Below are 113,010 nucleotides of genomic sequence, written 5' to 3' on the forward strand. Positions count from 1 at the left end.
TACTTGCCGGTGAAGGCGCGCTCGGTGCCGGCCTGGCGGGCAACCTGGTACTGCGTGGCGTCGAGCTGCTCGCGCCATTCGGCATCGGACTTCTGGACGGGGTAGGGCTTGTTGGCGTCACTCATGATCGGCGCAGTTTAGTGAGCGGGTGCAGGCCCTGGCGTTCCTGGGTGTTTCCCCGGGGTCCCAAGGTCGCGGTCGCGACGTTCTTGGTCTGAAACTGCGGGCTAGACTGATTCGACAAGAGCGCCAGGAGACAACCATGGCATTGATGGGCCGGATGATGTCGGACCCGCTGCTGATCTCGTCGTTGCTGAAGCACGCCGAGCGGCATTCGGGCGAGACCGAGATCGTCAGCAAGCGGGTCGAGGGCGACCTGCACCGCAGCAATTGGCGAGAGGTCGCACGCCGTTCGCGGCAAGCGGCGCAGGCGTTTGCGCGGCTGGGCTGCGCGCCCGGCGACCGCGTCGGCACGTTGGCCTGGAATGGCCACCGTCACCTGGAGATCTACTACGGCACGTCCGGCTCCGGCCTGGTCTGCCACACGATCAACCCACGCCTGTTCCCCGAGCAGATTGTCTGGATCGCCAGCGACGCCGAGGACCGCATCCTCTGTTTCGACGCGACCTTCCTGCCGCTGGTCGAGAAGATTGCGCCGCTGCTGAAGACGGTGAAGCACTTCGTGCTGATGACCTCGCGGGCCCACATGCCGGCGAGCACAGGTATCCCGGACCTGCTGTGCTTCGATGACCTGCTGGACGCCGAGACCGGCGACTACGTCTGGCCCACGTTCGACGAGAACACGGCCTCCAGCATCTGCTACACGTCCGGTACCACCGGCCTGCCCAAGGGTGCCGTCTACAGCCACCGCTCGACGGTGCTGCACGCCTATGCCTCGGCGCTGCCGGACGCGATGGACTGCTCCAGCCGCGACGTCATCCTGCCCGTGGTGCCGATGTTCCACGTCAACGCCTGGGGCCTGCCCTACAGCGGCGCGCTGGTGGGCTTCAAGCTCGTGCTGCCGGGGCCGCACCTGGATGGCAAGAGCTTGTTCGAGCTGTTCGAGAGCGAGAAGGTCACCTTCTCAGCCGGTGTGCCCACCGTGTGGCTGGGCCTGCTCAATTACGTGAAGGCGGGCGGTCTGAAGTTCTCCAGCTTCAAGCGCACCGTCATCGGCGGCGCGGCCTGCCCGCCGGCGATGATGAAGTCGCTGCAGCAGGACTTCGGCGTCGAGGTCATTCATGCCTGGGGCATGACGGAGATGTCGCCGCTGGGCACGCTGTCCAAGCTGACGACACGCCAGCTCGACCTGCCGGCTGAAGCGCAGCAGCGCCTGCTGGAGAAGCAGGGCCGCGTCGTCTACGGCGTCGATATGGCGATCGTCGACGACGAGGGCCGCTCGCTGCCCTGGGACGGGCAGGCTGCGGGCAACCTGGTCGTGCGTGGGCACTGGGTCATCAGCCAGTACTTCAGGCATGACGAGTCGCCGCTGGTCAGCGTGGATGGCGAGCCGGGCTGGTTCCCGACCGGCGACGTGGCCACCATCGATGCCGACGGTTTCATGCAGATCACCGACCGCAGCAAGGACGTGATCAAGTCCGGCGGCGAATGGATCTCCTCCATCGATCTCGAGAACATCGCCATGGCCCACCCGGCCGTGCACGAGGCGGCCGTCATCGCTGCCAAGCACCCGAAGTGGGACGAGCGCCCGCTGCTCGTCGTCGTCAAGAAACCGGACGCGACAATTTCGCGCGAGGAACTGCTGGCCTTCTTCGAGGGCCGCATCGCCAAGTGGCAGATCCCGGACGACGTTGCCTTCGTCACCGAGATCCCGCACACGGCCACCGGCAAGGTACAAAAGCTCAAGCTGCGCGAGCAGTTCGTGAGCCACAAGCTGCCCACCGCGTGAGCCTTCCGTTCGTCCAGTAGAGCCTTGAGCCACAACCACCAGGAGACAAGCATGTTCGACATCACTGCGACCCGATTTGCCATGCGCACGCTGACCGCCGCAGCCGCCCTCGCGCTCGCGGCCGGCGCCGCCCACGCCCAGAAGGGCGAGACGGTCAAGCTGGCCTACATCGACGCACTCTCCGGCCTGATGGGCCCGGTGGGCCAGAACCAGGTCAAGACCTTCCAGTTCCTCGGCGAGAAGTTCAACAAGAGCAACCCGGCCGGCGTGAAGTTCGAGGTCGTGCCCTTCGACAACAAGCTCAGCCCCGCCGAGACGCTGAACCTGCTGAAGGCCGCCGCCGACCAGGGCATCCGCTATGTCATGCAGGGCAACGGCTCCAGCGTTGCGCTGGCGCTGACCGACGCGGTGCAAAAGCACAACGACCGCAACCCGGGCAAGGAAATCGTCTACCTGAACTACTCGGCGGTGGACCCCGACCTGACCAACAGCAAGTGCAGCTACTGGCACTTCCGCTTCGACGCCGACACGTCCATGAAGATGGAAGCGATGTCCTCCTTCATCAAGGACCAGCCGGACGTCAAGAAGGTGTTCCTGCTGAACCAGAACTACGCCCACGGCCACCAGGTCGCCAAGTACGCCAAGGAGACGCTGGGCCGCAAGCGCCCGGACATCCAGTTCGTCGGCGAGGACCTGCACCCGCTGGCCCAGGTGCGCGACTTCGCGCCCTATGTCGCCAAGATCAAGGCCAGCGGTGCGGACACCGTCATCACCGGCAACTGGGGCTCGGACCTGGCCCTGCTGGTGAAGGCTGCCAACGAGGCCGGCTACAACGGCAAGTTCTTCACCTACTACACCGGCGTCACCGGCACGCCCACGGCCTTGGGCACGGGCGGCGCCGGCCGCGTCTTCCAGGTGGCCTACAGCCACTACAACATGGGCGGCGAGACGCAGAAGCTGGCCGAGGAGTACAACAAGCGTTTCAACGACGACATGTACACCAACAGCATCCAGCACATCTACACGATGCTGAGCCAGGCGATGGCCAATGCGAAGTCCACCGACCCGGTCAAGGTCGCCAAGGCGCTGGAAGGCCTGACGGTGAAGAGCTTCAACGGTGAGGTGACGATGCGCAAGGCCGACCACCAGCTGCAGCAGCCGCTGTTCATCTCGGTCTGGCAGAAGGCCGACGCCAAGTTCCCGTACAGCCCCGAGAAGACCGGCATGACGCTGGCGCCGGTGAAGCAGTTCGAGACCTACGTCTCCTCGACTCCCACCTCTTGTCAGATGAAGCGCCCGGGCTGAACGCCTGAGCGCCTGACTCGCCGCGCCGCCTTCACCGGCGGCGCGTTTTTCTGACCTTGCCGGCCACCGCCTTGGATCAAGTCTTCATCAACCTGCTGAACGGCCTGTCGTCCGGCCTGCTGTTGTTCATGCTCAGCTCCGGCCTGACGCTGATCTTCAGCATGATGGGCGTGCTGAACTTCGCGCACGCCAGCTTCTACATGGTGGGCGCCTACGTCGCCTACTCGCTGGTGGGCATCTTCGGCTTCTGGCCGGCACTGCTGCTGGCGCCGCTGGCCGTGGGGCTGATGGGCGCGGGCTTCGAGCGCTTCGCGCTGCGGCGGGTGCACAAGTTCGGCCATGTGCCGGAGCTGCTCATCACCTTCGGCCTGTCCTACGTCATCCTGGAGCTGGTGCAGCTGATCTGGGGCCGCACGGCGGTGCCGTTCACGCCGCCGCCGGAGCTGCAGGGCTCGGCCTTCACCGTCATCGCCCATCCGCTGCAAGGCATGTCGCTGGTGCTGGGCAAGGCCGCGCCGGAGCTGTGCGCGGCGGCCTCCTGTTCCAACTTCCCGTTGACCAAGGTCTTCATGATGGTCGTGGCGCTGCTGATGCTGGTGGCGCTGTGGCTGCTGCTGACGCGCACCCGCGTCGGCCTGGTCATCCAGGCCTCGCTGACCCACCCCGAGATGGTCGAGGCGCTGGGCCACAACGTGCCGCGCGTGCTGATGCTGGTGTTCGGCAGCGGCTGCGCGCTGGCCGGCCTGGCCGGTGTGGTGGGCGGCATCACCTTCGTGACCGAGCCCAACATGGCCGCCTTCATCGGCGCCATCATCTTCGTCGTCGTCGTCGTGGGCGGCATCGGCTCGCTTTCGGGTGCCTTCGTCGGCTCCATCGTCGTGGGCCTGCTGCAGACGCTGCCGCTGACCATCAACGGTTCGCTCGCCACGCTGATGAACCGTTTCGGCGCGGGCGTCACGCCCGACACGCTCGGCTATCCGCTGCTTCGCCTGACGATGGCCGAGGTCGCGCCCATCCTGCCCTATCTGCTGATGGTGCTGATCCTGATCTTCCGGCCCAAGGGCCTCCTGGGTACGCGGGAGGACTGATGAGCAACGCCAAAGAGTTTCACTTCAAGCCGCACAACGTCGGGCGCTGGATCGTCTGGGGCTTCTTCGCCCTGATCCTGTTCGTCGCGCCGCGCATCTGGACCAGCGGCCTCGCCCAGACCATGCTCACGCAGATGGGCATCGGCATCATTGCCTGCCTGGCCTACAACATGCTGCTGGGCCAGGGCGGCATGCTGAGCTTCGGCCACGCGGTCTACAGCGGCATGGGAGCCTTCCTGGCCATCCATGCGCTGAACAAGGTCGGTGCCGGCACGCTGGGCATCCCGGTCAGCCTGGTTCCGTTGGTGGGCGGCCTGGCAGGCCTGATCTGCGCGATGCTGCTGGGCTATGTGTCGACCAAGAAGGCCGGCACGCCGTTCGCGATGATCACGCTGGGCATCGGCGAGCTGGTGTTCGCGCTGGCGCTGATGCTGCCGGAGTTCTCGGGCGGCGAAGGCGGCGTGTCCAGCAACCGCGTCATCGGCCAGCCGGTCATGGGCATCACGTTCGGACCGCAGATCCAGGTCTACTACCTCGTCGCCGTCTACTGCTTCATCTGCACCGCTGCGATGTTCGCGCTGACGCGAACGCCGCTGGGCCGCATGCTGAACGCGGTGCGCGACAACCCCGAGCGCGTCGAGTTCATCGGCTACGACACGCACTGGGTGCGCTTCATGATCTTCGCGATCTCGGGCTTCTTCGCCGGCATCGCCGGCGGGCTCGGCGCGATCAACGCCGAGATCGTCAACGGCGCCGACGTCCTGCACGCCGGCCGCTCGGGCGCCTACCTGCTGTTCACCTTCCTGGGCGGCGCGATGTTCTTCTTCGGGCCCATCATCGGCGCCGTGCTGATGGTGTTCTGCGGCGTCATGCTGGCGGAGCTGACGCAGGCTTGGCTGCTCTACCTGGGCCTGCTGTTCCTGTTCATGGTCATGTACGCGCCGGGCGGCTTTGCCAGCCTGATCCTGATGAACCTGCGCGTGGCGGCCTTCGGCAAGCTGGGCCGCATCTGGACCTCCTACCTTGCGCTCGGCGGCGCGGCGCTGGCGGCGCTGGTGGGCGCGGCGGCGATGATCGAGATGCTCTACCACCGCCAGCTCAACGAAGCGTTGGGCCCCGAGCTGAAGTTCATGGGCGCGACGCTGAACAGCTCCGGCGTGGACGCCTGGTTCGGCGCGGGCTGGCTGATGGTCGTCGGCATCGGCCTGTTCGAGCTGGCGCGCCGGCACTATGCGCAGCAGTGGGGCGAGATTCAGGAAGACATCGAGAAGGAAATCAAGCGGAGGGAGGCCCTGTGAGCAATTCCAACGCTCTGGAACTGCGCGACGTGCGCAAGAGCTTCGGCAAGACCGAGATCATCCGTGGCGCCCAACTGGCCGTGCAGGCCGGCGAGCGCGTGGCCATCATCGGCCCCAACGGCGCGGGCAAGAGCACGCTGTTCAACCTGATCAGCGGCCGCTTCGCGCCGACGTCGGGCGAGATCCACCTGCACGGCCAGCGCATCGATGGCAGGAAGCCCTTCGAGATCAACCGCCTCGGCCTGTCGCGCAGCTTCCAGGTCTCCAACCTGTTCACGCGGCTTTCGGTGTTCGAGAACATCCGCTGCGCCGTGCTGTGGAGCCTGGGCCACCGCTATGCGTTCTGGAAGTTCCTGGCCGACCTGGAGGACGCCAATGACCGCACCGAGCAGATCCTGGAGATGATCAAGCTCGACCGCAAGCGCGACGTGCAGGCCATGAACCTGACCTATGCCGAGGCGCGCGCGCTGGAGATCGGCATCACCATCGCCGGTGGCTCCAGCGTCATCCTGCTGGACGAACCGACGGCCGGCATGAGCAAGAGCGAGACCAAGCGCTTCATCCAGCTGATCCGCGACGTGACCGTGGGCAAGACGCTGCTGACCGTGGAGCACGACATGGGCGTCGTCTTCGGCCTGGCGGACAAGATCGCCGTGTTGGTCTACGGCGAGGTCATCGCCTTCGACACACCGGAGGCGGTGCGCGCGAACGCCAAGGTGCAGGAAGCCTACCTCGGCTCGGTGCTGGCGGAGGCGCACGCATGAAGCAAGGACGAATCCTCAAGCTCGACAACGTCCACGCCTTCTACGGCAAGAGCCATGTGCTGCACGGCGTCAGCCTGGCAGTCAACCCGGGCGAGATCGTCAGCCTGCTGGGCCGCAACGGTGCGGGCCGCTCGACGATGGTGAAGACCATCATGGGCCAGGTCGATGCCAAGGGCTCCGTCAAGTTCGGCGACGTCGAGCTGGTGGGCCGCAAGGCCTACGAGATCGCCCATATGGGCATCGGCTACGTGCCCGAGAACCGCGACATCTTCCCCAAGCTCACCGTGCACCAGAACCTGATGCTCGGTGAGAAGGGAAAGAAGACGAAGCCGCGCTGGAGCTTCGACGACATGTACCAGATGTTCCCGCGCCTGAAGGAGCGCCAGCACACCGAGGCGGGTGTGCTGTCGGGCGGCGAGCAGCAGATGCTCACGCTGTGCCGCACGCTGATGGGCGACCCCGACCTCATCATGATCGACGAGCCCACCGAGGGCCTCGCGCCCAAGATCGTCGAGCTGGTGGCCCAGTACCTGAAGGAGTTGAAGAACCGCGGCATCGCCGTGCTGCTGGTCGAGCAGAAGCTGGCCATTGCGCTGGAGATCTCCGAGCGCTGCTATGTGATGGGCCATGGCCGCATCGTCTTCGAGGGCACGCCGGCGGAGCTGCGCGGCAATGCCTACATCCGCAAGGAGTGGCTGGAGGTTTAGGGCAGCCGCCTAAACGCGCATGCTGCGCTGCGCCGCGTCCGCCAGCTCCCCGGCCTGCCGCCCGTCTTCCGGGAACACCGCCGTGCCGATGCGCAAGGCCAGCTGCGTGAGCTGGCCTTCCACGCCGTAGGTGCCGCGCAGCGCCTGCAGCAGTCGCTGTTCCACCAGGGCCGCCTCGTCCACGCCGGCCTTCAGGAGCATCACGGCAAAGGCTCGCTCGCCGACGCGCTGCACTTCATCGCTGCTGCGCACGCGGTTGCGCAGGCGCTGGCTGGCGGTGTGGATGAGGCCCTCGCGCTCGGCCTCACCCACCATGCGTCCGGGAGGCGCCAGCACCGCCACTTCAATCCACAGCAGCGCCAGCTGTCCGCCTTCGCGCCGGCACTGGGCCAGCAGTCGCGACGCGCGCAGGTTATAGGCATTCAGGAAGTCGACGCAGGGCAGGGTCGGCGCGATGCTGCCACGGGGAGGGGCGGGCGGTTCGTCAGTGAACATGTGGGCGAGCTGGGGCATGGGGTCACTCCGGACGGGGGTGAGGGCCTGGATGCGCTGGCGGCCTCCGGCGGTGCCGGCCTCCCTGGCTGTCTTCGCAACAGGCCCTCATCCCTAAAGAACGCAGATCGGCAACGCAACCCGACATCGGCTCTCAAAAAAACTTTCCCGCCGCCGTTAGAGTCCGCCCGTGAACGACATCACCCAACTGCTGCAGGCCGCCCGACACGGCGACCGCGCCGCCGCCGACCAGGTGGTGGCGCAGCTCTACACCGACTTGCAGCGCATGGCGCGCCGCCACGTGCGCGATGCCGGCCACATGACGCTGCTGGACACCACGGCCCTGGTGCACGAGGCCTGGTTGCGCCTGGCCGGCGGGCAGGGCGCCGAGTTCCCTGACCGGCGCCATTTCCTCGCCTACGCCGCGCAGGCGATGCGTTCGGTCGTCATCGACCTGGTGCGGGCCCGCCAAGCCGAGCGGCGCGGCGGCGGTCTGGCCCACGTGACGCTGGACACGGCCGTCGCCGAGCAACTGCCTCAGGGCGACGCCGACGTGCTGCGCGTTCACGAGGCGCTGGACGAGCTGGCCCAGCTGGAGCCGCGCCTGGCCCAGGTCGTCGAGATGCGTTACTTCGCCGGCCTGCGCGAGCAGGAGATCGCCGAGGCGCTGGGCGTGACCGAGCGCACCGTGCAGCGTGACTGGCAGAAGGCCCGCCTGTTCCTGTCCATCAGTTTGGACGCCTGACGTGGACGCCATCGACAGGCAGCGCTGGCTGGCCCTGAGCCCTCTGCTCGACGAGCTGCTGGACCTAGCACCGCCCGCGCGCGGCGAGCGCCTGGCCCAACTCGAGGCGCAGGACCCCGATACCGCCGCCCAGCTCAAGCAGCTGCTGTCACGCGCCGACGGCCTGGAGGAGCAGGGCTTCCTCAGCGAGCCCGTCGTCGCGCAGTGGCACGAAGCGCTCGCCGACATGCCCGATGACGAACCGCCGCCGGACCTTGCCGGCCAGGCCCTCGGCCCCTACGTGCTGCAGCGCTCGCTGGGGCAGGGCGGCATGGGCACCGTCTGGCTGGCCCGGCGTGCGGACGGCCGCTTCGAGGGCCAGGTGGCCGTCAAGTTCCTGACCACCGGCCTGCTCGGGCGCGGCGACGCGGGTCGTTTCGCGCGCGAGGGCGAGATCCTGGCGCGGCTGTCCCACCCGCACATCGCCCGCCTGCTCGACGCCGGCCTGCACGATGGCAAGCAGCCCTACCTGGTGCTGGAGTACGTAGACGGCCGGCCCATCGACGCCTATTGCCAGCTGCACCAGCTCGGCATCGAGGCCCGCGTGCGCCTGTTCCTGGACGTGCTGGCCGCCGTGGCCCACGCCCAGGCGCGGCTGATCCTGCACCGCGACCTCAAGCCCAGCAACATCCTCGTCACCGAGCAGGGCGACGTGAAGCTGCTGGACTTCGGCATCGCCAAGCTGCTGGCCGACGCCACCCAGGCCCAGCAGGGCGCCGCCGCCACCGAGCTGACCCAGCGCGCCGGCAGCGCCTTCACGCCGCAGTTCGCCGCGCCCGAGCAGGTGCAGCAGGCGGACGTGACCACGGCCACCGACGTCTACGCGCTCGGCGTGCTGCTCTACCTGCTGCTGGGCGGCAGCCACCCCACGGCCGACGACACGCGCACCCAGCTCGACCGCCTCAAGGCCGTCGTCGAGCTGGTGCCCCGGCGGCTCTCCGACGCGGCGGCCGGCAACCCCGACGAGACCCTCGCCCGCCAGGCCCACGAGCTGCGCGGCGACCTCGACACCATCGTCGCCAAGGCGCTGAAGAAGTCGCCGGCCGAGCGCTACGCCAATGCGCAGGCCATGGCCGACGACCTGGGCCGCTGGCTGGCGCACGAGCCCATCAGCGCGCGGCCGGACAGCCGCTGGTATGTGGCCAGCCGCTTCCTGCGCCGCCATCGCCTGGCTGCGACCGCGTCCGGCGTCGTGGCGCTGGCCCTCGTGGGGCTGACCGTCGCCAGCGTCCTGCAGGCGCACCGCGCCGAGGCGGCGGAGCGTCAGGCGGAGCAGCGGCGCCAGCAGGCCGACGAACTGCTCGCCTACATGCTGGGCGACTTTGCGGACAAGCTGCGCCCCATTGGCAAGCTGGAGCTGCTGGACAGCATCGGCGGGAAAGCGCTGGACCACCTGGCTGCCGACGCTCCCACCCATGCGGCCGAGCGGCTGAACCGCGCCAAGGCGCTGACGGTCATTGGCGAGGTACGCGTCACCCGCCGCGAGCTGGACAAGGCGCTGCAGCCTCTTGACGCGGCGCGCGCGCTGCTGGCGGGCGACCCGCCTGAGGCCGGGCAACTTGCGGCTTGGCGCAAGGCCCAGGGGACGGCCGCCTTCTGGGCCGGCCAGATTCACAACTTGCAGCGTGACTTCGGCGCCGCCCGGCAGGCCTGGGAGGGCTACCGGACGGCCAGCCAGACCTGGCTGGCACAGTCGCCGGACGACCGCGAGGCGCTGATGGAGCTGTCCTATGCCCATACCAATCTGGGCGTGCTGGCCTTGGAGGACGGGCGGGTAGCGGATGCGGTGCGTGCCTTCGACGAGTCAGTGGGTCTGCAGCGTCGCGGGCTGTCCGGTCTGCCGGCAGACAAGCGCGACCAAGCGCTGTCGGACGTGGCCGCCAGCCTCAGCTGGCTCGGGCAGGCCCGGCTCTGGCGCGGCGAATTCGAGGCGTCGGTGGTGACATTCAGGGAGGCCCTCGACGCGCTGGCGCCGCTGCGTCGCGCCCAGCCAGGCGACGCACCCTCGGCCAACAGGGCAGCCATCCTGAACCGCTGGCTGGGCGAAGCCTTGTTCGCCCAGGGCCAGGCTGCCGAGGCCCGCGAGGCCTTGCGTGTCGCGCAGGCCGGGTTCGCCGAATTGGTCGCGCGCGATGCTTCGAACCGACTGTGGCGGACCGATGCGCTCGTCACCGAGTTGCTGGCATTGGAGGTGGTGAAACCGCCGCCGTCAGCACTGCAAGCCCAGTTGCAGCCCCTGGGGCGTCAGCTCGATCAGCTGGAGCAGGCGGGAGGCGCTGCCGGGCGCGTGCGCCGGTTGCCCGATCGCGCCCGCTGGGCCTTGCTGATGTGGCATGCGGCAACACCGGATGGCCGGCCCGCTGCCCTCGCCAGCGTCGAGGCCGTGCGCGAGTCCCTGCGCGAGGCCCTTGGGCCCCGCCCTGGCCAGCTTCGTTTGGCGCGGGCGCTGGCCCGTCTGGATGCCGCGCTGCTGGTTGCCGCTCCGGGTCAGCGGGCCTGTGAACAGGCGCGGCAAGACCTGGCACTGCTGCATGAGTTGGTTCAGCGCGACCCCCTGGTTGGCGAGTTGGCCCAGTCCATCACGCGCTGCGATGGTGCTCAAACCGCAGCCGCCGTGGCAAATGTCCGGGCGGCGGCGGCTTCGAGCCGCTAGGCGGTCGGGTCTGTCCGACATGGCTGTTAGGGTGGCGGCCCCATCACTCGAAGCCCGTTGCAATGACCACGACCTATTACGTGAAAGCCGAGCCCAACGGCCAGTTCGCCGCCTGCAGCTATTTCACCGATCCGCAGTGCACGCAGCCGGTGGCGGGCAATGCCTTGGTCGTTCCGCCGGACGCATCGGCCTGCGAAATCACCGAGGCGGCGGGGTCGGAGCTGGCCTTGCTTGGCGCCAGCTACAAGACGCTGGGCCATGCCGCCGTGATGACCGACCACAACTTCAGCGCTGCGACCGCAGGTGCGGTCAGCGTGGTCATGCCCACGACCAAGACCGTGTCCAAGGGCGTGGTGCTGATCTTCTCGACCCGCAGCACCGTGGCCATGCTGTACCCCAGCAGCGATCCCGTTGTCACCAACGGCGACGAGTAACGTCGTCAGGCCAGCCGCTGCGAGTGCTTGCGCAGAAAGTCCGCCGCCAGCCTCGCATCGCCGCCCACGCGCTCGCCGATGTACAGCTCCTGACGGCGCTCCGCGATCTGCGCACGCAGCCGGGCGGCCATGATGTCCAGCGGCTTCATGCCGCCGGCTTCGGCCCGCTCGATGGCCACGCGCAGCTGGTGCATCTGCAGGTTCTGCAACACCAGCGTCTGCGCCTGCACGACACGGATGCGGCCCTGCACCATGTGCTCGCACAGGCCCAACCAGGCACGCACCGCGTCGGCCGGGCCGCCGATGACCTTCTCGGGCAGTTCGCCGGCCGCCAGCAGCAGGGTTTCCAGCTTGTGGCGGTCGCCGGCCGCGTAGGCCTCGTTGACGACCATCATGCGTTGCTCGCAGACCTCCCGCTCGGGGCCTGAGGGCGCCAGGTCGGGGTGGAAGCGCATGGCCGCGCGGCGGTACAGCGTCTTCAGCGTCGGCGGCGGCAGGTCGGTCAGCGGGCCGGTGGGCTCGGGCGGCAGCGGCGTCGCATCGGGCAGGGCAGGAATGTCGGGCCAGGACCTGGCGCGCGGCGTGGCGGGCATGGGCGCGTCCACGCCCTCGCGCTGCAGCGCCTCACACAGCAGCGTGGTGGCCTGCTGCAACTGGACCTCCAGCTCGTCCAGCTCGCGCATCAGCGGGCCTAACGCGTCCAGATAGCGCAGCCGGAAGCCCAGCAGCTTGGCGCGCGCGCCGTTGTGGTCGGCCTCCAGCACGGCGAGGTAGCGCTGCAGGTCCAGCAACTGCTCGCGTCGCCGCGTCAGTTCATGCCTTGTGATCGCTGTACTCGCCATGCCGCGATTCTGCCGTGGGCCAGACGTGCAAACGGCCTGCAAGCAGGCCGTTTGATCCGTATTTACCTCGCTTTACTGCGAGGCAGCCGAAGCGGGCAGCTCGGCCATGCTGGCCGCTGGCGCGGCCGGGGTCACGACTGCGTGCGCAGGCGAGGGCGGCTGGCTGCTGGTGGGCATGGGCAGCACCGGCACGATCAGCAGCGCGACGATGTTGATGATCTTGATCAGCGGGTTGACGGCCGGGCCGGCGGTGTCCTTGTAGGGGTCGCCCACGGTGTCGCCGGTGACGGCGGCCTTGTGCGCCTCCGAGCCCTTCTTGTGCAGCACGCCGTTGCTGTCGGTGAAGCCTTCTTCGATCAGCTTCTTGGCGTTGTCCCAGGCGCCGCCGCCGGTGCACATGGAAATGCCGACGAACAGGCCGGTGACGATGGTGCCCATCAGCAGGCCGCCCAGCGCCGCCGGGCCGAGGATCAGGCCGACGATGATGGGCGCGGCCACCGGCAGCAGCGACGGCACGATCATTTCCTTGATGGCCGCCGTGGTCAGCATGTCGACTGCGGCGCTGTAGTCGGGCTTGCGCTTGCCGGCCATGATGGCGCCGTCGGCGAACTGCTTGCGCACTTCCACGACGACCGCACCCGCCGCGCGGCCCACCGCTTCCATCGCCATCGCGGCGAACAGGAAGGGGATCAGGCCGCCGATGAACAGGCCCAGGATGACCTTGGGGTCGGACAGCGAGAACATCTCGTGCAGTCCGCGTGCTTCCAGCGCATGGGTGTAGTCGGCAAACAGCACCAGCGCGGCCAGGCCCGCCGAGCCGATGGCATAGCCCTTGGTGACGGCCTTGGTGGTGTTGCCCACGGCGTCCAGCGGGTCGGTCACGTCGCGCACGGAAGCCGGCAACTCGGCCATCTCGGCAATGCCGCCGGCGTTGTCGGTGATGGGGCCGTAGGCGTCCAGCGCGACGATGATGCCTGCCATGCTGAGCATGGACGTGGCCGCCACGGCGATGCCGTACAGGCCCGCCATCTCGAATGCCGACCAGATGGCCGCGCAGACGAACAGCACGGGCAGGGCGGTGGACTTCATCGACACGCCCAGGCCGGCGATGACGTTGGTGCCGTGACCGGTGGTGGAGGCTTGCGCCACGTGCTGCACCGGGCCGTACTGCGTGCCGGTGTAGTACTCGGTGATCCAGACCATGGCCGCCGTCAGCACCAGACCGACCGTGCAGGCGCCGAACAGCGCCATCGCGTTCGTGGTGCCGCCGCCGGTCAGCTCGATGGTGCCGGGGAACATCGCCTTGGTGACGAAGAAGAAAGCGATCAGGCTCAGCACGCCGGCCACGATCAGGCCTTTGTACAGCGCCGGCATCACGTTCTTCATGCCGGGGCTGGCCTTGACGAAGTAGCAGCCGATGATGGAGGCAATGATGGAGACACCGCCGAGTGCCAGCGGGTAGACGACGCCGGCCAGCGCGTTGCTGCCGGTGATCATCAGCGCGCCCAGCGCCATCGCGGCGATCAGCGTTACCGCGTAGGTCTCGAACAGGTCGGCCGCCATGCCGGCGCAGTCGCCGACGTTGTCGCCCACGTTGTCGGCAATGACGGCCGGGTTGCGCGGGTCGTCCTCGGGGATGCCGGCCTCGACCTTGCCCACCAGGTCGGCGCCGACGTCCGCGCCCTTGGTGAAGATGCCGCCACCCAGGCGCGCAAAGATGGAGATCAGCGACGAGCCGAAGGCCAGGCCCAGCATGGGCTTGAGCGCCGTGCTGTCATGCCCGCCGCCGATGGCCAGGTAGAAGCCGCCCACGCCCAGCAGGCCCAGGCCCACGACCAGCATGCCGGTGATGGCGCCGCCCTTGAAGGCCACGTCCAGCGCCGGGCCTATGCCCTTGGAGGCGGCCTGTGCGGTGCGCACGTTGGCGCGCACCGAGATGTTCATGCCGATGAAGCCGCAGATGCCCGACAGCACCGCGCCGATTACGAAGCCCACGGCCGTCGTCAGGCCCAGGCCGGGCACCACCGCAATCGCGATGGCGAGCACGACGCCGACGATGGCGATGGTGCGGTACTGCCGGCCGAGGTAGGCGGCGGCACCCTGCTGGATCGCCAGGGCGATCTCCTGCATGCGGGCATTGCCGGCGTCCTGGCTCAAGATCCAGCTGCGTTGAATGAAGCCATAAAGAACGGCCGCGAGGCCGCAGGCCAGCGCGAAATACAGCGCCATTTCCGTCGACATGTATTCGTCTCCTCTTTAGCGTGTGAACCGGGTACCCCGCGGTACGGGGCATGCGCGGCGGAGCTTAAGTGCGGGCCTTGTCGTGTAAGGGCAGCGTTTACCAGCAAAACTAGAATGCGGGTTTTCCAGCCCCTTAGAACGACGACCATGAGCCTGCACAACGTGTCCCCCGGCGCCAAGGCGCCCGACGAGTTCAACGTCATCATCGAGATCCCGATGAATGCCGACCCGATCAAGTACGAGGTCGACAAGGAGAGCGGCGCCCTGTTCGTCGATCGCTTCCTGACCACGCCGATGTACTACCCGTGCAACTACGGCTACATCCCCAGGACGTTGGCGGACGACGGCGACCCGGTGGACGTGCTGGTCATCACCCCGTTTGCACTGAGCCCCGGTGTCGTCGTGACCTGCCGCCCGCTGGGCGTGCTGATGATGGACGACGAGGCCGGTGGCGACGCCAAGCTGCTGGCCGTGCCGACCAACAAGATCCTGCCCATGTACAGCCACTGGGAAAAGATCGAAGACGTGAACCCGATGCGCATCAAGGCCATCCAGCACTTCTTCGAGCACTACAAGGACCTGGAAGCCGGCAAGTGGGTCAAGGTCAAGGGCTGGGAAGGCCCGGAGAAGGCCAAGTCCGAGATCACCGAAGGCATGGCCAACTACGCCAAGGCCGAGCAGAAGTAAGCGGCTCGCCGCCTCTGTTCACGAAGACGCCGCATCTGCGGCGTCTTTTGCTTTGTGCGCGCCCGCTTGCGCGATCTTGAAGGGTGTGTGCTCGCCCAGCGCGTTGACGTAGCCCGCGATGGCGTCGCCCTCGCGCGTGAGGAACTCGTTCACCGCATCGGCGAACGCCGGATGCGCCAGCCAGTGGCTGGACGCGGTCGGCGTGGGCATCAGCCCGCGCGCCATCTTGTGTTCGCCCTGGGCGCCGCCCTCGAAGCGCGTGTAGCCGTTGGCGATGCACCAGGCCAGCGGTTGGTAGTAGCAGGCGTCGAAGTGCAGGTGGGGGATGTGTTCGGTCGCGCCCCAGTAGCGGCCGAACGCGGCGCGGCGCTCGGGGTCCAGCGCGATCAGCGAGGTGGCGACGCGCTCAGCCCCTCGCATCGCCGTGAACATCAGCCAGTGCTCGGGCATGTCGCTGGCCATGCGCGCGAAGAAGTCCCGGCTCAGGTAGGGCGTGCTGTGGTGCTCGCGGTAGGTCTGCTGGTAGCAGCGGTAGAAGTAGTCCCAGTCGTCGGCCGCGATGTCGCGGCCATGGCGGGCCTCGAAGACGACACCGGCCTCGCGCACGCGGCGTTGCTCCTGCTGGATCTTCTTGCGCTTGTCTCGCTGCAGGCGGGCGAGGAAGTCGGCGAAGTCCGCGTCGCCTTCCGCCGTCCAGTGGAACTGCACGCCCGCCCGCGCCATGCAGCCGGCTTCAGCGAGTGCCACCTGATCGGCCTCGTCGCCGAACAGCACATGCAGCGACGACGTCTCGGTCTCCTTTGCCAGCGCCCGCAGCGCCTGCGCCAGCAGCGCGCGCGCCTCGTCGTCCGCGGCCAGCAGCCGGCTGCCGGGCACCGGCGTGAACGGCACGGCGACCAGCAGCTTGGGGTAGTAGGCCAGGCCGTGGCGGCGGTAGGCATCGGCCCAGGCCCAGTCGAACACATACTCGCCGTAGCTGTGGGTCTTCAGCCAGGCCGGGCAGGCGGCCAGCAACTGGTCCTCGTCCCACAGGCTCAAGAACATCGCTTGCCAGCCGGTGTCGGCCGTGGCGGAGCCCGATTCGTGCAGGGCCAGCAGGTACTCGTGGCGCATGAAGGGCGTGGGCCGAGGCGACGCGGCCAGCAGGCGGTTCCACGCCTCAGGTGGCAGGGCAGCGGGCGAATGGTCGACACGGAGGGTGGGCATGCCGACTATTGGAAGGGCACTTGGCATTCACGGCCAAGGCCAGGGCTTCTCAGGCACAAAACAGAGGCCGCTTGATGGCAGGATGCTGCCCATGCGTTTCGACAATCTCTACAGCCATGACTTCGCCCGCCTTGCCGTGGGCGTGCCGATGTGCCGCGTCGCCGATCCGGCGTTCAATGCCGAGCAGACGATTGCGCTGTTGCATCAGGCTGCGGCAGAGGGTGCCGCCGTCGTGGCGTTTCCGGAGCTGGGCCTGTCGGCCTACAGCTGCGACGACCTCTTCCACCAACGCGCGCTGCTCGATGGCTGTGAGGCGGCGCTCGCCGCCGTGGTGGCGGCCACGCAAGACCTGCCCACCGTGGCCATCGTCGGCATGCCGCTGCGCGTCGAGCATCGCCTGTTCAACTGCGCCGTCGTGCTGCTGCGCGGCCGCATCCTCGGCGTGGTGCCCAAGACCTTCCTGCCCAACTACGGCGAGTTCTACGAAGCGCGCCAGTTCTGCTCGGGCGAGGAGGCGACGCTAGCCACCGTCACGCTGCTGCGCCAGCAGGTGCCGTTCGGCAGCCGCCAGGTCTTTGCGGCCGAAGACCTGCCGCTGCTGCGACTGCACGTGGAGATCTGCGAGGACGTGTGGACGCCGATCCCGCCGTCGTCCTTCGCGGCGCTGGCCGGCGCGACGGTGCTGGTCAATCTATCGGCGTCCAACGTCGTCATCGGCAAGGCCGGCTATCGCCGCCAGCTGGTTTCGCAGCAGTCGGCGCGCTGCCTGGCGGCTTATGTCTATTCATCGGCGGGCGCGGGCGAGTCGACGACCGACCTGGCCTGGGACGGCCAGGCCCTCATCAGCGAGAACGGTGAGCTGCTCGTCGAGTCCGAGCGCTTCGTGCGCCGCTCGCAACTCGTCACGGCCGATGTCGACCTCGAGCGACTGGCCCGCGAGCGCATGCGGCAGACAAGCTTCGGCGACTCGGTGCGACTGCATGCCTCGTATGTGAGCGGCTTCCGGCATGTGCCCTTCAAGCTGGCTCTCGATCGCGACCAGCCGCTGGCCCTGCGCCGCCGCGTCGAGCGCTTTCCCTACGTGCCGGCCGACCACAGCCGCCGCGACGAGCGCTGCCAGGAGGTCTACAACATCCAGGTCCAGGGCCTGACGCAGCGGCTGGCGTCCAGCGGCATCCACAAGCTCATCGTCGGCATCTCCGGCGGGCTGGACTCCACGCATGCGCTGCTCGTGGCCGCGCGCGCGATGGACGCGCTGGGCCTGCCGCGCACGAACATCATCGGCGTGACCATGCCTGGCTTCGCCACCGGCGAGCGCACGCGCCAGCAGGCGCTGCGCCTGATGGCCGCAGTGGGTTGCGAGGCGCGCGAGATCGACATCCGGCCGAGCTGCACGCAGATGCTGCAGGACATCGGCCATCCGCACCGCGACGACCAGCCGGTGTACGACATCACCTTCGAGAACGTGCAGGCCGGCGAGCGCACCAGCCACCTGTTCCGCCTGGCCAACCTGTCGGGCGGCCTGGTGCTGGGCACGGGCGACCTGTCCGAACTGGCGCTGGGCTGGTGCACCTACGGCGTGGGCGACCACATGTCGCACTACAACGTCAATGCGAGCGTGCCCAAGACGCTGATCCAGCACCTGGTGCGCTGGGTCGCCGAGACCGGACAGCTTGGCGCCGGCACCGACACGCAGGTGCTGCTGGACATCCTCGGCACGGAGATCAGCCCCGAACTGATTCCCGGCAGCCTGCAGAGCACGGAAGCGACCGTCGGCGCCTACGCGCTGCAGGACTTCAACCTCTTCTACACGCTGCGCCACGGCTATGCGCCGGCCAAGATCGCCTTCCTGGCGCGGCATGCCTGGGGCGAGGTCTATGCGCTCGCGGAGATCAAGCGCGTGCTGTGCATCTTCGTGCAGCGTTTCTTCAAGGGCAGCCAGTTCAAGCGCAGCTGCGTGCCTAACGCGCCCAAAGTCGGCAGTGGCGGCTCGCTTTCGCCGCGCGGCGACTGGCGCGCGCCCAGTGATTCCGAAGCCGTTGTCTGGCTCGCCGACCTGGACCGAGTGCCGGACGAACGTGCTTAAATCGACGCCAAACGAACCCAGGAGCCTCGCGCCATGAAGCAGATCACCGCCATCATCAAACCCTTCAAGCTCGACGAGGTCCGCGAAGCGCTGGCCGAGGTCGGCGCCTCGGGCCTGACGGTCACCGAGGTCAAGGGTTTCGGCCGCCAGAAGGGCCACACCGAGCTGTACCGCGGTGCCGAGTACGTCGTCGACTTCCTGCCCAAGGTCAAGGTCGAGGTGGTCGTCAAGGACGACGAGGTCGACCGCTGCATCGACGCCATCCTCAAGGCCGCCAAGACCGGCAAGATCGGCGACGGCAAGATCTTCGTGCTGCCCGTCGAGCAGGTCGTGCGCATCCGCACTGGCGAGACGGACGAAGCTGCCGTCTAACGCAGCGTCCGGGTGAACCTGCCAACCAGGTTCACATCTTCAGCGCAGGTGCTGCCAGACGGCCGCGCCCCAGATGCCCGCAGCCAGCACCAGCGCCATCAGCACCGCAGCGCTGGCGATGTCCTTGGCGCGCTTGGACAGTTCGTGCCGCTCGAAGGACACGCGGTCGACGACCGCCTCGACGGCGGAGTTCAGCAGCTCGACGATGAGCACCAGCAGCAGCGAGCCCAGCAGCAGCGCGGCCTGTTCCCAGGTGTTGGCCAGCCAGAACGCCAACGGCGCCGCGATGACGCACAGCCAGGTCTCCTGGCGGAAGGCGCTTTCGCCGGTGTAGGCCGCCTTCAGCCCAGCCCAGGAATAGCCGACAGCGTGGACGATGCGGTCCAGGCCGGTGCGGCCCTTGTGCGGGTTGGTCATGGGCGCTGCGGTAGTTGAGTGATGACGCGCGACCCGCAGATGGCGTCGTGCAGGAATTGGCGTTGCGGGTGCAGACGGGCCAGCAGGCCGTAGACCAGCACCCAGGCGAGCAGGCCGGCAAGCAGCCACCAGCCCTTGACGCCGAGAGTCCACAGGCTCAGCCCCGGCAGCACCCACAGCCAGCCGAGCATGTAGCGGGCGAAGGCCTTGCCCACGCCCAGTGGCTGCCCGTTCCTGTCGACGACGCGCAAGTGCCAAGTCTTGAGCGCCAGTGTCTGGCCGCTGCGCGTCCAGAACGTGACGAAATAGAGCGCCGGCACCGCGAAGGCGAACACATAGCCGGGCAGGCCGAACAGCGCGTCCTTCTGGCGGGTCAGCACGACGTAGACGAAGCAGGCGAAGAACAGCACGCCGAACAGCAGAACGCCCTCGTAGACGAGGGCGCCGAAGCGTCGCGCCAGGCCGGGCGGCGTGGCGGCTGTGTCGACTGCCGCCGTCATCGGCGCGGGGCCGGCGCGGGCGGCGTCTTGCGCCTGGGCAGCAGCGTGTTCGGGTCTACCAGGTCGGGGTCGGCGATCACCTTGGTCTGGCCGGCGAGCTGATGGGCCGGCAGGGCGACGTTGCGCGTGATGAGCACCGTCGTCGCGCCCGGCTTGGCCTGGATGAGGGTGCCGGCCACCACCGTCGGCGCCACCAGCTTGGGCGCGGCGGGCACGATGTTGGACTTGGCCTGAGCCGCCAGCGACTTCGGCGCGCGCGCGCCGGCCTGCGCCTGGCGGCGGGCCATGGCCTTGTCCGCCAGCGCCTGGCGCTCCGCGAGCGGCAAGGCCTGGTAGGCCTCCCAGCGGGCCTGGCGTTGCTCGGCGGTCAGTTGCTTGGCGACCTGGAAGCCGATGCGCGCATCCACGCGTTCGGAGCCGCTCAGCAGGGTCCAGTCACGGATACGGTCGTGCACGCGCTTGATCTCCTCGCCCGACATCGTCGCCAGCGTCGGCGTGGCGCTGAGCCATTTGCTGCGCTGGGCATCGGAGATGTCGGCCCAGTCGCGCTCCAGCGGCGCGAGCAGCACCTGCTGCTTGGGGGTCAGGCCGCTCCATGTGGCCGGCGGCACGCTGAGCGCGGCGGGTGCCACCGGCTTGACCAGCGGCCGAGCCTTGCGCACCGGGGCGGCGGTGCTCGCGGCCGTTGCGGGCGCCGAGGCGGCGTCCATGGCCTGCGCAAAAGCAGAAAGCCCCGCTGCGCTGAGCAGCAGGGCCAACAGCAGGCGGGGGAGGCGGGCGGGCAGCGCGGGCGCGGCTCGGGTCATCGGCATCCGGTCATTCTTCCCCATCTCTGAGGAACTCCGCGAAGCCCGGGTCGCTGAAGGCAGCCGGCGGCAGGCTGTCGCTGAGCAAGGCCGTGTCAACCTCGGCGGCGGCGGCAATCTGCTCGTTGTCCTGGCCTTCCCGCATCAGCATCAGTCCCGCCAGCAGCAGGATCAGCGGCAGCGCCGATGCCAGCTTGGCCCACAGCGCGCCATTGCCGCCGTTCCCGGAGCCACGCGGTCCGCCCTTCAGCGCCAGCGTCGAACCGTTGTGCACGGCGCCAGCGGCGTCTGTCGCGAGCGCTGGGCTGGCGGCGGCGCGAGCTTGGGCGGCGCGCGCGAGGGCTTGCTCACGTGCGAAGCGAAGCCGCTCCGACACATCCTGCGGCAGCGCCGCGCTACGTTCCGTCAGACCGGCGGCCACGCGCAGGCCGAAGCGGGTGACGCGGGCATCCAACTCGGTGGAGGCAGGAAATTGTGAGGAGTTCATAGCGTGATCCCTTGGGCCTTGAGCGTCTTGGCCAATGCATGAACGGCCCGGGAGCAGTGCGTCTTGACACTGCCCTCTGAGCAACCCATCACGGAGGCGGTCTCGGCGACATCCAGTTCCTCCCAGTAACGCAGCAGGAAGGCTTCGCGTTGACGCGTCGGCAATTGTTCAACCGCGCCTTCGATCTGCTGCAAGATTTGCGCCCGGCTGACTTCGTCCGCCGCACTGAGGGCGCCCAGCGCGCCTTCGCGCGATTCGAGGACTTCCAGCAGGTCGAAATCGCCGTCCGAGTCGCTGCCCTCGAAATCCGACATGTTCGTCATCACCGCATTGCGCACCTTCTGGCGACGGAAATAATCCATCGTCGCGTTCGACAGGATGCGCTGGAACAGCGGCGGCAACTCGGCAGCGGGGCGGTCGAAGTAGTTCTCGGCCAGCTTGATCATGGCTTCCTGCACGATGTCCAGGGCCGCATCGTCGTCGCGGACGAGGTAGGCCGTGCGCTTGAAGGCGCGGCGGTCCACGGCGCGCAGGAAGTCGTTGAGTTCTTTGTCGGTGGCCAAGGCTTGGGGCTTGCGGTCCGGGCAGCGGCGCGGATTATGGCATTCGCCTGATACGAAGGCTTAGCCAGTTTTGCTCGGCATAATGCTGCTTCGCACAAAGCGTCATCTGGTCTTTCGTTGGAAGCCCGACTCGGGCCCCATCTGTTGATCGCGCAGGTTCCGAATCCGCCTCATGAGGGTGTGAAGAGGAGCACCAATGGTTTTTCGTTAGAGAAATTCACAAAGGTTCTAAAAATGGACATGTCTGCCGCGGAAATCAAGCGCGCCTCCCAGGCGCAGCCGCAAAACTCCCCCTCCCAAACACCGACGGAGCTCAATGGCTCCGAGATCCTCGTTCGCTGCCTGCAGGCCGAAGGGGTGCGCCATCTCTGGGGTTACCCCGGCGGCGCGGTGCTCTACATCTACGACGCGCTCTACAAGCAGGACAGCATCCAGCACGTGCTGGTGCGCCATGAGCAAGCTGCCGTCCACGCTGCTGACGGCTTTGCCCGGGCATCGGGTGAAGTCGGTGTTGCGCTGGTCACGTCGGGCCCTGGCGTCACGAATGCTGTGACCGGCATCGCGACGGCCTACATGGACTCGATCCCGATGGTCATCATCACGGGTCAGGTTCCCACGCCGGCGATCGGCCTGGACGCCTTCCAGGAATGCGATACGGTCGGCATCACGCGCCCCATCGTCAAGCACAACTTCCTGGTCAAGGATGTGCGGGACCTGGCGCTGACACTGAAGAAGGCCTTCCACATCGCCCGCACCGGCCGGCCCGGGCCGGTCGTCGTGGACATCCCCAAGGATGTGTCGCTGGCCAAGACCACGTTCAGCTACCCGGACCGCATCGAGATGCGCTCCTACAACCCGGCGAAGAAGGGCCATAGCGGCCAGATCCGCAAGGCCGTCCAGCTGTTGCTGCAGGCCAAGCGGCCCTACATCTACACGGGCGGCGGCGTCATCCTTGGTGAAGCGACGGCGGAGCTGCGTCAGCTGGTCGACCTGCTCGGCTTCCCGTGCACGAACACGCTGATGGGCCTGGGCGCGATGCCCGGCACCGACCCGCGCTTCCTGGGCATGCTGGGCATGCACGGTACGTATGAGGCCAACATGACCATGCAGCACTGCGATGTGCTGCTGGCGGTGGGCGCACGCTTCGACGACCGCGTCATCGGCAACCCCAAGCACTTCGGCTCGGTCGAACGCAAGATCATCCACGTCGACATCGACCCCTCGTCGATCTCCAAGCGCGTGCGTGTCGACATCCCCATCGTGGGCGATGTGAAGGACGTGCTGCAGGAGCTGATCGCTCAGTTGAAGGAGGCGCAGGCCAAGCCGGACGCGAGCGCCGTCAACGCCTGGTGGAACCAGATCAACGAGTGGCGCCGCAAGGAGTGCCTGGTCTTCAAGGACTCGGACGAAGTCATCAAGCCGCAGATGGTGGTCGACACGCTGTGGAAGCTGACCCGCGACCGCGATACCTACATCACCAGCGACGTCGGCCAACACCAGATGTGGGCCGCGCAGTACTACAAGTTCGACGAGCCGCGCCGCTGGATCAACTCCGGCGGCCTGGGCACCATGGGCGTGGGCCTGCCCTATGCGATGGGCATCAAGCTCGCCAAGCCGGACGCGGACGTGTTCTGCATCACCGGCGAGGGCAGCATCCAGATGTGCATCCAGGAGCTGTCGACCTGCTTCCAGTACAAGACGCCGGTCAAGATCGTCTCGCTGAACAACCGCTACCTGGGCATGGTGCGCCAGTGGCAGCAGTTGGACTACGGCGGCCGCTACTCGCACAGCTACATGGACGCGCTGCCCGACTTCGTGAAGCTGGCCGAGGCCTATGGCCACGTCGGCATCCTGGTCGAGAAGCCCTGCGACGTGGAGCCGGCGCTGAAGGAGGCGATGCGCCTCACCGACCGCACCGTCTTCCTGGACATCCGCACCGATCCGACCGAGAACGTCTGGCCCATGGTCAAGGCGGGCAAGGGCATTTCGGAAATGCTGCTGGGGTCGGAAGACCTGTGAGCGACTGAAGCCGCGGGCTTTGGCGAGGGTTACCGCCCTCGTCGAGGCTGGCGGCGGATGTCGAGCACTGCCGACTCAAGCAATCCCCTCAACGATTCGAACCCGCTGCCAAGGCCCGCTGGTTACCGCCACCGGCGCTGAAGAGCACGAAGGACGAGATCCCCATGAAACACATCATTGCTTTGCTCCTCGAGAACGAGCCCGGGGCGCTGTCGCGCGTCGTCGGCCTGTTCTCCGCCCGTGGCTACAACATCGAGAGCCTGACCGTCGCGCCGACCGAGGACCCGTCCCTGTCGCGCATGACCATCGTGACGACGGGCAGCGACGAGATCATCGAGCAGATCACCAAGCACCTGAACCGCCTCATCGAGGTCGTCAAGGTCGTCGACCTGACCGAGGGCAACTACACCGAGCGTGAGCTGATGCTCATCAAGGTGCGCGCCGTCGGCAAGGAGCGCGAGGAGATGAAGCGCACCGCCGACATCTTCCGTGGCCGCGTCATCGACGTCACCGAGAAGACGTACACCATCGAGCTGACCGGCGACGCCGGCAAGCTCGACGCCTTCATCGACGCGATCGACCGCGCCGCCATTCTCGAGACCGTCCGAACCGGCGCCAGCGGCATCGGCCGCGGCGAGCGCATCCTGCGCGTCTGATCCGTCTTCACCACCCACACCACCGATTTTTCCTGGAGCGACACATCATGAACGTCTACTACGACAAGGACGCCGATCTCAGCCTCATCAAGGGCAAGAACGTCACCATCATTGGCTACGGCTCACAAGGCCATGCCCACGCGCAGAACCTGAATGACAGCGGCTGCAAGGTCACCGTCGCGCTGCGTAAGAGCGGCGCGTCCTGGGCCAAGGCCGAAGGCGCTGGCCTGAAGGTCGCCGAGATCGCTGATGCGGTCAAGTCGGCCGACGTCGTCATGATCCTGCTGCCCGACGAGCAGATCGCCGAGGTCTACAAGAACGAAGTCGAGCCCAACATCAAGCAAGGCGCCTCGCTGGCCTTCGCCCACGGCTTCAACGTGCACTACGGCCAGGTCACGCCGCGCGCCGACCTGGACGTCTGGATGGTCGCTCCCAAGGCCCCCGGCCACACCGTGCGCGGCACCTACCGCCAAGGCGGCGGTGTGCCCCACCTGATCGCCGTCTATGCCGACAAGTCCGGCAAGGCCCGCGACCTGGCCCTGAGCTACGCGGCTGCCAATGGCGGCGGCAAGGCCGGCATCATCGAGACCAACTTCCGTGAAGAAACCGAGACCGACCTGTTCGGCGAGCAAGCGGTTCTGTGTGGCGGCGCGGTCGAGCTGATCAAGGCCGGTTTCGAGACGCTGACCGAAGCCGGTTACGCGCCCGAGATGGCCTACTTCGAGTGCCTGCATGAGCTCAAGCTCATCGTCGACCTGATCTATGAAGGCGGCATCGCCAACATGAACTACTCGATCTCGAACAACGCCGAATACGGTGAATACGTGACCGGCCCCAAGGTCGTCACCTCTGCCACCAAGGAAGCGATGCGCCAGTGCCTGAAGGACATCCAGACCGGCGACTACGCCAAGTCCTTCATCCTGGAAAACAAGGCCGGCGCGCCGACGCTGCTGAGCCGTCGTCGCCTGAACGCCGAGCACCCCATCGAGATCGTTGGCGAAAAGCTGCGCGAAATGATGCCCTGGATCAAGGCCAACAAGCTGGTCGACAAGGCCAAGAACTGATCTGCGCTTTCCGCGTGATCTGAAGGCCGGTGCCGCGAGGCGCCGGCCTTCTTTGCTTTCAGGCCGCGATGCGGATGAACTCCATGCGCCAGTTGGTCTCCCAGCTCGCGCCGCCGTCGGGCGAGAACGCCTGTTCCCAGCGTGGATGGCCGTTATCGGCGATGGACCAGGTGAAGCGTATGCGGATGGGCCGACCGTCGAGTTGGTCGTCGGCGTAGAACTGGCCCACGCCTTTCTCGAATCCGCCGCGCACCGGCACGTCCAGCGTGTGCGGCGAGCGGCCGTCCAGCCACCAGATCGCCCAAAGGCCGGTAGCGCTGTCGAACGACCGTATCGCCGCAGCGCGGTAGGGTCCGGTCGGCAGATGCAGCAGGTTGTCCTCGATATTGCCGCAGCCGCCGAGCAGCTTGCGCGTCGACGTGAGGCCCTCGAAGCGCGTCCATTGCGTGCAGCCGTCGAGGCGCGAATTCAGCCGCTCGTGCAGCACGCGCCAGTCGCCGATGATGAAGTCGAAGTCGGCCGGTGCCGTGGGATCAAGGTCTTGCAGCATGGGAGCCTTTCATGGATCGCCGCATGCTAGTTTTGACCCCGGCCGCAGCGTGTCAGCAGGGTCCCTGCGCTATCCTGCCGCCCATGACTCCTGACCCCATCGAGGACGACGAGCCCAGCATCGCCGCCCGCCCCCGCCGCAAGGGCATCTACGCGCTGCCCAATGCCATCACGCTGGCCGCGTTGTTCAGCGCCTTCTACGCCATCATCATGGCCATGAATGGCCGGTTCGAGGTCGCCTGCGTCGCCGTCTTTGCCGCCGCCATCCTCGACAGCCTGGATGGCCGCGTCGCGCGCATGACCAACACGCAGTCGGCGTTTGGCGAGCAGATGGACAGCCTGTCCGACATGGTCGCCTTCGGCGCTGCGCCGGCCCTGATCGTCTACATGTGGGCGCTCAAGGACATGGGCAAGCCGGGCTGGATTCCGGCCTTCGTCTACATCGCCGGTGCTGCGCTGCGGCTGGCGCGCTTCAACGTCAACATCGGCGTGGTCGACAAGCGCTACTTCCAGGGCCTGCCCAGCCCCGCTGCGGCGGCCATCGTCATGGGGCTGATCTGGTGCGCGGTCGACGCGCCCTGGTACAGCGGCGTGGACAACATGGCCTGGTTGCGGTGGACGGCGTTTGGCGTGACTCTGTTCGCCGGGCTTTCGATGGTCACGAATGCGCCCTTCTACAGCTTCAAAGTCTTCGACCGGCGTCGCAGCGTGCCCTTCATCGTGCTGGTGGCCATCATGCTGGCCATCGGCCTCATTGCGCTGGACCCGCCCACAGTGCTGTTCGTGATCTTCTGCGTCTACGGGCTGTCCGGCTACGTCATCTACGGCTGGCGCAAGGCCAAGGGCAAGCCGGTCAGCGTCATCTCCACCAGCACCGACGAGCCCGATGAACGCGGCTTGCATCAGTAGATTCACGTGCTAAATTCCGACCTATGAATTTCGCGATCGGCCTGCTGCTACTAGCCCTAGAGGAACCACGGGTTCGCTAGTCAGTCACGCCTTCGCACTTCTGACCCCAACGGCCCGTATGCAACCGCAGCGGGCCGTTCGTGTTTTCCAAGGCTGCCGGTTGCGCCACCCCACCCACGGATGGAAACCATGTTGAAGCAACCGCAGCTCAAGTACCGCCCCTTCGCACCGATCGCATTGCCGGACCGCACCTGGCCCGACGCCGTGCTGACCCGCGCGCCGATCTGGCTGAGCACCGACCTGCGCGACGGAAACCAGGCGCTGATCGAGCCCATGGACATTGCCCGCAAGCTGCGGATGTTCCAGCAACTCGTGAAGATCGGCTTCAAGGAGATCGAGGTCGGCTTCCCGTCGGCGTCGCAGACCGAGTTCGACTTCATTCGCCTGCTCATCGACGGCGGCCACATCCCCGACGACGTGAGCATCCAGGTGCTGACGCAGGCGCGCTCCCACCTCATCGAGCGCACCTTCGAGGCGCTGGACGGCGCCAAGCGCGTCATCGTCCACGTCTACAACGCGGTCGCGCCCGTCATGCGCCGCGTCGTGCTGGCTCAGGACGAGGACGGCATCGTCGAGCTGGCGAGCTCGCACGCCCGTCAGATCAAGGACCTGGCCGCTGCACGGCCGGGCACCGACTGGCGCTTCGAGTACTCGCCCGAGATGTTTTCCGGCACAGAGCTGGCCTTCAGCAAGCGCGTCGTCGATGCCGTCACCGCGGTGTGGGAGCCGACCCGCGAGCGCAAGTGCATCATCAACCTGCCGGCCACCGTCGAGCACAGCACGCCCAACATCTTTGCGGACATGGTGGAGTGGATGCACCGCCACCTCGAACGCCGCGACAGCATCGTGCTGTCGGTCCACCCGCACAACGACCGCGGCACAGGTACCGCAGCGGGCGAGCTGGCCTTGATGGCCGGTGCGGACCGCGTCGAAGGCTGCCTGTTCGGCAACGGCGAGCGCACGGGCAATGTCGACCTCGTCAACATCGCGCTGAACCTGTACACGCAGGGCATCGACCCGCAGCTGGACTTCTCCGACATCGACGAAGTGCGCCGCTGCGTCGAGCACTGCACGCAGATTCCCGTGCATCCGCGCCACCCGTATGTGGGCGATCTCGTCTACACGTCCTTCTCCGGCTCGCACCAGGACGCGATCAAGAAGGCCTTCTCGGCGCGCAAGGCCGGCGACCTCTGGGACATGCCTTATCTGCCCATCGACCCCAAGGACCTGGGCCGCAGCTACGACGCCGTCATCCGCGTGAACAGCCAGTCAGGCAAGGGCGGCATCGCGTATCTGCTTGAGACCGAATACGGGCTGGAGTTGCCGCGCCGCCTGCAGATCGAGTTCAGCCAGGTCGTGCAGCGCGTGATGGACGACGCCGGCAAGGAGCTGACTGCGGCCGACCTGCACGCCATCTTCGAGCGCGAGTACGGCATCGGCAATGCGAGCGCCTCGGTCGTGCAGCCGCAGATGACCGAGATCGCCGGTGGCGCCGTGCGCTTGTCGGCGGAGGTCGTGCTGGGCGGCTGGGTGGGCCATGTGCAGGGCGAGGGCAACGGCCCCATCGACGCCTTCGTCCATGCGCTGTCGACCCGCCTGGGTCAGGAGGTGCGCGTGCTGGACTATCACGAGCATTCCATCGGCAGCGGCGCCGATGCCCGCGCGGTGGCCTACCTGGAACTGCGCGTCGGCGACGTGACTCGCCACGGCGTGGGCATCGATGGCAGCATCGTGCGTGCATCCATGCAGGCCATCCTGTCCGGCCTGTCGCGTGCGCAGCTGACCGTGCCCCAATCTCAAGAGGAGAACGTGCGATGACCGACAAGCTCATCATCTTCGACACGACGCTGCGCGACGGCGAGCAGTCGCCCGGCGCGTCGATGACGCGTGAAGAGAAGCTGCGCATCGCGCGGCAACTGGAGCGCATGCGCGTCGACGTCATCGAGGCCGGCTTTGCGGCGTCCAGCAATGGCGACTTCGAGGCCGTCAAAGCGATTGCCGCGGCCATCAAGGACAGCACGGTCTGCTCGCTGGCCCGCGCCAATGACCGCGACATCTCTCGCGCCGCCGAGGCGCTGGCCGGCTCCCAGCGCGCCCGCATCCACACCTTCATCGCCACCAGCGAACTCCACATGGAGAAGAAGCTGCGCATGACGCGCGAGCAGGTGCTGGAGCAGGCCACACTGGCGGTGCGCTTCGCGCGCAACCTGTGCGGCGACATCGAGTTCTCTCCCGAGGACGGCTACCGCTCCGACATCGACTTTCTGGCCCGCGTCTGCGAGGCCGTCATCAAGGAAGGTGCCGGCACCATCAACATCCCCGACACCGTCGGCTACGGTATCCCGGAGCTGTACGGCGACTTCATCCGCCGCCTGCGCGAAAAGGTCCCCAACTCCGACCAGGTGATCTGGAGCGTGCACTGCCACAACGACCTCGGCATGGCGGTCGCCAACTCGCTGGCCGGCGTGATGATCGGCGGCGCGCGCCAGATCGAATGCACGATCAACGGCCTGGGCGAGCGGGCCGGCAACTGTTCGCTCGAAGAAGTCGTCATGGCCGTCAAGACGCGGCGTGATTACTTCGGGCTGGATGTCGGCATCGATGCGACGCAGATCGTGCCGGCTTCCCGGCTGGTGTCGCAGACCACCGGCTTTGTCGTACAGCCCAACAAGGCGGTCGTCGGCGCCAATGCCTTTGCGCACGCCAGCGGCATCCACCAGGACGGCGTCTTGAAGGCGCGCGACACCTACGAGATCATGCGCGCCGAGGACGTGGGCTGGGCGGCCAACAAGATCGTGCTGGGCAAGCTGTCGGGCCGCAATGCCTTCAAGGCGCGGCTGCAGGAGCTGGGCATCCAGCTGGAGAGCGAAGCCGAGGTCAATGCGGCCTTCGTGCGCTTCAAGGACCTGGCCGACCGCAAGAACGAGATCTTCGACGAGGACATCCTGGCTCTCGTCATGGACGAGTCGGTGACGGCCGAGCAGGAGCACTTCCGGCTGCTGTCGCTGTCCCAGCGCAGCGAGACCGGCGAGCGCCCACATGCGGCCATCGTCTTCTCGGTGGGCCAGCAGGAACACAGCGTCGAGAGCGATGGCAACGGCCCGGTGGACGCCACGCTGCGCGCCATCGAGTCCGTCGTCGCGTCGGGCGCGGAGATGCTGCTGTACTCGGTGAACGCCATCACCAGCGGCAGCACGGAGTCGCAGGGCGAGGTGACAGTGCGCCTGCAGCACGCCGGCCGCATCGTCAACGGCGTGGGCGCCGACCCCGACATCGTGGTCGCGTCGGCCAAGGCCTATCTGAGTGCGCTGAACAAGCTGCAAAGCAAGGTCGAACGGGTCGCGGCGCAGGGCTGAGGCAGGACCGAGGACATGCCCTGCGGCATGTCCGACGCCTGACGAAGGACCGCCGCCATGCAAGGCGGCGGGCATGAGGCGCGTAACCGGCGTGACCGGCGTCACGCTCCGGCCACCGGACATTGAATCTGGCGCGTAAAGCACCCGCTGCTTTGGGTTCGCGGCCAGGGGCATGGCCGCAGAATGTTGACCAAGGTCGCCACAGGCAGCGTGCTGCGTCGGCCGGAAAGCGGTTTTCAGGGTCATCCCGATACCGTCTTTCTGTCAGCCAAGGCCTACTTGGCTGTGCGAGCAGCTGCAAGTGGGGCCAGAGTTCACTTGAGGTTTGGTGCTTAAGCCCTTATCTTGTCAGCGATTTTCACGTCACGTACACTGCCGTCCTGCTGTTGGGGAACCCGTTGAAGCTTTCATTCGCCACCGCAATCCTGAGCCTCAGCCTGCTGTCCTTCCTGGGCGCCGCCGGGGCTGCCCCCGCCGCCAGCAAGTCCGCCAAGGTGACCAAGGTCGTGAAGGCGACTAAAGTGACCAAGGCGAAGGCCAAACCAAGCGCCAGGCAGGCCCGCAAGGTCAGGTCCGTCGTGCTGCGCAGGCCGGCCGCCTTCGTTCCCGCCGTTGCGACCTTCGGCATGGCCGCCGGCCTGCATGCGGTGGATGACCCGCTGGCACTGAAGTCCAGTGTTGCCTACGTGCTGGACCAGAACACCAACGAGGTGCTGTTCTCCAAGAACCCGCAGGCGGTGCTGCCCATCGCCTCCATCACCAAGCTGATGACCGCGCTGGTCGTCGTCGAGGCCGGCCTGTCGCTGGACGAGAAGCTGACGGTGACCGAAGAGGACATCGACACCGAGAAGCACACCCGCTCGCGTCTGGCCGTCGGCACGGCGCTGACGCGTGGCGAGATGCTGCACCTGGCCCTGATGGCCAGCGAGAACCGCGCCGCCAACGCGCTGGGCCGCCACTACCCTGGCGGCATGTCCGCCTTCGTCGCAGCCATGAATGCCAAGGCCGTCAGCCTGGGCATGGCCGACACTCACTATGCCGAGCCGACCGGCCTGTCCAGTCGCAACCAGAGCAGTGCCAAGGATCTGGCCACGCTGGTCAACGTGACCAGCCAGGTGCCGCTGCTGCGCGACCTGTCCACTTCGCGCGAAACGCGCGTGTCCCTGGGCAAGCGCCTGGTGCAGTTCCGCAGCACCAACGGCCTGCTGTCCAACCCGTTGTGGGACATCGGTCTGCAGAAGACCGGCTTCATCAACGAGGCCGGCAAATGCGTCGTCATGCAGGCCCGCATGGCCGGCCGGCAGCTGATCATGGTGTTCCTGGATTCCAGCGGCAAGGCCTCGCGTATTGCCGATGCGGAGCGCGTGCGCAAGTGGCTGGCGACTCAGGGCGACACGGCGACGCCGTCTGCCAAGCTCTGACGGGCTCGGCTCAAAGCAAACGCGGCGCCTCGGCGCCGCGTTTGCTTTTGAGGGTCAGGCCCGGTGGCCCAGCGCCGCCGAGATCTGTGCGGCGGTTTCCTTCAGTCGCACGACCCAGCTCTCCTCCAGCCGGTCGGCCGGCGCCGAGATGGACAGCCCGGCCACGAGCTTGGCCTGGTCGTCGTAGATGCCGGCGGCCATGCAGCGCACGCCCAGTTCCAACTCCTCGTCATCGCGGGCAATGCCGCGCTGGCGCACCATGGCCAGCTCGCGCTCCAGCGCGCCGATCTCGGTCAGGCTGTTGCGCGTGTGGCCCGACAGGCCTGTGCGCGTGGCGTAGGCGCGCACGCGCGGGCTGTCGTCGCTGGCCAGGAAGAGCTTGCCCACCGACGTGAGGTGCAACGGCGCCCGGCCGCCGACGGCGCGCACGACCTGCATGCCGGAGCGCTCGGAGTAGGTGCGCTCGATGTAGACGATCTCGTCGCCCTGGCGCACGGACAGGTTGACCGGCTGGTGGGTGAACTTGTGCAGCTCGCGCATGGCGGGCAGCGCGGCGTCGCGCACGTCCAGCCGCGCCTTGACGAGGTTGCCAAGCTCCAGCATGCGCATGCCTAGGCGATAGCTGCCGGCTTCCGGGCGGTCGACGTACCGGCCGATGGTCAGGTCATTGAGAATGCGGTGCGCCGTCGATGGGTGCAGGCCGGTGGCTTCGGACAAGGCCTTCAGCGAGACGGGGTCCTGGTGCTGGGCCAGCACATCCAAGAGCGAGAACATGCGCTCCAGCACCTGGATGGCCGGGGTCTGCTGCGCCTCTTTGGATTTCATGGCTTCATTGTGGGGGAGATCGGTGAAGTTTTGTATGGTGAGAGCGGGATTCAATAGATGGCACACGGTGGCCGCGCTGCTGCTGGCTGCGACCCCGGTGAGCCAGGCGGCCGAGCCGCTACCGGGGGCGCCCTGGGGCCGCTTGCCCAAGCTTTACGGCCGCATCACCGCTGCTCAGCTGGGCGTGGTCATCAACACGGCCGACCCCTATTCGGTCAGCGTGGGCGAGTACTACGCCCGGCGGCGCGGCATCCCTGAAGCACAGGTGCTGCGCGTCAGCCTGCCGCAGCGCGCCAGCCTGACGCGGGACGAATTCAAGGCGCTGGACGAGGCCATCCGCGCCCACATGCCCGAGCATGTCAACGGCCTGGCGCTGGCCTGGGTCCAGCCCTATGCGGTGGAGTGCAACTCGCTGACCAGCGCGCTGGGCATGGGCTTGCAGCCCGATCTCTGCGCACGCAACTGCGCGCCGACGCGCACCAGCGCCTATGCGGGTTACTTCGGCTCCCGGCCGTGGATCGTCGTCGGCATGCGCCCGGCAATGCAGCTGGCCGCACGCTCGGTGCCGGTGGCCATGGCCATGATCGAGCGCGGCATGGCGTCGGACCACACGCTGGCGGCCGGCGCGACCGAGCCGGCCATCGCCTACCTGGCCGCCACGCCGGACGCGGCGCGCAACGTCCGCGAGCGCCTGTTCCCACCGGCCGGCCCGGTGCCGGGCGTGGCCGGCGTCGAGGTCGCGCGGGTCCGCAGTGATGCATTGCCACCGATGCGCCGCACTCTGGTCTACCAGACCGGGCTGGTGCGCGTGCCGGCGCCGCTGGGCGGCGAATGGCTGCCGGGTGCGCTGGCCGACCACCTGACCTCCTTCGGTGGCCAACTCGACAAGCCGCCGGCCAGTGAAGGGCAGATGAACATCCTGGACTGGATAGACGCCGGTGCGACAGCCAGTTATGGCACGGTCAGCGAGCCCTGCAACCACGTGCAGAAGTTCCCGCATCCGCAGGTGCTGATCCAGGCCTATGCGCAGGGCGTCAGTGCGCTGGAGGCCTACTGGCGCAGCGTCGCCTGGCCGGGTCAGGGCGTGTTCGTCGGCGAGCCGCTGGCGGCGCCTTTTGCCCCGGCCCCGGTTGCAGCGTCCGCGCCCACGCCCTGAGCGGCCGCCAGGCCGGCCCGGACGGCGCCTTCCAGCGTGGCAGGGTAGGGGCCGTCGACGTAGTCACCGGCCGCCCACAGGCCCGGCGCGATGCGGGCCGGCGGCCGGGCCAGGCCGGGCGTGCAGGCGAAGGTGGCGCGCTTCTCGGTCAGCACCTTGTCGACGACTGGCGGCGTGACCCAGCGCAGCTCGCGTTGCGCCTGTGCCAGCACCGCCTCGGCGCAGCCGCCACGATCGACCCAGGGTGCCGCGCCGCTGACGACGAAGGCGAAGCGGCCTGGGGCGCCGCCCAGTTGGCCGTGGTCGAAGACGAACTGCGCCGGCGCGTCGGGGCCCTCGCGCAGCGCCAGCATCGGCGCGGGCAGGGCGCTGCCAGGGCTGTTCAGGTAGACGGTGATGATGGGTTCGAACCGCAGCGCCTGCGCGGTGGCTGCCCAGTCCGGCGCGATGCTGTTCGCCAGGCGTGCCGCCTCGACGCTGGTGCAGGCCAGCACGACGGCGTCGAAGGCCTCGCCGTCGACACGCCACCCGGATTCCAGTCGTTGCACGCGCTGCCCCAGTCGCAGCCGCTTGCCCAGCCATGCGGTCGCCGGCCCGGCCAGCAACTCGGACAGTGGCCGCCGGGGCAGCAGCAGGTCAGCGCTGCCAGCGCCGCTGAAGAGGGCGTCCTTCAGCACGCGCAGGAAGACCTGGGCGCTGGCCTGCGGCGCGGGCGTGTTCAGCGCCGCCACGCACAGCGGCTCGACGAGATCGCGCTTCACCGGCCCGGGCAGGCCGGCACACAGCTCGGCCACGCTCAGGCGCGGGTCGCAGCGGAAGCCGCGCGCCAGCCAGCTGCCCGCCGCCGCCAGCAGGCCCAGCCTTGCGCTCAAGGGCCAGCCGCCATGCGCCAGCACGCCGCGCGCGAAGGCGATCAGCGGCGGCCCCGGCGGCAGGCACAGCCCGGGCTCGCCGGGGTAGGGCAGGGCCAGCGGCAGGCGCTTGAGCACCTGCTCGGGGTCGGCGCCCAGGTGGCGCATCAGCGCCAGGCTGTCGCGGTAAGCGCCGATGAGGATGTGCTGGCCGTTGTCGTAGTCGGGCTCACCGGCGACGCTGCGCGCCCGGCCGCCGGCTTGCGGCGCCATCTCGAAGACGGCGATGTCGTGGCCCGCATCGGCCAGCGCAACAGCCGCCGAGATGCCGGCCCAGCCGGCGCCGACGACGGCGACTTTCACCTGCCGCGCCAGTTCGTCTTCATCGCGATCCAGGCCTTGCGCAGCGGCGTCAGCGAGATGCGCTGGTGCAGCACCTGGAAGTCCTCGCGCTCGATCTCGACCAGCAGCGCGCGGTAGATGTTGGCCATCATGAGCCCGGGCTTCTGCGCGGCGCGGTCGGCGTCGGGCAGCAGCGCCAGCGCCTCGTCGTAGAGCCGGTGCGCGCGCTCGGCCTGGAACTGCATCAGCGCCGTGAAGCGATCGGAATAGCCCCAGGGCTTGGTGCGCAGCAGGATCTCGTTGGCCTTGACGCCGAACTGCTGCAGCTCGTTCACCGGCAGGTAGACGCGGCCGCGCCGCGCGTCGTCGCCGACGTCGCGAATGATGTTGGTCAGTTGCATCGCCAGGCCCAGCTTGTGCGCGTACTCAACCGTCTGCGGCTGCGTGCGGCCGAAGATGCCGCTCGCGACTTCGCCGACGACGCCGGCCACCAGGTGGCAGTAGCGCTTCAGGCCGGGGAAGTCCAGGTAGCGGGTCTGCTGCAAGTCCATCTCGCAGCCCTCGATGACGGCCAGCAGGTGCTCCAGCCGGATGTCGTAGGCCTGCACCTGCGGCATCAGCGCCTTCATGGCCGGGTGGCTGGGCTGGCCGGCAAAAGCGGCAGCCGCCTCCTTGCGCCACCAGGCCAGCTTGGTGGCGGCGACACCCGAGTCCTGCGTTTCGTCGACGACGTCGTCGACCTCGCGGCAGAAGGCGTAGAAGGCCGTGATCGCCGCCCGCCGCGGCGGCGGCAGGAACAGGAAGGCGTAGTAGAAGCTGGAGCCGCTGGCCGCAGCCTTCTCTTGGACGTATTGCTCGGGGGTCATGATGTGGCGCGCATTGTCAGCGCACGCCAGATGAGGCGCGGCAAATCCGCCTTGCCCACGGCGGGGCGGCGCAGCAGGCTGTCGTAGCCGTTGGCGGCGATCTTGTCCAGGATGAGCAGGCCGCCCTGCACGACGAGGCGCAGCTCCCACCCCGCACGGCCACGCAGCGTCAGAGCCAGCGGCGCGCCTTCCAGCATCAATACCCGGGCCCAGTTGCAGAGGTCGCGGATCAAGGCGCGGGCAGCCGTGCTGTCCTGGCAGGCCAGCACGTCTTCCGCCGTCACGCCATGGCGCTCCAAGTCGGCCTGCGGTACGTAGAGCCGGCCGTTCGGGCCGTCGCGGCTGAAGTCCTGCCAGAAGTTGATGAGCTGTAGCGCCGAGCAGATCGCGTCCGAGCGCTGCAGCGAGGCGTCGTCATTCACCCCGTACAGGCCCAGCAGCAGCCGGCCCACCGGGTTGGCGGAGCGGCGGCAGTAGTCCAGCAAATGGGCGCGGTCGCGGTAGCGCGGCGGGGTCAGGTCCTGCTCGAAGGCATCCAGCAGGTCGTGCAGCAGGGCGGGCTGCAGGCGGTGCATCTCGCGGGCCAGCAGCGTGTAGACGTGGCGCCAGCGTGACGAGGGCGGCCCGCCCGCCACCACGGCGAGCAGATCGGCGCGATAGTCGCGCAAGTCCCGGATGCGCTCGGCGGTCGCCGCCGTGCCTTCGTCGGCGAGGTCGTCCGCCGTCCGCGCGAAGTGGTAGATCGCGACGACCGCCGGGCGCAGCGCGGGCGGGCACAGCCAGGAGGCGACGGGGAAGTTTTCGTAGTGGTCGACGCTCAAGGTCCGCCTGCTTGTTGCCGGATTTTTGCCCGATGTGTCTATGAGGTTTGACAGTTGTCACAGCGCCTGAATACATTACTGACCCGCTGGTCATTAAGTTCGGGACTGGCCGTTCACTCCTGCCGAGGTCTGCATGCCCCATTTCCTGCGTCTTGCGCCGCCCTTGTTGCTGGCGGTCCTGCTTTCGGCCTTGGTGTCCGGTTGTGGCAAGCAAGCTGCCGCGCCCGAGCCAGTCCGCGCGGTTCGCACGCAGGTCGTCAGCGCCAGCGCAGCCAGCACCAGCCATGAGTATGCGGCCGAGGCGCGCGCGCGGGTCGAATCGCGGCTGTCCTTCCGCGTCAACGGCCAGTTGCTGAGCCGGGCCGTCAATCTCGGCGACAAGGTCAAGGCCGGCCAGGTGCTGGCCCGTATCGACGCGCAGGACCTGAAGCTGGCCCAGGCCGCTGCCACGGCCGGCGTGGCCGCTGCGCGCACGAACCGCGACCAGATGGGTGCCGACTACAAGCGCTTCGTCGACCTGCAGCGCCAGGGCTTCATCAGTACCGCCGAGCTGGAGCGTCGCGACTCGGCCTTCAAGGCGGCCCAGGCCCAGCTGGACCAGGCCAAGGCCCAGGCCGACGTGCAGGGCAATCAGGCCGGCTATGCCCAGCTTGTTGCCGACGGCGCGGGTGTCGTCACCGGCATCGACGCCGAGCCCGGCCAGGTGCTGGCCGCCGGCACGCCGGTCGTGCGCCTGGCGCTGGATGGCCCGCGCGACATCGTCTTCTCGGTGCCCGAGGATCAACTCGCCCGCGTGAAGGCGGCGGCCAGCCTGCCCGGTGCGCTGAAGGTGCGCCTGTGGGGCAGCGACAAGACCGCGCCGCTGGCGCTGCGCGAGATGGCCGCTGCGGCCGACCCGGTGACGCGCACCTTCCTGATCAAGGCAGACGCGGGCAAGCTGGACGTGAAGCTGGGCCAGTCCGCCACCGTCGTGCTGGACTTTCCGCAGGTGGCCGGCGTCGTCAAGCTGCCGCTGTCGGCGGTTTTCCAGCAGGGGGGCAAAACCTCGGTGTGGCTGCTGGACGGCGCCTCGATGACCGTGAAGCCGGTGACGGTGCAGGTGGGCGGCGCGGACGGCAACGAGGTGGTCATCGCCGGCGGCTTGAACGCCGGCCAGGAGGTCGTCGTCGCGGGGGTGCACGTGCTGAACGTGGGGCAGAAGGTCAAGCGCTACGTGCCGCCACGTTCGATCGCAGCGCCTGCGGCTCCCTCAGCCTCACGCTGAACGGGGCCGCGCATGAATTCCCCGATCACCAAAGAGCCCTACGTCGGTGGCGGCTTCAACGTTTCGCGCTGGGCGCTGGAGCATCCGGCGCTGACGCGCTATCTGATGGTCGTGCTGATGCTGATGGGCTTCGCCGCCTATTTCCAGCTCGGCCAGGACGAGGACCCGCCGTTCACCTTTCGCGTCATGCTCGTCCAGGCCTACTGGCCCGGCGCCACGGCCGAGCAGATCGCCGACCAGGTCACAGACAAGATCGAGAAGACGCTGCAGGAGGTCAACTACGCGGACAAGATCCGCTCGGTGACCAAGCCCGGCGAGTCGATCACCGTCTTCCAGCTCAAGGACAGCACGCCACCCAAGGAGGTGGCGGAGATCTGGTACCAGGTGCGCAAGAAGGTCGGCGACATGCGCGCCACGCTGCCGCAGGGCGTCATCGGCCCCTTCTTCAACGACGAGTTCGGCGACGTCTACGGCTCCATCTACGCGCTGTCCGCCGACGGCTTCAGCCGCGAGGAGCTGCGCGAGCAGGCCGATCGCGTGCGCCAGTCGCTGCTGCAGGTCAAGGACGTGGCCAAGGTCGAGATCTTCGGCATCCAGCCGGAGAAGCTCTTCATCGAGGTCTCGCAGAAGCGCCTGGCGCAGCTGGGGCTGGACTTCACGCAGGTCATCAACCAGATCGGTGCGCAGAACGCCGTCGAGGGCGCGGGCGTGATGAATGCCGGCAGCGCCAACTTCCAGATCCGTGTGCAGGGGCAGTTCACGACAGCCCAGGCCCTGGCCGACGTGCCCATCCGCGCCGTCAACCCGCAGACCGGTGTGGCCAGCCAGTTGCGCCTGGGTGACATCGCGGAGATCAAGCGCGCCTATGTCGATCCGCCGACCACCAAGGTGCGGCACCAGGGCAAGGACGTGCTCGCGCTCGGTGTTTCCATGGCCAAGGGCGGGGACATCATCGCCATGGGCAAGGCCCTGGCCGCAGCCACCCACACCATTGAGCGCGACCTGCCGGCGGGCATCCAGCTCGAACGCGTGCAGGACCAGCCCAAGGCCGTGACCACCTCGGTCAGCGAGTTCGTGCATGTGCTTATCGAGGCCGTCGTCATCGTGCTGGCCGTCAGCTTCATCGCGCTGGGCCTGCACACGCGGCCGCTGCGCGTCGACATTTGGCCCGGCTTGGTTGTGGGCATCACCATCCCGCTGGTGCTGGCCATCACCTTCATCACGATGTTCTATTGGGGCGTCGGCCTGCACAAGATCTCGCTGGGCTCGCTGATCATCGCGCTGGGCCTGCTGGTGGATGACGCCATCATTGCCGTCGAGATGATGGTGCGCAAGCTCGAAGAGGGCTACGACAAGATGCACGCTGCCACCTTCGCGTACGACGTGACGGCCATGCCCATGCTGACCGGCACGCTGATCACCGCCGTGGGCTTCCTGCCCATCGGGCTGGCGAAGTCGACGACTGGCGAATACACCTTCGCCATCTTTGCCGTGACGGCGGCGGCGCTGGTCATCTCCTGGGCCGTCTCTGTGTATTTCGTGCCCTACCTTGGCGCACTGCTGTTGAGGACCAAGCATGCCAACGGCGGCGAGGCGCATGAGCTCTTCGACACGCCCTTCTACAACCGCTTCCGCAGCCTGGTGCGTTGGTGCGTGGAGAACCGATGGAAGACCATCGTCATCACGCTGTTGGTGTTTGGCCTGGGCATCTTCGGCATGGGTCGTGTGCAGCAGCAGTTCTTCCCGGACTCCAGCCGCCCCGAGATCCTCGTCGACCTGTCGCTACCTGAGGGGTCGACCATCCAGGAGACCGAGGCGCTCGCCAAGCGCTTTGAAGCTCGCATGTTGAAGGAGCCCGGCATCTCCACCGTGACCAGCTGGATCGGCTCCGGCGTGCCGCGCTTCTATCTACCGCTGGATACGATCTTCCCGGCCTCCAACGTGACGCAGTCCATCCTGCTACCCAAGGGCTTGGCCGAACGGGAGGCGTTGCGCACGCGCCTGCCGGCGCTGCTGGCCGAGGAGTTCCCCGAGGCGCGAGGCCGCGTCAAGCTGCTGCCCAACGGCCCGCCGGTGCCCTACCCGGTGCAGTTCCGCGTCACCGGCGCGGACCCGAAGGTCGTGCGCGACTGGGCCGACAAGGCCAAGGACATCCTGCGTGCCAGCCCCAACATGCGCGGCGTCAACGACAACTGGAACGAGAACGTCAAGATGCTGCGGCTCAACGTCGACCAGGACAAGGCGCGGGCGCTCGGCGTGTCCAGCCAGAGCCTGGCGCAGTCGTCTCGCACGCTGCTGTCGGGCACCGTTGTCGGGCAGTACCGAGAGGACGACAAGCTGGTCGACATCGTGCTGCGCCAGCCGGCCGACGAGCGGGCGGTCATCACAGACATCGGCAACGCCTACCTGCCCACCAGCACCGGCCGAGCCATTCCGATGGCGCAGATCGCCAAGGTCGAGTTCGACTGGGAGCCCGGCGTGATGTGGCGCGAGGGCCGCAACTACGCCGTCACCGTGCAGGGCGACGTGGCCGAAGGACTGCAGGGCGCAACGGTCACCAAGGAGGTCTGGCCCAAGCTGGATGAGTTGCAAAGGCAGATGCCCGTCGGCTACAGCATCCAGATCGCCGGCGCCGTGGAGGAGAGCAGCAAGGGCCAGGGTTCCATCGGCGCGGGCGTGCCGGTGGCGCTGTTCATCATGTTGACGTTGCTGATGCTGCAACTGCAGAGCTTCAGCCGCGCGGCGCTGGCCTTCCTGACCGGCTTCTTCGGCATCGCCGGCGTGTCCTTCGCGCTGCTGGTGCTGAACCGGCCGTTCGGCTTCGTCGCGTTGCTGGGCGTCATCGCGCTGTTTGGCATGATCATCCGCAACTCCGTCATCCTGATCGACCAGATCGAGCAGGACCGTGCTCGCGGCGTGCCGGACTGGTCGGCTGTCGTCGAGTCGGCGGTGCGGCGTTTCCGCCCCATCGTGCTGACCGCTGCTGCGGCCGTGCTGGCCATGATTCCACTGTCGCGCAGCGTGTTCTGGGGGCCGATGGCCGTGGCCATCATGGGCGGCCTCATCGTCGCTACGGCACTGACGCTGTTGGCGCTGCCAGCCATGTACGCGGCCGTCTTCCGCGTCGAGCGCCCGGAGCGGGAAAGCCAGCTCTGACCAAGGGTTTTACCGCCCCCGCCTCAGGGGCGGCCGGCAGGCGGCGCGGCATCGCTACAATCGACGGTTTGCCGAATCGCCTACGGGGCTGCCGCATCTGCTAGCAGGGGCAGCCCAACCAGAACCAACCCGTTGCGCGGGTGGCGAAATTGGTAGACGCACCAGGTTTAGGTCCTGACGCCTTCACGGGCGTGCCGGTTCGAGTCCGGCCCCGCGCACCACTGTCCTTCAACTGTTCCCGAGTCCATCATGGCCGTCACCGTCGAAACCCTCGAAAAGCTGGAACGCCGCATCACCCTGCACGTGGCGGCCACTGACATCAACAGCGAAGTCGAAGCTCGCCTGAAGAAACTGGCGCGCACCGTCAAGGCCGACGGCTTCCGCCCCGGCAAGGTGCCGATGAGCGTCGTGGCCCAGCGCTACGGCTACTCGGTGCAGTACGAGGTCGTCAACGACAAGCTCGGCGCCGCCTTCAACACCGCCGCCAACGAAGCCCAGCTGCGCGTTGCCGGTGCCCCGCGCATCGAGCAGAAGAACGAAGCGCCCGAAGGCCAGATGGCTTTCGATGCGACGTTCGAGGTCTACCCCGAAGTCAAGATCGGTGACCTGGCCGGCGCCGAAGTCGAGCGCGTCACCAGCGACGTGACCGAAGAAGCCATCGACAAGACCGTCGAGATCCTGCGCAAGCAGCGCCGCAGCTTCGCCCAGCGCCCGGCCGCCGACGTTGCCGAGGCCGGTGACCGCGTCACCATCGACTTCGAAGGCAAGCTCGACGGCGAGCCCTTCCAGGGCGGCAAGGCCGAGGGTTTCCAGTTCCTGATCGGCGAAGGCCAGATGCTGGAGCAGTTCGACGCAGCTGTTCGTGGCATGAAGGCCGGCGAGAGCAAGACCTTCCCGCTGCAGTTCCCCGAGGACTACCACGGCAAGGACGTCGCCGGCAAGGAAGCCGACTTCCTGGTCACCGTCAAGAAGATCGAAGCCCAGCACCTGCCCGAAGTGAACGAGGCTTTCGCCAAGGCCCTCGGCATCAAGGACGCTTCCGTCGACGCCTTGCGCGCCGATATCAAGAAGAACCTTGAGCGCGAAGTGAAGTTCCGCGTGCTGGCTCGTAACAAGGGCGCCGTCATGGACGCGCTGGTGGCCGTTTCCGAGCTGGAAGTGCCTAACGCCCTGGTGCAGGGTGAAGCCGAGCGCATGGTCGGCCAGGCCCGCGAGGACCTGAAGAAGCGCGGCGTCAAGGACGCCGACAAGGCCGAGATCCCCGCCGACATCTTCAAGCCCCAAGCCGAGCGCCGCGTTCGCCTGGGCCTGGTGGTCGCCGAGCTGGTGCGCTCCAACAACCTGCAGGCCAAGCCGGCCCAGCTGCAGGCGCACATCGAAGAGCTGTCTCAGAGCTATGAGAAGCCCGCTGAAGTCATGCGCTGGTACCTGAGCGACCGTGAGCGTATGGCCGAGGTCGAGGCCGTCGTTGTCGAGAACAACGTCACGGAATTCGTGCTCGCCAATGCCAAGGTCAGCGACAAGGCCCTGCCTTTCGACGAGCTGATGGCTGCCGGCAACTGATTTGCCCACACGTGAAGAAGGCGCCGCGCCGCAAGGCCCGGCGCCTTCTTTATTGCGTGGCCATAATTCGCCCCCATGTCAGTCGACAACGCCAATCTCCAAGGATCTGAATGAGCGCGCTTGAAACCAGCAATCTGGGCATGGTGCCCATGGTCATCGAACAGTCGGGCCGCGGCGAGCGCGCCTACGACATCTACTCGCGCCTGCTGCGCGAGCGCATCATCTTCCTGGTCGGCCCGGTCAACGATGGCGTCGCCAACCTCGTCGTCGCCCAGTTGCTGTTCCTGGAGAGCGAGAACCCCGACAAGGAAATCTCGCTCTACATCAACAGCCCCGGCGGCAGCGTTTCCGCCGGCATGTCCATCTACGACACGATGAACTTCATCAAGCCCGAGGTGTCGACGCTGTGCATGGGCATGGCGGCCAGCATGGGCGCCTTCCTGCTGGCGGCAGGTGCCAAGGGCAAGCGCTTCTCGCTGCCCAACGCCAAGGTCATGATCCACCAGCCGCTGGGCGGCGCGCAGGGCCAGGCTACCGACATTGAAATCCATGCGCGTGAAATCCTGAAGACTCGCGATGCCTTGAACCGCATCCTGGCCGAGCGCACCGGCCAGAGCCTGGAGAAAATCCAGTCCGACACCGAGCGCGACTACTTCATGTCTGCGGCCGAGGCGCAGGGCTACGGGCTGATCGACCAGGTGCTGGAACACCGGCCCTGAGTTCGTGAGGGGCTGTCGCCAGCCCCGGATTCGCCGCGGAATCGGGGCCCTTATCCCCACGAGGGCCCCGAGATCGTTTGGACTATCATCATTCGAGGCACTCCGCCTCTTCATCGAGCAGTTTCATGGCCGAGAAAAAAGGCACTTCCAGCGAAAAAGTTTTGTACTGCTCGTTCTGCGGCAAGAGCCAGCATGAGGTCAAGAAACTGATCGCTGGCCCGTCGGTGTTCATCTGCGATGAATGCATCGAACTGTGCAATGACATCGTCCGCGACGAGATCCCGGCGCCGGCTCCGGCCGCGCGCTCGGCCAAGTCCGACCTGCCCGTGCCGAGCGAGATCAAGGCCAGCCTCGACCAGTACGTCATCGGCCAGGACGTAGCTAAGCGCACCCTCGCCGTTGCGGTCTACAACCACTACAAGCGCCTGCGCCACATGTCGACGAGCAAGGACTCGGTCGAGCTGTCCAAGAGCAACATCCTGCTGATCGGCCCCACCGGCTCCGGCAAGACGCTGCTGGCGCAGACGCTGGCCCGCCTGCTGAACGTGCCCTTCGTGATCGCCGATGCGACGACGCTGACCGAGGCCGGCTATGTCGGCGAGGACGTCGAGAACATCATCCAGAAGCTGCTGCAGAACTGCAATTACGACGTCGAGCGTGCGCAGCGAGGCATCGTCTACATCGACGAAATCGACAAGATCTCGCGCAAGGCCGACAACCCTTCCATCACGCGGGACGTGTCCGGCGAAGGCGTGCAGCAGGCGCTGCTCAAGCTCGTCGAAGGCACGATGGCCTCGGTGCCGCCGCAGGGCGGCCGCAAGCACCCGAACCAGGACTTCCTGCAGATCGACACGACCAACATCTTGTTCATCTGCGGCGGCGCCTTCGACGGCCTGGAGAAGGTCATCCAGAACCGCAGCGAGAAGTCCGGCATCGGCTTCGGTGCGAACGTGAAGAGCAAGAGCGACAAGAAGGTCGGCGAGGTCTTCCGCGAGTGCGAGCCCGAGGACATCATCAAGTTCGGTCTCATCCCTGAACTGGTCGGCCGCCTGCCCGTCGTCGCGACGCTGGGCGAGCTGACCGAAGACGCGCTGGTGCAGATCCTCACCGAGCCCAAGAACGCGCTGCTCAAGCAATACCAGCAGCTGTTCCAGATGGACGGCGTCGAGCTCGAGATCCGCAAGCCGGCGCTGGCTGCCATCGCCCGCAAGGCGCTGGCGCGCAAGACCGGCGCTCGTGGCCTGCGCTCCATCATGGAGCAGTCGCTGATCGACACCATGTTCGACCTGCCCGCGCTCGATGGCGTGGAGAAGGTCGTGCTGGACGAGCACAACATCGAGGACACCTCGGCACGTCCCTTGCTGGTCTATCGCGAACAGGCGAAAGCCAGCGCCTGAGCCCCCGCTAAGCCCTCAACTTGCAATCGCCCCCTCAGGCCTGATATCGGCCTGAGAAAGAGAGGTCTTCATGTCCGGACACCCCATCCTCCCCGCCGACCCCATCACGCTGCCGCTGCTGCCGCTGCGCGATGTCGTGGTCTTCCCGCACATGGTCATCCCGCTGTTCGTGGGCCGGCCGAAGTCCATCAAGGCGCTCGAAGCCGCCATGGAAGCGGGTCGCCAGATCATGCTGGTCGCCCAGAAGGCCGCCGGCAAGGACGAGCCCAAGCCCGAAGACATGTTCGAGGTCGGCTGCGTCTCCAGCATCCTGCAGATGTTGAAGCTGCCCGACGGCACCGTGAAGGTGCTGGTCGAAGGCCTGCAGCGCGCCACGACGCTGTCCATCACCGAGCCGGGCGAGCACTTCGTTGCCGAAGTGACGCCCATCCCGCCCGAGACCGAGCACGCGCCCGAAGTCGAGGCCCTGCGTCGCGCCGTCACCCAGCAGTTCGACCAGTACGTCAAGCTCAACAAGAAGATCCCGCCCGAGATCCTCACCTCCATCGGCGGCATCGACGATCCGGGTCGCCTGGCCGACACCATCGCCGCCCACCTGCCGCTCAAGCTCGACGCCAAGCAGGCCGTGCTGGACCTGTCTGAAGTGGCGAAGCGGCTCGAGAAGCTGCTCGACCTGCTCGAGCATGAGGTCGACATCCTGCAGGTGGAAAAGCGCATCCGTGGTCGCGTCAAGCGCCAGATGGAGAAGAGCCAGCGCGAGTACTACCTGAACGAGCAGGTCAAAGCCATCCAGAAGGAACTCGGTGACGGCGAAGAGGGCGCCGACATGGAGGAGCTCGAGAAGAAGATCATCGCGGCCAAGATGCCCAAGGAGGCCCGCAAGAAGGCCGACACCGAGCTCAAGAAGCTCAAGCTCATGTCGCCCATGTCCGCTGAAGCGACCGTGGTGCGCAACTACATCGACACGCTGGTCAACCTGCCCTGGAGCAAGAAGACCAAGATCAAGCACGATCTCAAGAACGCCGAGGACGTGCTGAACGAAGACCACTACGGCCTTGAGAAGGTCAAGGACCGCATCCTTGAATATCTCGCGGTGCAGCAACGCGTCGACAAGCTCAAGGCACCCATCCTGTGCCTTGTAGGCCCCCCGGGCGTCGGCAAGACGTCGCTGGGCCAGAGCGTGGCGCGGGCCACCGGCCGCAAGTTCGTCCGCATGGCCTTGGGCGGCGTGCGCGACGAGGCGGAGATCCGTGGCCACCGCCGCACCTACATCGGCTCCATGCCGGGCAAGGTGCTGCAGAGCCTGTCCAAGGTCGGCACGCGCAACCCGCTGTTCCTGCTCGACGAGATCGACAAGCTGGGTATGGACTTCCGTGGCGACCCGTCTTCGGCGCTGCTGGAGGTGCTGGACCCCGAGCAGAACCACACGTTCGGCGACCACTACGTCGAGGTCGACTTCGACCTGTCAGACGTGATGTTCGTGGCCACCTCCAACTCGATGAACATTCCGCCGGCCCTGCTGGACCGGATGGAAGTGATCCGCCTGTCGGGCTACACCGAGGACGAGAAGGTCAACATCGCGCAGACCTACCTACTGCCCAAGCAACGCAAGAACAACGGCGTGCTGGACGAGGAACTGGAGGTCACGGAATCCGCGATCCGTGGCGTCATCCGCTACTACACCCGTGAAGCCGGCGTGCGCTCGCTCGAGCGCGAGATGTCCAAGATCTGCCGCAAGGTCGTCAAGGGCATCCAGCTCAAGACCTATGAAGGCAAGGTCACCGTTGCCGAGGACAACCTCAACGACTTCCTCGGTGTGCGGAAGTACGACTTCGGCCGCGCCGAGAAGAAGAACCAGGTCGGCCAGGTCGTGGGTCTCGCTTGGACCGAGGTGGGCGGCGACCTGCTGACCATCGAAGCCACCGCGATGCCGGGCAAGGGCAACATCATCCGCACCGGTTCGCTGGGCGACGTGATGAAGGAGTCCGTCGAAGCCGCCCGCACGGTGGTGCGTTCGCGCGCTCGTCGCCTGGGCATCAAGGACGAGGTCTTCGAGAAGCGCGACGTGCACGTCCACGTGCCGGACGGCGCCACGCCCAAGGACGGCCCGAGCGCCGGTGCTGCAATGACGACGGCCTTCGTGTCGGCGCTGACCGGCATCCCGGTGCGGGCGGATGTGGCGATGACGGGCGAGATCACGCTGCGCGGCGAGGTCACGGCCATCGGCGGGCTGAAAGAGAAACTGCTCGCGGCCCATCGCGGCGGCATCAAGACCGTGATGATTCCGGAAGAGAACGTCAAGGACTTGCAGGACATCCCCGAGAACGTCAAGAACCAGCTCGAGATCGTGCCCGTGCGCTGGATCGAGCACGTGCTGGAGGTAGCACTCGAATCAAACCCGGTGCCGCTGCCGGATGAGGAAGTGACAGTTGCTGCGGCCAAGCCGGAAGAGGCGACGGCCAAGAGTCCGGTCGTGCCTCATTGAGTACAGCCGGCTTGTCATCCGGCTAAAAACCGGGTTACAATGCCGGCTTCGCTGAACGGGCAACTGCTCAGCAAATGCGGGATTAGCTCAGTTGGTAGAGCGATACCTTGCCAAGGTATAGGTCGAGAGTTCGAGTCTCTTATCCCGCTCCAGATTTTTCCTAAATGGGAAGCCCAGGCTTCCCATTTTCGTCAAGACCGCACCAACGGTTTTGACCGGGTTTGCAGCGGCGCGGTAGCAAAGCGGTTATGCCCCGGATTGCAAATCCGGTTAGTCCGGTTCGACTCCGGACCGCGCCTCCAAAAACACACTCATGCGGGTGTAGCTCAGTTGGTAGAGCGCAACCTTGCCAAGGTTGAGGTCACGAGTTCGAGCCTCGTTACCCGCTCCAAGAAATCGGTTCGCACCGATGTTTGGTCGCAAGACCGGACGAAATGCGGGATTAGCTCAGTTGGTAGAGCGATACCTTGCCAAGGTATAGGTCGAGAGTTCGAGTCTCTTATCCCGCTCCAAACTTCACGGGAGATTCGTTCATCGAATCTCCCGTTTTCTTTTGTCGGGCCGGGATAATCCCCGCGCCGCCCGGGTGGCGAAATCGGTAGACGCAGCGGACTTAAAATCCGCCTTCTGGAAACGGAAGTACGGGTTCGAGTCCCGTCCTGGGCACCACTCCTCCAACGGTCAGCACTTGCTTGCCGTTGCTGTTTTCGGGCTGCCAGGAATGGACATCCATGCCCTGCCAGCCGAGCACCTGCTCGACCCATGCCTGCAGTGCGGCGGGGTTGCCGCTGGTCACGACATCGAGGGCGGGTCGATCCTCCGGCGATGGCGTCCACAGGTCGGCGGCGCGGCGAGCCACAGCGGTCTCGATACGCAGCAAGTTCACATCAGAGCCGAGTGCCTGCTGCCAAAGCGGCTCGATCAACGGGTAGTGCGTGCAACCCAGCAGCGCTGTATCGACGCTGGCATCGCGCAGCGGCGCGCAGTAGCGCTCGACCAAGGCGCGCAGTTCCACGCTGCCCAGATCACCGGCCTCGATTCGGTCGACGATGCCGGGGCAGCCCTGGACGACGATCTCGCGTTCTCCCGCGTGGCGTTCGATCAGCGCGCGCAGCCGGTCGCTTGCGGCCGTGGCCGGGGTTGCCAGCAGGCCGATCCGCCCATTGCGCGTGGCTGCCACCGCCGGCTTGATGCCCGGCTCGGTGCCGACGAAGGGCAGGTTGGGCCAGCGGGCGCGTAGCGCTTCGATGGCGTGTGCCGTGGCCGTGTTGCAGGCGACGACGATCAGAGCCGCGCCCTGTGCGATCAGGTGCTCGGTGATGGCGATGCTGCGCGCGCGGATCTCCTCGGGGCTGCGGTTGCCATACGGCGCGTAGGCCGTGTCGGCCAGGTAGCGCAGCCGGGCGGAGGGCAGCAGGGCGCGCAGTTCGCGCAACACAGTGAAGCCGCCGACGCCGGAGTCAAATACGCCGATGCTTGCGCCGATTTCTCGGTCAGGTGAGGGGGCAATCTTCATGGGCGAAGGCAGTCTAGCTTCACGATTCGAGAGGCCTCTCCAAAAGACTTTTCCCGAGGCCGGCGAGGCTCTGGCTAGAATCGAACGATCGTGCTTTTTTATGCGCAGCTCCTGCTGGAGCGCCTCGTAGAATCCACTTAACGTTTACGTCAATTCGAGCTGGAGTTTTCGATGAAGGTCTTGGTTCCTGTCAAACGCGTCGTGGACTACAACGTCAAGGTGCGCGTGAAGAGTGATGGCACGGGCGTCGACATCGCCAATGTGAAGATGTCGATGAACCCCTTCGACGAAATTGCCGTCGAAGAGGCAGTGCGGCTCAAGGAAAAGGGCGTGGTCACGGAAATCATTGCCGTGACCTGCGGCGTGGCGGCGGCCCAGGACATCCTGCGCACGGCCATGGCCATCGGCGCTGACCGCGCCATCCTGGTGGAAACCGATGCCGAACTGCAGCCGCTGGCCGTCGCCAAGCTGCTGAAGGCGCTGGTGGACAAGGAGCAGCCGCAACTGGTCATCCTGGGCAAGCAGGCCATCGATGACGACTGCAACCAGACCGGCCAGATGTTGGCCGCGCTGGCCAACCTGCCGCAGGGCACGTTCGCGAGCAAGGTGGAAGTGGCCGGCGACAAGGTGGCCGTGACCCGCGAGGTGGATGGCGGCCTGGAAACGGTGTCCCTGAGCCTGCCGGCCGTCGTGACGACCGACCTGCGCCTGAACGAGCCGCGTTACGTGACGCTGCCCAACATCATGAAGGCGCGCAAGAAGCCGCTGGAGACCATCAAGCCGGCCGACCTGGGCGTGGACGTGACGCCGCGCATCAAGACGCTGACGGTTGCTGAGCCGCCCAAGCGCGGTGCCGGCGTGAAGGTGCCGGATGTGGCGACCCTTGTCGCCAAGCTCAAGACCGAAGCCAAGGTCATCTAAGTCGCCTCGCACAAGAAATCTGGAGTTGAAGACATGACCGCACTCGTCATTGCCGAACACGACAGCGCCTCCATCAGGGGCGCAACGCTGAACACCGTCACCGCCGCCGCAGCCCTGGGTGGCGACGTGCATGTGCTGGTGGCTGGCCACAACGCCGCTGCCGCCGCCGCCGCTGCCTCGCAGATCGCTGGCGTCGCCAAGGTGCTGCACGCCGACTCGGCCGCGCTGGCCGAAGGCCTGGCGGAGAACGTTGCCGCGCAGGTGATCGCGCTGGCCTCCGGCTACAGCCACATCCTCTTCCCGGCCACTGCCTCGGGCAAGAACGTCGCCCCGCGCGTCGCCGCCTTGCTGGACGTGGCCCAGGTGAGCGAAATCAGCAAGGTCATCAGCGCTGACACGTTCGAGCGTCCCATCTACGCCGGCAATGCGATCGCGACCGTGCAGAGCCTGGACGCGACCAAGGTCATCACCGTGCGCACGACCGGCTTCGATCCTGCTGCGGCGACCGGCGGCTCCGCTGCCGTCGAATCCATCACGGCCGCTGCCGACAGCGGCAAGAGCAGCTTCGTCGGCCGTGAGGTGACGAAGAGCGACCGCCCGGAGCTGACCGCCGCCAAGATCATCGTGTCGGGTGGCCGAGCGCTGGGCAGCAGCGACAAGTTCATGGAAGTGCTGACGCCGCTGGCCGACAAGCTCGGCGCGGCGCTGGGTGCCTCGCGCGCCGCCGTTGACGCGGGCTATGCGCCCAACGACTGGCAGGTCGGCCAGACCGGCAAGATCGTCGCGCCGCAGCTCTACATCGCCGCCGGCATCTCGGGCGCCATCCAGCATCTGGCCGGCATGAAGGACTCCAAGGTCATCGTCGCGATCAACAAGGACCCGGAAGCGCCGATCTTCTCGGTGGCCGACTACGGCCTGGAAGCCGATCTGTTCACAGCCGTGCCGGAGCTCGTCGCCGCGCTGTAAGCCGACGGCCATCACTGCCGGGCGCCCCGACCGTCGTCGCGGCGCCCTTTTTGTTTCCGCAAGGAGGAACAAATGAGTTACCAAGCTCCCGTCAAGGACATGCTCTTCAATATCCAGCACCTCGCCGGGCTGGAGACGCTAACGAACCAAGTCCCCGCCTTTGCGGACTACGGCCTGGACACCGCTGCCGCCGTGCTGGACGAATGCGCCAAGCTGACGCAGGACGTCATCGCGCCGCTGAACTTCGAGGGCGACAAGAACCCGTCGAGCTGGAAGGACGGCGTGGTGACAACGACGCCCGGCTTCAAGGAGGCCTTCCGCGCCTATGCCGAGGGTGGCTGGCAGGGGCTGGTGCACCCGTCCGAGTTCGGCGGCCAGGGCGCGCCCAAGACGATTGCGGCGGCCTGCAATGAGATGCTGCAGGCGGCCAACATGAGCTTTGCGCTGTGTCCGCTGCTGACCGACGGTGCCGTCGAGGCGCTGCTGACCGCCGGCAGCGATGAGCAGCGTGCCGTCTACATCCCCAAGCTGCTGGACGGTTCGTGGACGGGCACCATGTGCCTCACCGAGCCGCAGGCCGGCTCCGACCTGGCCCTGGTGCGCACGCGCGCCGAGCCGCAAGGCGACGGCACCTACAAGATCTTCGGCACCAAGATCTTCATCACCTACGGTGAGCACGACATGGCCGAGAACATCGTCCACCTCGTGCTGGCCCGCGTGGCCGGTGCGCCGGAGGGCGTGAAGGGCATCAGCCTGTTCCTGGTGCCGAAGTTCCTGGTCAACGCGGACGGTACGTTAGGCGATCGCAACGATGCGCATTGCGTGTCCATCGAACACAAGATGGGCATCAAGGCGAGCCCGACAGCGGTCCTCCAATTTGGTGACCATGGTGGCGCCGTCGGCACGCTGATCGGCCAGGAGAACCGCGGCCTGGAATACATGTTCATCATGATGAACGCGGCCCGCTACGGTGTGGGTGTGCAGGGCATCGGCATCGCCGACCGTGCCTACCAGAAGGCGGTTGCCTATGCGAAGGACCGCGTGCAGTCGCGCCCGGTGGATGGCTCGGTGGCCGGCAGCGCCGCCATCATCCATCACCCTGACGTGCGCCGCATGCTGATGACGATGCGCTCGCTGACCGAGGGCTGTCGCGCGATGGCGAGCACGGCGGCGGCGGCGTTTGACGCTGCCCATCACCACCCTGATGCCGACGCCCGCAAGCAGAACCAGGCCTTCTACGAGTTCATGGTGCCGCTGGTGAAGGGCTACAGCACCGAGATGAGCCTGGAGGTCACGTCGCTGGGCGTGCAGGTGCATGGCGGCATGGGCTTCATCGAGGAAACCGGCGCGGCGCAGTACTACCGCGACGCCAAGATCCTGACCATCTACGAAGGCACGACGGCCATCCAGGCCAATGACCTGGTCGGGCGCAAGACGGCGCGTGACGGCGGGCAGCTGGCGCGCGCCGTGGCAGGGCAGGTCGAGGTGACGGAGGGCGAGCTGGCCAGGCGCGACAGCGCCGCTGCGCGCGCTGTGTGCAAGGCGCTGCGTGCGTCCCGCGAGGACTACCTCGCCGCCGTCGACTTCATCGCCGGCTCGGCCAAGGCCAACCCGAACGCGGCCTATGCCGGCTCGGTGCCCTATCTGATGCTGGCGGGCAACCTCGTCGCCGGCTGGCAGCTCGCCCGCGCGCTGCTGGCTGCCGAAGACGCGTTGGCGACTGACAGGCCTTTCATGGCAGCCAAGATCGCTACGGCGCGTTTCTACGCCGAGCACATCCTGCCGCGCACCGCGTCACTGCGCTCGGCAATCGTCGACGGCGCCGACAGCGTCACTGCCCTTTCCCTCGAAGCCTTTTGATGACCTTGCGGGTTGGACCACGCGCAGAGCGTGTGCTCCGACCCCAACTTACTGAGTGAGTTCACCTTGGCCCTGCCTCCCATCCTGCAGAACCTGCCGCTGCCCATCATCGGCTCGCCGCTGTTCATCATCAGCAACCCCAAGCTCGTCATCGAGCAGTGCAAGGCCGGCGTCGTCGGCTCCATGCCGGCTCTGAATGCGCGGCCTGCCGAGCTGCTCGACGAGTGGCTGGCCGAGATCACCGAAACGCTGGCGGCCTACAACCGCGCCAACCCGGACAAGCCGGCCGCGCCGTTCGCCATCAACCAGATCGTGCACAAGAGCAACGAGCGCCTGGAGCACGACATGGCGGTCTGCGCCAAGTACAAGGTGCCGATCATCATCACGTCGCTCGGCGCGCGCGAGGATGTGAACAACGCAGTGCATGCCTGGGGCGGCGTCGTGCTGCACGACATCATCAACAACAAGTTCGCCCGCAAGGCCATCGAGAAGGGCGCTGACGGCCTGATCGCCGTGGCAGCGGGTGCCGGTGGCCACGCGGGCGTGAAGAGCCCGTTCGCGCTGATCCAGGAGATCCGTGAATGGTTCGACGGCCCGGTGGCGCTGTCGGGATCAATAGCCACCGGCGACGCGGTGCTGGCCGCGCAGGCCATGGGTGCCGACTTCGGCTACATCGGCTCGGCCTTCATCGCGACCGACGAGGCCCGTGCCAGCGACGAGTACAAGCAGATGATCGTCGCCAGCAACAGCGATGACATTGTCTACAGCAACCTGTTCACCGGCGTGCATGGCAACTACCTGCGCGGCTCCATCGTCGCGGCCGGACTGGACCCGGACAAGCTGCCTGAGAGCGACCCCAGTGCGATGAACTTCGGCGGCGGCGCGGCCAAGGCCTGGAAGGACATCTGGGGCAGCGGCCAGGGCATAGGCGCGGTGCGTGAAGTGCTGCCGACAGCGCAGCTCGTGGCCCGCTTGAAGCGCGAGTACCTCGCGGCCCGTGAGCGCCTGAAGCTCGGCTGAGCCGTCAGCGGATGCGCCAGGCCGGCAGTGTCCAACCCGTCCACAAGGCCAGGCCGCGCAGCAGCACCGCTGTCGCGGCCGCTGCGCTGATGGCGGCCCACTGCGGCGCGTTCACGTGCACGGCCGCCACCAGCACCCAGGCGCCGACGAAGCTGCACAGCGCATAGGGCCGGTGGTCGTGGAAGGCCGCCGGGATCTCGTTGCAGACGATGTCGCGCAGCACGCCGCCGAAGGTGGCCGTGATGACGCCCATGAGCACGGCGACGATGGGCGGCTGGCCCAGGTCCAGCGCGATCAGCGTGCCGTTGGCCGTGAACAGGCCCAGGCCCAGTGCATCCGGCCACTGGATGGCCTTCTCGGTCAGCGCCAGATGGCGCCCGCGCATGAAGAGCATGGCGGCAAAGGACAGGCCCATCAGCGCCCACAGCCAGTCGGCATGCTCGACCCAGAAAAAGGGCCGGCGGTCCAGCAGCACGTCGCGCAGCGTGCCGCCGCCGAAGGCGGACAGGCCCGCAATGATGCATAGGCCGACGACATCGAGCTGCTTGCGTGCGCCGGCCAGCAGCCCGGACAGCGCGAAGGCGAGGGTCGCTGCGATCTCGACCGCCGCCTGCAGCGTGGAGAAGTTGATGACGGGAGGCTTCATAGCAGGGCTGCGTCCTTGAGGAAGCGGGACGGGTGTTCGGGGTCGAAGGTCATCGTCAGGCGGCGCCTGGCGCGCGTCATCGCGACGTAGAGCAGGTTGCGGTTCTCCGTCGAGCCCTCGCCGAACTCGTCTCGGTTCAGATGCGGGATGAGCACATGGTCGAACTCCAGGCCTTTGGCCGCCTCGATGCTGGACAGCGCCACGCGTTCGCTGGCGCTCAGGCCGCGGCGCGTCCTGTCCATCGCCGAGAACATGCGGAAGGCGCCGTCGACGCCCGCGTCTTCGGCGACGGCAAGACAGTGCAGCTGCCTGACGTTGTCGGCCACCTGGGCGGCGTCTTCCTTGCGCACGAACACGCGGGCGGCGAGCTTCAGCGGGTCCAGCGCCTTCAGGAAGGACGCTTCGAAGGCGTCGAAGTCGTTGCCGCGCAGGATGGCCAGTGCCGCCTCCAGCTGGCGCCGTGCGGCCGGGTCGGCGCTGCGCAGCACGTGGCCCTCGATGAAGGCCTGCGTCGAGTCCATCTGTGCCGAGGCCTCGGCGACGGCGGCGCGCTGGGCCGCCGTGCTGTCCAGGTGTCGCAGTTCCAGGCTGTCCACCTTGGCGCCGGAGAACATCAGCAGGGCGTCCAGCAGCCGTGCGCGCCGCGTGGCGTCCTCGAAGCCGGTGAAGTCACGGTGTGCGTGGGCATAGAGGCCGCGCACCAGCAGGGTCTCGGGGCGCTCCAGGTAGGGCGCGAAGCCCACCGAACCGTAGGGCACGGCCAGGCGCAGCAGCTCGTGTTCGATCAATACCGACTGCGCGGGATGGCGCAACAGCACGCGCAGGCTGGTGAGCGTCTTCTGTTGGTGGTGGGCCTGCGCCTGGCGGGCGACGAACTCGGCCGCCAGGCGCGGGGTTTCGCAGCGCTCCAGCAGGATGTCGGTGCGCAGTGACTCGTCCGCCGCGTAGGGCTTGCGGGCGAGCGCCCCCAGATGCCGTGCAAGCTGGGGGCTGAAGCGGCGGCTTTGCGTGAGCGGCAGTACCTGCGGCGTGCCGATCTCCGCCTTGAAATGCTCGCCCATGAACGCGGCCTCGGCGCCGGTCTGCGAGTGGATGACCTGGTCGCGGTCGCCCACCGCCACGAAGGCCGCGCGGGGGGTGGCGGCCAGCACCGCCTTGAGCACGGTGAAGGCGGCGCGGTTCACATCGTGCATCTCGTCGACGCAGAGCAGCGACAGGCTCAGGTCGAGCGGGTCGTCGCCGGCTGCGATCTCGCCGGTCGTCAACAGGCGGGCGAGGTCGTAGGTGGCATCGCCATCGAACTGGTACTCGGGGTGATCGGGGTGACCACCCTTGCGGATGAACTCGTAGCGCTGCCACACCCGCATCGTGAAGTAGCCAAAGCCCAGCTCGTCGGCCAGGGCGGGCGTCAGGCGTTCCTCGGGGTCCAGGTGCTGCATCACCATGCGGCCCTTGAGCAGGTCGAAGGACTGGAGCAGGCCTTCGACGAGGTCGCCGGGCATGGCGTTGTGCATCATCTCGTCGGGGTAGGGCTCCTCGGGTACCGACTGGGCGCGCTCGATGGCGCGCACGACATACGGCTTCACCTGCTCCAGCGACGTGAGTGTGGGCGTCTTCACGCCTTCGAAATTCGCCAGCAGTGCGCGGCTGAAGGCCTCGAAGGTCTGGATGCGCAGTTGTTGAACGGTGGCCTTGGGCACGCCGATGTGGGCCAGGCGCTCCCGCAAGGCCTCGACGGCCGGCGCGGTCGCCGTGAGCGCCAGCACGGTCTCGGGCGGCGCGCCGCGCTGCAGGGCCTGGGCGATGCGCAGGGCCAGCGTGGTGGTCTTGGCGGCGCCTGCGTTGGCCTCGACGAGCAGCAGCCGGCTTCTCAGCAGCTGGATGGCGAGTTGCTCGTCACTCGGCGTGATGTGGGTGGGCTGGAAGGGGGCGTCGCTCATGGTGCGGATTGGACCGCAGATGCAGGCCGAGTCCCCCGGCCACGGTCACTTCACAGTCGCCCACCTCGCCTGCGGCGCATCGTTGGCCGAGTGCGGGATCGTCACGCCCGCCTTCATCGCCCACGGCCGCACCTGGTGGTGGATGGGGATGAAAAGGAACTCATCGCGCGTGCGCTTGAGCGCCTCTTGCATCAGCGCCAGTCGCTTGGGGGCATCCGTCTCGACCTTCATCTGCTGCACCAGTGCATCGACCTTCGCGTCGCTGATGCGCGAGTAGTTGCCCTTGCCGTCGGCACCGCTGGTCTTGGTGTGGACGATGTCCTGCAGCGTGTATTGCGCGTCAAAGGTCGTCACGCCCCAGCCGTACAGGTACAGCGGCAGGTCGAAGCGCTGCAGCGCGGCCGAATGCTGGCTCATCGGCTGTGTCGTCAGCTTGGCCTTCACGCCGATGCGCGACCACATCGACACCACCGCCTGGCAGATTTCCTCGTCGTTGACGTAGCGGTCGTTCGGGCAGGCCAGCGGCACCTCGAAGCCGTCTGCGAACCCAGCCTCCGCCATCAACTGCTTGGCGCGCGCCACGTCGGGCCTGGCCACCACGTCGAGTTCGGCCGACCAGCCGTAGGCCACCGGCGCCACCATGAGCGCTGCGGGGATCGACAGGCCGCGCATCAGGCTGCGTTTGATGGCCTCGCGGTCGATGGCCAGCGACATGGCTTCGCGCACGCGCCGGTCCTTGAACGGGTTTTTGCCCTTCACGCTGGCGCCCTTGATCTCTTCGCTGCCGAGGTCCAGTGCAAAGAAGATCGTGCGGTTCTCGGGCCCGTCGATGACCTTGAGACGCGGGTCGGCCTTGAGCTTGGCCACGTCCTGCGGCGGCAGGTCGGTCAGCAGGTCCAGCGCGCCCGACAGCAGCGCGGCGACGCGTGTCGCGTCGGACTTGATCGGCAGATAGGTCACCTCCGAGACGTTGCCCTTGGGCTTGTCCCACCAATCCTTGTTGGCCACCATCGTGACCTTCTGGTCCGGCGTCCAGCCGGTGATCTTGAACGGCCCGGTGCCCATCGCGTTGCGCGAGGCGTAGGTGTCTTCCTTGGCCTTGAAGTCCTGCGGGTTCTCGGAGCGGTTCTTCGTCGCCCAGGCCTTGCTGACGATGCGCGCGAAGGTCAGGTTGCGCAGCAGCACGGGGCTGGGGCCGTCGAGCAGCAGGTCCACCGTGTGGCTGTCGATCTTCTTGACCTCCTTGATGCCCGACACGTAGATGACCATGTTGCTGGCCGGGTGCTTGATGCGCTGCAGGCTGAAGACCACGTCGTCGGCCGTGAACGGCGTGCCGTCGTGGAACTTCACGCCCTTGCGCAGCTCGAAGCGCACCTGGGTGGGCGTCACGAAGGTCCACTTGGTGGCCAGCGCGGGCTCGACATCGAATTTCTCCGTGTAGCGCGTCAGGCCCTCGTAGGCATAGCCCTGGATGGTGGTCGTCGCGGAGTGGTTCTGCGAATGCGGGTCCAGCGTCTGGATGTCGTTCTGCGCGGCCCAGCGCAGCGGGTTCGCGCTGGACAGGCCGGCGGCCAGCAGCAGGGCACAGAGGGTGGCGAGTTGTTTCATTTGATGGTGGTGTAGCGAGCTTCGAAGTAGTCGTTGGAGCGGTGGATGGTGCCCACGCCCTTCTTCATCGCCCAGGGGCGGATCTGGTGGTGGACGGGGATGAACAGCGCCTCGTCGCGTATGCGCAGCAGCGCCTCCTTGATCAGCGCGTTGCGTTTGGGGACATCGGGCTCGAACTTGATCTTCTGGATCAGGCCGTCGAGTTTCGCGTCGCTGACCTTGCCGAAGTTGAAGTTGCCATCGGCGCCCGTCGTGCGCGTATGGCCCCAAGCCTGCATGCCGTAGAGCGCGTCATAGGTCGACACGCCCCAGCCCAGCATGAAGAACGGCGACTCGTGGCGCTGGAAGGTCTGGCTGTGCGTCGCGAACGGCGCGCCGATCAGCCGCGCCTTCACGCCCACCTTTGCCCACATCGACACCGCCGCCTGGCAGACCTGCTCGTCGTTGACGTAGCGGTTGTTGGGGCAGTGCAGCGGCACCTCGAAGCCCTGCGGGTAGCCGGCCTCGGCCAGCAGCTTGCGGGCCTTGTCGAGGTCGGGCTTGACCGGCGCGTCCAGCGCCGCGTCATAGCCGTTGACGCCCGGCGGGATCATCAGCGCGCCGGGCACCGACAGGCCGCGCATGATGCTGCGCTTGATGGCCTCGCGGTCCAGCGCCAGGTTCAGCGCTTCCCGCACGCGCTTGTCCTTGAAAGGATTTTTGCCCTTCACGCTGGAGTCGCGCAGTTCCTCGCTGCCCTGGTCCATGACGAAGAAGATGGTGCGGATCTCGGCACCCTCCAGCAGCTTGACCTTGCCGTCCTCCTTGAGCTTGAAGAAGTCCTGCGGCGGCAGGTCGGTGACGATGTCCACATCGCCCGACAGCAGCGCCGCCACGCGCGTCGGCGGCGACTTGATGGGCAGATAGCTCAGCTCGGTCACATTGCTGGGGTTCTTGTCCCACCAATCCTTGTTGGCCACCATCTTGACGGCCTGGTCGGGCTGCCAGCTCACCAGCTTGTAAGGCCCGGTGCCATTGGCGTTGCGCGCGGCGTAGTTCTCTTCCTTGGCCTTGTAGTCCTGCGTGCTGGTCGTGTTGTTCTTCGTCGCCCACGCCTTGTTCATGATGGGGAAGCTGATGATGTTCTGCAGCAGCATCGGCGTCGGCGCTTCGAGGATCAGGTCGACCGTGTGGTCGTCGTTCTTCTTGACCTCCTTGATGCCGCTGACGTAGGTCTGCTTGGTTCCCTGCGGCTGCGTGATGCGGCCGAAGCTGAAGACCACGTCATCGGCCGTGAATGGCGTGCCGTCGTGGAACTTGACGCCGCGGCGTAGTTCGAAGCGCACCTGCGTCTGGGTCAGGTAGGTCCACTTGGTGGCCAGCGAAGGTTCGGGCCGGTAGTCCTTGCCCAGCCGCGTGAGGCCCTCGTAGATGTGGTTGCCGATGGCGTTGGAGGTATTGTGGTCCTGCGAGTGCGGGTCCAGCGTCAGGATGTCGTTCTGTGCGGCCCAGCGCAGCGGGGCGGCCGAAGCTGTTCCCAATGTGAGGGCGGCCAGCAGCGGGAGGAGACGGGCAAGTTTCATGCGGCTTCCTTGTGGGATGGCAGAAGCCAAAAATACTAGCCGCGACCGGGGGTGTTCCGGCTAGGGCTTGCCCGCGACTTCTAGGGAGCAGTCGCAGCCGCTGCCCGACGAGATCCAGCGCTTCACGAGCCAGCCACGCATGCCGCTCGGTTGCGCCGTCAGCGCACCGCACTCATAGCGTGCGCCGGTCCAGCGCAGGGCGACGCATGCACCTTTGAGGCGCCGGCTCAGGATGGCGCCGAGTGGGCAGGACTCGGCCAGGCAGCAGACGCCGCAGCCGTTGCAGGTGGCTCCGAGCGCCGGCTTGGGCGGCGCGTCGGGGTGGATCTCGATGACCCGGTGGGTCAGGTCTTCACGCCCAGCTCGCGCAGGCGCTCGTTCAGGTAGCTCTCCGCCGTGTAGCGGTCGCTCAAGACCACGTCATCGCGCGGGTGCAGGAACAGCGGCAGGGACACGCGGCTCTTCTTGGCGCCTTCGCCGGTCGGGTTGACGACGCGGTGCTGTGTCGACGGGTAGTAGCCTTCGGAGGCTTCCTGCAGCATGTCACCGATGTTGATGGTCAGCGTGCCGAAGTCGCAGGGCACGTCGTGCCAGGCGTTGTCGGTGCCCAGCACCTGCAGGCCGGGCTCGTTGGCGGCGGGCAGGATGGTCAGCAGGTTGATGTCGCCATGCGCAGCGGCCCGCAGCGACCCTGCCGGCTCCTCGCCCGTCAGCGGCGGGTAGCGCAGCACGCGCAGCAGCGTCTTGCTGCTGCCCTGGATCATGTTCGACAGCGGCTCGCGGTACCGCGCGGCGATCTCCGGCGGCGTGTAGCGCTCGACCCAGCCCAGCAGTTCCTCGGCCAGCGCATTGGCCTCGCGGTAGTAGGCGAGGGCGTCGGCCTTCAACTGCTCCGGGATGCGGCCCCAGGGGTAGACATGGAAGTACTCCTTGATGTCTTTCTGCTTGGCACCCTTCGCGGTTTCGGAGATCGCGGTCGAGAAATATCCATCCTGCGTTTCCTTGGAAAACGCAAACCCGTGCTTGGCCTCGCTGTTGAAGAAGGCCAGCCAGTCGGCGTAGATCTTCTCGACCAGTGCCTGCCGGATCGGGTGGTTGGTCAGCACGCCGAAACCGGTCTCGTGCAGGGAGCGCGTGAACTTTTCTGCCGCGTCGGGTGCGCGGTAGTCGACGACTTGAACTTGCATGGGGATCTCCTGAATGTCCCTCGGCACAGCCATTCAATCGCGGGGCTGATGCGGCGGCAAGTTTACGAGTCAGTCAACTTTGTCGAGCTTCGGCACGTGAACTTTGTCGCGCCCCGGCGACCTCTCGGGCAAACCCGGAGTGCTAGAGTTCGCGCCCTGAGACGTAAACCAGTCCTTCCCGTCCCTTTTGCTGGTAACAGTGAAGGTGGGTCGCAATCCGCCAATCGGTCGAGCCGTGTCGCGGAAGGTTCTTCAACCAGCCAACTCCCTGGAAGCCGGGGCATGAGGTGAGCGAAAGATGATGCAGCAATACCAGGGCAACTCCTACCTGTTCGGCGGCAACGCGCCGTATGTGGAGGAGATGTACGAGGCCTACCTCGACAACCCGGGCTCCGTGCCCGACAACTGGCGCGCCTATTTCGACGCGCTGCAGCATGTGCCTGCTGTCGACGGCAGCGAGTCTCCCGACGTGGCCCATGCGCCCGTCATCGAGTCCTTCGCCCAGCGCGCCAAGGCCAACGCCTTCGCCAACAAGGCGTCCAGCGCCGATCTGGCCGTCGCCCGCAAGCAGGTCCACGTCCAGTCGCTGATTGCGGCCTACCGCTTCCTCGGCAACCGCTGGGCCGAGCTGGACCCGCTCAAGCGCGCCGAGCGCCCCAAGATTCCCGAACTCGACCCGGCCTTCTACGACCTGACCGAGTCCGACATGGACATCTCGTTCAGCGCCGTGAACAGCTATTTCGGTGGCGAGACGATGACGCTGCGCCAGATCGTGCAGGCGCTGCGCGAGACCTACTGCGGCTCCATCGGCTCCGAGTTCATGCACGGCTCCGACCCCGGCGAAAAGCGCTGGTGGCAGGAGCGCCTGGAAAAGGCTCGCGGCAAGCCGTCCTTCACGGCTGAAGAGAAGAAGCACATCCTCGACCGCCTAACCGCGGCCGAAGGCCTGGAGCGTTACCTCCACACCAAGTACGTCGGCCAGAAGCGCTTCTCGCTGGAAGGCGGCGAGAGCTTCATCGCCGCCATGGACGAGCTGATCCAGCGCGGCGGCGAGCGCGGCGTGCAGGAAATCGTCATCGGCATGGCCCACCGCGGCCGCCTGAACGTGCTGGTCAACACGCTGGGCAAGATGCCCGCCGACCTGTTCGCCGAGTTCGAGCACAAGGCCGCCGAAGACCTGCCGGCCGGCGACGTGAAGTACCACCAGGGTTTCAGCTCTGACGTGTCCACGCCTGGCGGCCCGGTGCACCTGAGCCTGGCGTTCAACCCGTCCCACCTGGAAATCGTCAACCCGGTCGTCGAAGGCAGCGTGCGCGCCCGCCAGGACCGCCGTGGCGACACCGTCGGCGCCCAGGTGCTGCCGGTGCTGGTGCACGGTGACGCGGCCTTCGGTGGCCAGGGCGTCGTGCAGGAGACGCTGGCCATGGCCCAGACCCGTGGCTACCGCACGGGCGGCACGGTCCACATCGTCATCAACAACCAGATCGGCTTCACCACCAGCGACCCGCGCGACCTGCGCTCGACCTGGTACTGCTCCGACGTCGTCAAGATGATCGAGGCGCCCGTGCTGCATGTGAACGGTGACGATCCCGAAGCGGTCGTGTGGGCCACGCAGCTCGCGATGGACTACCGCGCGGAGTTCAAGAAGGACGTCGTCCTGGACATCGTCTGCTTCCGCAAGCTGGGCCACAACGAGCAGGACACGCCGGCCCTGACCCAGCCGCTGATGTACAAGAAGATCGCCCAGCATCCCGGCACCCGCAAGGTCTACGCCGACAAGCTGGTGACCCAGGGCGTGCTGCCTGCAGAGGGCCCGGACGAGATGGTCAAGACCTACCGCGCCGCGATGGACGAAGGCCGCCATACCGTCGATCCCGTGCTGACCAACTTCAAGAGCAAGTTCGCCACCGACTGGTCGCCCTTCCTGGGCAAGAAGTGGACAGACAACTGCGACACCGCCATCCCGGTGACTGAGTGGAAGCGCCTGTCCGAGAAGCTGACGACGCTGCCCAAGGACTTCGCACCGCACAACCTTGTTGCCAAGCTCTACAACGACCGCGCCACGATGGGCCGGGGCGAGGCCAACATCGACTGGGGCATGGGCGAGTCCATGGCCTTCGCGTCGCTGGTGGCCTCCGGCTACCCGGTGCGCCTGTCCGGCGAGGACAGCGGCCGTGGCACCTTCACGCACCGCCACGCCGTCCTGCATGACCAGAACCGCGCGAACTGGGATGACGGCACCTACATTCCGCTGCAGAATGTTGCCGATGGCCAGGCCCCGTTCACCGTCATCGACTCCATCCTGTCGGAAGAGGCTGTGCTGGGCTTCGAGTACGGCTACGCCGCCGCCGAACCCAACACGCTGACCATCTGGGAAGCCCAGTTCGGCGACTTCGTCAACGGCGCCCAGGTCGTCATCGACCAGTTCATCGCCTCCGGCGAAGTGAAGTGGGGCCGCTCCAACGGCCTGACGATGATGCTGCCGCACGGCTACGAAGGCCAGGGCCCCGAGCACAGCTCGGCGCGCCTGGAGCGCTTCATGCAGCTGGCCGCCGACAACAACATGCAGATCGTGCAGCCCACCAACGCCGCGCAGATCTTCCATGTGCTGCGCCGCCAGATGCTGCGCATGTTCCGCAAGCCGCTGGTCATCATGACGCCCAAGAGCCTGCTGCGGGCCAAAGACGCGACTTCGCCGCTGTCGGACTTCACCAAGGGCGAGTTCAAGACCGTCATCGGTGAGCAGAGCGCCGACATCGTCGCCGACAAGGTCAAGCGCGTCATCGTCTGTTCGGGCAAGGTCTATTACGACCTCGTCAAGGCTCGCGCCGAGAAGAAGGCGGGCGACGTCGCCGTCATCCGCGTAGAGCAGCTCTACCCCTTCCCGCACAAGGCCTTCGCGGCCGAGCTGAAGAAGTACCCGAACGCCACCGACATCGTCTGGTGCCAGGACGAGCCGCAAAACCAGGGTGCCTGGTTCTTCGTGCAGCACTATGTGCACGAGAACATGCTCGACGGTCAAAAGCTCGGCTACGCCGGCCGCCCGGCCAGCGCCAGTCCCGCCTGCGGCTACGCCCACCTGCACCAGGAGCAACAGAAGGCGCTGCTGGATCAGGCCTTCGCCAAGCTCAAGGGCTTCATCCTCACCAAATAAGACTGCGTTGCGCGGCGCCATCGATGGCGCTGCGCTCGCTCGCGCCTGCGCACATCACACCCAATAAAAGACACGGAGCCTCACACCATGGCCATCGTTGACGTTCAAGTTCCCCAGTTCTCCGAATCCGTTTCCGAGGGCACGCTGCTGACCTGGAAGAAGAAGCCCGGCGAAGCCGTCACTGTCGACGAGACCCTCGTCGAGATCGAGACCGACAAGGTGGTGCTGGAAGTCCCGGCACCCGCCTCCGGCGTGCTGGGCGAAGTCCTCGTGGCTGACGGCAGCACCGTCACCAGCCAGCAGCTGCTGGCCAAGATCGACACCGAAGGCAAGGCCGGCGCTGCTGCGCCTGCCGTAGCCCCCGCAGCTGCACCCGTGGCCGCAGCAGCCCCGGCCGCTGCCGCCAACAAGGGCGATGTGGCCATGCCCGCCGCCGCCAAGATCCTGGCCGAGAAGGGCCTGGCTGCGACTGACGTCGCCGGCTCCGGCAAGGACGGCCGCGTCACCAAGGGCGACGCCCTGGGCGCCGCCGCCAAGCCAGCAGTCGCGGCCCCGGTCTCCGTGGCCGCCCCTGCCGCCAAGCTGCTGCCCGCCGTGGCCGCCCCGGCGCAGGCCAATCTGGGCGACCGCCCCGAGCAGCGCGTGCCCATGACCCGCCTGCGCGCCCGCATCGCCGAGCGCCTGGTGCAGTCGCAGTCCACCAACGCCATCCTGACCACCTTCAACGAAGTCAACATGGCCCCGGTCATGGAGATGCGCAAGAAGTTCCAGGAGAAGTTCGAGAAGGAGCACGGCGTCAAGCTCGGCTTCATGAGCTTCTTCGTCAAGGCGGCCGTCGCGGCGCTGAAGAAGTATCCGATCATCAACGCGTCGGTGGACGGCAACGACATCGTCTACCACGGCTACTTCGACATCGGCATCGCCGTCGGCTCGCCGCGCGGCCTGGTCGTGCCGGTGCTGCGCAACGTCGACCAGATGAGCTTTGCCGACATCGAGAAGAAGATCGCCGAGTTCGGCCAGAAGGCCAAGGACGGCAAGCTGTCCATCGACGAGCTGACCGGCGGCACCTTCTCCATCTCCAACGGCGGCACCTTCGGCTCCATGCTGTCCACGCCCATCATCAACCCGCCGCAGTCGGCCATCCTGGGCGTGCACGCGACCAAGGACCGTGCGGTCGTCGAGAACGGCCAGGTCGTCGTGCGCCCGATCAACTACCTCGCCATGTCCTACGACCACCGCATCATCGACGGCCGAGAAGCCGTGCTGGGTCTGGTGACGATGAAGGAAGCGCTGGAAGACCCGGCGCGTCTGCTGTTCGACATCTGACGCGATGTCCTTGGCCCCTCGCGTGATCATCCTTGCCGGGCCCAACGGGGCCGGCAAGACGACGTTCGCGAGGGAGTTCCTGCCGCAGGAGGCGCAGTGCCCGGTCTACATCAATGCTGACCTGATCGCTGCTGGCCTGGCACCGTTCGCGCCAGAAACGGCGGCGCTCGCGGCGGGGCGCCTCATGCTGGCGGAGATCGAGCGGCATGCGAAGCGCGGCGAAAGCTTTGCATTCGAGACCACGCTGAGTGGGCGCGCTTACGCGAGGTCCATTCAACGTTGGAAGCAGGCGGGTTACCGTATCGAGCTGTTCTTTCTGCGGCTGCCGAATGCCCAGTACGCCATCGAGCGGGTGGCTCAGCGCGTGCGGCAAGGTGGGCATCACGTTCCTGCAGATGTCATCGAGCGTCGCTTCCAGGCAGGCTTGGACAATTTGGAACATGTGTACAAACCGTTGGTCGATGCGTGGATGCTGATTGACGCATCCAGCGCGTTCTTCGATGTACTTGACTGGAGCGACTCATGAAAACCACCAGGCCGACCGCGCCGCCGCCACTGTCCACAGCCAAGTCTCCCGACTTCCGCAACGCAGCCGCCGCGTTCGAGCGGGCACGCCAGCGCGCGCATGACATCGCCCGGCAGACCAACACCTATTTGGTCGTCCAGCAGGACGGCCAACTCGTCAAACTGAAAGTGAATTGATTCCATGACCACCAAGCAATTCGACGTCGTCGTCATCGGCGGCGGCCCCGGCGGCTACATCGCGGCCATCCGCGCGGCCCAACTGGGCATGAACGTGGCCTGCATCGACGAGTGGAAGAACGACAAGGGCGGCCCCGCCCTCGGCGGCACCTGCACCAACGTTGGCTGCATCCCGTCCAAGGCGCTGCTGCAGTCCAGCGAGCACTACGAGCAGCTGAACCACCACTTCGCCGACCACGGCATCACGGCCGACAACGTCAAGATCGACGTCGCCAAGATGCTGGCCCGCAAGGACCAGGTCGTGAAGCAGAACAACGACGGCATCGTCTACCTGTTCAAGAAGAACAAGGTCACGTTCTTCCACGGTCGCGGTTCGTTCGTTGCCGCCAAGGATGGCGGTTATGAGCTCAAGGCCGGCGAGGAAACCATCGCCGCCAAGCAGGTCGTCATTGCTACCGGTTCCAACGCCCGCGCGCTGCCCGGCGTGCCGTTCGACGAAGAGCACATCCTGTCCAACGACGGCGCCTTGCGCGTCGGCGCGACACCCAAGAAGCTGGGCCTGATCGGCGCCGGCGTCATCGGCCTGGAGATGGGCTCGGTCTGGCGCCGCCTGGGCGCGGAAGTCACCGTGCTGGAAGGCCTGCCGGCCTTTCTCGGCGCGGTGGACGAGAGCGTCGCCAAGGAAGCCGCCAAGGTCTTCAAGAAGCAGGGCCTGGACATCCAGCTCGGCGTGAAGGTCGGCGAGGTGAAGACCTCGAAGAAGGGCGTCAGCGTCGCCTACACCGATGCCAAGGGCGAGGCCAAGACGCTCGACGTCGACAAGCTCATCGTCTCCATCGGCCGCGTGCCCAACACCATCGGCCTGGGTGCCGATGCGGTCGGCCTCAAGCTGGACGAGCGTGGTGCCATCGTCGTCGACGATGACTGCAAGACCAACCTGCCGGGCGTCTGGGCCATCGGCGACGTGGTGCGTGGCCCCATGCTCGCGCACAAGGCCGAGGAAGAGGGCGTGGCGGTGGCCGAGCGCATGGCCGGCCAGCACGGGCACGTGAACTTCAACACCATCCCTTGGGTCATCTACACCAGCCCCGAGATCGCCTGGGTTGGCAAGACCGAGCAGCAGTTGAAGGCCGAAGGCGTGGCCTACAAGGCGGGCCAGTTCCCCTTCCTGGCCAACGGTCGCGCCCGCGCGCTGGGCGACACGACCGGCTTCGTCAAGTTCCTGGCCCACGCCACCACCGACGAGATCCTGGGCGTGCACATCATCGGCCCGTTCGCCTCGGAGCTGATCTCCGAGGCCGTCGTGGCGATGGAGTTCAAGGCCTCGGCCGAGGACATCGCGCGCATCTGCCACGCCCACCCCAGCTTGAGCGAAGCGACCAAGGAAGCGGCGCTGGCCGTCGACAAGCGCACGCTGAACTTCTGATCGGGCAACGCGAGCAACAAGGGGCGGCCATCCAGTCGCCCCTTTTTCTTAGATGACCAGCGTCACTGATCTCTACCAGCAGACCCTCACCGAGCGCGGCTTCAAGGCCGACGCCGCGCAGCTGCGCGCCATTTCAGCGCTGCAGCGCTGCCAGGACGAGTGGGCCAGCTACAAGGCCCGCCGCGCCAACGCGGTGACCAAGCTGCTGGTGCGCCCGCCCATCCCGCGCGGCGTCTACATGTACGGCGGCGTGGGGCGGGGCAAGAGCTTCCTGATGGACTGCTTCTTCCAGGCCGTGCCCTTGCAGCGCAAGACGCGGCTGCACTTCCACGAGTTCATGCGCGAGGTGCACCGGGAACTGCAGGAGTTGAAGGGCATCGCCGACCCGCTGGATGAACTTGGCAAACGCATCGGGCGGCGCTTTCGCCTCATCTGCTTCGACGAGTTCCACGTCGCCGACGTGACCGACGCGATGATCCTGCATCGCCTGCTGGTCGCGCTGTTCCGCAACCGCGTGTCCATCGTCACGACGTCCAACTTTCACCCGGACGAGCTGTATCCCAACGGCCTGCATCGCGACCGCATCCTGCCGGCCATTGAGCTGTTGAAGGCGCAGCTGGAGGTCATCAACGTCGACGCCGGCACGGACTACCGGCAGCGCACGCTGGAGGACATGAACCTCTACCTGACGCCGATCAACGACGCGAACGAAACCGCGCTCACCCAGGCCTTCGAGGCCCTCGCCGAGGCGCAGGACGAAGACAACAAGCTGATGATCGAGCACCGCGCCCTCTACGCGCGGCGGCGCGCCGGCGGCGTCGTCTGGTTCGACTTCCAGACGCTCTGCGGTGGGCCGCGTTCGCAGAACGACTACCTGGAGCTGGCCAGCCAGTTCCACACCGTCATCCTGTCCGACGTGCCGGAGATGCCGGTGCGCCTGGCCAGCGAGGCGCGGCGCTTCACCTGGCTGGTGGACGTGCTGTACGACCGCCGCGTCAAGCTCATCATCTCGGCCGCCGTGCCGGCCGACCAGCTCTACACGGAAGGGCCGCTGGCCCACGAGTTCCCGCGCACCGTGTCGCGCTTGCAGGAGATGCGCTCGGCGGAGTACCTTGCGCTGGCCCGGCGCGATGTCGACACCTCCTTGACCTGATGACCACGCTGCTGATCCTGCTGGCCGCTGCGGCTGCTTCCGCTCCGCTGAGCCAGCCCGCCACACGCGCCGAAGTCGCCACGCAGCGCGCCGCCGTCGAGCAGCGCTTTGCCCGCGAGGAGGCCGAGTGCGAGCAGCGTTTCGCCGTCAGCCCCTGCCTGGAGGACTTGCGCAAGCGTCGCCGGGATGCGCTGGCGCCGTTGATCCGGTATGAGCACGAGCTGGACGCCGAGGAGCGCCGCGCCCGTGCTGCCGCCCAGGCGCAGCGCGTGAAGGAGCGCGAGCAGGCCGCTGTGCAGGAAGAGGGCCGCCGCCGCGAGCGCCTGCTGACCGCACCGCCGCCGGCACCGCCGTCACAGCCAGCTTCTCACCCCGTGAAGGCGCGCAGCGCCGAAGCGGTGGAGCGCGAGGGCCGCCAGGCCGCCGCACAGGCCGAGCGGGTGGCCGCGCAGCGCCGCGAACTCACGCAGCAGCGGCAGCAGCAAATGCGCGAACGCCTGGCCGAGCGGCAAGCGCGTGAGAAAGCGCGCACCAAGCCGCGTGCCGCGCCGCTGCCCTTGCCGGGTGCCTCGGCCGCATCGAAATAGTCAGTCCAGGTTTTCGACCTTGACGATGGCCAGCGACAGGTTGTCGCCGCCGCCGCGGGCGCGCTGACGCGCCTTGCTGACCAGCAGCTCGGCCGCCTCGCGCGGCGGCAGGCTGTAGAGCACGCTGCCCAGTTCCTGGGCGGTGAAGTAGTGCCACAGGCCGTCGCTGCAGCACATCAACGTGTCGCCCACCTCCAGGCCCTCCAGGCGCTCCGACGTCGAGGTCGGGTCCTGCACCGTGCCCAGGCAGGCCGTTAGCAGGTTGCTCTGCGGATGCGAGCTGGCCTCGGCCTCGGTCAGCTGGCCTTCGTCGACGAGGCGCTGCACGTAGGAATGGTCCATGGAACGCTTGACCAGCCGCGCGCCGCGAAACCAGTACAGGCGCGAGTCACCGGAGTGAATCCAGTGCACGCAGCGGTCGCTGGTGACGACGAAACCGGCGATGGTGCTGTGCGGCTCCTCTTCGGCGGAGATGGCCGTCAGCTTGATCATCAGGTGCGCCTCGGACGTGATCTGGCCGAGCAGCTCGGCGGGCGACTCGTCATCGGGCGAATAGCGCTCGAACAGCTGCTGCGCCGTCAGGATGACCTGGTCCGCCGCCTTGCGGCCGCCGCTCTTGCCACCCATGCCGTCGGCCACGATGCCCATTACGCAGCCCTCGATGCGCGGGTGGGCGATGACGGCCACCTGGTCCTGCTGATAGGCGCGATCCCCGCGATGGGTGCCGGTGGCGGCGTTGAGTCGGAAACCGACGGCGGAGGAGGAGGCCATGCCGAAAACTATACTGGCCCGTTCGCTTTCACCCGTCGCGACCTTCCCTTGCAACCCCCCGGAATGGATGAACAACTTCACTCGTTGACGCGGCGGCTGATCGAGTTGCGCATGGAGCATGGCGACCTCAACGCGATGATCGACCGTCTGGTCGAACAGCCGCCGCTGGACGAACTGGCCTTGCAGCGTTTGAAGAAGCGCAGGCTGGCGCTGCGCGACCTGATCGCCAAGCTGGAAGCCTCGACCGAGCCCGATGACCTTGCCTGACCAGGAGCTTGACGACTGGCTGGACGCGATGGACGGGGCCACCCCTCCCGCCCCGCCCGCCGCCGACGAACTCGAACAGGCCGTGCTGGCCGCTTTCGATGTCGACGGCCCGCTGGCGCGCCTGGACAAGGGTTACAAGCCGCGTGAGCAGCAACTGCAGATGAGCCGCGCCGTGGCCCGCGCGCTGGCACGCCGCCACGCGCTGGTGGTCGAGGCCGGCACCGGCGTCGGCAAGACCTTCGCCTACCTCGTGCCCACGCTGCTGGCCGGCAGCCGCGCCCTCATCAGCACGGCGACCAAGAGCCTGCAGGACCAGCTCTTCCTGCGCGACCTGCCCAGGCTGACCAAGGCGCTGAACATGCCGGTGCGCCTGGCCTTGCTGAAGGGGCGCAGCAGTTACCTGTGCCTGCACCGCATGAAGGAGGCGCGTGTGTCCGGCGAGTTCCCGGACCGGCGCACGGCGCTGTCGCTGGCCCGCATCGAGCGCTGGGCGCTGGGCACGACGACTGGCGATTTCGCCGAGATCGACGGCCTGGACGAGCGCTCGCCCATCATTCCCATCGTCAGCTCCAGCCGCGAGAACTGCCTGGGCCAGGAGTGCCCGGACTGGAAGGCCTGCTACGTGGTGAAGGCGCGGCGCGAGGCGATGGAGGCCGACATCGTCGTCGTCAACCACCACCTGTTCTTCGCCGACATGACGCTGCGCGACACGGGCGTGGCCGAGCTGCTGCCCAGCGTCGAGATCGCCGTCTTCGACGAGGCCCACCAATTGGCGGAGGCCGGTGTGCAGTTCCTCGGCACGCTGCTGGGCACGGCGGCGCTGATCGACTTCGCTCGCGACATGCTGGCCCAGGGCCTGGCGCATGCGCGGGGTGTGCACGACTGGCAGGCCCTGCATGCGGCCGTCGAGAAGGCAGCACGCGAACTGCGCCTGGCGGCCGCCGGTCCGCTCGCCACGGCCGGCCGCGAGCTGCGCGGCACGCTCAAGCTGGGCTGGAAGGAACGTGCCACGCAGCCGGCCTTTGGCGCGGCGCTGGTGGGCGTGGAGACGGCTTGCGCGCAGGCGCTGGAAGCGCTGACCGCCGTGCGCGAGGCCGCCCCCGACTTCGCCCGCCTGTGCGAACGCGCCCAGGAGTTGCGCGATCTGGCCAAGCGCTTCGCCACCGACCCCGACCCGGGCGATGTCCGCTGGATCGACATCAGCCCGCATGCGGCCCGCCTCGTCGAGTCGCCGCTGGACATCCGCGAGGCCATGCAGGCACAGCTCGAAGGTCCGCCCAAGGCCTGGGTGTTCACGTCTGCCACGCTGGGCGACGATGACGGCCTGACCTGGTTCACCGAACCCGCCGGCCTGAGCGGCGCTGAGGTGCTGCGCGTCGGCAGCCCCTTCGACTACCCCGCCAACGCGCGCCTGTACGTGCCGCGCGGCTTCCCCAAGCCCAGCGAGCCGACGCACCCGCCCAGCGTCGCGCTGCTGGCCTCGCGGCTGGCGCGGGCGCTGGGCGGCCGCACCTTTGTGCTGACCACGACGCTGCGCAACCTGCAGACGGTGGCGGACGCGCTGCGCGAGCGCTTCGAGGAGGGCGGTGATGCGATTGCCGTGCTGCAGCAGGGCGCGCTGCCGAAGCGGATGCTGTTGCAGCGCTTCATCGACAACCCGGCTTCGGTGCTGGTCGGGTCCGCCAGTTTCTGGGAGGGCATCGACGTGCCCGGCGACGCGCTGCAATGCGTCGTCATCGACAAGCTGCCCTTCCCGCCGCCCAACGACCCGCTCGTGGAGGCGCGCGTGCAGCGGCTGGAGGCCGAAGGCCGCAACGCTTTCTCGGAGTACTTCGTCGCCGAGGCGGCCATCGCGTTGAAGCAGGGCGCCGGCCGCCTCATCCGCACCGAGACCGACCGCGGCCTGCTGGTGGTGTGCGACCCGCGCATGGCGGGCATGAACTACGGTCGCCGCCTGCGCGCCGCACTGCCGCCGATGACCGCGGTGGCCAATGAGGCGGAGGCGCTGGCCTGGCTTCAGCTCCTCAATGCAGAACGGGCCTGACGGCCCGTTCAATCCAGTTCAGCGGCGCTTCGCGCTCACCAAATCTTCCACCAGGGCTTGTTGCGCTGGGTGCTGTTGCTGCCGTAAATGCTCTGCGGGAAGTTCTTGTCCAGCACGCGGCGGGCGTCGTCGCGCAGCTGGGTCAGGCCCAGCTTGTCGTAGCTCTCGCTCATGATGAACAGCGCTTCCTCGATGCCCGGCGCGTACTGGAACTCGGCCACCGCCGACTGCGCGCGGTTGGCCGCCGCCACATAGGCCTTGCGGTTGAAGTAGTAGCGCGCCACGTGCACCTCGTAGGCGGCCAGCGTGTTGGAGATGAAGTTGGCGCGCGTCGTCGCATCGGCCGCGTAGCGCGACTCGGGGAACTGCTCCACCAGCTGGCGGAAGGCCAGCAGCGCCTCGCGCGAGGCCTGCTGATCGCGCTCGGACACATCCTGGTTGGCCAGGCGGCCGAACAGGCCCAGGTCCTCGTTGAAGTTGACGATGCCCTTCATGTAGAGGGCGTAGTCCATGGCCGGGCTGGACGGGTTGAGCTTGATGAAGCGATCCAGCGTCGACACCGCCTGCGCGCGCTCGGCCGTCTTGTAGTAGGCCCAGGCCAGGTCCAACGTGGCCTGCTGGCCCATCGTCGTGCCGGCGGCGCGGCCTTCGATCCGCTCCAGCGTCTTGATGGCGCGGTCGTAGCTGCCCGAGTTCAGGTCGTCCTTGGCGTCTGCATACAATTTGTCGAGCGCGGCCTGGGAGTTCGGGTCGTCCTTGGCGGTGGAGCCGCAGCCGGTCATGGCCAGCATGACCGCCATCAGGACAGCGCCGGCGGCGATGCGGCCGGCCTTGAATTTCTCAACAAACATGTCTGAAGTCGGGGCTTAGCTGCCGGCCGGTCACACTGAACAATGGACGCGGAGTATAGGGTGGGGGGTCAAGACGATTTCGAGCAGGACGCCGAGGACAGCGGCGATGTGGAAAGGCGCGTGGCCGATGTCGACGCGGCCGGCCATGGCGAGCGCCTGGACCGCTGGCTGACGACGCAAGCGCCGGAGTTCTCGCGCAATCACCTGCAAGCGCTGATCGAACGCGGCTGCGTGCTGGCGGACGGCAAGCCCGTCACCAAGCCCGCGCACCGGCTGCGTGCCGGCCAGCGCATCGAGATCGAGCTGCAGCCCACCGACGAAAGCCGCGCCTTCCGCGCCGAGGCGATGGCGCTGGACTTCGTCTACGAGGACGAGCACCTGCTGGTCGTCAACAAGCCGGCCGGCTTAGTCGTGCACCCGGCGGCGGGCAACTGGTCGGGCACGCTGATGAACGGCCTGCTGGCCCACCACGCCGCTGCCGCCACGCTGCCGCGCGCCGGCATCGTGCACCGGCTGGACAAGGACACCAGTGGTCTGATGATCGTCGGCAAGACGCTGGAGGCCGTCACGGCGCTGAGCCGCCAGATCGCCGCCCGCGAGGTGCACCGCGAGTACCTGGCACTGGCCTGGGGCCGCGCCGACGAGGCCTTCGTCGTCGAGCTGCCGCTGCGGCGCGACCCGGTGTCGCGCGTGAAGATGGCCGTGGCGCCGGCCAACATGGGCAAGCCGGCGCGCACAGACGTCTTCCCACTCGGTGTGGGCGAGGTCGATGTCGGCGTGCAGATCCGGCCCGTCAGCGCCGTGCACTGCGTGCTGCACAGTGGTCGCACGCACCAGATCCGCGTGCACCTGATGCACCGCGGCCACCCGCTGGTGGCGGACACGCTCTACGGCGGCCTGGCCGCCCTGGGCCTGGCGCGCCAGGCCTTGCATGCGGCGCGGCTGACCTTCACCCATCCGGTCACCGGTGCAGCGCTGGCGCTGACCGCGCCGCTGCCTGCGGACCTGGCCGCAGCCTGGGCTCAAATCGGCGCCGCCAGCCTGCCCGATTGACATGGCTACAATGCAACCCGGTTGTTGTGGCAGCCAGCGCGCCCCGAAGTGACAAGACGGGCGCGACCCGCGCGGTAAGCAGTCCATCCGCCCGCCGGTCAACCACCCCGATCGCGTCCCGCTGGAAGGCTGTTGAGTCCCACGGTGGCGCCCGGACAGACCCCGTCCGTTTCGTCTGAGGAACGCTGTGAGCGCCCAGACCCCCGGACGGATTGCCAGACCTGGCTTGATGAGGGCGCATTTGCGTTCATGAACACCCCGGATGCCAAGCGCGTCCTTGAGACCGCGCTGATCTGTGCCTCGCAACCGCTGACGCTGCGCGAGATGCGCAGCCTGTTCGCCGACGAACTCGGTGCCGACAGCGTGCGCAGCCTGCTCGACGAACTTTCCCGCGACTGGGAAGGCAAGGGCGTCGAGCTGGTGGCGCTTGCCTCGGGCTGGCGCTTCCAGAGCCGCCCTGAGCTGCGCGAATACCTCGACCGGCTGCACCCCGAGAAGCCGCCGCGCTACTCACGCGCCGTGCTGGAGACGCTGGCCATCATTGCCTACCGCCAGCCGGTCACGCGTGGCGACATCGAGGACATCCGTGGTGTCGTCGTCGCGACGCAGATCGTCAAGCAGCTCGAAGACCGCGGCTGGATCGAGGCCATCGGTCACCGCGAGACGCCCGGTCGCCCGGCGCTGTACGCGACGACCAAGGCCTTCCTCGACGACCTGGGCCTGGCCAGCCTTGAACAACTGCCGGCGCTGGAAGCCGGTGGCGAGGCGCCCGCCTTCGAGGCGCTGCAGGGCCAGTTGCTGGCCGATGCCGACGAGGCGCCCGTCGAAACGCCGGAGGCCCCTGCGCTGTCGCAGAGCCTGTTTGGCGCCGATGGCACGCCTGCACTCCCTGATTCCGATCCTTCCGAACCCAACCTTCCGCCCCCGCAACCTCAGCCCCAATCCGCATGAACGACGCCGCCGACCAAGACAAGCCCCTGCCTCCCGCCGCCGATGCCGAGGCGCCCGCCGCGCCCAAGCGGCGCCGCACGACGGCCAAGGCCGCTGCCGACGCTGCGCCTGAGGCGGCGCCCGAGCCGGTCGAAGCCGCCGTGCCGGTGAAGCGCACGCGCCGCAAGGTCGAGGTCGTGGTGGAAGAAGCTGCCGCAGCGCCCGAAGCAGCGCCTGCCGAGGAAGCGCCGGCACCGGCCCGCAAGCGCGCACCGCGCAAGACGGCGGCCGTGGCCGACGAGGCCGCACCAGCAGTCGTGGCGGAGGCGCCGGCGCAGTTGCCGATCTTCACGCTGGCCGAACCGGCGCCGGCCGAGGCGGCACCAGCGAGCGGCACTGCGGACGAAGGCGAGGAGGGCGAAGGCGGAGAGGGTGACGACGGCGAGCGTGGTGGCCGCAGCCGCAATCGGCGCCGCAACCGCAAGGATCGCGCTGATCGCCCGGCGGTGGCCACGGCCGGCGCCGATGGTGCGGGCGATCTGCCCGGCGGCCCGGTGTCCACACCGGCGCTGGTGGAAGCTGCGGGGGCGCGCTTCGCCGATGTGCTGTCGGGCAACCTGGATGCGGAATCCGAAGGCCCGGCCGGCGAGCCGCCGACGCTGCGGCCCGAGTCGGCTGGCGACGGCGACGGCGAAGAGGTCGCTGAAGGCGAGACCAAGCGCGTGCTGGCCGCCGACGTCGACGCGCCCAAGCTGCAGAAGGTGCTGGCCCAGTCCGGCATCGGCTCGCGCCGCGACATCGAGGAGTGGATCGCCGAGGGCAAGATCGAGGTGAACGGTGAGGTCGCCCATGTCGGCCAGCGCATCTCGTTCGGCGACCGCGTGCGCGTCAACGGCAAGGATGTGCGCGTGCGCATCTCGCCGCCCAACCCGCGCATCCTGGCGTATCACAAGCCCACCGGCGAGGTCTCGACCTTCAACGACCCGGAAGGCCGCCCGACGGTGTTCCGCTCGCTGCCGCGCGTGCAAGGCCAGAAGTGGCAGTCCGTCGGCCGCCTGGACATCAACACCGAAGGCCTGCTGCTGTTTACCAACTCCGGCGAACTGGCCAACCAGCTGATGCACCCGCGCTTCGGCGTCGAGCGCGAGTACGCGGCCCGCGTGCTGGGCGCGCTGAGCGACGAGCAGCGCGCCAGGCTGCTGGAAGGCGTCAATGTCGAAGGGCAGGTGGCGTCCTTCAAGAGCATCGAGGACGGCGGCGGCGAAGGCGCCAACCGCTGGTATCGCGTTGTCATCACCGAAGGTCGTAACCGCGAGGTGCGCAAGCTCTTCGAGGCGGTCGGCATGGTGGTGAGCCGCCTGATCCGCATCCGCTACGGCACCGTCGTGCTGCCGCGCGGCCTGAAGCGCGGCGTCTGGGTGGAGCTGGGCGACGACGACGTGCGCGTCATTCGCCGCCTGGCCGGCCACACGTCCAACAGCGGGCAGGGCCAGCAAGCGGAAGGTTTTAACCCAGGCCAGCGGCCTAACCCGGGCCAAGGTGGGCAGCAGGGCAGGCCCCAGCCGCAACAGCAGCAGGGCAACAAGAACGACCGCAACAAGCGCCGCAACGACGAGCGCCACAGCGGCAGTGGCGGCCCGCGCCCCAGCCGCCCGCCGGAGGCGCCGCAGCAGCAGGCGCGCCCGCTGCGCGAGGAACGCGCACCGCGCCGTGATGACGACGAGGACGACGGCTTCATTCCGCCGCACATCAATCCGTTGGAGCAGACCTTCGATCGGCGCCAGGCCACCAGCAAGCGCGGCTTCCCGCAGGGCTTCGGGGCCGGCGGCAGCCAGCAGGACAAGCAGCCCGGCAGAGGTGCCGGCAACAAGGGCAACGGCCCGCGCGAGCCCGATCCCCTGCAGACTGCCGTGGGCTATATCGGTGGCGATGCCTTCCTGCGTCGCGGTGGCGGCGGCGGTGGTCGCGGCGGCAAGGGCGGCGGCGGTGGTGGCCGTTCCGGCGGCGGCTACGGCGGTCGTCGCTGACGCGGCTTGGGTGACCCTGACTAGGGTCATCCCTGCCCGCTACAATCGCAGGCTTTGTCCAATACAGCCCTTCAGGAGAACTCCATGGCGATCGAAACCACCCTGTCCATCATCAAGCCCGATGCCGTGGCGAAGAACGTCATCGGCCAGATCTACGCCCGTTTCGAAGGCGCCGGCCTGAAGATCGTCGCGGCCAAGCTGGTCCAGCTGTCGCGCGCCGATGCCGAGGCCTTCTACGCCGTGCACAAGGCTCGCCCGTTCTTCAACGACCTGGTGAACTTCATGATCAGCGGCCCGGTGATGATCCAGGCGCTGCAAGGCGAAGGCGCCATCCTGAAGAACCGTGACCTGATGGGCGCGACCGATCCGAAGAAGGCCGAGAAGGGCACCATCCGCGCCGACTTTGCCGACAGCATCGACGCCAACGCCGTGCACGGCTCCGACGCTGCCGAGACGGCCGCCGTCGAAGTGGCGTTCTTCTTCCCGGGCATGAACGTCTACGCTGCCAAGTAACCCCCAACGGGGTCGGTGACCCCGGCCCAGGAAGTTCGTATGGACGCGGTCAACCTTCTCGGTTTCGATCTGCAAGGCCTTGCCGCCTACTGCGAGCAACTGGGCGAAAAGAAGTTCCGTGCGACCCAGCTGTTCCGCTGGGTCCACCAGAAGGGCGCGTCGGACTTCGAGCAGATGTCTGACCTCGCCAAGTCCTTGCGCGACAAGCTCAAGGGTCGTGCACAGATCAGCGCCTTGCCGGTGATCTCCGAGCATGTCTCGGCAGACGGCACGATCAAGTGGCTGTTCGATGTCGGCAATGGCGATGCGGTCGAGGCCGTGTTCATCCCCGAGGACGACAGAGGCACGCTGTGCATCTCCAGTCAGGCCGGCTGTGCGGTGGGCTGCCGCTTCTGCTCGACGGGCCACCAGGGCTTCAGTCGCAACCTCAGCACCGCCGAGATCACGGCCCAGCTCTGGTTCGCCGAGCACAACCTGCGCAAACGCCTCAATTCGACGGAGCGTGTCATCTCCAACGTCGTCATGATGGGCATGGGCGAGCCGCTGCAGAACTACGACCAGCTCGTACCGTCGCTGAAGACCATGCTGGACGACCACGGCTATGGCCTGAGCCGCCGCCGCGTGACGGTGTCGACCTCCGGCGTCGTGCCCATGATCGACCGGCTGCGCGAGGACTGCCCCGTGGCCCTGGCCGTCAGCCTGCACGCACCGACCGACCCGCTGCGCGACCAACTCGTGCCGCTGAACAAGAAGTACCCCATCGCCGAGCTGCTGGACGCCTGCAACCGCTACCTGGAGAAGGCGCCGCGCGACTTCATCACCTTCGAGTACTGCATGCTGCAGGAGGTGAACGACTCGCCCGAGCAGGCGCGCGAACTGGTCAAGCTGGTGAAGAACAGGGTTAGCTGCAAGATCAACCTGATCCCGTTCAACCCCTTCCCGGCCTCGGGCCTGACGCGCAGCACGGATGCACGCGTGAAGGCGTTTGCCGAGGTGCTGGTCCAGGCCGGCATCGTCACGACGGTGCGCAAGACGCGCGGCGACGACATCGACGCCGCCTGCGGCCAGTTGGCCGGTGAAGTGCAGGACCGCACCCGCGCGCATATCCGCATGGTCAGGGCCCCCGTGTCGGTGGCCAAATCCTCGTGATGAAACTGCCGAGCACCCGATGAAGCGATTGCTGACTGTCCTGTTCTGCGCCTTGCTCGCCGCCTGCGCCAACACCGGCACCGCGCCGGCGGCCGACCGCGAGATCAAGACCGACTCCGACCAGACGGAAGGCGACCGCCGCGCGGCGATCCGGCTGGAGCTGGCCCAGGGCTATTTCTCGCGCGGCCAGTTCCCGACGGCGCTGGACGAGCTCAAGATGGCGCTGCAGATCAAGCCCGACATGCGCGAGGCCGTCAATCTGCGCGGCCTCATCTACGCGTCCATGGGCGAGCACCAGCTCGCCGAGGAAAGCTTCCGGCGCGCGCTGGCGGTCTATCCCAACGACCCCGACACGCTGCACAACTATGGCTGGTTCATGTGCCAGCAGCGACGCTGGCCGACGGCTGATTCGCTGTTCGACCAGGCGCTGGCCCAGTCCACCTACCGCGCACCGTCCCGCACCATGCTGGCCAAGGGCGTCTGCGAGGCCCGCGCGGGCCGGATGCTGGTGGCCGAGAAGACGCTGCAGCGCGCCTTCGAGCTGGACCCGGGCAGCCCGGTCATCGCGGTCAACCTGTCCGAGGTGCTGTTCCGCAACGGCGAGCTGGAGCGGGCGCGCTTCTACGTGAAGCGCGTCAACGACCAGCCCGAGCAGGTCAATGCGCAGAGCCTGTGGCTGCAGCTGCGCATCGAGCGCCGGCTGGGGCGCACCGGCATCGTCGAGGACCTGGCCCTGCAGATGCGCCGCAAGTATCCCCAGTCGCCCGAGACGCAGGCGCTGGACGCCGGCCGCTACGACGAATAAGCCGCTGCGCGGCAAGCACAACAACAACACGATGCAACCCATCTCCGAGGGGCGTGACAGCCAACCCACCACCGCCGGCGCCTGGCTGAAAAATGCCCGCCAGCAGCGTGGCCTGCACATCGCGGCACTGGCCGTCATGCTCAAGGTGCCCCAGGCCAAGCTGGAGGCCCTGGAGGCCGACCGCTTCGATTTGCTGCCCGACGCGACATTCGCCCGGGCGCTGGCGACCGCCGTCTGCCGCGCGCTGAAGGTCGACCCTGCTCCCGTGCTGGGCCTGCTGCCGCGCAGCAACGAGCACGGCTTCGACGTGCGCCCGGGCCTGAACCAGCCCTTCCGCGAGCGCGGCGGCGGCAGCGCCCTGGACGACGGCGTGCTGGCCTTGTTGAAGCGCCCGATCGTCTGGGGGCTGGCGCTGCTGCTGATCGCGGCGGCGGCCGTCTTCTGGGTGCCGGCCAGCTGGCTGCCCGAGCGCGACACGTCGGGCGCGCCGGTGGCCGCCTTCCCGCCGGCCTCTGCTGTGGCCTCCGGAGCGAGCGCGCCGGCCATGGAATTCGTGCCCGCGCCGGCCGCCGTGCCAGAGCCGGTGGCTTCCCTGCCTGCCGCGCTGCCCGCCTCCGCACCGACCACCCCGGCGTCGTCGCCGCTGCCGGAGCGCGCCGCTGCGCCGGTTCCGGCCGGTGGCGCCGTGCTGCGCGTGACGGCCCGCACCGAGAGTTGGGTCGAGGTCACGGATGCCCAGGGTCAGGTCTTGCTGTCGCGCGTGCTGCGCCAGGGCGAGCAGCAGGAGTTCAGCGGCGCGCCGCCCTACAAGGTCCGCGTCGGCAACGTCAGCGGCACCGGCATCGAATGGCGTGGCAGCGCCGTCGACCTGGCCGCCCGCGCCAGCAACAACATCGCCCGTCTGGAGTTGAAGTGATGAGCGAACTGATCATTCCCGAAGCCATGCCGGCACCGCGCCGCAGCCGCCAGGCGCGCGTCGTTTGGGGCAGCCGTGTCGTCACCGTCGGCGGCGACGCGCCGGTGCGCGTGCAGTCCATGACCAACACCGACACGGTGGACGCTATCGGCACGGCCATCCAGGTCAAGGAGCTGGCGATTGCCGGCTCTGAGATGGTGCGCATCACCGTCAATACGCCCGAGGCCGCCGAGCAGGTGCCCTACATCCGTGAGCAGCTCGACCGCATGGGCATCGACGTGCCGCTGGTGGGCGACTTCCACTACAACGGCCACCGCCTGCTGACCGAGTACCCGGCGATGGCACAGGCGCTGTCCAAGTACCGCATCAACCCCGGCAACGTCGGCAAGGGCGACAAGAAGGACCGTCAGTTCGCCATGATGGTCGAGGCCGCGGCGAAGTATGACAAGGTCGTGCGCATCGGCGTCAACTGGGGCAGCCTGGACCAGGAGCTGCTCGCGCAGTTCATGGACGAGAACGCCCGCCGCGCCCAGCCGTGGGATGCCAAGCCGGTCATGTACCAGGCGCTGGTCGAGTCCGCGCTGACCTCGGCCGCCTACGCCGCCGAGCTGGGGCTCAACCCCGACAACATCATCATCAGCTGCAAGGTCAGCGGCGTGCAGGACCTGATCTCGGTCTACCGCGAACTGGCCCGCCGCTGCGACTACGCGCTGCACCTGGGCCTGACCGAAGCCGGCATGGGCACCAAGGGCACGGTGGCCTCAAGCGTCGCGTTAGGCATCCTGGCGCAGGAAGGCATCGGCGACACCATCCGCGTCAGCCTCACGCCGCAGCCGGGCGAGTCGCGCACGCAGGAGGTGGTCGTCGCGCTGGAGATCTTGCAGGCGCTGGGCCTGCGCCACTTCAACCCCAGCGTGACCGCCTGCCCCGGTTGCGGCCGCACGACCAGCACCACCTTCCAGGAACTGGCCAAGCAGATCGACGACTTCCTGCGCCTGCAGATGCCGGTCTGGCGCAACAAGTACCCCGGCGTCGAGGAGATGAAGGTGGCCGTCATGGGCTGCATCGTCAACGGCCCCGGCGAGAGCAAGCATGCCGACATCGGCATCAGCCTGCCCGGCACCGGCGAGGCGCCGGCGGCGCCCGTCTTCATCGACGGCCAGAAGGCGCTGACGCTGCGCGGCGACAACATCGCCAACGAGTTCCACGCGCTGGTCGAGAACTACATCGAGAAGCGCTTCGGCGCGACCGCTACCGCATGAGTGACAACAAGAAGGTCCAGCCGCTGCAGGCGGTGAAGGGCATGAACGACATCCTGCCGCCGGAGTCGGCGCGCTGGGAGTCTCTGGAAGCGACGATGCGCGGCGTGCTGCAGCGCTACGGCTACAGCAACGTGCGCGTGCCGATCGTCGAGCCGACGGCGCTGTTCGTGCGCGGCATCGGCGAGGTGACCGACATCGTCGAGAAGGAGATGTACGCCTTCGAGGACCGCGCCGACAAGCACGGCCAGGCCGAGCACCTCGCGCTGCGCCCCGAGGGCACGGCCGGCGTCGTGCGCGCCATGATCGAGCACAGCTATCTGCGCGACAGCCCGCGCCGGCTCTACTACGTCGGCCCGATGTTCCGCCGCGAGAAGCCGCAGAAGGGCCGCTACCGCCAGTTCCACCAGATGGGCATCGAGGCCCTGGGCTTCGTCGGCCCGGACGTGGATGCCGAGGTCATCCTGCTGGCGCGCACGCTGTGGCGCGAACTGGGGCTGAAGGAAGGCGTGGACGTCACGCTGGAGATCAACTGCCTGGGTCAGCCCGATGAGCGCCGCGCCCACCGCGAGGCGCTCATTGCCTATCTCGAACAGCACCAGGACGTGCTGGATGAGGAGGCGAAGCGCCGCATGTACGCCAACCCGCTGCGCGTGCTGGACACCAAGAACCCCGCCATGCAGGCCATGGCCGAGGGCGCGCCCAAGCTGCTGGACTACCTTGGGCCCGAATCGCTCGCGCACTTCAACGGCGTTCGGGCGCTGCTGGATTCGGTGGGCCTGGCCTATCGCATCAACCCCCGCCTCGTGCGCGGGCTGGACTACTACAACCTCACCGTCTTCGAGTGGGTGACCGACAAGCTCGGCGCCCAGGGCACGGTCTGCGCCGGCGGCCGCTACGACGGCTTGGTCGAACAGCTCGGCGGCAAGCCCACGCCGGCCGTCGGCTTCGGCATGGGCCTGGAGCGGCTGCTGCTGCTGCTGGAGACGCTGGGCCTGCAGTCGCCGGCCACGGCGCCTGACGTCTACGCCGTCGTGCCCGAGCCCGCCGAACTGCCGCGCATCCTGCCGACGCTGGAGGCGCTGCGCGCGGCCGGTGTGAGCGTGCAGATGCACGCCGGCGGTGGCTCGTTCAAGTCGCAGTTCAAGAAGGCCGACGGCTCCGGCGCGCGTTACGCGCTGGTGTTCGGCACCGACGAACTGGCGCGCGGCGAAGTGGCCGTCAAATCGCTGCGGGATGGCGCCGAACAGGTCGCCCGCCCCCTCGCCGACGTGGCCGCCTGGGCGGCCGAGTTGCGCACCGCATAATCCCGGGCCCTGCCCGTACCACGCTGTATTCCGCTCATGGCATCGCATCTCGACCTCGAAGAACAAGAACAACTCGACCAGCTCAAGGCCTTCTGGAAGCGCTGGGGCAATCTCATCACCTGGCTGATCACCGCCGCGCTGGCCGCTTTCGCCGCCTGGCAGGGCTGGAACTGGCACCAGCGCGAGCAGGCCGCCAAGGCGTCTGCGATGTACGAGGAGTTCGACCGCGCGCTCACGGCCCAGGACGCCGACAAGGCCGCCGCCGCTGCGGCCGACCTGAGGGCGGGCTTCGCCGGCACCGGCTTCGCGGCCCAGGCTGGCCTGCAGGTCGCCAAGCTGCAGCTCGACAAGGGCAAGGCCGACGAGGCCAAGCAAAACCTGGCCTGGGTGGCCGAGCACGGCTCCGAGCCGCCTTATCGCGACCTCGCCCGACTGCGCTTGGCGGGCCTGCAACTCGACGCCAAGGCCTACGACGAAGCGGCCAAGACGCTGGACGCGATCAAATCCCCGGAGTTCGCCGCCCTCGTGGCCGACCGCCGTGGGGATGCGCTCCTCTTGCAGGACAAGCGCGACGCCGCCAAGGCCGAGTATCAGAAGGCGCTGGCCGGCCTGGACAAGACCCAGGACTACCGCCGCATCGTCGAAGCCAAGCTGGCCACGCTGGGCGTGCCCACCGTCGTCGAAACCACCGGAGCCGCGCAATGAAGCGCCTCGTTCAGATCACGCTGATCGCGCTGGCGGCAGCGTCGCTGTCGGGCTGCTCCACCGTCACGTCGACGTGGAATAACTGGTTCGGCGATGCCAAGAGCAGGCCCGCCGTGCTGGAGGTGCTCACTGGCCCGGCCGCCGGCCGCGTCGTGTGGAGCGCCAAGGGCGATGACGTCACCTTCCCGCTCAGCATCGCCACGCCGGGCGACCGCTTCGTCGTCGCCAGCACCGACGGCACGGTGCGCGCCTTGGCCGCCGCCGATGGCCGCGAGCTGTGGCGCGGCACGGCCGGCGCCAAGCTGGCGGCTGGCATCGGCAGCGACGGCCGCTTCGCCGCCGTCGTCAACCGCGACAACGAACTGGTCGTGCTGGACGCCGGCCGCGTCGTCTGGAAGAAGGCGCTGCCTACGCCCGTCATCGCCGCGCCGCTGGTGGCCGGCGAGCGCGTGTTCGCGCTGACGCTGGACCGTCAGGTCATCGCCTTCGACGCGCTGGACGGCCGCAAGATCTGGGAGCTGCGCCGCCCGGGCGAGCCGCTGACGCTGGCCAAGGCTGGCGTGCTGATGGCCTACAAGGACACGCTGATCGTCGGCCAGGGCGCGCGCCTGGCCGGTGTCGACCCGCTGAAGGGCCAGTTGCGCTGGGAGGCCAGCGTGGCCACGCCGCGCGGCACGAATGAGGTCGAACGCCTCGCCGACCTCGTCGGCCCGGCCGTGCGCCAGGGTGAGGTGATCTGCGCGCGCGCCTTCCAGTCTGCCGTCGGCTGCGTGAACGCCGAGCGCGGCAGCGCGCTGTGGAACCGCGTCGTCGGCGGCACCAACGGCATAGCCGCAGACGAGCAAGTCGTCGTCGCCGGTGACGCCTCGGACCGCCTGTCGGCCTGGAAGCTGGCCAACGGCGACCTGGCCTGGTCGGCCGACCAGTTTCAGCTGCGCAAGCTGTCCGCGCCCGTGCTGCTGAACAAGCGGGTGCTGGTGGGCGACTACGAAGGCCAGCTGCACCTGCTGGACCGCGACACCGGCAAGACGCTGTCGCGCATCGCCACGGACGGCTCGCCGGCCGCCACGATTGCGCTGCTGGGCGACACCGCCCTGGTCGCGACGAAGAATGGCGGCCTGTTCGCCGTGAAGGCCGAATGAAACCTGTCATCGCCCTGGTCGGCCGCCCCAACGTGGGCAAGTCGACGCTGTTCAACCGCCTGACGAAGTCGCGCGACGCCATCGTGGCGGACTTCGCTGGCCTGACGCGCGACCGCCACTACGGTGACGGCCGCCTGGGCGACCGCGAGTTCATCGTCATCGACACCGGCGGCTTCGAGCCCGACAGCAGCACCGGCATCGTCAAGGAGATGGCCAAGCAGACCAAGCAGGCCGTCGCCGAGGCCGACGCGGTCATCTTCGTCGTCGACATCCGCCTCGGGCTTTCGGCCCATGACAGCGACATCGCTCGCTATCTGCGCAGCGTCAACAAGCGTGTGCACCTGGCCGTCAACAAGGCCGAGGGCATGAGCGAGTCGCCGCTGATGAACGAGTTCCATGAACTCGGCATGGGCGAGCCGCACCCGATCTCGTCGGCCCACGGCCAGGGCATCCGCAGCCTGCTGGACGCGGTGCTGGAGCCGTTCGAGGATGCGACCGAAGAGTTCGGCGCGGGGCCGCAGCAGGACGGCGTCATCCGCCTCGCCGTCGCCGGCCGTCCCAACGTCGGCAAGAGCACGTTGATCAACACCTGGCTGGGCGAGGAACGCCTCGTCGCCTTCGACATGCCGGGCACGACGCGCGATGCGATCTCGGTCGACTTCGAGCGCAACGGCCAGAAGTTCAAGCTCATCGACACGGCCGGCCTGCGCCGCAAGGGCAAGGTCTTCGAGGCCATCGAGAAGTTCTCGGTCGTCAAGACGCTGCAGGCCATCGCAGACGCCCACGTCGTGCTGCTGCTGCTGGACGCGACGCAGGGCGTGACCGACCAGGACGCCCACATCGCCGGCTACATCCTCGACAGCGGCCGCGCCGTCGTGCTGGCCGTCAACAAGTGGGATGCCGTCGACAGCTACCAGCGCGAGACGCTGGCGCGCCAGATCGAGCAGCGCCTGACCTTCCTGAAGTTCGCGCCGATGCACAACATCTCGGCGCTGAAGCGGCAAGGCCTGTCGGCCGTCTGGAACTCCCTGGCCGACGCCTACGCCTCGGCCTACCGCAAGATGACGACGCCGGTGCTGACCCGCCTGGTCGCCGAGGCCGTGGAGCACCAGCAGCCCAAGCGCTCGGGCGTGTCCCGCCCCAAGCTGCGCTACGCCCACCAGGGCGGCCAGAACCCGCCCATCGTCGTCATCCACGGCAATGCGCTGGACGGCGTCACCGAGGTCTACAAGCGCTACCTCGAAGGCCGCATCCGTGCCCACTACAAGCTGGTCGGCACGCCCCTGAAGATAGAGCTACGTTCCTCGAAGAATCCCTTCGACGAAAAGACCTAGGCTGACCTCCGGAGGGACAAAGACGCTGTGTTAAGGTCTTACCCCTAGTCCCCCACTCCCCCGATAACTCGGAGCATACCGATGAGCAACAAAGGCCAACTTTTGCAGGACCCCTTTTTGAACCTGCTGCGCAAGGAGCACGTGCCCGTCTCGATCTACCTGGTCAACGGCATCAAGCTCCAAGGCCACATCGAATCGTTTGACCAGTACGTCGTGCTGCTTCGCAACACCGTGACCCAGATGGTCTACAAGCACGCGATCTCCACCGTCGTGCCGGGCCGTGCAGTTAACTTCCACGCTGGCGACGCTCCTGCGGACGCCTGATTACCGCACCCTTGTCCGCGACCTCTGACCACACCGCGACGCCGCCCTCCGAGGCGGCGCGCGCCATTCTTGTGGGTGTCGATTTCGGTCGGCAGTCCGCCAAGCAGGGCTTTGACGAAAGCCTCGATGAGCTGGCGCTGCTTGCCGAGTCCGCCGGCGATACGCCCGTCGCCAAGGTCATCGCCCGCCGCCAGGCACCCGACGCGGCGCTGTTCGTCGGCTCCGGCAAGGCCGACGAGATCAAGCTGCTCGTGCAGGCCCACCAGGCCCACACGGTGCTGTTCGATCAGGCCATCTCGCCGGCCCAGCAGCGCAACCTCGAAAAGGTGCTCGGCGTGCCCGTCGCCGACCGCACCGCGCTGATCCTCGAGATCTTTGCCGCCCGCGCGCAGAGCCACGAGGGCAAGCTGCAGGTCGAGCTGGCGCGGCTGCAATACCTGGCCACGCGCCTGGTGCGGCGCTGGAGCCACCTGGAGCGCCAGAGCGGCGGCATCGGCATGCGCGGCGGCCCTGGCGAGGCGCAGATCGAGCTGGACCGTCGCATGATCGACGACCGCATCAAGAAGACCAAGGAGCGCCTGAAGCAGGTGCAGAAGCAGCGCAGCACGCAGCGCCGCTCGCGTTCGCGCAACGGCGTCTTCAAGGTCTCGCTGGTCGGCTACACGAACGCGGGCAAGAGCACGCTGTTCAACGCGCTGACCAAGGCGCGCGCCTATGCCGCCAACCAGTTGTTCGCGACGCTGGACACGACCACGCGCTCGCTCTACCTGGAGCAGGCCGGCGCCAGCGTCTCGCTGTCCGACACGGTCGGCTTCATCCGCGACCTGCCGCACAAGCTCGTCGAGGCCTTCCGCGCGACGCTGCAGGAGGCGGCCGATGCCGACCTGCTGCTGCACGTCGTCGATGCGTCCAGCCCCGCGCTGGAGGAGCAGATCACCGAGGTCGAGCGCGTGCTGGCCGAGATCGGCGCGGCGGACGTGCCGCAGATCCTGGTCTACAACAAGCAGGACCTGCTGGCCGACGACCAGCGCCCGCGCGAGATCGTCGATGCCGTGCTGCGCGCTGCGGGCGGCACCGATCCGACACCGCGCGTCTTCGTCAGTTCGCTCGCCGGCAGCGGCCTGGCCGAGCTGCGGCAGCTGATTGCGACGGCCATGCTGGCCCAGCCCTTGATTCCCGCCGAACGGGACCCACGTTTCGACGCTGACTCGTCACAGTCGTTCGACTTCGACGAGCCCTCTTCCTCAGAAGACCCCTCCCAGGCATGAGCAGCACTTCCCACATCCCGCCCCGCAGCCCTTGGGTACAGCGTCTGATGACGCCCATCGCAAGAGCCGCCGGCCGGCTGCTGAACAACGGTCGCAACGACGGCCCGCCCGACCTCGACGAGCTCTGGCGCGACTTCAACCGCAAGCTGTCGGGCATGTTCGGCGGCAAGCCGGGTGGGCCTTCCAATCCCGGGACCCCGAGCGGTCCGCCGGACATGAAGGGCGCGGGCATCGGCTTGGGCCTGATTGCCGGCGTCGTCGTGCTGGGCTGGCTGGCCAGTGGCTTCTTCATCGTGCAGGAAGGCCAGCAGGGCGTCGTGACGTCCTTCGGCAAGTACAGCAAGACGGTCGAGGCTGGCTTCCAGTGGCGGCTGCCCTATCCCTTCCAGGCGCATGAAGTGCAGCCGGTGTCGCAGCTGCGCCAGGTCGAGGTGGGCCGCAACTCGGTGGTCTCGGCCACGGGTCTGCGCGATTCGTCCATGCTGACGCAGGACGAGAACATCGTCGACATCCGCTTCACGGTGCAGTTCACGATCCGTGACCTGCGCGATTTCCTGTTCGAGAACCGCGACCCCGAACAGGCCGTGCTGCTGGCCGCCGAGTCGGCCGTGCGCGAGATCGTCGGCAAGAGCACGATGGACTCGGTGCTCTACGAGCAGCGCGACGCCATCGCCGCCGACCTCGTGAAGTCCATCCAGGCGCAGATGGATCGTCTCAAGGCCGGCATCCAGGTCAAGAACGTCAACGTGCAGAGCGTGCAGCCGCCCGAGCAGGTGCAGGCCGCGTTCGAAGACGCCTTCAAGGCCGGCCAGAACCGCGAGCAGATCAAGAACGAGGCGCAGGCCTATGCCAACCAGGTGATCCCCAGCGCCCAGGGTGATGCGGCCAAGCTGTTCGAGCAGGCCGAGGGCTACAAGGCCCGCGTCATCGCGACGGCAGAGGGCGATGCCTCGCGCTTCAAGAGCGTGCTGGCCGAGTACCAGAAGGCGCCGCAGGTCACGCGCGACCGGCTCTACACCGACACGATGAAGCAGGTCTACAGCAACGTCAGCAAGGTCATGGTCGACAGCCGCACCGGTTCCAACATGCTCTATCTGCCGCTGGACAAGCTGCTGCAGCAGGGCTCCAGCGGCACCGTGACCGTCTCCCAGCCCCAGCCGACGACGCTGCCCGAGCCGCAGGCCGTGCCCAATGCCGCCGACCTGCGCAGCCGTGACAACCAGCGCAGCCGCGACGGCCGCTGATCGAGGATGCCTTCCATGAACCGTATTGCCGCCATCGTCGCCGGACTTCTCGTCGCGTTGATGCTGCTGTCCTCCATGCTCTTCGTCGTTGACCAGCGCCAGTTCGCTGCCGTCTACGCACTGGGTGAGATCAAGGAGGTCGTCACCGAGCCGGGCCTGAAGTTCAAGCTGCCGCCGCCGTTCCAGAACGTCGTGCTGCTGGACCGCCGCGTGCAGACGCTGGACAGCCCCGAGTCGCGCCCCATCTTCACGGCCGAGAAGAAGAGCCTGGTCATCGACTGGCTCATCAAGTGGCGCATCACCGAGCCGCGCCAGTTCATCCGCAACAACGGTGCTGACATCCGCAATGTCGAGAACCGCTTGTCGCCGGTTGTGCAGGCGGCCTTCAACGAAGAGGTCACCAAGCGCACCGTGCTTGGCGTGCTGGCCACCGAGCGCGAGAAGGTCATGAACGATGTGCGCGCGCGCCTGGCCGATGAGGCCAAGCAGTTCGGCATCGAGATCGTCGATGTGCGCATCAAGCGCGTGGACTTTGCCTCGGGCATCACCGAGTCGGTCTACCGCCGCATGGATTCGGAGCGCAAGCGTGTCGCCGCCGAGGCCCGTTCGACCGGTACCGCCGAGGGCGAGAAGATCAAGGCCGACGCCGACCGCCAGCGCGAAATCATCGTCGCCGAGGCCTACCGCGATGCCCAGAAGGTCATGGGCGAAGGCGATGCGAAGGCGACGGCGCTGTATGCCGAAGCCTTCGGCCGCGACCCCAACTTCGCCCAGTTCTACCGTTCGCTGGAGGCCTATCGCGCGAGCTTCCGCAACAAGAGCGACGTGATGGTGCTCGACCCGAGCAGCGACTTCTTCAAGGCCATGCGCGGGAGTTCGGGTGCTTCTGCTGGCAAGTGAACGAACTGCTGACGGCCTGCGCGCTGCTGCTGGTCTTTGAAGGGCTGCTGCCCTTCCTCAGCCCGGGACGCTGGCGCGAGGTCTTCAGCCGCATCCAGGCGATGAGCGACGGCCAGATCCGTTTCATCGGCCTGGCCAGCATCGTGATGGGGCTGTTCGGGCTGCTCTGGTTGTACTGATCTGAAGGCCGGGGCCGGGAGGCGCCGGTAGAATGCCGTTTTTAACCGCCTGCCTTCGCCCATGTCCTCTGCTTGGCTGCTGCCCGAGCACATCGCCGATGTCCTGCCTTCGCAGGCGCGCCGCATCGAAGAGCTGCGTAGAGAACTGCTCGACATGGCACGCAGCTATGGCTGCGAGCTGGTCATCCCACCGCTGTTGGAGCACCTCGATTCGCTGCTGTCCGGCACGGGCAGCGGCTCCGACATCAAGCTCTTCAAACTGGTCGACCAGCTCTCCGGCCGCTCGCTGGGCGTGCGCGCCGACACGACCCCGCAGGTCGCCCGCATCGATGCTCACCTGTTGAACCGCCAGGGCGTGACCCGCCTGTGCTACTGCGGCCCGGTGGCGCACACGAGGCCGGACGGCCTGAACACCAGCCGTGAGCCGCTGCAGTTCGGCGTCGAGATCTACGGTCACGCCGGCCTTGAAGCCGACTTGGAAGTGCACGAACTGGCTCTGGATGCGCTGCGCCGCGCCGGCCTCAGCCGCGTCATGCTGGACCTGGGCGACGCGCGCCTGCTGCAAGGCGTGCTCGACGGCGTCAAGCTCGCGCCCGAGGCGCTCGAAGCGCTGACTGCGGCGCTGGCCGCCAAGGATCTTTCCGCACTGTCCGCGCTGAGCGCCGGCATGCCGGCCGTCACGCGCGACGCACTGCTGGCCCTGCCCAGCCTGTTCGGCGGCCGTGAAGTGCTGGCCGAGGCCGCGCGTCGCCTGCCCGACCACCCCCTCGTCAAGGCCGCCCTGGCCGACCTGGACTGGCTGGCCGGTCATCTGGCCACCGTCCACCCCGAGGTCAGCCTGGGCTTCGACCTGGCCGACCTGCAGGGCTATGCCTACTACACCGGCATCCGCTTCGCGGCGTATGCGTCGGGCTGCTCCGACGCCGTGCTGCGCGGCGGTCGCTACGACGAGGTCGGCGCCGCGTTTGGTCGTCGCCGGCCGGCGGTGGGCTTCAGCCTGGACCTGAAGACGCTGGTGACGCTGGCGCCCGCCACACCGTTGCGCGCTGCGGTGCGCGCCCCCTGGGGCGAGGACGCCTCGCTGCGCCAGGCCGTGCGGCGCCTGCGCGAGCAGGGCGAGACGGTGGTTTGCGTGCTGCCCGGGCACGAGCAAGAGGCCGATGAATTCGACTGTGACCGCGAACTGGTTCGCGAGCACGCTGACTGGGTCGTCCGGGCGCTCTGAGCGCGGCGGGCACCTTCTCCAATCTCAAGTAAGCAGGCAAAAAAGATGCAAAGCCAAACCGCGCGTGGACGCAATGTGGTCGTCGTCGGCACCCAGTGGGGTGACGAGGGCAAGGGCAAGCTCGTCGACTGGATGACGGACCATGCTCAGGGCGTGGTGCGCTTCCAGGGCGGCCACAACGCCGGTCACACACTGGTCATCAAGGGTGTCAAGACGGCTCTGCAGCTCATCCCCAGCGGCATCATGCGCGACGGGGTGGCCTGCTACATCGGCAACGGCGTGGTGTTGGACCCGACCCACCTGCTGTCCGAGATCGAGCGCCTGGAGAAGGCTGGAGTGGAGGTGCGCTCGCGCCTCTTCATCAGCGAGTCCTGCCCGCTGATCCTGCCCTTCCATGTGGCCGTGGACAAGGCGCGCGAACAGCTGCGCGAGACCAGCGGCAGCGGCAAGATCGGCACCACCGGCAAGGGGATCGGTCCGGCCTATGAAGACAAGGTCGCCCGCCGCGCGCTCCGCGCCCAGGACCTGAAACACCCCGAGCGCTTCGCCAAGAAGCTGCGCGAGCTGCTGGAGCTGCACAACTTCGCGCTGCGCGGCTATCTGAAGGGTGAGGAGCTGGCCTTCGAGCCCATCTTCGAGCAAGCCATGAAGATGGCCGAACAGATCAAGCCCATGCTGGCCGACGTCGGCTACCTGATCCACAAGGCCCACCAGGCCGGCGCCAACATCCTCTTCGAGGGCGCGCAGGGCACGCTGCTCGACATCGACCACGGCACCTATCCCTACGTCACGTCCAGCAACTGCGTGGCCGGCAACGCCGCTGCCGGTGCCGGCGTGGGCCCACAGATGCTGCACTACATGCTGGGCATCACCAAGGCCTACACGACGCGCGTCGGCTCCGGCCCCTTCCCGACCGAGCTGGACTGGGAAGTGCCGGGCACCGTCGGCTACCACCTGTCCACCGTCGGTCAGGAACGCGGCACCGTCACCGGCCGTGCCCGACGCTGCGGCTGGCTGGACGCTGCGGCGCTGAAGCGTTCGATGATCATCAACGGCATCAGCGGCCTGTGCCTGACCAAGCTGGACGTGCTGGACGGCCTGGCCGAGATCAAGATGTGCGTGGGCTATGAGCTGGACGGCCGTCGGCTCGACATCCTGCCGCTGGATGCGGACGAGATCGAAGCCTGCACGCCGGTGTTCGAGACCTTCCCGGGCTGGACCGAGGTCACCTTCGGCGCCACGTCCTGGGACGCGCTGCCGGCCAATGCGCGCAGCTATCTGAAGCGCGTCGAGGAGGTCATCGGCACGCCCATCCACATGGTGTCCACCGGCCCCGACCGCGAGCACACCATCGTGTTGCGTCACCCGTATTCCGCCTGACCCTTTCACACCACGGAGAAGCAACCACCATGCTGACCGACGACGGCAAACACCTCTACGTGTCCTGGGACGAGTACCACCTGCTCACCGAGCGGCTGGCGCTCAAGGTGCACGCCTCGGGCTGGCAGTTTGACCAGATCCTCTGCCTGGCCCGCGGCGGCATGCGCCCGGGTGACGTGCTGTCGCGCGTCTTCGACAAGCCGCTGGGCATCATGTCCACCAGTTCCTACCGCGCCGAGGCCGGCACCATCCAGGGCCGCCTGGATATGGCCAAGTACATCACCATGCCCAAGGGCGAACTGGCCGGCCGCGTGCTGCTGGTGGACGACCTGGCCGACTCGGGCGTCACGCTGAAGGCTGTGGTGGAGCGCCTGCGTGGCATGCCGTCCATCACCGAGCTGCGTTCGGCGGTCATCTGGACGAAGAAGGTCTCGGCCTACACGCCGGACTACTACTGCGAGATGCTGGAGACCTCGCCGTGGATCCATCAGCCGTTCGAGGAGTACGACGGCATGGGGCCGGAGCTGCTGGCGAAGAAGTTCGCGGTTTGAATCGACTGAAGATGGGTGTCAGGCAAGACTCGCCGAGGCGCCCATCGAGGGCGCATCGGCGGGGACTCGGTCACGCAAGCGCGACCCCGGCTTGGAGCGCAGCGCCAAGCCCTTCTCGTCCTCCCGCGATGTCCACTGGACATCGCTTCCTGAGCCCCAAACGACAAAGGCCAGCACTTTCGTGCTGGCCTTTTCTGTTTGGTGCCCAGGAGAGGACTCGAACCTCCACGGAGTTACCCGCTAGTACCTGAAACTAGTGCGTCTACCAATTCCGCCACCTGGGCAAGTGCTCAAGACTTCATCCGAAGCCATGGGCCGTTTCAGGAAAGCAAGGATCTTATCATCAAAAACTTGAAGAACACGAATAGTTCGCCTACGGGCGATGGCGCGGGCCTGCTCGCCGAGGTCGAAGGCACGCTGCAAGGCCATCGGGACGGACATGGTTTCCTGATCCCCGACGACGGCTCGGCCGATGTCTACCTGTCGTCCCAGGAGACGCACGCCGTCATGCACGGCGACCGCCTGCGCGTGAAGGTCGTCCGCCTCGACAAGCGCGGCCGGCCCGAGGGCAAGGTGCTGGAGATCCTCGAGCGCAAGAAGCGGCCGCTGATCGGCCGCCTGCTGCTGGAGTCGGGCATCTGGCTCGTCGCACCCGAAGACCGGCGCATGGGCCAGGACATCTTGATCCCCAAGAACGGCATTGCCAATGCGACCGCCGGTCAGGTCGTCGCCGTCGAGTTGACCGAGCCGCCATCGCTGTACTCCAAGCCCGTCGGCCGCGTCGTCGAGGTATTGGGCGAGATCGACGACCCCGGCATGGAGATCGAGATCGCCGTGCGCAAGTACGACGTGCCGCACCGCTTCAGCCCGGAGACGTTGGCGCAGTCCGCCAAGCTGCCCGAGAAGATGCGCGCGGCCGACCTGAAGGGTCGCATCGACCTGCGCGACGTGCCCCTGGTCACCATCGACGGCGAGGACGCGCGCGACTTCGACGACGCCGTCTACTGCGAGCCCTTCAAGCAGGGGCGCGGCAAGAAGGCCGTCGAGGGCTGGCGACTGCTGGTGGCCATCGCCGACGTGTCGCACTACGTGAAGCCCGGCGAGGCGCTGGACGGCGACGCCTACGAGCGCGCCACGTCGGTCTACTTCCCTCGCCGCGTCATCCCGATGCTGCCGGAGAAGCTCTCCAACGGCCTGTGCTCGCTGAACCCATACGAAGACCGGCTCAGCATGGTCTGCGACATGGTGGTGTCCAGCGACGGTACCGTCAGCGCTTACCAGTTCTACCCGGCCGTCATCAGCTCGCACGCGCGCTTCACCTACACCGAGGTCGCCGCCATCCTGGCCAACACGCACGGCCCCGAAGCCGCCAAGCGGCGGGAGTTGGTGCCGCATCTGCTGCATCTGCACGAGGTCTACCGCGCCTTGCTGGCCGAGCGGGGCCGGCGCGGCGCCATCGACTTCGAAACCACCGAGACGCAGATCGTCTGCGACGACAACGGCCGCATCGAGAAGATCATCCCGCGCACCCGCAACGACGCGCACCGGCTGATCGAGGAGGCCATGTTGGCCGCCAACACCTGCTCGGCGGACTTCATCCAGGCGAACAAGCATCACGCGCTGTTCCGCGTGCACGAAGGCCCGACGCCCGAGAAGCGCACGACGCTGCAGAACTACCTGCGCTCGCTCGGCATCGGCATGGGTGTCTCCGACGATCCGACGCCGCGCGAGTTCCAGCAGATTGCCCAGGCGACCAAGGAGCGCCCCGACGCGCAGCAGATCCACACCATGCTGCTGCGCTCCATGCAGCAGGCCATCTACACCGGCACCAACTCCGGCCACTTCGGCCTGGCCTATCCGGCCTACACGCACTTCACGAGCCCGATCCGGCGCTACCCCGACCTGCTGGTCCACCGCGTGATCAAGGCCTTGCTGGGCAGCAAGAAGTACACGCTGGACCCAGCCAAGATGAACGTGCCTCAGGCGCCCAAGCGCCCGGGCCGCGCGGCACCGCCCAACCCGGCGGACGCGCGCAACGAGGCCGAACGCTGGGAGGTTGTCGGCGCCCATTGCAGCGCCAACGAACGCCGTGCCGACGAGGCCAGCCGCGACGTCGAAGCCTGGCTGAAGTGCCGCTACATGCGCGACCGCCTGGGCGAGGAGTTCGCCGGCACCGTCAGCGCCGTCACATCGTTCGGCCTGTTCGTGCAACTGGACGCGCTCTACGTCGAGGGCCTGGTGCACATCACCGAGCTGGGTGGCGAGTATTTCAAGTTCGACGACGTGCGCCAGGAACTGCGCGGCGAACGCACCGGCATCCGCTACGCCACCGGCGCACGCGTGCAGGTGCAGGTCAGCCGTGTCGACCTGGATGGCCGCCGCATCGACTTCCGCCTGGTCCGGGAATCGGACGAGGGCCGGCCCGCCGGCCGTGGTGCGGCCGGCAAGCCTCAAGGCAAGCCTTCGGGAAGGGCGCCCGCCAAGAAGCGCGCACCCAAGACCGCCGTCGAGGCGCTCGATGAGGTGCAGCAGACCGACCGCGACGTGAAGCAGAGCCGCAAGGCCGTCATCGCGTCGCTGCACCCGGTCAAGGCGGCGCAGCAGGCGGCCAAGCGGGCGTCCAGCCGGGCTGCCAAGAAGACGGCGCCCAAGCCACCGACGCGCAAGCGCCGGTAGGCCTCAGGCTTGTGCGGCCAGGTGTTCGATGAGATCGCCGGCGCGCAGCGCGCCGGCCACTTCGCCGGCCCGCCCGTGAGCGTCCACGCCGGCGCAGGCGATGGCGTGCGCGCCGGCTTGCGGCTGCTGCGCCCACAGGCCGCCCAGCCAGCCGGCCAGCACATCGCCGCTGCCGGCCGTGGCCAGCGCTGGCCCGCCGCTGGCGCAGATGGCCGGCCGCTCGCCCGGTGTGGCAATGACGCTGCCTGAACCTTTCAGGACGACGGTGCAGTTGAGGCGCTGGGCCAGGTCGCTCCCGGCGGCGAGGCGGTCGGCCTGGATGCTGGCGGTGTCGCGGCCGAGCAGGCGCGCGGCTTCGAGCGGATGGGGCGTTAGCAGCGTGGTGCCGACGGGTCGGGCGCGCAGCAGGTCCTGCAGGGCGGGTTCAGCCGCGATGGCATTCAGCGCGTCGGCATCGATGACGATGCGCGGCAGCTCGCGCAGCAATCCGGGCAGCGCCGCGGCCATGGCCGGCCCCGCGCCGCAGCCGATCACACCCACGGCCTGGGGCAGCTCCGCCAAGCTGCCGCGCATCAACTCGGGCCGGCCGGCGTCGGCGCCCTCATCGCCCGAAAGGCCGAGCAGGTCCACATAGACCCGCCCTGCGCCGCAGGCCAGGGCCGCCCGCGCCGCCAGCCGGGCCGCGCCCTGCATGCCGGGCGCGCCGCCGACGACGAGCACCTGGCCGTGGCTGCCTTTGTGGCTGGTGGCGCTGCGCTCCAGGCGCGCGGCGGGGCCGAGCAGCTCGGCCGTCGGTTCGTCATCGGCTGCGATGCCCAGGTCGTCGAACCAGATCCGCCCGGTATGCGCGCGGCCCTCGCCGGTGAAGAGGCCGGGCTTGAGCGTGAGCAGCGTCAATGTGTGGTCGGCGCGCACGGCGCGTTCTCCGGCGGCCTGGCCGGTGTCACCGAGCAGGCCGCTGGGGAGGTCGACGGCGAGGATGGGCGCGCCACAGGTCTGCATCGCGGCCATGGTGACGCACAGCTCGGCCGATGGCGCGCGGTTGAGCCCCAGGCCCAGCAACGCGTCGATGACGAGGGCAGGGTGCTGCGGGGCTTCGTGGCCGACGTGCACGTCCACGCCGACCTCCCTCAGCCGCCGCGCGGCGACGTGGCCATCGCCGCCGTTGTTGCCCGGCCCGCAGACCACCCAGACCGGCCCTGCACCGCGCCGCAGCGCCAGCGCGAGCTTGGCCACCGCCAGCCCGGCCCGTTCCATCAGGTCCGGCGAATGAGCCAGCGCGCGCGCCTCGATGCGCCGACTGGCGGCGACGTCGAACAGGGGCAGGGTGGTGGTCGTGGGCAGCAGCAGGCGCATGCCCGCGAGCTTAGGCCAGGCGCTGCGGGCCCAGCGGGCCGATGTCGAGCGCCGGGGTCTGCCCCGTGATGTGCTGCGCCAGCACTTGAGCCGCACCGCAGGCCAGGCCCCAGCCATGGCCGCCCGGCGACAGGTTGAGCCACAGGCCCGCTCGGCCGCTGGCGCCGAGCAGCGGCAGGCCGTCGGCCACCAGCGCGCGCCGGCTCTGGCCGTGTTGCACCTGGTGGTGCAGCACCGAGCCGGGGAACCAGTGCTGCAGGCCGCGGTGCAGGGCCTCAAAGTCCGGTGTGTGACTGGCCTGGCGGCCGGTCACCACGGTGCCCCCGGTCACGCGAACGCGCTGACCGATGCGCGTGACGGTGAGGCCACGCGAGGGGTCGACCCAGGCGGCCTTGGGGCCGAGGTCGGGATGGGCTTCGAGCAGGCGCAGCGGCGCGGTGACCGAGGCTTCGTGCTGGGCCACCAGCGGCAGGCGCCGGCCGAGCAAGGCCGGCGCATCGAGACCGTTGCAGAGCACCACGGCGTCGAAACGTTCGTCCTGCGGGCCGGGCATTTGCGGCAGCGTGTCGCCCGCGTCTCGCTCGGCGCCGCGTGTCGGCGCTTCCAGCGGCGGCGTGTGCTCGTGGCGCAGCGTCAGGCCTGCACCGTCGGTGGTGATGGCGCGCACCGTCGTGTGAAAGCGAAACGCAGCGCCCAGCTGCTGGGCTTGCTGGCGCAGTTGCTGGGCGAAGAGGCGGGCATTGCCGGCGCCGCCGCTCGCGAAGGCCAGGGCGCCGACCAGCGGTGCGTCGGCGTTCAGGCCCGGCTCGCGGCGGCGCACTTGTTCGGGTTCGAGCAGATCGATCGCCAGGCCCATCGCCCGCCAGCTGTCGAGCCGGGCCTGCGCCGCCGCGACGCGCTTGGCGTCAACGAGGGCGACGAGGAGGCCGTCCGCAGCCTCGTCGTCCAGCCCGAGGCTGCGCCGCAACTCGTCCGTGCGGGCCAGGCCGAGCAGGCTCAGCGCCGCCAGCGTCGAGGGCGCGGCTCCACCGCGGCGGCCGGCGCGCCAGCGGCGCCAGCGCCAGGCCAGCGGCGCCGGCGCCGCAGCGTCGTCGACATCGGGCAGGAAGGGCGACAGCAGTGCGCTGCTCGCGAAGCTGGCCTGCTCGGCCACGCTGCCGCCGCGCTCAAAGACCTGGACCTGCCAGCCTGAGACGGCCAGTTCGTAGGCCGTCGTAACGCCGGCCAGGCCGGCGCCCACCACCGCGACGCGGCGGCTCAAGCGCGCACCCGATGGCGCGCGCTGGCGGGCTGGCTCGCGGCCGCTGCAAAGCGGCTTCGGCTGAAAAAGGCCATGCTTGTGTATACTCTGCGGGTTTTGCCGGAGGCGGCAAGCGCGTGCAAGCGCTGCGAGACCTTGGCAAGACGGTTGTGAGGGGTGTGTGGCTGAGGAATTCAGCGCCACTCGTCGCAACAAATCGCAAACCGGCCCACAAAGGTGTTGTGGTCTGCGGCTCTCGGGGTTCAGCTGAAATCGCTGTATCCAGGTGCTGCAACGCAATTCGGGCCGGATTTTAGACACAACCTTCGGAGTAAGACCCATGTCTGTCACGATGCGCGAGATGCTGGAAGCCGGCGTCCATTTCGGCCACCAAACCCGCTTCTGGAACCCCAAGATGGCCCCGTATATCTACGGCCATCGCAACAAGATCCACATCATCAACCTCGAGAAGACGCTGCCCGCGTTCAACGATGCGTTGAAGTTCGTGCGCCAGCTGGCTGCCAAGCGCGGCACCATCCTGATGGTCGGCACCAAGCGCCAGGCCCGTGAAGTGATCGCCTCGGAAGCCCAGCGCGCCGGCATGCCCTATGTCGATGCCCGTTGGCTCGGCGGCATGATGACCAACTTCAAGACCGTCAAGGCTTCGCTGAAGAACCTGAAGGACATGCAAGCCCAGGTCGATGCCGGCACCCAGCCCGCGATCAAGAAGGAAGCGCTGATGTTCCAGCGAGACATCGCCAAGCTGGAAAAGAACATCGGCGGCATCCAGGACATGAGCGCGCTGCCCGACGCCATCTTCGTCATCGACGTCGGCTATCACAAGATTGCCGTCGCCGAAGCCAAGAAGCTCGGCATCCCCGTCATCGGCATCGTCGACACGAACCACTCGCCGATCGGCATCGACTACGTCATCCCCGGCAACGACGACTCGGCCAAGGCCGTGGCGCTGTACGCCCGCGCCATCGCTGACGCCGTGCTGGAAGGCAAGGCCAACGCCACGAACGAAGTGCTGGCTGCGGTTGCCCCTGCCGGCGACGAGTTCGTCGAGGTTTCCGAAGAGGCGTAAGCCCTTCCGACGCTGCATCTGAAAGGGGCCGCGAGGCCCCTTTTGCCAACTGAATTTGGCCAACCGAAATCTGGAGATAGAAATGGCTGCAATCACCGCAAGCATGGTGGGCGAACTGCGTGCCCGCACCGACGCCCCGATGATGGAGTGCAAGAAGGCACTGACTGAGGCCGACGGCGACCTGGGCCGCGCTGAAGAGATCCTGCGCGTCAAGCTCGGCAACAAGGCCGGCAAGGCCGCCTCGCGCATCACCGCCGAAGGCATCGTCGCCTCCGCCGTGGTCGGCGGCAACGGCGCGCTGATCGAAGTGAACTGCGAGACCGACTTCGTCTCGAAGAACGATGCCTTCCTGGCCTTCGTCGGCGCGCTGGCCGGCCTGGTGGCCGAACAGAACCCCGCCGATGTGGCTGCGCTGTCGGCCCTGCCGCTGTCGCAGGAAGGCTTCGGCCCGACGGTGGAAGACGTGCGCAAGGGCTTGATCGGCAAGATCGGCGAGAACATGTCCATCCGCCGCTTCCAGCGCTACACCGGCAGCAAGCTGGCCACCTACCTGCACGGCACCCGCATCGGCGTGGTCGTCGAGTTCGAAGGTGACGAGGTCGCCGCCAAGGACGTGGCCATGCACATCGCCGCGATGAAGCCGGCCGCGCTGTCCAGCGCCGACGTGTCGGCCGAGCTGGTCGAGAAGGAGCGCCGCATCGCCACCGAGAAGGCCGCCGAATCCGGCAAGCCCGCCGACATCATCGCCAAGATGGTCGAAGGCTCGGTGCAGAAGTTCCTGAAGGAAGTCTCGCTGCTGGACCAGGTCTTCGTGAAGGCCGCCGACGGCAAGCAGACCGTGGGCGCCCACCTGAAGGCCGCCAACACGACGGTCAAGGGCTTCACGCTCTACGTCGTCGGTGAAGGCATCGAGAAGAAGGTCGACGACTTCGCCGCCGAAGTGGCCGCGCAGGTGGCGGCGGCCAAGGGTCAGTAAAGACCCTAGGAAAATGAAAGGGCGCCAAGTTGGCGCCCTTTAAACTTCCGGGCCACTGCCAGCCCCATTCCAGAATTCCAGAGGACACCATGCCCGCGTACAAACGCATTCTGCTCAAACTCTCCGGCGAAGCCCTGATGGGTGACGACGCCTACGGCATCAACCGCGCGACCATCGTGCGCATGGTCCAGGAAGTCCGCGAGATCACGCAGATGGGTGTGGAAGTCGCCGTCGTCATCGGCGGCGGCAACATCTTCCGCGGCGTGGCCGGCGGCTCGGTCGGCATGGACCGCGCGACGGCCGACTACATGGGCATGCTGGCCACGGTCATGAACTCGCTGGCCCTGGCCGACACGATGCGCCAGGAAGGCATGATCGCCCGCGTGATGTCGGCCATCGCCATCGAGCAGGTCGTCGAGCCCTATGTGCGCCCCAAGGCGCTGCAATACCTCGAAGAGGGCAAGGTCGTCGTCTTCGCCGCCGGTACCGGCAACCCCTTCTTCACGACCGACACGGCGGCTGCGCTGCGCGGGGCGGAGATCGGCGCCGAGATCGTGCTGAAGGCCACCAAGGTCGACGGCGTCTACACGGCCGACCCCAAGAAGGACCCGAGCGCGACGCGCTACACCAGCATCACCTTCGACGAGGCCATCTCGAAGAACCTGCAGGTCATGGACGGCGCCGCTTTCGCGCTGTGCCGCGACCAGAAGCTGCCGATCAAGGTGTTCAGCATCTTCAAGACCGGCGCGCTCAAGCGTGTCGTGCAGGGGGAAGACGAGGGCACGCTGGTCCACGTCTGAGACTTAGTCAGTTGGGGGCAGAGCTACTCGCTGACGCTCGGGCGGTCTGTCCCGCAAATTCATAGGTATCGATCATGAGCATTGCCGACATCAAGAAGAACGCAGAGGCCAAGATGGCCAAGTCGATCGAGTCGCTGAAGAACGACCTGCACAAGATCCGCACCGGCCGCGCCCATCCTGGCATCCTGGACCAGGTCAGCGTCGACTACTACGGCTCCATGGTGCCCATCTCTCAGGTCGCCAACGTCAGCCTGCTGGACGCCCGCACCATCTCCGTCCAGCCCTGGGAAAAGGGCTTGGGCGCCAAGATCGAGAAGGCCATCCGCGAGAGCGACCTGGGCCTGAACCCAGCCACCCAGGGCGACCTGATCCGCGTGCCGATGCCGCCGCTGACCGAAGAGCGCCGCCGCGACCTGACCAAGGTCGTGCGCAATGCCGGCGAAGACGCCAAGATCGCCGTGCGCAACCTGCGCCGCGACGCCAACGAGCAGGCCAAGAAGCTGCTGAAGGACAAGGAAATCGGCGAGGACGACGAGCGTCGCAGCCTCGACGAAGTGCAGAAGCTGACCGATCGCGTGATCGCCGAGATCGACAAGCTGATCTCGGGCAAGGAAGCCGAGATCCTGGCGGTTTGAACGCCGTCTTGAGCACGCCCGCAATCGTGGCGAAAGACCGCCCGGCGCCGCCGCGCCATGTCGCCATCGTCATGGACGGCAACGGCCGCTGGGCCAAGAAGCGCTTCCTGCCGCGCTTCTTCGGCCACAAGGCGGGCGTGGAGGCGGTCGTCAAGGTCATCCAGGCCTGCATCGATCGCGACATCGAGCACCTGACGGTCTTCGCCTTCTCCAGCGAGAACTGGAAGCGGCCGAGCGACGAGGTCTCCGGTCTGATGGGCCTGGTGCTGGCTGCCATGTCGCGCTACCTCGCCAAGATCGGCGGCATGGGCGTGCGCGTGCGCGTCATCGGCGATCGCGACACCATCTCCGAGAAGCTGCGCACCGCCTGGAGCGACGCCGAAGCCGCCACGGCCCACAACAGCCGGCTGACGCTGAACGTCGCTTTCAACTACGGCGGCCGCTGGGACATCGTGCAGGCCTGCCGCAAGGCGGTCGAGGCCGGTGTGCCGGCGCACGAGCTGACCGAAGCCCGGCTGTCGGAGTTCATGGCCTTGGCGCATGCGCCCGACCCGGACCTCTTCATCCGCACCGGCGGCGAAGTGCGCATCAGCAATTTCCTGCTCTGGCAGGCGGCCTACACGGAATTCGTGTTCTCGGACTGCTTGTGGCCCGAGTTCGGTGCCCGTGAACTGGATGCGGCGATCGCCGTCTTCCACGAACGCGACCGCCGCTTCGGCGGCGTCAAGGAAGCGTCTGCCGCGGCCTAGGCCCACCTCATGCTGAAGACCCGCGTCATCACTGCCGTCGTGCTGCTGGCCATCCTGCTGCCGGTGCTGTTCCAGGCTTCGCCCTGGCCTTTCGCCTGGGTCAGTGTGTTGATGATTGGCGCGGCGGGCTGGGAATGGGCGCGGCTCAACGGCCTGCCCGGCACCGGCGCCATCGCGGCCGGCGTGGCGCTGGCGCTGGCCTGCGTGTGGACGCTGCTGATCGGCGGCCTGGATACGCCGCCGCCCTGGATCTGGTGGCTGGCCACCGGCGTCTGGGTGCTGGGCGGCGCCTACGCGCTGCGCGCCGGGCCGACGGGCTGGCCCCACGTCGTCCGTGGCGGCCGGCTCGCGCTGGGCGCGCTGTTGCTTTGGGGCGCGTGGCTGGCCATCGTGCAGGCCAAGGTGCATGGCATCAACTTCATCCTGTCCGTCTTCTGCCTGGTGTGGATGGCCGACATCGCCGCCTACTTCTGCGGCCGCGCCCTCGGTAAACGCAAGCTTGCGCCAGCCATCAGCCCGGGCAAGAGCTGGGAAGGCGTCTGGGGTGGCCTCGTCGGCGTCATCGTGCTCGGCTTCGTCTGGGTCCACGTCATCGACGTGCGGGTTGCCGTCGACTCGCCCAGCCTCTTCACGCTGCTGGTGCAGCGCCACGGCATCGTCTCGCTGCTGGCCCTGGTGTTTCTGGCCGCGATGAGCGTCGTCGGCGACTTGTTCGAATCCCTCGTCAAGCGTGCCGCCGGCGCCAAGGACAGCAGCGGTCTGTTGCCTGGCCATGGTGGCGTGCTGGACCGCATCGACGCGCTGCTGCCCGTGTTTCCGCTCGCGCTTGCCTTGATCTCCCTATGACCCGCCAACGCGTCTGCGTCCTCGGCTCGACCGGCTCCATCGGCGTCAACACGCTGGACGTGCTGGCCCGGCACCCCGAGCGCTACGAAGTCTTCGCTTTGAGCGCGATGAGCCGTGTCGACGAACTGCTGGCCCAGTGCCTGACCTGGCAGCCGCGCTTCGCCGTCATGCCCGAGCGCGATGCCGCCGCCCGGCTGCGTGAGCGGCTGCGCGAAGCCGGCAGCCGCACCGAGGTGCTGGACGGCGCCGAGAAACTGGTCGACATCGCGGCCCACCCGGATGTCGACACCGTCATGGCGGCCATCGTCGGCGCCGCCGGCCTGGCGCCGGCCATCGCCGCCGCCCGCTCCGGCAAGCGCCTGCTGCTGGCCAACAAGGAGGCCATCGTCGTCGGCGGCGCGCTTTTTATGCAGGCGGTGGAGCAGGGCGGCGCGACGCTGCTGCCCATCGACAGCGAGCACTCGGCCATCTTCCAGTGCCTGCCCGAGGACCGCAAGACCTGGCACCAGCGCATCGATCACATCGTGCTGACGGCGTCCGGCGGACCCTTCCGCAGCCGCGACCCGGCCACGCTGGCCGATGTGACGCCCGACCAGGCCTGCGCCCATCCGAACTGGGTCATGGGCCGCAAGATCTCCGTCGACTCGGCGACGATGATGAACAAGGCGCTGGAGGTCATCGAGGCCCGCTGGCTGTTCAACCTGACGCCGGAGCAGATCAAGGTGGTCATCCACCCGCAGAGCATCATCCATTCGATGGTGGTCTGCCGCGACCAGTCCGTGCTGGCCCAGCTCGGCACGCCCGACATGCGCGTGCCCATCGCCTATGGCCTGTCCTTCCCCGAGCGCATCACCTCGGGCGCCAGCCGGCTCGACCTGCTGACCACGCCCAGCCTGACCTTCGAGGAGGCCGATGCGGTGCGCTTCCCCGGCCTGCACCTGTCGTGGCAGGCGCTGCGCGGCGCCGAAGGCAGCACGACAGTGCTGAACGCGGCCAACGAGGTGGCTGTCGAGGCCTTCCTGGCCGGCCGGCTGCGCTTCGACCGCATCCACGCGGTCAACTCGCAATGCTTGGCCGACGTTCAGCCGGGCGACTGCGCCAGCATCGAGGCGCTGCTGGACCTCGACGCCCGCACTCGCGAACACGCGCGCCAACTGCTGTGACCACCCTCATTGCCTTTCTCGTCGCCCTGGCCCTGCTGATCGCGGTCCACGAGTGGGGCCATTACCGCGTCGCCCGCGCCTGCGGCGTCAAGGTGCTGCGCTTCTCCATCGGCTTCGGCCGCGTGCTGTGGCGCCGTGTCGGCCGCGACGGCACGGAGTTCACGTTGAGTGCGCTGCCGCTGGGCGGCTATGTGCGCATGCTGGACGAGCGCGACGGTCCCGTGGCGCCGCATGAGCGCGAGCAGGCCTTCAACCAGCGCCCGCTGCGCCAGCGCTCGGCCATCGTCGCGGCCGGGCCGGCGGCCAACTGGGTGTTGGCCGTGCTGCTGTTTGCTGCCGTGGCCTGGCTGGGCAGCGAGGTGCCCAAGGCGGTGCTTGGTACGCCCGCTGCCGGCTCGCTGGCCGAGCGCGCCGGCCTGCGCGCCGGTGACTGGGTCCAGGCCGTGTCTGCCGACGGCCAGCAGTGGCAGGACATCGAGTCCCTGCCCGACCTCCTGTCGGCCGTCACGCGTGCGCAGGCGCTGGGCGAGCCGGTCTACCTGTCCGCCAGCGATGGCCAGGGCCGTGCTGCGCGCAGCCTGCGGCTGGACACCGAAACGCTCGCGGGCCGCGCGCCGAATGTGCAGCTGTTCAGCGAGATCGGGCTCTCGCCCAAGGCCGAGCCGCTGATCCGCGATGTGCTGGCCGGCGGTGCCGGTGCTGCGGCCGGGTTGCTGGCCGGCGACCGCGTGCTGTCCATCGACGGCCAGCCGGTACCCGATGCCAGCTTCCTGCGCGATGCCATCCGCCGCGCTCACGAAGGCGATCAGCCGCGCACGATGGCCTGGCGCGTCGAGCGCGCCGGCCAGGTCGTGGACGTCGCCGCCACGCCGCGCCTGGTCGAGGAGTCCGGCCAGCGCATCGCCCGCCTGCAGATCGGCGTCGGCTCGCCGCCCGAGATGGTCTTTGTCAGCCACGGCCCCATCGACGGCCTGTGGCGTGGCGTCGAGCAGAGCTGGGACATGGCGGTGACGACGGTGCGTCTCATCGGCAAGATCATCACCGGCGAGGCCTCGCCCAAGAACCTCAGCGGCCCGCTGACCATCGCCGACTACGCCGGCCAGTCGGCCAAGGCCGGCTTCACGCCCTACCTCGAGTTCCTCGCCAAGATCTCGCTGAGCCTGGCGGTGCTGAACCTGCTGCCGCTGCCGATGCTTGATGGCGGGCACCTCATGTATCATCTTTTCGAGGGTCTGAGCGGCCGCCCCGTCTCTGAATGGTGGCAGCGGCAATTGCAGCGCGCCGGTGCGCTGATCCTGATGCTGATGATGGCCTTGGCCCTTTCCAACGACGTCTCCCGCTTTGCGGGTTGGCACTGACACTCCCCCGTTCCCATGTCCTTTCCTTTCAGTTCGGGAGCGAAGCGTCGCCCCTTCCGCCTCGGCTTGCTGGCTCTGGCTGTCACGGGGTTGTTCCAGGCAGGCATGGCCTGGGCCGTCGACCCCTTCGTGCTGAAGGACATCCGCGTCGAAGGCCTGCAGCGTACCGACCCCGGCACCGTGTTCGCGTCGCTGCCCTTCCGCATCGGCGACATCTACAACGATGAAAAGGGCGCCGCCGCCCTGCGCGCGCTGTTCGCGACCGGCCTGTTCAAGGACGTGCGCATCAGCATCGCCGGCGACGCCGTCGTCGTCATCATCGATGAGCGCCCCATCATCGCCAACGTCAACTTCGTCGGCCTGAAGGAGTTCGACACCGAGGCGCTGTCCAAGTCGCTGAAGGATGTCGGCATCGGCGAAGGCAAGCCCTTCGACAAGGCACTGGCCGACCGCGCCGAGCAGGAGCTGAAGCGGCAATACCTGACCCGCAGCCTGTACGGCGCCGAGGTCACGACGACGATCACGCCCATCGAGCGCAACCGCGTCAACGTCAGCTTCAACGTGACCGAAGGCGATCCGGCCAAGATTGCCGAGATCCGCATCCTCGGCAGCAAGGTCTTCTCGGAAAGCACGCTGCTGGGCCTGCTGGAGCAGACGACCACCGGCTGGCTGACCTGGTACACCAAGACCGACCGCTACTCGCGCGCCAAGCTGAATGCGGACCTTGAAACCATCCGCAGCCATTACCTGAACCGCGGCTACCTCGAGTTCGCCGTCACCTCCACGCAGGTGACGATCTCGCCGGACAAGCAGAGCATCAGCGTCGCCGTCACGGTCAGCGAAGGCCAGCCCTACACCGTCACCGGCGTCAAGCTGGAGGGCGACTACCTGGGCCGCGAGGAGGACTTCAAGCACCTCGTCATGCTCAAGCCCGGCCAGGCCTACAACGGCGAGACGGTGCAGAACACGACGCGTGCCTTCAACGACTTGTTCGGCACCTACGGCTATGCCTTTGCCCGCGTCGACAGCCGGCCCGACATCGACCGCGCCACGGGCCAGGTCGTCGTCACCTTCATCGCCGAGCCGCAGCGCCGCGTCTATGTGCGCAAGGTCATCCTGTCCGGCAACTCGCGCACCCGCGACGAGGTCATCCGCCGCGAGTTCCGCCAGTTCGAGGCGGCCTGGTACGACGGCCAGAAGATCAAGGCCTCGCGCGACCGTGTCGAGCGCCTGGGCTACTTCAAGGACAAGGAAGTCAACATCGACACCCAGGAGGTGCCCGGCGCCCAGGACCAGGTCGATGTCATCCTGACCGTGGTTGAGCGCCCCACCGGCGCCATCACGGTGGGTGCGGGCTATTCCAGCCAGACCAAGCTGTCCTTCACCGGTTCCATCCGCCAGGACAACGTCTTCGGCTCGGGCAACTACCTCGGCATCGACGTGGCCACCGCCCGCACCGGCCGCCAGTTCCAGATCAGCACGGTGGACCCGTACTTCACGGTCGACGGGGTGTCCCGCGCCCTCGACGTGTTCTACCGCACCACCAAGCCCATCAACACGCTGGGCGAGGAGTACGAGTACGTCACCAAGGGCGGCGCGATCCGCTTTGGCGTGCCGTTCTCGGAGGTCGACACCGTCTTCTTCGGCCTGGGTTACGAGCAGACCGACATCACGACCACGCGGGGCCTGCCCAATGAGTACGTGCGTTACGTCAGCCAATTCGGCCAGCGCAGCAATGCCATTCCGCTGACGGTGGGCTGGCAGCGCGACAGCCGCGACAGCGTCATCACGCCGATGAAGGGCCGCTACCAGCGCTTCAACCTCGAGGCCAGCCCGTTTGGCGACGCGCGCTTTGCGCGGCTGAACCTGCAGTACCAGGAGTACTTCGAGATCACGAACAAGATCACGCTGGGCATCAACAGCGAACTCGGCTGGGGTGTGGGCCTGGGCGGCCGACCCTACCCGGTGTTCAAGAACTTCTACGGCGGCGGCCTGGGTTCGGTGCGCGTGTTCGAGGCCGGCTCGCTGGGCCCGGTCGACAACACCGGCTCCTACAGCGGTGGCAACCGCCGCTTCAACCTGAACGCCGAGCTGTACCTGCCGGTGCCGGGCAGCGGCAATGACAAGAGCTTCCGCATCTTCTTGTTCGGTGATGCCGGCGGCGTTTGGGGACCGAATGCCAAGCTCAACTGGAAGACGTTGAGCGAAGACGCCGCGAATGACGGCAGAGACATGCTGCGCGCCTCGGGCGGCATAGGCCTGAGCTGGATCTCGCCGATGGGGCCGCTTCGCCTTAGCTATGGCAAGCCGATCCGCAAATCGGGCAAGGATAGAATCGAGAAATTCCAATTCCAGATCGGGACTGCATTCTGATGATGAGCAAGCTCTTGCAATCGGTGGCCCTGGCCGCTTCGATGATGGTGGCCGCCTCGGCCGTGCAAGCCCAGGAGATGAAGATCGGCTTCGTCAACAGCGAGCGCGTGCTGCGCGAAGCCAACCTCGCCAAGGCTGCCCAGATCAAGCTGGAAGCCGAGTTCGGCAAGCGCGAGAAGGACCTGCGCGATCTGGAAGCCAAGCTGCGCGGCGCTGCCGAAAAGCTGGAGAAGGACGCGCCTACGCTGTCGGAGGCCGAGAAGGGTCGCCGCAACCGCGACGTCGTCGAACAGGAACGCGACCTGCAGCGCAAGCGCCGCGAATGGCAGGAAGACCTGACCCAGCGCAAGAACGAAGAGCTGTCGGCCGTGGTCGAGAAGGCCAACCGCGTCATCAAGCAGATCTTCGATGCCGAGAAGTACGACCTGATCCTTCAGGATGCCGTGCACTTCAGCCCGCGCGTGGACATCACGAAGAAGGTGATCGACGCGCTGAACGCGCAGAAGTAATTCGAGTCTGCAATGAGCCCGACGCTCCCCGTCGCGCTCTCCGACCTGATCGCCGCCTTGGGCGGCGATTTGCTTGGTGGGCCCGAACTTCGCATCGCCCGTATCGCGCCGCTGGACGAGGCTGACGAGCAGAGCATTAGCTTCCTCGCCAACCCGCGCTATCAGGCGCAGTTGGGCACGACGCGCGCGGCCTGCGTCATCGTCGCGCCGGCTCTCGCGGAGGCTGCTGCCGCCCGTGGCGCGGCCATCGTCACGCCCGACCCCTACCTCTACTTCGCGCGGCTGACGCAGTGGTGGGCGGCGCGCACGCGCCCCGCGCGCCAGGCCGGCGTGCATGCCAGCGCCGTCGTGTCTCCCGACGCGCGCTTGGGGCAGGGCGTTGAAGTCGGCCCGCTGGCCGTCATCGAGGCGGGTGCCGTCATCGGTGATCACGCCCGCATCGGCGCGCACTGCGTCGTCGAGCGCGAGGCGGTCGTGGGCGAGCACACCCGCCTCGCGCCGCGCGTCGTGCTCGGTTACGGCTGCCGCATCGGCGCGCGCGGCCTCGTGCACAGCGGCGTGGTCATCGGCGCCGACGGCTTCGGCTTTGCGCCGTCACGCGATGGCTACGTGAAGATCGAGCAACTGGGCAACGTGTCCATCGGCAATGACGTCGAGATCGGCGCCAACACCTGCATCGACCGAGGCGCGCTGAGCGACACGGTCATCGAGGACGGCGTCAAGCTCGACAACCTGATCCAGATTGCCCATAACGTCCACATCGGCCGCAACACCGCCATGGCCGGTTGTGGGGCCATCGCGGGCTCGACGACGGTCGGCGCGAACTGCACCATCGGCGGAGCGGCCAACATCATCGGCCACCTGAACATCGTGGACGGTGTGCACATCACCGCCTGCACGTTGGTGACGCGCAGCATCACTGAGCCCGGCGCCTACAGTGGTGCCTACCCCTTCGAAGAAAACTCGAGCTGGCAGAAGAACGCGGCGACGCTGCGCCAGCTCCACACCCTGAGAGAGCGTGTGCGCGCGCTGGAAAAGAAATGACGACCGAGATGACGACCCCGATGACGATGGACATCCACGAGATCCTCAAGCGCCTGCCGCACCGCTACCCCATCTTGCTGGTGGACCGCGTTGTCGAGCTGATCAAGGGCGAGCGCATCCGCGCGCTCAAGAACGTGTCGATCAACGAGCCCTTCTTCCTCGGCCACTTCCCGCACCGCCCGGTCATGCCCGGCGTGTTGGTGCTCGAAGCCATGGCCCAGGCCGCGACGCTGCTGTCGCTGGCCAGCATGGACATGGTGCTGGACGACAAGTCGGTCGTCTATTTCGCCGGCATCGACAACGCCCGCTTCAAGCGCCCGATCGAGCCGGGCGACCAGCTCATCCTCGACGTCACGCTGGACCGCGCCAAGGCGGGCGTCTACAAGTTCACCGGCCGCGCACTGGTGGGTGACCAGCTCGCCGCCGAGGCCCAGTTGATGTGCACGATGCGCCGGATTGAAGCTTGAGCCCGAGCGCATGAGCATCCACCCGACCGCCATCGTCGACCCCGCCGCCGAGCTGGACTCGTCGGTCGAGGTTGGCGCCTACTCGCTGATCGGCCCTCACGTGAAGATCGGCGCCGGCACCAAGGTCGGCCCGCATGTCGTCATCGAAGGTCACACGACCATCGGCCGCGACAACACCTTCTTCCAGTTCAGCTCCATCGGTGCAGCCAACCAGGACAAGAAGTACGCCGGCGAGCCGACGACGCTGGTCATTGGCGACCGCAACACCATCCGCGAGTTCTGCACGCTGAACATCGGCACGGTGCAGGACCGTGGCGAGACGACGGTGGGCCATGACAACTGGATCATGGCGTATTGCCATCTGGCGCACGACGTGGTCATCGGCAACGAATGCGTGCTGGCCAACAACGCCACGCTGGCCGGCCATGTGCGGGTGGGCGACCACGTCACCATCGGCGGGCTGACCGGCATCCTGCAGCGCATGCGCATTGGCGACCACGCGATGATCGGCTTCCAGGCCCATGTGGCCCAGGATGTGCCGCCCTTCATGACGGTGGACGGCAATCCGCTGGCGGCGCGCGCGGTCAATGTCGTGGGCCTGAAGCGCCGGGACTTCAGCGCGGAGCGCATCGGCGTCATCCGCCAGATCTACAAGCTGCTCTACCGCAGCGGCCACACGCTGGACGAGGCCAAGGCGGCCATCGCGGCGCTGAAGGGCACGGAAGGTGGTGTCGCCGACGGCGACATCGCCAACATGCTGGACTTCCTCGCCGCCTCCACGCGCGGCATCGTCCGCTGAGCTTGATGACCGCGCCCCGCCTCGGCATGGTGGCCGGCGAGGCCAGCGGCGATCTGCTGGCCGGCCTGCTGCTGCAGGGCTTGCGTGCGCGCTGGCCCGGGCTGACGTCCCAAGGCATCGGCGGGCCGAAGATGATGGCCCAGGGCTTCGAGACCTGGTGGCCCCACAGCAAGCTGTCGATCTTTGGCTACGTCGACGCGCTGCTGAACATCCGCGAGCTGCTGTCCATCCGCAAGCAGCTCGGCACGCGCCTCATCTCGGACCGGCCCGACGTCTTCATCGGCGTCGACGCGCCCGACTTCAACTTCGGCCTGGAGACGCGGCTGCGCGAGGCGGGCATCAAGACGGTCCACTTCGTCTGCCCGTCGATCTGGGCCTGGCGGCCCGAGCGCGTCGAGAAGATCAAGGCGGCGGCCGACCATGTGCTGTGCCTGTTCCCGTTCGAACCCGAGATCCTGCACAAGGCCGGCATCGGCGCGACCTATGTGGGGCATCCGCTGGCCGATGCCATCCCGATGGAGCCGCCGCGTGAGGCGTCGCGTGAGGCCTTGAAGCTGTCTGAAGCGGACACCGTCATCGCGCTGCTGCCCGGCAGCCGCAAGAGCGAGATCAACTACATCGCGCCGGCGCTGATCGGCGCAGCAAAGCTGCTGGCCCGGCCGGGTCGGCGCTTCGTCATGCCTGTCGTGCCGGGCTTGCGTGGCCTTATTGAGCCGATGCTGCAGGGTGCGGATATCCAGCTCATCGACGGCCAAAGCCACGCTGCACTTGCAGCCTGCGACCTGACGCTCGTCGCCAGTGGGACCGCCACGCTTGAGGCGGCTCTGTTCAAGCGCCCCATGGTCATCGCCTACCGCATGAACGCGCTGAACTGGTGGCGCATGAAGGGCCGGGGCTTGCTGCCCTGGGTGGGCCTGCCCAACATCCTTGCGCGCGAGTTCCTGGTGCCCGAGCTGATCCAGCACGCCTGCACGCCCGAGAACCTGGCGCGCGAGGCCGAGGCCTTGCTGGCCGACGCCGCCCGCCGTGCCGCGCTGCACCAGCGCTTTGTCCAACTCCACGAGCTGCTGCGGCAAGACACCGCGCGGCGTGCCAGTGATGCCATTGCGACGCTCATCCAAGCCTGAACAAGTCAGTCTGGACTGGAACCCCGCCATCGGCCTCATCGCCGGCGTGGACGAGGCAGGCCGGGGCCCGCTGGCCGGGCCGGTGTTCGCGGCCGCCGTCATCCTGGACGACCTGCAGCCCATCAAGGGCCTGGCCGATTCCAAGGCGTTGACGGCGGCCAAGCGCGCGCGGCTTTACGACGAGATCCGCGCCAAGGCGCTGTGCTGCTGTATCGCGCAGGCCTCGACCGAGGAGATCGACCGCATCAACATCCTGCAGGCGACCCTGCTGGCCATGCAGCGGGCGGTGGCGGGGCTGCGGCTGAAGCCGGCCCTGGTGCGCATCGACGGCAACCGCCTGCCGGTGCTGCCCATGGCGGCCGAGGCCATCGTCAAGGGCGATGCCACCGTGCAGGCCATCTCGGCGGCCAGCATCCTCGCCAAGGTGGCGCGTGACCTTTTCTGCGAGCAGATGCACGAGAGCCATCCGCAGTACGGCTTTGCCACGCACAAGGGCTATGGCACGCGCGAGCACCTGGCGGCGTTGAAAGCGCATGGCGCCAGCCCCTGGCACCGCCGCAGTTTTGCGCCGGTGCGTGAGGTGTGCGCCGAATGAAGCTGGACCACATCACGTCGCGCGACAACCCGGCGCTGGTCCGCCTGCGCAAGCTGACGGCGGATGCAGGCGGCTACCGCAAGACCGGCAGCGTCTGGATCGAAGGCGACCACCTGCTGCGCGCGGCGCTGCTGCGCGGCTGGGTGCCGGCGCTCGTCGTGCTGACCGAAGGCGCGATGCAGGACCATGCGCTGGCGGCACTGGCCGAATCGGCGCCGCGCGCCCTTGTCGTGCCGACGGCGCTGTTCAAGGGCCTGAGCGGCCTGGAGTCGCCCGCGCAGATCGGCGCGGAGCTGACGCTGCCCGTGGCGCCGGCCATCGACGCCAACGCCGCCAGCGTCGTGCTGGACCGCCTGCAGGACGCCGGCAACG

100 protein-coding genes, 7 tRNA genes and 1 pseudogene (2 of these 108 cut by a window edge) are annotated in these 113,010 nt (G+C 67.5%); 82 read left to right on the forward strand and 26 right to left on the reverse strand.

The window, feature by feature from the left end; all coding sequences use genetic code 11:
* A protein-coding gene (gene msrB, locus ACG00Y_RS24845) for a peptide-methionine (R)-S-oxide reductase MsrB (RefSeq protein WP_394483627.1) crosses the window boundary here: on the reverse strand, positions 1-125 show its 5' end (the start). 298 nt of this gene lie to the left of the window's left edge; the window shows 125 of its 423 coding nt (coding positions 1-125); the start codon lies at positions 123-125; the stop codon falls past the left edge of the window.
* Between the two features lie 137 nt (positions 126-262).
* Between msrB and ACG00Y_RS24850 the strand changes: the two genes are divergently transcribed.
* The 6 genes from ACG00Y_RS24850 to ACG00Y_RS24875 all read left to right on the forward strand — a co-directional run bounded on the left by ACG00Y_RS24850 (position 263) and on the right by ACG00Y_RS24875 (position 7,071).
* Positions 263-1,909, forward strand: coding sequence for a 3-(methylthio)propionyl-CoA ligase (locus tag ACG00Y_RS24850; RefSeq protein WP_394483629.1), 1,647 nt, complete (start codon positions 263-265; stop codon positions 1,907-1,909).
* A gap of 51 nt (positions 1,910-1,960) precedes the next feature.
* On the forward strand, positions 1,961-3,214 hold the full coding sequence (locus ACG00Y_RS24855; RefSeq protein WP_394483631.1) for a branched-chain amino acid ABC transporter substrate-binding protein: 1,254 nt from the start codon (positions 1,961-1,963) through the stop codon (positions 3,212-3,214).
* Between the two features lie 128 nt (positions 3,215-3,342).
* The gene (locus ACG00Y_RS24860; protein ID WP_394483857.1) at positions 3,343-4,302 is read left to right on the forward strand and encodes a branched-chain amino acid ABC transporter permease; all 960 of its coding nucleotides are present in this window, start codon (positions 3,343-3,345) and stop codon (positions 4,300-4,302) included.
* Entirely contained in the window at positions 4,302-5,600 is a 1,299-nt protein-coding gene (locus ACG00Y_RS24865; protein ID WP_394483633.1) for a branched-chain amino acid ABC transporter permease, read from the forward strand. The genes ACG00Y_RS24860 and ACG00Y_RS24865 overlap by 1 nt, the downstream gene beginning before the upstream one ends.
* Positions 5,597-6,364 carry an ABC transporter ATP-binding protein gene (locus tag ACG00Y_RS24870; RefSeq protein WP_394483635.1) on the forward strand — a complete coding sequence of 256 codons (768 nt, stop codon included), beginning with the start codon at positions 5,597-5,599 and terminating at the stop codon, positions 6,362-6,364. The genes ACG00Y_RS24865 and ACG00Y_RS24870 overlap by 4 nt, the downstream gene beginning before the upstream one ends.
* An 11-nt stretch (positions 6,365-6,375) precedes the next feature.
* The gene (locus ACG00Y_RS24875) at positions 6,376-7,071 is read left to right on the forward strand and encodes an ABC transporter ATP-binding protein (RefSeq protein WP_394483859.1); all 696 of its coding nucleotides are present in this window, start codon (positions 6,376-6,378) and stop codon (positions 7,069-7,071) included.
* A 9-nt stretch (positions 7,072-7,080) separates the two neighbouring features.
* Here ACG00Y_RS24875 and ACG00Y_RS24880 read toward each other — a convergent pair whose 3' ends face one another.
* Positions 7,081-7,584: a diguanylate cyclase domain-containing protein gene (locus tag ACG00Y_RS24880; protein WP_394483637.1), complete on the reverse strand. Its 504-nt coding sequence runs from the start codon at positions 7,582-7,584 to the stop codon at positions 7,081-7,083.
* A gap of 169 nt (positions 7,585-7,753) precedes the next feature.
* On the opposite strand from ACG00Y_RS24880, the gene ACG00Y_RS24885 reads away from it, so the two are divergent.
* From ACG00Y_RS24885 to ACG00Y_RS24895, 3 genes are all read left to right on the forward strand, one after another.
* Complete coding sequence (locus ACG00Y_RS24885; RefSeq protein ID WP_394483639.1) at positions 7,754-8,308, forward strand: ECF-type sigma factor; 555 nt, start codon at positions 7,754-7,756, stop codon at positions 8,306-8,308.
* Between the two features lies 1 nt (position 8,309).
* Positions 8,310-11,000 carry a protein kinase domain-containing protein gene (locus tag ACG00Y_RS24890; RefSeq protein WP_394483641.1) on the forward strand — a complete coding sequence of 897 codons (2,691 nt, stop codon included), beginning with the start codon at positions 8,310-8,312 and terminating at the stop codon, positions 10,998-11,000.
* 62 nt (positions 11,001-11,062) lie between these two features.
* Positions 11,063-11,434, forward strand: a complete 372-nt coding sequence (locus ACG00Y_RS24895) for a hypothetical protein (RefSeq protein ID WP_394483643.1) — start codon at positions 11,063-11,065, stop codon at positions 11,432-11,434.
* Positions 11,435-11,439: 5 nt separating this feature from the next.
* Here the strand turns inward: ACG00Y_RS24895 and ACG00Y_RS24900 are convergent, their stop codons facing one another.
* Together ACG00Y_RS24900 and ACG00Y_RS24905 are read right to left on the reverse strand one after the other, a co-directional pair.
* Positions 11,440-12,276, reverse strand: coding sequence for a J domain-containing protein (locus ACG00Y_RS24900; RefSeq protein ID WP_394483645.1), 837 nt, complete (start codon positions 12,274-12,276; stop codon positions 11,440-11,442).
* Positions 12,277-12,348: 72 nt separating this feature from the next.
* Positions 12,349-14,517 carry a sodium-translocating pyrophosphatase gene (locus ACG00Y_RS24905; protein ID WP_394483647.1) on the reverse strand — a complete coding sequence of 723 codons (2,169 nt, stop codon included), beginning with the start codon at positions 14,515-14,517 and terminating at the stop codon, positions 12,349-12,351.
* A 147-nt stretch (positions 14,518-14,664) separates the two neighbouring features.
* Between ACG00Y_RS24905 and ppa the strand changes: the two genes are divergently transcribed.
* The gene (gene ppa / locus ACG00Y_RS24910; RefSeq protein ID WP_394483648.1) at positions 14,665-15,204 is read left to right on the forward strand and encodes an inorganic diphosphatase; all 540 of its coding nucleotides are present in this window, start codon (positions 14,665-14,667) and stop codon (positions 15,202-15,204) included.
* Between the two features lie 18 nt (positions 15,205-15,222).
* Here ppa and ACG00Y_RS24915 read toward each other — a convergent pair whose 3' ends face one another.
* Positions 15,223-16,410: a GNAT family N-acetyltransferase gene (locus ACG00Y_RS24915; protein WP_394483650.1), complete on the reverse strand. Its 1,188-nt coding sequence runs from the start codon at positions 16,408-16,410 to the stop codon at positions 15,223-15,225.
* An 82-nt stretch (positions 16,411-16,492) separates the two neighbouring features.
* Here ACG00Y_RS24915 and ACG00Y_RS24920 point away from each other — a divergent pair, with 82 nt between their 5' ends.
* Positions 16,493-18,496 carry an NAD(+) synthase gene (locus tag ACG00Y_RS24920; RefSeq protein WP_394483652.1) on the forward strand — a complete coding sequence of 668 codons (2,004 nt, stop codon included), beginning with the start codon at positions 16,493-16,495 and terminating at the stop codon, positions 18,494-18,496.
* Positions 18,497-18,529: 33 nt separating this feature from the next.
* Positions 18,530-18,868, forward strand: a complete 339-nt coding sequence (locus tag ACG00Y_RS24925; RefSeq protein ID WP_056198291.1) for a P-II family nitrogen regulator — start codon at positions 18,530-18,532, stop codon at positions 18,866-18,868.
* Positions 18,869-18,907: 39 nt separating this feature from the next.
* Here ACG00Y_RS24925 and ACG00Y_RS24930 read toward each other — a convergent pair whose 3' ends face one another.
* Genes ACG00Y_RS24930 through ACG00Y_RS24950 form a run of 5 tightly spaced genes read right to left on the reverse strand, consistent with a single transcriptional unit; the run spans position 18,908 to position 21,641 of the window.
* Positions 18,908-19,285 carry a diacylglycerol kinase gene (locus tag ACG00Y_RS24930; RefSeq protein WP_394483655.1) on the reverse strand — a complete coding sequence of 126 codons (378 nt, stop codon included), beginning with the start codon at positions 19,283-19,285 and terminating at the stop codon, positions 18,908-18,910.
* The gene (locus tag ACG00Y_RS24935) at positions 19,282-19,785 is read right to left on the reverse strand and encodes an RDD family protein (RefSeq protein ID WP_394483657.1); all 504 of its coding nucleotides are present in this window, start codon (positions 19,783-19,785) and stop codon (positions 19,282-19,284) included. The genes ACG00Y_RS24930 and ACG00Y_RS24935 overlap by 4 nt, the downstream gene beginning before the upstream one ends.
* Positions 19,782-20,597, reverse strand: coding sequence for a DUF3106 domain-containing protein (locus ACG00Y_RS24940; protein WP_394483659.1), 816 nt, complete (start codon positions 20,595-20,597; stop codon positions 19,782-19,784). Before ACG00Y_RS24940 ends, ACG00Y_RS24935 begins: the two co-directional genes overlap by 4 nt.
* A 4-nt stretch (positions 20,598-20,601) precedes the next feature.
* On the reverse strand, positions 20,602-21,078 hold the full coding sequence (locus tag ACG00Y_RS24945) for a DUF3619 family protein (protein ID WP_394483660.1): 477 nt from the start codon (positions 21,076-21,078) through the stop codon (positions 20,602-20,604).
* Positions 21,075-21,641, reverse strand: coding sequence for an RNA polymerase sigma factor (locus ACG00Y_RS24950; protein ID WP_394483662.1), 567 nt, complete (start codon positions 21,639-21,641; stop codon positions 21,075-21,077). The genes ACG00Y_RS24945 and ACG00Y_RS24950 overlap by 4 nt, the downstream gene beginning before the upstream one ends.
* A gap of 234 nt (positions 21,642-21,875) precedes the next feature.
* On the opposite strand from ACG00Y_RS24950, the gene ACG00Y_RS24955 reads away from it, so the two are divergent.
* The 3 genes from ACG00Y_RS24955 (at position 21,876) to ilvC (ending at position 25,380) form a co-directional block, all read left to right on the forward strand.
* A complete protein-coding gene (locus ACG00Y_RS24955; RefSeq protein WP_394483664.1) occupies positions 21,876-23,660 on the forward strand; it encodes an acetolactate synthase 3 catalytic subunit in 1,785 nt (594 codons plus the stop codon).
* Positions 23,661-23,824: 164 nt separating this feature from the next.
* The gene (gene ilvN, locus ACG00Y_RS24960; RefSeq protein WP_394483666.1) at positions 23,825-24,316 is read left to right on the forward strand and encodes an acetolactate synthase small subunit; all 492 of its coding nucleotides are present in this window, start codon (positions 23,825-23,827) and stop codon (positions 24,314-24,316) included.
* Between the two features lie 47 nt (positions 24,317-24,363).
* Positions 24,364-25,380, forward strand: a complete 1,017-nt coding sequence (gene ilvC / locus ACG00Y_RS24965; protein WP_394483668.1) for a ketol-acid reductoisomerase — start codon at positions 24,364-24,366, stop codon at positions 25,378-25,380.
* Between the two features lie 58 nt (positions 25,381-25,438).
* On the opposite strand, the gene ACG00Y_RS24970 is transcribed toward ilvC, so the two are convergent.
* A complete protein-coding gene (locus tag ACG00Y_RS24970; RefSeq protein WP_394483670.1) occupies positions 25,439-25,930 on the reverse strand; it encodes a DUF1579 domain-containing protein in 492 nt (163 codons plus the stop codon).
* 83 nt (positions 25,931-26,013) lie between these two features.
* Here ACG00Y_RS24970 and pssA point away from each other — a divergent pair, with 83 nt between their 5' ends.
* From pssA to pbpG, 4 genes are all read left to right on the forward strand, one after another.
* Positions 26,014-26,838, forward strand: a complete 825-nt coding sequence (gene pssA / locus ACG00Y_RS24975) for a CDP-diacylglycerol--serine O-phosphatidyltransferase (protein WP_394483672.1) — start codon at positions 26,014-26,016, stop codon at positions 26,836-26,838.
* 189 nt (positions 26,839-27,027) lie between these two features.
* Complete coding sequence (gene leuA / locus ACG00Y_RS24980) at positions 27,028-28,716, forward strand: 2-isopropylmalate synthase (protein WP_394483674.1); 1,689 nt, start codon at positions 27,028-27,030, stop codon at positions 28,714-28,716.
* Positions 28,713-30,254 carry a 2-isopropylmalate synthase gene (locus tag ACG00Y_RS24985; RefSeq protein WP_394483676.1) on the forward strand — a complete coding sequence of 514 codons (1,542 nt, stop codon included), beginning with the start codon at positions 28,713-28,715 and terminating at the stop codon, positions 30,252-30,254. Before leuA ends, ACG00Y_RS24985 begins: the two co-directional genes overlap by 4 nt.
* A gap of 398 nt (positions 30,255-30,652) precedes the next feature.
* Entirely contained in the window at positions 30,653-31,675 is a 1,023-nt protein-coding gene (gene pbpG, locus ACG00Y_RS24990; protein ID WP_394483678.1) for a D-alanyl-D-alanine endopeptidase, read from the forward strand.
* Between the two features lie 54 nt (positions 31,676-31,729).
* Here the strand turns inward: pbpG and ACG00Y_RS24995 are convergent, their stop codons facing one another.
* Entirely contained in the window at positions 31,730-32,500 is a 771-nt protein-coding gene (locus ACG00Y_RS24995) for an IclR family transcriptional regulator (RefSeq protein ID WP_394483680.1), read from the reverse strand.
* 67 nt (positions 32,501-32,567) lie between these two features.
* Between ACG00Y_RS24995 and ACG00Y_RS25000 the strand changes: the two genes are divergently transcribed.
* Positions 32,568-33,656, forward strand: a complete 1,089-nt coding sequence (locus tag ACG00Y_RS25000) for a TIGR03790 family protein (protein WP_394483682.1) — start codon at positions 32,568-32,570, stop codon at positions 33,654-33,656.
* Here the strand turns inward: ACG00Y_RS25000 and hpnE are convergent.
* The 3 genes from hpnE to hpnC are packed head-to-tail and all read right to left on the reverse strand — an operon-like array spanning position 33,578 to position 36,536.
* The gene (gene hpnE, locus ACG00Y_RS25005) at positions 33,578-34,870 is read right to left on the reverse strand and encodes a hydroxysqualene dehydroxylase HpnE (RefSeq protein WP_394483684.1); all 1,293 of its coding nucleotides are present in this window, start codon (positions 34,868-34,870) and stop codon (positions 33,578-33,580) included. The two genes, ACG00Y_RS25000 and hpnE, sit on opposite strands and share 79 nt — an antisense overlap.
* Positions 34,867-35,715 carry a presqualene diphosphate synthase HpnD gene (hpnD, locus tag ACG00Y_RS25010; protein WP_394483686.1) on the reverse strand — a complete coding sequence of 283 codons (849 nt, stop codon included), beginning with the start codon at positions 35,713-35,715 and terminating at the stop codon, positions 34,867-34,869. Before hpnD ends, hpnE begins: the two co-directional genes overlap by 4 nt.
* Entirely contained in the window at positions 35,712-36,536 is an 825-nt protein-coding gene (gene hpnC / locus ACG00Y_RS25015; RefSeq protein WP_394483688.1) for a squalene synthase HpnC, read from the reverse strand. Before hpnC ends, hpnD begins: the two co-directional genes overlap by 4 nt.
* 133 nt (positions 36,537-36,669) lie before the next feature.
* On the opposite strand from hpnC, the gene ACG00Y_RS25020 reads away from it, so the two are divergent.
* From ACG00Y_RS25020 to ACG00Y_RS25075, 12 genes are all read left to right on the forward strand, one after another.
* A complete protein-coding gene (locus tag ACG00Y_RS25020; RefSeq protein ID WP_394483690.1) occupies positions 36,670-37,800 on the forward strand; it encodes an efflux RND transporter periplasmic adaptor subunit in 1,131 nt (376 codons plus the stop codon).
* A 12-nt stretch (positions 37,801-37,812) separates the two neighbouring features.
* A complete protein-coding gene (locus ACG00Y_RS25025) occupies positions 37,813-40,956 on the forward strand; it encodes an efflux RND transporter permease subunit (RefSeq protein ID WP_394483692.1) in 3,144 nt (1,047 codons plus the stop codon).
* Positions 40,957-41,090: 134 nt separating this feature from the next.
* Positions 41,091-41,177 (forward strand) — tRNA-Leu (locus ACG00Y_RS25030).
* 28 nt (positions 41,178-41,205) lie between these two features.
* Positions 41,206-42,519, forward strand: coding sequence for a trigger factor (gene tig / locus ACG00Y_RS25035; RefSeq protein ID WP_394483694.1), 1,314 nt, complete (start codon positions 41,206-41,208; stop codon positions 42,517-42,519).
* Between the two features lie 110 nt (positions 42,520-42,629).
* On the forward strand, positions 42,630-43,238 hold the full coding sequence (clpP, locus tag ACG00Y_RS25040; RefSeq protein WP_394483696.1) for an ATP-dependent Clp endopeptidase proteolytic subunit ClpP: 609 nt from the start codon (positions 42,630-42,632) through the stop codon (positions 43,236-43,238).
* Positions 43,239-43,363: 125 nt separating this feature from the next.
* The gene (gene clpX, locus ACG00Y_RS25045; protein WP_394483698.1) at positions 43,364-44,635 is read left to right on the forward strand and encodes an ATP-dependent Clp protease ATP-binding subunit ClpX; all 1,272 of its coding nucleotides are present in this window, start codon (positions 43,364-43,366) and stop codon (positions 44,633-44,635) included.
* Between the two features lie 70 nt (positions 44,636-44,705).
* Positions 44,706-47,120: an endopeptidase La gene (gene lon / locus ACG00Y_RS25050; RefSeq protein WP_394483700.1), complete on the forward strand. Its 2,415-nt coding sequence runs from the start codon at positions 44,706-44,708 to the stop codon at positions 47,118-47,120.
* A 76-nt stretch (positions 47,121-47,196) separates the two neighbouring features.
* A tRNA-Gly gene (locus tag ACG00Y_RS25055) sits at positions 47,197-47,272 on the forward strand.
* A 76-nt stretch (positions 47,273-47,348) separates the two neighbouring features.
* A tRNA-Cys gene (locus ACG00Y_RS25060) sits at positions 47,349-47,422 on the forward strand.
* A 13-nt stretch (positions 47,423-47,435) separates the two neighbouring features.
* Positions 47,436-47,511: transfer RNA gene (locus tag ACG00Y_RS25065), tRNA-Gly, on the forward strand.
* 45 nt (positions 47,512-47,556) lie between these two features.
* A tRNA-Gly gene (locus ACG00Y_RS25070) sits at positions 47,557-47,632 on the forward strand.
* A 68-nt stretch (positions 47,633-47,700) separates the two neighbouring features.
* Positions 47,701-47,789: transfer RNA gene (locus ACG00Y_RS25075), tRNA-Leu, on the forward strand.
* 226 nt (positions 47,790-48,015) lie between these two features.
* Here the strand turns inward: ACG00Y_RS25075 and murI are convergent.
* A pseudogene (murI, locus tag ACG00Y_RS25080) lies at positions 48,016-48,636 on the reverse strand (glutamate racemase); the annotation flags it as partial.
* 171 nt (positions 48,637-48,807) lie between these two features.
* Between murI and ACG00Y_RS25085 the strand changes: the two are divergent.
* The 4 genes from ACG00Y_RS25085 (at position 48,808) to ACG00Y_RS25100 (ending at position 53,403) form a co-directional block, all read left to right on the forward strand.
* Positions 48,808-49,557 carry an electron transfer flavoprotein subunit beta/FixA family protein gene (locus tag ACG00Y_RS25085; protein WP_394483702.1) on the forward strand — a complete coding sequence of 250 codons (750 nt, stop codon included), beginning with the start codon at positions 48,808-48,810 and terminating at the stop codon, positions 49,555-49,557.
* A 33-nt stretch (positions 49,558-49,590) separates the two neighbouring features.
* Positions 49,591-50,523, forward strand: coding sequence for an electron transfer flavoprotein subunit alpha/FixB family protein (locus ACG00Y_RS25090; RefSeq protein ID WP_394483704.1), 933 nt, complete (start codon positions 49,591-49,593; stop codon positions 50,521-50,523).
* A 72-nt stretch (positions 50,524-50,595) separates the two neighbouring features.
* Positions 50,596-52,383 (forward strand): acyl-CoA dehydrogenase, encoded by a 1,788-nt coding sequence (locus tag ACG00Y_RS25095; protein ID WP_394483706.1) that lies wholly within the window; start codon positions 50,596-50,598, stop codon positions 52,381-52,383.
* A gap of 66 nt (positions 52,384-52,449) precedes the next feature.
* Positions 52,450-53,403 (forward strand): NAD(P)H-dependent flavin oxidoreductase, encoded by a 954-nt coding sequence (locus tag ACG00Y_RS25100; RefSeq protein WP_394483708.1) that lies wholly within the window; start codon positions 52,450-52,452, stop codon positions 53,401-53,403.
* A gap of 4 nt (positions 53,404-53,407) precedes the next feature.
* On the opposite strand, the gene ACG00Y_RS25105 is transcribed toward ACG00Y_RS25100, so the two are convergent.
* The 5 genes from ACG00Y_RS25105 to ACG00Y_RS25125 all read right to left on the reverse strand — a co-directional run bounded on the left by ACG00Y_RS25105 (position 53,408) and on the right by ACG00Y_RS25125 (position 60,346).
* Positions 53,408-54,049 carry a trimeric intracellular cation channel family protein gene (locus tag ACG00Y_RS25105; RefSeq protein WP_394483710.1) on the reverse strand — a complete coding sequence of 214 codons (642 nt, stop codon included), beginning with the start codon at positions 54,047-54,049 and terminating at the stop codon, positions 53,408-53,410.
* On the reverse strand, positions 54,046-55,989 hold the full coding sequence (locus ACG00Y_RS25110; protein ID WP_394483712.1) for a 3'-5' exonuclease: 1,944 nt from the start codon (positions 55,987-55,989) through the stop codon (positions 54,046-54,048). The genes ACG00Y_RS25105 and ACG00Y_RS25110 overlap by 4 nt, the downstream gene beginning before the upstream one ends.
* 45 nt (positions 55,990-56,034) lie before the next feature.
* A complete protein-coding gene (locus ACG00Y_RS25115; protein WP_394483714.1) occupies positions 56,035-57,597 on the reverse strand; it encodes an ABC transporter substrate-binding protein in 1,563 nt (520 codons plus the stop codon).
* Complete coding sequence (locus ACG00Y_RS25120) at positions 57,594-59,159, reverse strand: ABC transporter substrate-binding protein (protein WP_394483716.1); 1,566 nt, start codon at positions 59,157-59,159, stop codon at positions 57,594-57,596. Before ACG00Y_RS25120 ends, ACG00Y_RS25115 begins: the two co-directional genes overlap by 4 nt.
* Before the next feature lie 344 nt (positions 59,160-59,503).
* Positions 59,504-60,346 carry a 2OG-Fe(II) oxygenase family protein gene (locus tag ACG00Y_RS25125; protein WP_394483718.1) on the reverse strand — a complete coding sequence of 281 codons (843 nt, stop codon included), beginning with the start codon at positions 60,344-60,346 and terminating at the stop codon, positions 59,504-59,506.
* Positions 60,347-60,644: 298 nt separating this feature from the next.
* Here ACG00Y_RS25125 and ACG00Y_RS25130 point away from each other — a divergent pair, with 298 nt between their 5' ends.
* The 7 genes from ACG00Y_RS25130 to ACG00Y_RS25160 all read left to right on the forward strand — a co-directional run bounded on the left by ACG00Y_RS25130 (position 60,645) and on the right by ACG00Y_RS25160 (position 68,694).
* Positions 60,645-63,500 (forward strand): 2-oxoglutarate dehydrogenase E1 component, encoded by a 2,856-nt coding sequence (locus ACG00Y_RS25130; RefSeq protein ID WP_394483720.1) that lies wholly within the window; start codon positions 60,645-60,647, stop codon positions 63,498-63,500.
* A gap of 87 nt (positions 63,501-63,587) precedes the next feature.
* On the forward strand, positions 63,588-64,826 hold the full coding sequence (gene odhB / locus ACG00Y_RS25135) for a 2-oxoglutarate dehydrogenase complex dihydrolipoyllysine-residue succinyltransferase (protein ID WP_394483723.1): 1,239 nt from the start codon (positions 63,588-63,590) through the stop codon (positions 64,824-64,826).
* A gap of 22 nt (positions 64,827-64,848) precedes the next feature.
* Positions 64,849-65,352 (forward strand): ATPase, encoded by a 504-nt coding sequence (locus ACG00Y_RS25140; protein WP_394483725.1) that lies wholly within the window; start codon positions 64,849-64,851, stop codon positions 65,350-65,352.
* Entirely contained in the window at positions 65,349-65,528 is a 180-nt protein-coding gene (locus ACG00Y_RS25145) for a hypothetical protein (RefSeq protein WP_394483727.1), read from the forward strand. The genes ACG00Y_RS25140 and ACG00Y_RS25145 overlap by 4 nt, the downstream gene beginning before the upstream one ends.
* A gap of 4 nt (positions 65,529-65,532) precedes the next feature.
* Entirely contained in the window at positions 65,533-66,954 is a 1,422-nt protein-coding gene (gene lpdA / locus ACG00Y_RS25150) for a dihydrolipoyl dehydrogenase (protein WP_394483729.1), read from the forward strand.
* Positions 66,955-67,006: 52 nt separating this feature from the next.
* On the forward strand, positions 67,007-68,107 hold the full coding sequence (gene zapE / locus ACG00Y_RS25155) for a cell division protein ZapE (RefSeq protein ID WP_394483731.1): 1,101 nt from the start codon (positions 67,007-67,009) through the stop codon (positions 68,105-68,107).
* A complete protein-coding gene (locus tag ACG00Y_RS25160) occupies positions 68,107-68,694 on the forward strand; it encodes a hypothetical protein (protein WP_394483733.1) in 588 nt (195 codons plus the stop codon). The genes zapE and ACG00Y_RS25160 overlap by 1 nt, the downstream gene beginning before the upstream one ends.
* Here the strand turns inward: ACG00Y_RS25160 and ACG00Y_RS25165 are convergent, their stop codons facing one another.
* Positions 68,695-69,465, reverse strand: a complete 771-nt coding sequence (locus ACG00Y_RS25165) for a PP2C family protein-serine/threonine phosphatase (RefSeq protein ID WP_394483735.1) — start codon at positions 69,463-69,465, stop codon at positions 68,695-68,697. It abuts the gene before it with no gap.
* A gap of 63 nt (positions 69,466-69,528) precedes the next feature.
* On the opposite strand from ACG00Y_RS25165, the gene ACG00Y_RS25170 reads away from it, so the two are divergent.
* Positions 69,529-69,732, forward strand: coding sequence for a YdcH family protein (locus ACG00Y_RS25170; RefSeq protein ID WP_394483737.1), 204 nt, complete (start codon positions 69,529-69,531; stop codon positions 69,730-69,732).
* A 28-nt stretch (positions 69,733-69,760) separates the two neighbouring features.
* Positions 69,761-71,776: a DNA repair helicase YoaA gene (locus ACG00Y_RS25175; protein WP_394483861.1), complete on the forward strand. Its 2,016-nt coding sequence runs from the start codon at positions 69,761-69,763 to the stop codon at positions 71,774-71,776.
* Positions 71,777-71,811: 35 nt separating this feature from the next.
* Here the strand turns inward: ACG00Y_RS25175 and ACG00Y_RS25180 are convergent, their stop codons facing one another.
* On the reverse strand, positions 71,812-72,627 hold the full coding sequence (locus ACG00Y_RS25180) for an outer membrane protein assembly factor BamD (RefSeq protein WP_394483739.1): 816 nt from the start codon (positions 72,625-72,627) through the stop codon (positions 71,812-71,814).
* A 60-nt stretch (positions 72,628-72,687) separates the two neighbouring features.
* On the opposite strand from ACG00Y_RS25180, the gene ACG00Y_RS25185 reads away from it, so the two are divergent.
* The 20 genes from ACG00Y_RS25185 to ACG00Y_RS25280 all read left to right on the forward strand — a co-directional run bounded on the left by ACG00Y_RS25185 (position 72,688) and on the right by ACG00Y_RS25280 (position 92,838).
* The gene (locus ACG00Y_RS25185; protein ID WP_394483742.1) at positions 72,688-73,680 is read left to right on the forward strand and encodes an RluA family pseudouridine synthase; all 993 of its coding nucleotides are present in this window, start codon (positions 72,688-72,690) and stop codon (positions 73,678-73,680) included.
* Between the two features lie 249 nt (positions 73,681-73,929).
* Positions 73,930-74,631 carry an SMC-Scp complex subunit ScpB gene (gene scpB, locus ACG00Y_RS25190; protein WP_394483744.1) on the forward strand — a complete coding sequence of 234 codons (702 nt, stop codon included), beginning with the start codon at positions 73,930-73,932 and terminating at the stop codon, positions 74,629-74,631.
* Positions 74,628-76,637 carry a pseudouridine synthase gene (locus ACG00Y_RS25195; protein ID WP_394483746.1) on the forward strand — a complete coding sequence of 670 codons (2,010 nt, stop codon included), beginning with the start codon at positions 74,628-74,630 and terminating at the stop codon, positions 76,635-76,637. The genes scpB and ACG00Y_RS25195 overlap by 4 nt, the downstream gene beginning before the upstream one ends.
* 84 nt (positions 76,638-76,721) lie before the next feature.
* A complete protein-coding gene (gene ndk / locus ACG00Y_RS25200; RefSeq protein WP_394483748.1) occupies positions 76,722-77,150 on the forward strand; it encodes a nucleoside-diphosphate kinase in 429 nt (142 codons plus the stop codon).
* Between the two features lie 39 nt (positions 77,151-77,189).
* A complete protein-coding gene (rlmN, locus tag ACG00Y_RS25205; protein WP_394483749.1) occupies positions 77,190-78,299 on the forward strand; it encodes a dual-specificity RNA methyltransferase RlmN in 1,110 nt (369 codons plus the stop codon).
* Between the two features lie 19 nt (positions 78,300-78,318).
* A complete protein-coding gene (pilW, locus tag ACG00Y_RS25210) occupies positions 78,319-79,104 on the forward strand; it encodes a type IV pilus biogenesis/stability protein PilW (protein ID WP_394483751.1) in 786 nt (261 codons plus the stop codon).
* Positions 79,105-79,135: 31 nt separating this feature from the next.
* Positions 79,136-80,020 (forward strand): helix-turn-helix domain-containing protein, encoded by an 885-nt coding sequence (locus tag ACG00Y_RS25215; protein ID WP_394483753.1) that lies wholly within the window; start codon positions 79,136-79,138, stop codon positions 80,018-80,020.
* A complete protein-coding gene (ispG, locus tag ACG00Y_RS25220) occupies positions 80,020-81,282 on the forward strand; it encodes a flavodoxin-dependent (E)-4-hydroxy-3-methylbut-2-enyl-diphosphate synthase (RefSeq protein WP_394483755.1) in 1,263 nt (420 codons plus the stop codon). Before ACG00Y_RS25215 ends, ispG begins: the two co-directional genes overlap by 1 nt.
* Positions 81,279-82,586, forward strand: a complete 1,308-nt coding sequence (gene hisS, locus ACG00Y_RS25225) for a histidine--tRNA ligase (protein ID WP_394483757.1) — start codon at positions 81,279-81,281, stop codon at positions 82,584-82,586. The genes ispG and hisS overlap by 4 nt, the downstream gene beginning before the upstream one ends.
* A gap of 36 nt (positions 82,587-82,622) precedes the next feature.
* The gene (locus ACG00Y_RS25230; RefSeq protein ID WP_394483759.1) at positions 82,623-83,291 is read left to right on the forward strand and encodes a YfgM family protein; all 669 of its coding nucleotides are present in this window, start codon (positions 82,623-82,625) and stop codon (positions 83,289-83,291) included.
* Entirely contained in the window at positions 83,288-84,433 is a 1,146-nt protein-coding gene (bamB, locus tag ACG00Y_RS25235) for an outer membrane protein assembly factor BamB (RefSeq protein WP_394483761.1), read from the forward strand. The genes ACG00Y_RS25230 and bamB overlap by 4 nt, the downstream gene beginning before the upstream one ends.
* Positions 84,430-85,767 (forward strand): ribosome biogenesis GTPase Der, encoded by a 1,338-nt coding sequence (gene der / locus ACG00Y_RS25240; RefSeq protein ID WP_394483763.1) that lies wholly within the window; start codon positions 84,430-84,432, stop codon positions 85,765-85,767. Before bamB ends, der begins: the two co-directional genes overlap by 4 nt.
* A gap of 81 nt (positions 85,768-85,848) precedes the next feature.
* Entirely contained in the window at positions 85,849-86,091 is a 243-nt protein-coding gene (gene hfq / locus ACG00Y_RS25245) for an RNA chaperone Hfq (protein WP_056198163.1), read from the forward strand.
* Positions 86,092-86,102: 11 nt separating this feature from the next.
* A complete protein-coding gene (gene hflX / locus ACG00Y_RS25250; protein ID WP_394483765.1) occupies positions 86,103-87,359 on the forward strand; it encodes a GTPase HflX in 1,257 nt (418 codons plus the stop codon).
* 47 nt (positions 87,360-87,406) lie between these two features.
* Complete coding sequence (gene hflK, locus ACG00Y_RS25255; protein ID WP_394483767.1) at positions 87,407-88,603, forward strand: FtsH protease activity modulator HflK; 1,197 nt, start codon at positions 87,407-87,409, stop codon at positions 88,601-88,603.
* Positions 88,604-88,618: 15 nt separating this feature from the next.
* Positions 88,619-89,503, forward strand: coding sequence for a protease modulator HflC (gene hflC / locus ACG00Y_RS25260; protein ID WP_394483769.1), 885 nt, complete (start codon positions 88,619-88,621; stop codon positions 89,501-89,503).
* On the forward strand, positions 89,500-89,682 hold the full coding sequence (locus tag ACG00Y_RS25265; protein ID WP_394483771.1) for a DUF2065 domain-containing protein: 183 nt from the start codon (positions 89,500-89,502) through the stop codon (positions 89,680-89,682). Before hflC ends, ACG00Y_RS25265 begins: the two co-directional genes overlap by 4 nt.
* A 61-nt stretch (positions 89,683-89,743) precedes the next feature.
* Positions 89,744-90,907, forward strand: a complete 1,164-nt coding sequence (locus ACG00Y_RS25270) for an ATP phosphoribosyltransferase regulatory subunit (RefSeq protein WP_394483773.1) — start codon at positions 89,744-89,746, stop codon at positions 90,905-90,907.
* 45 nt (positions 90,908-90,952) lie between these two features.
* Entirely contained in the window at positions 90,953-92,287 is a 1,335-nt protein-coding gene (locus tag ACG00Y_RS25275; RefSeq protein WP_394483775.1) for an adenylosuccinate synthase, read from the forward strand.
* A gap of 29 nt (positions 92,288-92,316) precedes the next feature.
* Entirely contained in the window at positions 92,317-92,838 is a 522-nt protein-coding gene (locus ACG00Y_RS25280; protein WP_057296268.1) for a phosphoribosyltransferase, read from the forward strand.
* Between the two features lie 199 nt (positions 92,839-93,037).
* On the opposite strand, the gene ACG00Y_RS25285 is transcribed toward ACG00Y_RS25280, so the two are convergent.
* Positions 93,038-93,122 (reverse strand) — tRNA-Leu (locus ACG00Y_RS25285).
* A 67-nt stretch (positions 93,123-93,189) separates the two neighbouring features.
* On the opposite strand from ACG00Y_RS25285, the gene rnr reads away from it, so the two are divergent.
* Positions 93,190-95,514: a ribonuclease R gene (rnr, locus tag ACG00Y_RS25290; RefSeq protein WP_394483777.1), complete on the forward strand. Its 2,325-nt coding sequence runs from the start codon at positions 93,190-93,192 to the stop codon at positions 95,512-95,514.
* Between the two features lie 3 nt (positions 95,515-95,517).
* Here rnr and ACG00Y_RS25295 read toward each other — a convergent pair whose 3' ends face one another.
* The gene (locus ACG00Y_RS25295) at positions 95,518-96,870 is read right to left on the reverse strand and encodes an NAD(P)H-hydrate dehydratase (protein ID WP_394483779.1); all 1,353 of its coding nucleotides are present in this window, start codon (positions 96,868-96,870) and stop codon (positions 95,518-95,520) included.
* A gap of 10 nt (positions 96,871-96,880) precedes the next feature.
* Positions 96,881-98,131: an NAD(P)/FAD-dependent oxidoreductase gene (locus tag ACG00Y_RS25300; protein ID WP_394483781.1), complete on the reverse strand. Its 1,251-nt coding sequence runs from the start codon at positions 98,129-98,131 to the stop codon at positions 96,881-96,883.
* A 319-nt stretch (positions 98,132-98,450) separates the two neighbouring features.
* On the opposite strand from ACG00Y_RS25300, the gene rpsB reads away from it, so the two are divergent.
* From rpsB to ACG00Y_RS25380, 16 genes are all read left to right on the forward strand, one after another.
* Entirely contained in the window at positions 98,451-99,197 is a 747-nt protein-coding gene (gene rpsB / locus ACG00Y_RS25305) for a 30S ribosomal protein S2 (protein WP_394483783.1), read from the forward strand.
* 82 nt (positions 99,198-99,279) lie between these two features.
* Positions 99,280-100,173 (forward strand): translation elongation factor Ts, encoded by an 894-nt coding sequence (gene tsf / locus ACG00Y_RS25310; protein WP_394483785.1) that lies wholly within the window; start codon positions 99,280-99,282, stop codon positions 100,171-100,173.
* An 89-nt stretch (positions 100,174-100,262) separates the two neighbouring features.
* Positions 100,263-100,973 carry a UMP kinase gene (gene pyrH / locus ACG00Y_RS25315; RefSeq protein ID WP_394483787.1) on the forward strand — a complete coding sequence of 237 codons (711 nt, stop codon included), beginning with the start codon at positions 100,263-100,265 and terminating at the stop codon, positions 100,971-100,973.
* Between the two features lie 74 nt (positions 100,974-101,047).
* On the forward strand, positions 101,048-101,608 hold the full coding sequence (gene frr / locus ACG00Y_RS25320) for a ribosome recycling factor (RefSeq protein ID WP_394483789.1): 561 nt from the start codon (positions 101,048-101,050) through the stop codon (positions 101,606-101,608).
* 23 nt (positions 101,609-101,631) lie between these two features.
* On the forward strand, positions 101,632-102,357 hold the full coding sequence (gene uppS, locus ACG00Y_RS25325) for a polyprenyl diphosphate synthase (RefSeq protein ID WP_394483863.1): 726 nt from the start codon (positions 101,632-101,634) through the stop codon (positions 102,355-102,357).
* Between the two features lie 9 nt (positions 102,358-102,366).
* Complete coding sequence (locus ACG00Y_RS25330) at positions 102,367-103,203, forward strand: phosphatidate cytidylyltransferase (RefSeq protein WP_394483791.1); 837 nt, start codon at positions 102,367-102,369, stop codon at positions 103,201-103,203.
* Positions 103,200-104,366: a 1-deoxy-D-xylulose-5-phosphate reductoisomerase gene (gene ispC, locus ACG00Y_RS25335; RefSeq protein WP_394483793.1), complete on the forward strand. Its 1,167-nt coding sequence runs from the start codon at positions 103,200-103,202 to the stop codon at positions 104,364-104,366. The genes ACG00Y_RS25330 and ispC overlap by 4 nt, the downstream gene beginning before the upstream one ends.
* The gene (rseP, locus tag ACG00Y_RS25340) at positions 104,363-105,724 is read left to right on the forward strand and encodes an RIP metalloprotease RseP (RefSeq protein ID WP_394483795.1); all 1,362 of its coding nucleotides are present in this window, start codon (positions 104,363-104,365) and stop codon (positions 105,722-105,724) included. The genes ispC and rseP overlap by 4 nt, the downstream gene beginning before the upstream one ends.
* A 15-nt stretch (positions 105,725-105,739) precedes the next feature.
* The gene (bamA, locus tag ACG00Y_RS25345; RefSeq protein ID WP_394483797.1) at positions 105,740-108,097 is read left to right on the forward strand and encodes an outer membrane protein assembly factor BamA; all 2,358 of its coding nucleotides are present in this window, start codon (positions 105,740-105,742) and stop codon (positions 108,095-108,097) included.
* Positions 108,097-108,606 (forward strand): OmpH/Skp family outer membrane protein, encoded by a 510-nt coding sequence (locus ACG00Y_RS25350; RefSeq protein ID WP_394483799.1) that lies wholly within the window; start codon positions 108,097-108,099, stop codon positions 108,604-108,606. Before bamA ends, ACG00Y_RS25350 begins: the two co-directional genes overlap by 1 nt.
* 12 nt (positions 108,607-108,618) lie before the next feature.
* On the forward strand, positions 108,619-109,650 hold the full coding sequence (gene lpxD / locus ACG00Y_RS25355; protein WP_394483801.1) for a UDP-3-O-(3-hydroxymyristoyl)glucosamine N-acyltransferase: 1,032 nt from the start codon (positions 108,619-108,621) through the stop codon (positions 109,648-109,650).
* Positions 109,647-110,117, forward strand: coding sequence for a 3-hydroxyacyl-ACP dehydratase FabZ (gene fabZ, locus ACG00Y_RS25360; protein WP_394483803.1), 471 nt, complete (start codon positions 109,647-109,649; stop codon positions 110,115-110,117). The genes lpxD and fabZ overlap by 4 nt, the downstream gene beginning before the upstream one ends.
* 10 nt (positions 110,118-110,127) lie before the next feature.
* A complete protein-coding gene (gene lpxA, locus ACG00Y_RS25365) occupies positions 110,128-110,916 on the forward strand; it encodes an acyl-ACP--UDP-N-acetylglucosamine O-acyltransferase (protein WP_394483805.1) in 789 nt (262 codons plus the stop codon).
* Positions 110,917-110,921: 5 nt separating this feature from the next.
* Complete coding sequence (gene lpxB / locus ACG00Y_RS25370; protein ID WP_394483807.1) at positions 110,922-112,043, forward strand: lipid-A-disaccharide synthase; 1,122 nt, start codon at positions 110,922-110,924, stop codon at positions 112,041-112,043.
* Positions 112,015-112,638 carry a ribonuclease HII gene (rnhB, locus tag ACG00Y_RS25375; protein ID WP_394483809.1) on the forward strand — a complete coding sequence of 208 codons (624 nt, stop codon included), beginning with the start codon at positions 112,015-112,017 and terminating at the stop codon, positions 112,636-112,638. The genes lpxB and rnhB overlap by 29 nt, the downstream gene beginning before the upstream one ends.
* Positions 112,635-113,010: the 5' portion of a TrmH family RNA methyltransferase gene (locus ACG00Y_RS25380; RefSeq protein ID WP_394483811.1), read on the forward strand. It continues 395 nt past the right edge of the window; the window shows 376 of its 771 coding nt (coding positions 1-376); its start codon is at positions 112,635-112,637; its stop codon lies beyond the right edge, outside the window. Before rnhB ends, ACG00Y_RS25380 begins: the two co-directional genes overlap by 4 nt.

Source organism: Pelomonas parva (genome assembly GCF_043555835.1).
GTDB lineage: Bacteria > Pseudomonadota > Gammaproteobacteria > Burkholderiales > Burkholderiaceae_C > Pelomonas > Pelomonas parva.

Coding starts and splice junctions, on each gene's coding strand:
- ACG00Y_RS25270 (WP_394483773.1), top strand. CDS start 89,744: ATGTCCTCTGCTTGGCTGCTGCCCGAGCACATCGCCGATGTCCTGCCT.
- hfq (WP_056198163.1), top strand. CDS start 85,849: ATGAGCAACAAAGGCCAACTTTTGCAGGACCCCTTTTTGAACCTGCTG.
- pssA (WP_394483672.1), top strand. CDS start 26,014: ATGACTCCTGACCCCATCGAGGACGACGAGCCCAGCATCGCCGCCCGC.
- rpsB (WP_394483783.1), top strand. CDS start 98,451: ATGTCTGTCACGATGCGCGAGATGCTGGAAGCCGGCGTCCATTTCGGC.
- ACG00Y_RS24900 (WP_394483645.1), bottom strand. CDS start 12,276: ATGGCGAGTACAGCGATCACAAGGCATGAACTGACGCGGCGACGCGAG.
- hflK (WP_394483767.1), top strand. CDS start 87,407: ATGACGCCCATCGCAAGAGCCGCCGGCCGGCTGCTGAACAACGGTCGC.
- ndk (WP_394483748.1), top strand. CDS start 76,722: ATGGCGATCGAAACCACCCTGTCCATCATCAAGCCCGATGCCGTGGCG.
- bamB (WP_394483761.1), top strand. CDS start 83,288: ATGAAGCGCCTCGTTCAGATCACGCTGATCGCGCTGGCGGCAGCGTCG.
- ACG00Y_RS25195 (WP_394483746.1), top strand. CDS start 74,628: ATGAACGACGCCGCCGACCAAGACAAGCCCCTGCCTCCCGCCGCCGAT.
- ispC (WP_394483793.1), top strand. CDS start 103,200: ATGACCCGCCAACGCGTCTGCGTCCTCGGCTCGACCGGCTCCATCGGC.
- lon (WP_394483700.1), top strand. CDS start 44,706: ATGTCCGGACACCCCATCCTCCCCGCCGACCCCATCACGCTGCCGCTG.
- ACG00Y_RS24935 (WP_394483657.1), bottom strand. CDS start 19,785: ATGACGGCGGCAGTCGACACAGCCGCCACGCCGCCCGGCCTGGCGCGA.
- ACG00Y_RS25115 (WP_394483714.1), bottom strand. CDS start 57,597: ATGAAACAACTCGCCACCCTCTGTGCCCTGCTGCTGGCCGCCGGCCTG.
- der (WP_394483763.1), top strand. CDS start 84,430: ATGAAACCTGTCATCGCCCTGGTCGGCCGCCCCAACGTGGGCAAGTCG.
- ACG00Y_RS25095 (WP_394483706.1), top strand. CDS start 50,596: ATGAGTTACCAAGCTCCCGTCAAGGACATGCTCTTCAATATCCAGCAC.
- ACG00Y_RS24995 (WP_394483680.1), bottom strand. CDS start 32,500: ATGAAATCCAAAGAGGCGCAGCAGACCCCGGCCATCCAGGTGCTGGAG.
- tig (WP_394483694.1), top strand. CDS start 41,206: ATGGCCGTCACCGTCGAAACCCTCGAAAAGCTGGAACGCCGCATCACC.
- ACG00Y_RS25090 (WP_394483704.1), top strand. CDS start 49,591: ATGACCGCACTCGTCATTGCCGAACACGACAGCGCCTCCATCAGGGGC.
- frr (WP_394483789.1), top strand. CDS start 101,048: ATGAGCATTGCCGACATCAAGAAGAACGCAGAGGCCAAGATGGCCAAG.
- ispG (WP_394483755.1), top strand. CDS start 80,020: ATGAGCGAACTGATCATTCCCGAAGCCATGCCGGCACCGCGCCGCAGC.
- clpX (WP_394483698.1), top strand. CDS start 43,364: ATGGCCGAGAAAAAAGGCACTTCCAGCGAAAAAGTTTTGTACTGCTCG.
- lpxD (WP_394483801.1), top strand. CDS start 108,619: ATGAGCCCGACGCTCCCCGTCGCGCTCTCCGACCTGATCGCCGCCTTG.
- odhB (WP_394483723.1), top strand. CDS start 63,588: ATGGCCATCGTTGACGTTCAAGTTCCCCAGTTCTCCGAATCCGTTTCC.
- ilvC (WP_394483668.1), top strand. CDS start 24,364: ATGAACGTCTACTACGACAAGGACGCCGATCTCAGCCTCATCAAGGGC.
- ACG00Y_RS25175 (WP_394483861.1), top strand. CDS start 69,761: ATGGACGGGGCCACCCCTCCCGCCCCGCCCGCCGCCGACGAACTCGAA.
- ACG00Y_RS24925 (WP_056198291.1), top strand. CDS start 18,530: ATGAAGCAGATCACCGCCATCATCAAACCCTTCAAGCTCGACGAGGTC.
- ACG00Y_RS25165 (WP_394483735.1), bottom strand. CDS start 69,465: ATGGCCTCCTCCTCCGCCGTCGGTTTCCGACTCAACGCCGCCACCGGC.
- tsf (WP_394483785.1), top strand. CDS start 99,280: ATGGCTGCAATCACCGCAAGCATGGTGGGCGAACTGCGTGCCCGCACC.
- ACG00Y_RS25350 (WP_394483799.1), top strand. CDS start 108,097: ATGATGAGCAAGCTCTTGCAATCGGTGGCCCTGGCCGCTTCGATGATG.
- ACG00Y_RS24920 (WP_394483652.1), top strand. CDS start 16,493: ATGCTGCCCATGCGTTTCGACAATCTCTACAGCCATGACTTCGCCCGC.
- ACG00Y_RS25170 (WP_394483737.1), top strand. CDS start 69,529: ATGGATGAACAACTTCACTCGTTGACGCGGCGGCTGATCGAGTTGCGC.
- ACG00Y_RS25120 (WP_394483716.1), bottom strand. CDS start 59,159: ATGAAACTTGCCCGTCTCCTCCCGCTGCTGGCCGCCCTCACATTGGGA.
- ACG00Y_RS25180 (WP_394483739.1), bottom strand. CDS start 72,627: ATGTTTGTTGAGAAATTCAAGGCCGGCCGCATCGCCGCCGGCGCTGTC.
- ACG00Y_RS25215 (WP_394483753.1), top strand. CDS start 79,136: ATGCAACCCATCTCCGAGGGGCGTGACAGCCAACCCACCACCGCCGGC.
- ACG00Y_RS25130 (WP_394483720.1), top strand. CDS start 60,645: ATGATGCAGCAATACCAGGGCAACTCCTACCTGTTCGGCGGCAACGCG.
- ACG00Y_RS24985 (WP_394483676.1), top strand. CDS start 28,713: ATGACCGACAAGCTCATCATCTTCGACACGACGCTGCGCGACGGCGAG.
- ppa (WP_394483648.1), top strand. CDS start 14,665: ATGAGCCTGCACAACGTGTCCCCCGGCGCCAAGGCGCCCGACGAGTTC.
- ACG00Y_RS25020 (WP_394483690.1), top strand. CDS start 36,670: ATGCCCCATTTCCTGCGTCTTGCGCCGCCCTTGTTGCTGGCGGTCCTG.
- lpxB (WP_394483807.1), top strand. CDS start 110,922: ATGACCGCGCCCCGCCTCGGCATGGTGGCCGGCGAGGCCAGCGGCGAT.
- zapE (WP_394483731.1), top strand. CDS start 67,007: ATGACCAGCGTCACTGATCTCTACCAGCAGACCCTCACCGAGCGCGGC.
- leuA (WP_394483674.1), top strand. CDS start 27,028: ATGTTGAAGCAACCGCAGCTCAAGTACCGCCCCTTCGCACCGATCGCA.
- hflC (WP_394483769.1), top strand. CDS start 88,619: ATGAACCGTATTGCCGCCATCGTCGCCGGACTTCTCGTCGCGTTGATG.
- ACG00Y_RS25085 (WP_394483702.1), top strand. CDS start 48,808: ATGAAGGTCTTGGTTCCTGTCAAACGCGTCGTGGACTACAACGTCAAG.
- ACG00Y_RS24880 (WP_394483637.1), bottom strand. CDS start 7,584: ATGCCCCAGCTCGCCCACATGTTCACTGACGAACCGCCCGCCCCTCCC.
- ACG00Y_RS24895 (WP_394483643.1), top strand. CDS start 11,063: ATGACCACGACCTATTACGTGAAAGCCGAGCCCAACGGCCAGTTCGCC.
- hisS (WP_394483757.1), top strand. CDS start 81,279: ATGAGTGACAACAAGAAGGTCCAGCCGCTGCAGGCGGTGAAGGGCATG.
- ACG00Y_RS24945 (WP_394483660.1), bottom strand. CDS start 21,078: ATGAACTCCTCACAATTTCCTGCCTCCACCGAGTTGGATGCCCGCGTC.
- ACG00Y_RS25295 (WP_394483779.1), bottom strand. CDS start 96,870: ATGCGCCTGCTGCTGCCCACGACCACCACCCTGCCCCTGTTCGACGTC.
- ACG00Y_RS24865 (WP_394483633.1), top strand. CDS start 4,302: ATGAGCAACGCCAAAGAGTTTCACTTCAAGCCGCACAACGTCGGGCGC.
- ACG00Y_RS25125 (WP_394483718.1), bottom strand. CDS start 60,346: ATGCAAGTTCAAGTCGTCGACTACCGCGCACCCGACGCGGCAGAAAAG.
- ACG00Y_RS25145 (WP_394483727.1), top strand. CDS start 65,349: ATGAAAACCACCAGGCCGACCGCGCCGCCGCCACTGTCCACAGCCAAG.
- ACG00Y_RS24850 (WP_394483629.1), top strand. CDS start 263: ATGGCATTGATGGGCCGGATGATGTCGGACCCGCTGCTGATCTCGTCG.
- pyrH (WP_394483787.1), top strand. CDS start 100,263: ATGCCCGCGTACAAACGCATTCTGCTCAAACTCTCCGGCGAAGCCCTG.
- pilW (WP_394483751.1), top strand. CDS start 78,319: ATGAAGCGATTGCTGACTGTCCTGTTCTGCGCCTTGCTCGCCGCCTGC.
- ACG00Y_RS25280 (WP_057296268.1), top strand. CDS start 92,317: ATGCTGACCGACGACGGCAAACACCTCTACGTGTCCTGGGACGAGTAC.
- rlmN (WP_394483749.1), top strand. CDS start 77,190: ATGGACGCGGTCAACCTTCTCGGTTTCGATCTGCAAGGCCTTGCCGCC.
- lpdA (WP_394483729.1), top strand. CDS start 65,533: ATGACCACCAAGCAATTCGACGTCGTCGTCATCGGCGGCGGCCCCGGC.
- bamA (WP_394483797.1), top strand. CDS start 105,740: ATGTCCTTTCCTTTCAGTTCGGGAGCGAAGCGTCGCCCCTTCCGCCTC.
- ACG00Y_RS24855 (WP_394483631.1), top strand. CDS start 1,961: ATGTTCGACATCACTGCGACCCGATTTGCCATGCGCACGCTGACCGCC.
- ilvN (WP_394483666.1), top strand. CDS start 23,825: ATGAAACACATCATTGCTTTGCTCCTCGAGAACGAGCCCGGGGCGCTG.
- hpnD (WP_394483686.1), bottom strand. CDS start 35,715: ATGACCCCCGAGCAATACGTCCAAGAGAAGGCTGCGGCCAGCGGCTCC.
- rnhB (WP_394483809.1), top strand. CDS start 112,015: ATGCCATTGCGACGCTCATCCAAGCCTGAACAAGTCAGTCTGGACTGG.
- ACG00Y_RS25105 (WP_394483710.1), bottom strand. CDS start 54,049: ATGAAGCCTCCCGTCATCAACTTCTCCACGCTGCAGGCGGCGGTCGAG.
- scpB (WP_394483744.1), top strand. CDS start 73,930: ATGAACACCCCGGATGCCAAGCGCGTCCTTGAGACCGCGCTGATCTGT.
- ACG00Y_RS24915 (WP_394483650.1), bottom strand. CDS start 16,410: ATGCCCACCCTCCGTGTCGACCATTCGCCCGCTGCCCTGCCACCTGAG.
- clpP (WP_394483696.1), top strand. CDS start 42,630: ATGAGCGCGCTTGAAACCAGCAATCTGGGCATGGTGCCCATGGTCATC.
- ACG00Y_RS24940 (WP_394483659.1), bottom strand. CDS start 20,597: ATGCCGATGACCCGAGCCGCGCCCGCGCTGCCCGCCCGCCTCCCCCGC.
- ACG00Y_RS25025 (WP_394483692.1), top strand. CDS start 37,813: ATGAATTCCCCGATCACCAAAGAGCCCTACGTCGGTGGCGGCTTCAAC.
- ACG00Y_RS25230 (WP_394483759.1), top strand. CDS start 82,623: ATGGCATCGCATCTCGACCTCGAAGAACAAGAACAACTCGACCAGCTC.
- fabZ (WP_394483803.1), top strand. CDS start 109,647: ATGACGACCGAGATGACGACCCCGATGACGATGGACATCCACGAGATC.
- ACG00Y_RS24970 (WP_394483670.1), bottom strand. CDS start 25,930: ATGCTGCAAGACCTTGATCCCACGGCACCGGCCGACTTCGACTTCATC.
- lpxA (WP_394483805.1), top strand. CDS start 110,128: ATGAGCATCCACCCGACCGCCATCGTCGACCCCGCCGCCGAGCTGGAC.
- ACG00Y_RS24930 (WP_394483655.1), bottom strand. CDS start 19,285: ATGACCAACCCGCACAAGGGCCGCACCGGCCTGGACCGCATCGTCCAC.
- ACG00Y_RS25160 (WP_394483733.1), top strand. CDS start 68,107: ATGACCACGCTGCTGATCCTGCTGGCCGCTGCGGCTGCTTCCGCTCCG.
- ACG00Y_RS24905 (WP_394483647.1), bottom strand. CDS start 14,517: ATGTCGACGGAAATGGCGCTGTATTTCGCGCTGGCCTGCGGCCTCGCG.
- ACG00Y_RS24955 (WP_394483664.1), top strand. CDS start 21,876: ATGGACATGTCTGCCGCGGAAATCAAGCGCGCCTCCCAGGCGCAGCCG.
- ACG00Y_RS25110 (WP_394483712.1), bottom strand. CDS start 55,989: ATGAGCGACGCCCCCTTCCAGCCCACCCACATCACGCCGAGTGACGAG.
- ACG00Y_RS25330 (WP_394483791.1), top strand. CDS start 102,367: ATGCTGAAGACCCGCGTCATCACTGCCGTCGTGCTGCTGGCCATCCTG.
- ACG00Y_RS24860 (WP_394483857.1), top strand. CDS start 3,343: ATGCTCAGCTCCGGCCTGACGCTGATCTTCAGCATGATGGGCGTGCTG.
- ACG00Y_RS25275 (WP_394483775.1), top strand. CDS start 90,953: ATGCAAAGCCAAACCGCGCGTGGACGCAATGTGGTCGTCGTCGGCACC.